This window comes from Parabacteroides sp. AF17-3 (assembly GCF_003635445.1).
GTDB lineage: Bacteria > Bacteroidota > Bacteroidia > Bacteroidales > Tannerellaceae > Parabacteroides > Parabacteroides goldsteinii.
Genome location: NZ_QTMM01000014.1, coordinates 115761 through 231103, shown reverse-complemented (window position 1 = coordinate 231103; position 115343 = coordinate 115761). Strand labels below are relative to the sequence as shown.

Genomic DNA, 115343 nt, shown 5'->3' with positions numbered 1-115343 from the left:
CCTGCCTTCTATTACAAACAAGAGTTTGCAGCAATTGGCGGAAGATATGGGACTGACTGTTGAACGTCGTCCTGTTCCTTTTGAAGAAATAGCTACATTCGATGAGGCGGCAGAATGCGGAACAGCAGCCGTAATCGCCCCGATTTCACAGATTGATGATTTGGATGAAAATAAATCATACGTGATTGCCAAAGACGGCAAACCCGGACCTGTTTGTGAAAAACTATATCACAAACTGCGTGGCATCCAATACGGTGACGAACCTGATACATACGGTTGGGTAACGATAATTGAATAATCAGATAAAAGATGTTGACAGTTAATGTTTTTAGATAAACCGGAAGCATTAACTGTCAACTCTAAATTCTCAAACGTCAATACGCTTTGCCAACTTTGGATTGCCAACTGAAAATAAAATTGCTATCTCGGTGTTGCAAAGTTGAGGATATTTTTTATCTTTGCGGTCTATATAGTAAGACAGTCAGGTGGAAGCATTCTTTAAAACACATAAATACCTTGTAGAACATTTGCATGCACCGGTACGCCGGGGGCTGATGGATGAGATTGATTGGAATGACCGGTTGATCGGGATCAAAGGCTCTCGTGGAGTAGGGAAAACTACTTTTTTGCTGGATTATGCCCGCGAACATTTTGGTGCTGATAATAAAGAGTGCCTGTATATAAATCTGAATCACTTTTATTTTACGGAACGTACGCTGGTCGACTTTGCTTCTGAGTTCAGGGCAAAAGGAGGGAAGGTGTTGTTGATCGACCAGGTTTTCAAATATTCCGGATGGTCGAAAGAGTTACGTTATTGTTATGATAATTTTGAAGATCTGAAGATTATCTTTTCCGGTTCGTCAGTGATGAGGCTGAAAGAGGAAAATCCGGATCTATCAGGTAAAGTTGTTTCATATAATCTGCGTGGTTTTTCTTTCCGCGAGTTTTTGAATCTGATGTCGGGAAACAGTTTTCCGGCTTATACGTTTGAAGAAATAATCGGGAACCATCAGGAGATTGCGAAGAATATTTGTTCGGTAGCCAAACCGATGGCTTATTTTCAGGATTATTTGCATCATGGTTTTTATCCGTTCTTCCTGGAGAAACGCAATTTCTCAGAGAACCTGCTGAAGACAATGAATATGATGCTGGAGGTAGATGTCTTGTACATCAAGCAAATCGAGCAAAGCTATCTGCCCAAACTCCGCAAACTGTTGTATCTGCTGGCTATCAGCGCACCGTGTACGCCGAATGTCAGTCAGTTGAGCAAAGAAATAGAAACGTCACGGGCTACAGTGATGAATTATATAAAATATCTGACCGATGCCCGTTTAATGAATATGTTATATCCGGTAGGCGAATCGTTTCCGAAAAAACCATCTACCGTGTATATGTACAATTCGAATCTGATGTACCCCATCCGTCCGATGGAGGTAAATGTGCAGGCTGTGCGCGAATCTTTTTTCTATAACCAGCTTTTGAAAGACAATACGCTAAATGAGGGAATGAAGAACGCACACTTTTTGGTAAACGGAAAGTATAATTTCAGGATAGAGGAAAATATGAAAGTAAAAAACAATCCTGATTTATACTATGCTGTAGACAAGGTCGAAGTAGGAGAAGAGAATATGATCCCGCTTTGGCTGTTTGGCTTTTTATACTAAGAAATTCTTTTAAATACTAATAGTAAAAGTCTATGACAAAACAGAAGAAATTTTTGACCTGTGATGGTAACCAGGCTGCTGCTCATATTTCCTATATGTTCAGCGAAGTAGCCGCTATCTACCCCATCACTCCGTCGTCTACAATGGCAGAATATGTAGACGAATGGGCTGCCGCCGGACGTAAGAATATTTTCGGCGAAACGGTTTTGGTACAGGAAATGCAATCAGAAGGTGGTGCTGCGGGTGCAGTTCACGGTTCTTTGCAGGCTGGTGCCCTGACTTCAACTTACACGGCTTCTCAGGGATTGTTGCTGATGATCCCTAACATGTACAAGATTGCCGGTGAGTTGCTTCCTTGCGTATTCCATGTATCTGCCCGTACACTGGCATCTCATGCCTTGTGTATCTTCGGCGATCATCAGGATGTTATGTCTGCTCGTCAGACTGGTTTCGCAATGTTGGCAGAAGGTTCTGTTCAGGAAGTTATGGACTTGGCGGGTGTAGCTCACCTGGCAACTATCAAGTCTCGCGTTCCTTTCGTGAACTTCTTCGACGGTTTCCGTACATCTCACGAAATCCAGAAGATCGAAGCTCTGGAAAATGATGACCTGGCTCCGCTGATCGACCAGAAGGCGTTGGCTGAATTCCGTGCACGTGCTTTGAATCCGGAAAAACCGGAAGCTCGCGGTATGGCTGAAAACCCGGATCACTTCTTCCAGCACAGAGAATCTTCAAACAAATACTATGAAGCAGTTCCTGCTATCGTAGAAGAATATATGAATGAAATCTCCAAACTCACAGGCCGTAAATATGGTTTGTTCGATTACTACGGAGCAGAAGATGCAGAACGCGTGATTATCGCAATGGGTTCTGTAACCGAAGCTGCCCGTGAAGCTATCGACCACCTGACTGCTCAGGGTGAAAAAGTAGGTTTGGTTTCTGTTCATTTGTATCGTCCGTTCTCTGCTAAGCATTTCCTGGCTGCTGTTCCTAAGACTGCAAAACGTATCGCAGTTCTTGACAGAACAAAAGAACCGGGTGCAACTGGCGAACCTTTGTATCTGGATGTAAAAGACTGTTTCTACGGACAGGCTGACGCTCCGGTTATCGTGGGTGGCCGTTATGGTCTGGGTTCTAAAGATACTACTCCGGCACAGATTCTTGCCGTTTACGAAAATCTGGCATTGCCGATGCCGAAGAATCAGTTCACACTGGGTATCGTAGACGATGTTACATTCACTTCTCTTCCTCAGAAAGAAGAAATCGCTTTGGGCGGCGAAGGTATGTTCGAAGCTAAGTTCTACGGATTAGGTGCTGACGGTACGGTGGGTGCTAACAAGAACTCTGTAAAGATTATTGGTGACAATACAGACAAATATTGCCAGGCATACTTCTCTTACGACTCTAAGAAGTCCGGTGGTTTCACTTGTTCTCACCTGCGTTTCGGTGATCATCCGATTCGTTCTACTTATTTGGTAAATACTCCGAACTTCGTTGCTTGTCACGTTCAGGCTTATCTGCGTATGTACGATGTTACTCGCGGTTTGCGTGAAAACGGTACATTCCTGCTGAACACTGTATGGAATGGCGAAGAGTTGGCTAAACACCTGCCGAACAAGGTAAAACGTTATTTCGCTCAGAAAAATATTACTGTTTACTATATCAATGCAACACAGATTGCTTTGGAAATTGGTTTGGGCAACCGTACCAATACAATCCTTCAGTCTGCATTCTTCCGTATCACAGGTGTAATTCCTGTTGATCTGGCTATCGAACAGATGAAGAAATTCATCGTGAAGTCTTACGGAAAGAAGGGTGAAGATGTAGTTAACAAGAACTATGCTGCTGTCGATCGTGGTGGCGAATATACTCAACTGACAGTTGATCCGGACTGGGCTAACCTGCCGGACGATGAAGTTGTAGCAAACAACGATCCTGCTTTCATCAACGAAGTAGTTCGTCCTATCAATGCTCAGGATGGTGACTTGCTGAAGGTTTCTGCATTCGAAGGTATCGAAGACGGTACATGGCATCAGGGAACAGCTAAATATGAAAAACGTGGTGTAGCCGCTTTCGTTCCTGTTTGGGAACCGGATAACTGTATCCAGTGTAACAAGTGTGCATATGTTTGTCCTCACGCTTCTATCCGTCCGTTCGTGTTGGATGCTGCTGAACAGGCTGCTGCTCCGTTCAATAACTCTTTGAAAGCAACAGGTAAACAATTCGAAGGAATGCAGTTCCGTATTCAGGTAGACGTTCTTGACTGTCTGGGTTGTGGTAACTGTGCCGATGTTTGTCCGGGTAATCCGAAAAAGGGTGGTAAAGCGCTTAAGATGGCTGCTTTGGAAACTCAATTGGATGAAGCTCCGAACTGGGATTTCTGTGCTGAAAAGGTTACAACAAAACAACATTTGGTTGACATCAAGGCTAACGTGAAGAACTCTCAGTTTGCAACTCCGTTGTTTGAGTTCTCCGGTGCTTGCTCCGGTTGTGGTGAAACTCCGTACGTGAAGTTGGTAACTCAACTGTTCGGTGACCGTGAAATGGTAGCTAACGCAACAGGTTGTTCTTCTATCTATTCAGGTTCAGTACCTTCTACTCCTTATACAACAAACGATAAGGGTCAAGGTCCGGCTTGGGCTAACTCATTGTTCGAAGACTTCTGCGAATTCGGTCTGGGTATGGAACTGGCTAACGAAAAGATGCGTGCACGCCTGACAAATGCGATGAACGAAATTATCGCTGCCGACAATGCTCCTGCTGAAGCTAAGGAAGTTCTGAAGGCTTGGGTTGAAAATCAGAATGATGCCGATAAGACAAAAGAACTGGCTCCTCAGGTATTGGCTATTGCTGAAGAAGGTATCACTCACGGCTGTCCGCTTAGCGCACAGATCAAGGAGCTTTCTCACTTCCTGGTAAAACGTTCACAGTGGATTATCGGTGGTGACGGTGCTTCTTACGATATCGGTTACGGTGGTCTTGACCATGTAATTGCTTCAGGTAAGAACGTTAACATCCTGGTATTGGATACTGAAGTTTATTCAAATACGGGAGGTCAGTCTTCTAAAGCTACTCCGGTAGGTGCAATCGCTAAGTTTGCTGCTTCCGGTAAGAGAATCCGCAAGAAAGACCTGGGTCTGATGGCTACAACTTACGGTTATGTTTATGTTGCTCAGATCGCAATGGGTGCCGATCAGGCTCAGACGTTGAAAGCGATCCGCGAAGCTGAAGCTTATGATGGTCCTTCATTGATCATTGCTTATGCTCCTTGTATCAACCACGGTTTGAAGAAGGGTATGGGTAAGAGCCAGCAGGAAGAAGCTGATGCAGTAGCATGTGGTTACTGGCATTTGTGGCGTTACAATCCGGCTTTGGAAGAAGAAGGCAAGAATCCGTTCTCTTTGGATAGCAAAGAACCGGATTGGAGCAAGTTCCAGGACTTCCTGAAGGGTGAAGTACGTTTCGCATCTCTGACAAAACAATTCCCGGCCGAAGCCGCTCAATTGTTCCAGGCTGCCGAAGACAACGCTAAGTGGAGACTTAACAACTACAAGCGTTTGGCTAAACAGCAGTGGGGTGTTGAAGAATAATTGATTATTTGATCATCTAAATAGTAAAACGGAATCTTCGAAAGAGGGTTCCGTTTTTTTGTATAAGCCAAATAAATCGTACCTTTAGCGAAACTAAACAAACAAGCAAATGGCGAAAAATAAAAGCAAGCAGAATCAGTTTCAGTTACTCTCTCCTGAAAAGTATATTCGTTTGAAAGCTAGAAATTTACCGATAGAGGTGTGTTATGTTTCCGATGACTGGAAAGATGAAAGAGGGGCTGTAGCGGAAGTGATCGTAGTTCGTCGTCATGCCGGTGGAAATTATACATTCGGAGTTTACGTCGTAGATACGTTGTGTCTGGGAGTGAAACATTCTGTATATAGGTTTAATGTGCCACCGGATGAGTATGACGATTTTGTTGAAAGAACGGCAACTGATTGCGGTATTAAAATCAGTTATAATGAAGCTCATAATTTTATTTATGGGGCTATAGCGTTTGCCGAAGAGTTCGGGATCAAACCGGATAAGAGTTTTGCCTTGACGCAATATATACTGGAAGAGGATACGGAAGAGATTCCTTTGATTGAATATAAATATGGGAGAGGTGGCCGCCCTCACCTGGTTGCCGAAACATCTCTTGAGGCAAGTAAGTATATCCCTATACTGGAAGAATCTACAGGCGGCGATTTCGGTCTTGAGATATTGGAAGATCGTGATGTGTTCGATGATGATGAATTCGATGATGACGAATTTGATGATGAATATGACGAGGAGGATAATAAGACAATGTAAGAATATTACAATAATAATATAGAGGGAATTGGTTCAGTTTTTATCAGATTTGAATGTTACTTTTCTCTTGATAGAAAAGTAACCAAAAGATCAAGGCTCAACCGGCTTCACTGCTCCGGTGAAAGACTCCACTCGAAAATCCGAAACTCGCTCCGCTCAAACAACGGATTTTCTTAACCGTTCCGTCTTTCATCTCCGCGGACGTTCACCCGCTTAGGCCTTTCCTAGGAAGCTATGCTTCCTCTTAGGATGGCCGATACCGACACCTATATAATAATAACAGATCCTTTCTTTTTCAACAGTCGGTATCGGCCATCCCAGGAGAACGCAAAGCGTTCTATGAAAGGCCTCAGTTGATGAGCGTTAAGCGAAGCATCCGCAGAGAGCGTCCGGAGGCTGTGCTGTTTGAGCGCAGCGAGTTCACAGACGACAGCGAACGGAGGATGCGCAGTAGCGAGGCAGGTGCAGCCTTGATCTTTTGCCTTCTTTTCCATCAAGGGAAAAGTAGGTTCAATTATTTCTAAAATTGAATCTGTGCATTCAAAAACGGGAATTGTGCCTGGTGCCAATATGGATAAATAGGGGTGACCTGGCTGGCATTATCCAGTCTTTTTACCTGTTCCGGTGTCAGGTTCCAGCCGACAGCCTCCAGATTCTGTTTTAATTGTTCTTCTGTGCTGGCCCCGATTATCAGGCTGGAAACAGTTGGGCGTTGCAGTAACCAGTTCAGCGCACATTGTGCTACCGAATGTCCTGTCTCTTCTGCTATCTCATCCAATACATCCATTATATTATATAAACGTTCGTAGGAAGTAGCTTCATCGGGGATAGGACTTCCGCCGCGAGCCACACGTCCGTCGGCCGGTATCGGATTGTTGCGCCGGTATCTTCCGCCCAGACGTCCTGCTGAAAGAGGACTCCAGATGATGGAACCTACCTTCTGATCGATTCCGAGCGGCATTAATTCCCATTCAAACTCCCTGTTGAGCAAAGAATAATGAACCTGCTGTGCCACATAACGACTCCAGCCATAGCGTTCGGAGACAGACAAAGCCTTCATCAGATGCCATCCGGAGAAATTAGAGCAAGCGATATACCGTATTTTTCCGGCAGTGATCAGATCATCCAGAGCACGAAGCGTTTCTTCTACCGGCGTATTGGCGTCAAATCCATGCATATGATAAATATCAATATGATCGGTATTCAGCCGTTTCAGACTGGCTTCGCAGGCCTCGATGAGGTGGAAGCGGGAAGAACCCATAGCGTTGCGTCCTTCCGGATTCAGGTTGAATGTGGCTTTGGTCGATATCAACAGTTTATTTCTCAGTCCTTCAACAGCTTTCCCCAATATCGTTTCAGAAAGTCCGTCTGAATATGCGTCAGCGGTGTCGAACAGGTTTACACCCGCATCGAGACAAAGGTTTATCATGCGTCTGGCTTCGTCCACTTGGGTATGTCCCCATCCTTCGAAACCGTTTGTACCTCCAAAAGTAGCAGTCCCTAAACAAAGCACGGGTACATAAAGTCCCGATCCTCCTAATTGTCTGTATTCCATAGCTTACCTATTAAATTGTTATTAAGATCTTACTTACAAAGGTATATAAAAATCCGCATGTGTTTATTTATTCTTATCTTTGTATCAAATTTAGGTTATTAGAAAAAGTATGGTTAAGGCAATTTTCTTCGATATAGACGGGACGTTGGTCAGTTTTAAGACACATGAAGTACCCCGCTCTACCATTGACGCATTGGATATCTTACGGAAGAAAGGTATTAAAGTTTTTATAGCAACAGGTCGTCATTACAGTTCCATCAACAATCTGGGAGATTTAAAATTTGACGGATATGTTACACTGAACGGTGGATATTGTTTTGCCGGAGAAGACAAAGTGATCTATAAACACAGCATTCCCGACAGGGATATCGATGCATTGATCCGCTATTTGGAAACTGAAGAGTCTTTCCCCTGTGCTTTTGTCCAGGAAAAAGAAATCTTTATGAATTATAAGGATGAAACAGTGGAAGAAATTTTTAATATGCTGAATTTTCCGGAGCCGCCTATCCGTCCTCTGAGTGAAATGAAGGGAAAGACGGTCTACCAGTTAGTCTCATTTTTTACTGCCGAACAGGAGAAAAAGATCATGTCTATCTTATCCCATTGCGAGTCCACCCGCTGGAATCCGTTGTTTACCGATGTGGTACCTGCCGGGAGCAGCAAGCGGATCGGTATTGATAAAATGCTGGAATACTTTAAGATACCATTAAATGAATGTATGGCTTTCGGTGATGGCGGTAATGATGTAGCCATGCTTCAGCATGCCGGGATCGGGGTTGCTATGGGGAATGCTGACGACGACGTAAAACAATATGCGGATTATGTAACCGATTCCGTCGATGAGGACGGGATATTCAAAGCCTTGAAATTCCACAACATTATTTAAACCAGTGTTGTTATTTATATAGCTAGTATTATTATTAAAAGAAAGACAGACTCATGATAGACGAATTACTTGAATACAACCGGGGATTTGTAGATAAGAAAGGATATGAAAAGTTTATAACGAATAAGTATCCCGATAAAAAGATTGCCATCGTATCCTGTATGGATACTCGTCTGATAGAATTGCTTCCTGCCGCATTGGGCATAAAGAATGGCGACGTGAAAATCATAAAGAATGCCGGTGCAATCATTTCACATCCGTTCGGCAGTGTGATACGCAGTCTGATGGTCGCTATTTATGAACTGGGAGTGGTCGAGATCATGATCATTGGTCATTCTGATTGCGGTGCCCAGCATATGGACAGCGACGAGATGATCGAAGCAATGAAGAAACGGGGTATTCCCGCTGAGCGAATCGATATGATCCGTTACTGCGGAATCGATTTTAAATACTGGCTTCGTGGGTTTGACTCGACAGAATGCTCAGTAAAAGATACAGTCGAACAAGTTCGCAACCACCCGTTGATTCCTACCGATATTACGGTTAGAGGCTTTGTAATTAATTCAGTTACAGGTGAATTGACCGAAGTGGAGTAGGGAGGTTATCTTCTGAAAATCTATTTCTATAGATTAAATAAATGTAAAGATAGAAATAATTTATATGTTTTATAGCATAGTTTTGGAAAAAGTGCTTATCTTTGCACTGTAAACAAAAAGAAAAGATTAAGGTTTAGGTTAATTATTAACGAGTCTTCCAAGCGTGGAAGACATAAAAAAGTAAAGATTATGATGACAAGTAGAAATGAAGAAAATCTTCGTACTTTAGCGATGTTGCGTTATCAGGCTGATCGTTATCAGTCAATGAGAAATGGTACAATGAGTCAGCGAGTAAATGCTGAAATCCGTCGCCTGTTGGAAGAAATGGGCGCTAACGCAAAAAATTAAAGCAAAAGAAAGTATATTATTTTGATGTATTCTCTTCACTAGGGTCTTTTATAAGACTGGTGAGAGATCGAGAGATGGGCATTCGACGCTGACAGAACAGCGAAGATTAGCCTTTTTTTATTTTCTATCCCTTACAATTCTTCAATTTATCTTCTATCTTTGTGCGCGGAACAAATCTATAAAACACAATCATACAATGAAAAGAACAGGTTTATTTGTAGCATCCGTCATGCTATCTACCACCCTTTGGGCACAGTCGCCTGTAGAAAAAGGACTGAACACTATCAATAAGGAAAACGCGGAAGCCTATATCGGTTTCTTGGCCAGTGACGAACTGGAAGGGCGTGAAGCCGGTTTCCAGGGAGGACGGATTGCTGCCGAGTATATCGTCTCCAACCTGAAGACAATGGGCATCGCTCCCTTGAATGAGTCTTATTACCAACCTTTCGAGGCTTATAATAAGGAACGCCAGAAGAGGGGACGTTTCCAGGTGCATCCTGATTCGATCGCCCAACTGAAGCAAGGCGTACATCAGAAGTTATCCATGCGCAATATCCTGGGAAAGATAGAAGGGAAGAATCCGAATGAATATGTTATCATCGGAGCACACTACGATCACCTGGGTTTCGATCCGATGCTGGACGGTGATCAGATCTATAACGGGGCAGATGATAATGCTTCGGGCGTATCGGCTGTCCTTCAGGTTGCAAAAGCATTTCTGGCTTCCGGTGAGCAACCGCAACGTACGGTTATTTTTGCTTTCTGGGACGGTGAAGAAAAAGGATTGCTGGGTTCTGAATATTTTGTGCAGAACTGTCCGTTCCTGAAAGATATAAAGGGATATTTGAATTATGATATGATCGGCCGCAATTCGAACGAAGCGGTTCCCGAGCAGGTCGATTATTTCTATACGGAAGCAAACAAGGCTTTCGGTGACTGGCTGAAGAATGATATCAAGAAATATGACCTGAACCTGAAACCTGTTTATCACCCCTGGGACAAGCCGGTAGGAGGGAGTGACAACGGCTCTTTTGCCAAACGTGGTATTCCCATTATCTGGTATCACACCAACGGTCATCCGGACTACCATATGCCGGGCGACCATGTCGAAAAGATCAACTGGGATAAGATCGTAGATATTACAAAAGCCTCTTTCCTGAATATGTGGAACTTGGCGAATGAGAAGAAATATTAGTGTTGAATATAAAAAGGAGAGGGTCTTTCAATTTTTGAAGTGAAACAACCTCTCCTTTTTAAAAGCTTAATCAAAACTTTTTACAGTAAAAGTAAACTGCAACGTTGAGCATAATGGAATATACGGATTGGAGTAATTACGATCCCCATATCCCAACTGATAAGGAATTATAGCATCCACCCTTTCTCCTTTACGGATTTTCGGCAAAAGAGCAGCCAGTCCCTTAATCAGATTTGGACTGTCCAATTTTAAAGTCTGATCTATCGGATTACCATCTTTATTACCTACGATAACCGTTTGGGAAACCGGAATTACTCCTAACATAGAAACTTTTACATTAGCATCTATCTTAGGGAAAGAATCTATTTGACTTGTTTCCAGTACACGATACAAAAGCGTATCTTCATCCACGACCAATCGCTGATACAGCAATTGTCCGTCATCCTCTACATCTTCCTTTTTTTCCTGAAAATATTTCTGATTATCGGCAATCCATATTTTCTCCTCTTCTGTATGAGCCGGTATCGTCTTTTCATCGTCATCACCACAAGCCGATAGGCCGATCACCATCACTATTACCCAATACAGGATCACATTAATCGATTTCATTTTTACTCATTTTGTTAAATTATGCAGTACATTTTATAGTGAATAAAGGCTGTCGAAAAAGTTTCTCGACAGCCTTTGTGTTTATGTAGCATTAAGCTAATGTTTATTACAATGCATTACCATTATGGTTTTCTGCAGGAGTTGTACGTCCTGTCCACCAAACTGGTGTGTCGTATGTATTCTTATGAGCAACTTTTGCAAAGTTATCACCGTTGTTAGTCAACTCGCTGGACGGATAGAACATACGTTCCTGGAATACCACATTAGGAGTGGAGACAAACGGCAGTTCTCCGTCGAAGTCTTTTACCAAACGACGAGCTTCGTTGTAAATTTCATACGGATTCATGATATTCATGTGGCAGAACTTCTGGTCGAAAATGAATTTCAGTTTATCTTTTGTTGAGGTCAAACTAGCAAACTTGTTAGCAGCTAGTTCTTCATAATCAGCCAGATGATCTTCGTCCAATTCCGGAGCTTTAGCCTTTGCCTGAACATACAGAATACTCGGCAGAGAAGATTCATTATAACTCATTGTTTTATTCACATTATAATAGAAACGAGTAGAAGCATCAATGGCCTTCTTAATACAGCTTTTAACATCGATATTACCTAACTCGCCCGGCCAACGTACAGCGGCTTCAGCCAATAACAAGTTTGTTTCTGTTGAACCCATTACCGGAAATTTCATATCGAAATTGAAGTAAGTACGACGGTTATACATTGTAGGAATACGTTCCGGATTCCACGGATTAGTAACCACATCATTAAAATTATACATATCAGTCAATTCCTTTTCTGTATAATAGTTAGGAAGTTCCGCTTCAGCTTCTTCTATTGTTAATGGCAAACCAATATAGCGTCCGTGGATATCCGGTTGGAACATGGCATACAAACGTGGGTCAAAATCGTGACGAGTGATACCATTTTCATCACCTGGCTGATATTCATAATTCATGATATCTTCAATGATCGTTGCCGGTGCACCTGATTCATATCCACGTTCATCCAAACCACGGAAGAATGTCAGTTCGAAGGCATGTGTTTTATCCTGTTCTTCAAAACCAAGATCATGTGAATATTCTGTCAACATGCGGTTTTCGGCAATCAACTCTTTAATAGTCGAAAGAGCTGCATCCGGTTTCACATGGCAAAGACGCATTGCCATACGCAAACGTAAAGAATTAGCCATACGAATCCATTTATCCAAATCACCGTTACACAAAATATCTACAGAAGAGAATTTTGACTCTTGTGCATCTGTTTGAAATTGATATTCACTTAATTCAGCAGCTGCATTTTTCAGAGTTTCCATGATATTCATGTAAATCTCTTCTTGTGTATCATATTTAGGATAAAACAGTTCTTGGAAAGCACCTCCGGCTTCTGAATAAGGCATATCATCGTATAAGTCTGTTGCACGTTGGAATGCATAAGAACGGATAATATCACTACAAAGCATATAGACTTTGTTTTGTTCTTGCTCTTCTTCTGTCATGTCGGCATACAGCAATTTCATGCCACTGAGTTCTTTGCTGTAATTGGTACAAGTCTGTGTGAATATAAACTCATTAAACGGAGTACCTGACCAGCCATCCCATGGACGGACAATCGTATTGTTTTGAGTTCTATCCAGATACAATGGACTGACACCTAATCCTAACATCTTACCGAAACCTCTCATGTAATGGTAAGTCGCACCGTAATCATACCGGAACAAATGTCCTTTTGTCTGAGCAGAAGCAAACAGCAGACTGAAGTCAGCTTCCGTCAATTTATCCGGATTATAAAATTTCTCATCCAGTGTGTCACATGACACCATTGCTCCGGTTACGGCAACGCCTAAAGCTAAACTGGTTATATATTTTCTGATTGTATTCATACTTTGTTATACTGATTAGAATGAAACATTAAGACCCAAACCAAAACTGCGGATACCCGGGATGCTACTAACCTCTGTAAATGAGTTAGTACCTTGTGTAGATTCCGGTGTTACATTCGGAATTGCTTTATAAATATAGCACAAGTTGTTTGCAAAGGCATTGATACGTGCGCTTTGAATCTTGAACTTTGAGACGAAACTTTTTGGTAAATTGTAGTTGAACGACAAAGAACGCAAAGCTATGTAATCACTTTTATAGATCTGGTCTTCAGACAAATCCATGCCTCCCTGCCAATATAACTGACTGTAGTATTGTTCAGCAGAGATCACTTTTTCATTCTGTTTTCCATCACTTGTAACACCAGGAGTAATTACACCATCATGCAAAATAAATGGATAGAAAGAATCAGCAGGTACAGCAGCTGAATGGCTATCCAACTTGATACGTTCGCCAGCCGTATTCACATAATAAGGTAGACCACCCCGGGCTTCATCACGATATTTCAATGATTCAACGCCGGAACCATTACCTAACAAAAACATATTTGTCTGAGAAATCATGGTAGCACCGAACTGGAAGTCGAAGACTGCACTCAAAGAAAAGTCTTTATATGACAGACTTGTAGTCAAACCACCGACAACATCCGGCGTAATCTTACCAACTTTTATCATTTTCGTTTTATCAAAGTCCCAAACACCGGTTCCCTGGTTTACGATACGGTTACCCTGTTCGTCACGCTGATATGGATAAATATAGATTTCACCATATTCACCATTAGGAATACTCCGAACAGAAGCACCGGTAGCGCCCCACATATCCAACTGATTAATACCTTTACCCAATTTCTTTACTTTGGTTGAATAGTTCGCCAGATTGAATCCGACTTCCCATGTCCAATCTTTCGTCATGATCGGCTTTGTATTCACAGAAAATTCAATACCACTTTGGGCGATATCACCTGCATTCATACGAACTTCGGTTAAACCGGAAGAAGAAGGCACTGTTAACTTCGTGATCTGGTCGTATGTATTATTATGGAAGAAAGAGAAATCTACACCGATACGGTTACCCGGTAAGAATGCTCCTTCTAAGCCGATTTCATATTCACGTTTACGTTCAGGCTTCAAGTTCGGAACCGGGAATCCTCCAGTGGCTGAAGCAAAGTCTGCCGGTGGCAAATAATCAGGTAACGACATGGTAGGTTGTCCACCATAAGCGCCTAACGAGAAGTCTACGTTACCATAATAACGAGGACCCGGACGACCTACGTCGGCCCAAGAAGCACGTACTTTACCAAAGTTCAAACTTGGAATATCGAATGCTTCCGTGAAGATCCATGACAAGCTGGCACCTGGGTAGAAGTAATGGTTATTTTCCGGAGGAAGGATGGAAGACCAGTCATTACGAGCCTGGATTTCCAAATACACCTGGTTGGCATAAGCTAACTGAGCAGAAGCGAACACACTCAACAATAAGTCATTTCCACGAGAACGGCTGGAACGAGGTCCGAAGTCTTCACGCGTATTACTCAAAGAAAACCAGTTTTCAATAGCGAATGTTTCCGCTACGTATTGTTCCTGATATTCCTCTTTATTATACTTAACAGCACCACCGACCATGGCTGACAAATCCCAAACGTCATTGAATGTCTGATTGTAGTTGAAAGAAGACTGACCGTACATAATCATGTTACGTTTGTTCGCGATCTGATACCAACCTTGCTTATTTTCGTAAGACAGCGGTTTGCTGACATGTTGCTTAATTTCCTGATCGGATACTGTCCAGTCAATACCACCCAGCGTAGTCCAGGAGAACTTATCATTGAATGTTACATCAACGTTCAATGATTGAATCAAGTGGTTACGGTCAAAGTCATTCGAGTTACGCAACTGTGACCAATAATAACCAGAGAAATAACTGGTATAAGGAGCCATCTGCGTAACAGAGTTGTTCATGCTGAAATAATTGTAACCTTCATCTGTCAGATACATATCTTTGATCAAGTTGACATCCTGTTCACGAGGGAAACCGTAAGTTGCAAAACTTTGCATGGCATACGGAGCATTGTGATCTTTCGTGTTCGAGAAGTTGGTATTCATTTTCACCTTAATCCAGTCATTTGCTTTCAGATCCGCAGCAAAACTAAATGAGTGAGCTTTGTTATCTGCACCATAAGAGATAGCATTGTAATCACGATAGTTGTATGACAAACGGAAAGACCCCAACTCTCCGCCATTACTCAATGCAAAATTTACATTGGTTTGACCACCTGTGCGATATAAATCTCTTTGATTATTCTTTTGAGCAGAATAAGAATGATATTGACCGTCCCACCATAACAACTGACGGCCATCCAAACGTGGACCGAAGTTATAACTGGAACCTCTCCATAAAGACTCGACAGTTTGTCCGGTATGCGGGTCAGTCATTGTATAGAAACCATCTTTAGAGATTTCTTTTAAAGCGGCAGTACCGGCACTCGAACCTGTACCGAATTCATTCTGCAATTCAGGTAAGTACGCAGCCATATTCCAGGAATGGTTGATACCGAAATCAATACCTAATCCTTTTTTACCACCGGTTTTAGTCGTAATCAACATGACCCCGTTAGCACCTTCCGATCCATATAATACGGCCGCTTTCGCTCCTTTCAGGATTTCAATGGAAGCAATGTCCTCCGGATTAATGTCGTTCAAACCAGTACCATGGTCACCACCGGTACGGCTGTTGGTAGACTGTCCGGTATTTTCATCATGAATAGGAATACCATCTACTACAATCAATGGACGCGTAGAAGAATCTTCTGTCAACGAAATGGCATTACGAACCTTAATGTTCATACCGCCGGAAGGACCGGAAGCTGTAGATTGTAATTGTAAGCCTGAAGTTTTACCATACAGAGCTTGCATAGCATTCATCGGTGTACCGGCTTCAGTCAGTTCTTCTCCTTTTACACTACTTACCGAATAACCCAACGCTTTCTTTTCGCGTTTGATACCCAAAGCTGTTACAACGACTTCATCCAGTTTCTGAGCGTCTTCCGCCAGTTTTACTTGTAAAGCCGGTTGACCAGTGTACTTGATTTCCTGGGTTGAGTACCCTATAAAAGAAATCTGAATAATGTCACCGCTCTTCACACCTTCCAATGTAAAGTTACCGTCCATATCGGTAATCGATCCATTTGTGGTTCCTTTTACAACTACAGATGCTCCGGCTACAGGACCGAATTCATCTTCAACTACTCCCGTTACTTTCCCAGTCTGTTGGGAAATACTTGTTTTTGGCATTGCTGCAACCGTATCCGCAAATACATATCCGGGAATACCCAGTGTACCGGCCAACAGCAATAAGCCTACAGGCTTAAAGTTTTTCAACATAATTGATGGTTTTTATTTGAACATACAATAGCCATTGCTTTGGCGAAACAATGGTCTGTTCTAATTCTCATTGGATATAATTTTCAATGATTCTTTAGCACCAAGTGTTTTTTTAGTTGGCGTTGATAACTTAGTACTAAAAGGACTATAGTGTTTTTGGAATCAAATTGTATTGATAATCAATAAGTTATAATTTTAAACTACAATATTTAACTACTTGTGTCAGGGTAAAAACTATATTATTTAAAAGCTTTGGAAGCTTTTCTGATGGGTTAATATTGATTAATAGGAGGACAGAGTTCTGATTTGTGGGAGATTTCTCCTTATTTATATAAATTTTAGTAAATCCGGCGTCATATTTCGGTAGAGATATTTTAACAAGTTGTACCATAGGAATATGGGGGTGACGCCATGGCAGGAGGACGGCATCACCCCGCTTGTTTTATCAGATTTCAATTACATGGTAGTAATTGCCTGTTTTCGTATGTTTTTTGGTTACATTATTCTTTATTCTTTAGCAACAGTCGGCCGAACAGAGCCATGTTGCGGATACCAGATTTTATCTTGCTTCGTTGTTCGATCCGTCTCAATATTTCGGCGGCAGGGAGCAGTTCGCCCTGTTCTCCGGTTTCAGGCAAGCGGAAATATTGGAAGAAGAGTTGCTCTTCAACCGGAATCTAATAGATATAACGTTTTACGTCCCTGTCCCATAGCGGGATACCTTCTTCCTGCGCATTCAGGCTGATACTGTTGAGGACCTGTTCGTTAACAGGAAAGAAATTGAAATAGTACGATTTGCGTTCACGGAATTCCGCATCTCCCTTCATATTATTATATCTGAATTCATACCGGCGTTTCATAAATTCGTTGGCTTGAAAGGCGAGTACCTGCTCCGGACGGATACACGGTTTCCGGCCGAAACCGGAGGACAGGCAGTAGACATTGTGTACGGTTGTCCGTATCTCCGCTTCAAAAATCCGGAAATGGGTATGTACCGGCAACCACTTGACCACCTCTTCTTCCGGGATACCACTGCGGAAGCAATTCTCGACAAGACAAGTAAGGAAAGGCTTGATATCTTCATCCTCTTTTCGATAACCGGTCGCATCTATGGCTTGCCGTAATGAATTTTCGAAAAGTAACGAAACGATCCGGCTTCGTTCATAACCGGGAACGAGGCGTTGTAGCGGGTCTGTCACGGCTGGTGACGGTGCAGAAACCGGTAGCTTTTCCGGCGTCTCCCAAGGTTGTTCGATCCGGATAGGCAGGGCGTCCGGATTGTAGTAAATATCCGGATCGAATGAAAGCCGGCAGACCGCATCCAATTCGTTTTCTTCAACAGTGATCTGTTGTTGCAACTCTTCCCGGTAATAGGCTGCCGCTCTGTCATAGGCCCGGGCATGGAAAAAACGAATAAGCGTATCGTTCTGTGGGACAGTATAATCCGGCAGTGTGAAAGGAATTACAATTTTCACGCTTTTTCCGCTTGATCCGATAAAAGCTGCCATCGTCTGTAATGATCCGGCTGCTTGCCAGCGGACATTTTTTGCCTCGTTGCAGTTAGCGAGATTGTTTATTTTGAGCAGGACCAATCCGTTATATTGGTTTCTGACAAACGTCCCATCCTGCTTTTTTACGGTAGAACAGAAGTAGACGACCGGCAACCGGTTCGCCTCTTTTACCGAAACTCCGGGAATGGTGTAGCGCAATTCTTCACGCAGGGCTGCCACTTGCTTTTCTTTGTAACCGTCACGGATCAGTCCGACCAGTTTTTCCATCTCAATTGTCTTTTGTGCTTTCTGATTTGCACTGAATAAAGTTGCTTTCATTTGTCTTCTTTTTTTATTGATTTTTTCCAAAGGTAAGTATCTGAATGCCGGTTTACAGCATGTAAAGACCAATCATTATCAGGAAGGATACAACTATTTCATCTATTGAAAATAAAGGAGATAACTATTGTTTATCCACTTATATTTTATATCTTTGGTCGTATATTCTTAACCCTTCGACCTGGGTGAACCTTATAGTTGACCTAGGGCAAATTGAAGTTCGACCTGGGGCGAATATATGGTTGACCTGGGTCAAATACTTACTAAGTCCAGTCTTTAGCCATAAAAGTCTATAGGCCGGATGATAAAAACACACTGGTATGACAGCAATTTACAAGATGGAGCAGAATCCGCCTAAAAAGGGTTCAGGTAAAAAAGTCGTATTGCATCCCCGTATAGTCCCTTGGGATACAGTGAGTACCGATCGTTTAATAGAGGAAGCGTCTTCGCGATCCACTTATACTAGTGGTGACCTGAAAGGGGCGGTCCGTCTGCTCTCCGACATGCTGAAAGAGAAACTACGCGATGGATATAATGTTTATCTCGACGGAATCGGCTATTTCAGTGTATCGTTGAAATCGCGCCCGGTAGAAGACAAGAAGGAGTTGCGTAGTGAATCCGTTCATTTCAAGAATGTGAATTTTCGTTGTTGTGCCGGACTGAAGCATGAACTGAAAACAATGCCGGTGGAACGTTATAAGGAGCCAAAGGTAACTGATTTTTCACAGGAAGAAAAGGAAAGTCGGCTACTGCGGTATCTGGAGCGACATGCATATATTACAACCTTGGCTTATCAGGGTTTGAACGGTTGTACCCAATATCTGGCACGCAAAGAGCTCAAACAATTTGTGGCCGACGGTATCCTGGTGGAAGACGGGACACGAAGAATGTGCATTTATGTGAAGCGTCCGGAACCGGCGGAATTGCCGGATAGCCTGGTGGTGGATTCGAATATGGGGAGGTAAAATGATTGGTGACGCCATTTGTTAATAATAGCGTCACCATTTAGTGATATGCAAATCAAGAGATAATAATGTCATAAATGAATGTGATACCGCGAGTCAGATATAATTTATAATCCCAGGCAGAAATTAACTAAAGTTATTACATCTTTAGGGGTATTCATATCTGTCTTTTGTTTCTTTATGAAATCTTCTATTTGTGTTTCTTTATTGGGGAAAAGTTTCAGGAGGGTTTTCTTGTTTTTGAATTTGAAAGGCTGACCATCGCGAAAAATACAGTATTCATTCTGGTTTGCTAATTTAAATACCTCCGTATATTGGTCTTCATAAACACCGTATTGCCATTCTGCGGTATTTATTGTTTCTACTTTAGCCTGTTGTACACCATAAGCACCTTTATAGCCTTGTGATTTATTTTTTAATAGCCAATTTATGCCGATAAGTCCGTTGGGGACTGGTATTATTTCATAAAAACTTTCTCTCTTTCCGGCAGGGATAAATTTGGAGTCACCGATATAAACAGTATCAACCTGCGATAAATTAGTCAGAATCATTTCTTCTGCTCCGCTTTTAAACATCATGACTTGATTACCGCAATCATAATTGAGTTCGGCAGGGGTTTTTGATTTATTTTTCATCAATACGATACCCCTGTTATAGTTTTCAAATAACATCTGACGTTTTTTCTGTGCGTTGGCACTTATTATAGTGACTAAACAACAAATAAAGATAATTAACGAGTATGTTCTCATTGCAGTAGATTATAAAAAAGAGTAGTTGCTCATGGCAACTACTCTTTAGCGGTTATTAATTATATAAATTACTTCTTTAGCCCTTCACCCCATTGCGGAGCATTCTTATCCTGCCATGTACGCTCAGAGTTTAAGATGGTCTTGTTATTATCCCCTGCTGCTGTGACTGTATAGCCTTGTGCTGCGTAGGCATCCAATTCTATCTGATATAACTGGCTGGTTTCGTTAGGAACACCGGTATGGAAACGGCGTGGTATATTGGTAACAGGTATTGAACTATAGTTTTCGCGGCTGATAAATTCGGAATTGAATTTAGGTATACCTGAACGACGAGCTGTTACAAACTGGTCGTAAGGATACATCGTGAAGTGCAATAACTGCTGTAAGTAGACTTTTTCCAATTGTTCATCGACAGAACCTGTGAGTTTATAATCCTTGGATGCAAGCATTGCATCGATTTCTCCATCCTTCAGTTCGATAGAAACCTCGTTCGGATCATAATCATATGTAGTACCGTAATAAGCAATTTGGTTGAGTCCGGCTGCTTTATCATATTCCATAACAGATAGTTTTAATCCTTGTGTGTAATAAGACTCGGCTGTATTGGGCAAATCGGCACCTAACAGTTTGAATTCCGCCAGATAGAGATTGACTTCTCCGCCCCCTAAATACATACCGTACCAAGGACGACTTTCGTTTTTCGTGATAACCGGACCGCCGGGAATTGTCGGCATGGTAAAGTTATAAGTGCGTCCGATAACCATCTGCCGTTGATACATAGAGTAAGGACGGTAAGTTTTGGCACTTTGACCTTTATCATCGGTAATCTTATAACGATTTCCGTAGTCAAACCATTCTCCATAAACTGCACTGTTATTATTTGCATTATATTCAACAGGTAATCCGTAATATCGAACCCAAGGTTCACCCATTCCCTTCCATTTCACAAATGTCTTTTTGCCGTCGGCATTTGTTGTAAACTCGATATTTTCTTCAATATATGAAGGTATACTTTTACCCTGATCGTAAAACTCTTGTACGATCTTTGAGTTCCAGTCGTTCTTATCGTAGCAGAAGCGAACACGCGGGTCTTTATTTTCAAGCATGAAATTTATAACGCGCTGATTAGCTGCAGTCGATTCCATAAATCCGTTACTCCAGTGATAGATGTAATCATCGCTACTTGAATTTATGACAGATTTATTAAACAGTATGGCATCGTCTATGGAATCGATGTAGCCGCAAGATGCATTAGCCACTTCCGACGCGATTTTCAAGGCTTTTGCTTTATCCTGTGAGAGCAGACGGACTGCTATTTTCAATTTCAGGGAGTTTGCAGCTTTAGCCCATTTGGTAAGATCTCCATGGTAAATAGGATCCTGTTTTGTCGGGAATATCTGTTCTGTTGCTGTTGTGAATGTGGTGATGGCAGCATCCAGTTGTTCTAACCATAAATTATATAGATCAGCAATTCTATCGTAGGCCGGTGTCAATGTGCCGCCATGCAATGCATTTCCGGCTTCCGTAAATTGAATATCGCCATTGATATCACTGCTGGCAATAGCGAGATATGTAGTTAGCATATCCACGCATGCAGCTGTTGCTGCATGTTTGGCAGATTCTTCTTCACTCATGTTAGAGCGTAAAAATGTAATCTCGTGTGCCAGTTTTAATACATTCACATAGCCTACACCGCCAACCGCAGTTGTCAATAAAACTGCCTGTAGGTACAGCCATCTGACTCCAGGCTGTCAACATCGGTGAGTCGTAGAACCAATAAGTGTAACTAAAAGGTTCAAAATCCATAACGGCCTGTGTGAAAAGATAAGATGGCTCAGCCTTTGTTACTTGAGTAGGACTGGAGTTGATGTCTGAAAATTCATCGCGACATCCGGTTGTGCATACTATCGTTGCACTTAATCCCAATCCCAATAATATATTACGATAATTGTTCATGATTAATCAATTTAATGTTTCTGATTTTAGTTTAGAATCCGACATTAACAGTAAATGTGTAATTCGCTGTCAAACCGCTGAAAGAACGAACACGAAATTCGGAAGCAACTGTACCGCGAACAGATTCAGGATTTACCCCGTCGGGCATTGTATTCAACAGATAACCCAGATTTCGTCCAGATACAGATAAATTCAAATGTTGTGCACCAATTTTATTAGCAAACTTTTGAGGCATTCTGTATGATAATGTAATTTCACGTACAGCAATATAATTCAACTTTTTCAACCATGCATCGTTTACAGTACCTGTCCCCCATGCATTATTCCAATAATGCCATGCTGAAGCGTGCTGTGGATCCAACAGCCCTTTGCTATGCAAAGATTCATAAGTTTCGCCACCTTCGGCTACAGTATAAGAAGTTCCGTCAGGCAGGGGTATGGAAATACCACCTTCGATCAAACCGACTGGAATAATACCGTCATGATATGTTTGACCATCCCAGATAGAAGTATAAGTCATACCTCCATTTTCCGAATCACGCCATTTCAAAGACGTTTCTGTAAACCCATAAGCTGTACCATAACGATTTGCATAAGAGGCTACATATCCTCCGAAGCGCATATCAAATAATGCACGTAAACTCCAGTTCTTATAGGTTAACGAAGTGCTAACAGAGCCTAAGAAGTCCGGAACCAACGAACCAATGATTTCTGCTTCGCCACTGCGTTGGTAGTACATAGCGTGCATTCCTTTATTACCCCCATAATAATCAACAGCATTTAGGATAGGCAGACCAGTTGCTTTATCTATTTTGGCTTTAGAGTCACTCATCAATACTCCGTACGATTCGCCGACTTTTGCAACTGAACCTACACGATAGTTTCCGTAACTAACTTCACCAGACAATGTAATATAATTTGCTACATTCGGATGCAATTCTATTATCTTATTTTCATTTTTAGTATAGGTGAAATCCAAATCCCATTGCCAGTCTTTTGTTTTGATTGGTGTTGTGTTCAGTGCAATTTCAAGACCTCTGTTCTGGATGTTTCCTGCGTTGATATACTGACTGTTGATGCCGGAAATACCAGGAACGCTGATCGACATGATCTGATTTTTGGTGTTTTCTTTATAATAAGTGAAATCAAGACCGATTCTGTTAGACAAGAAGCGCCAGTCCAAACCTATTTCCCATGCATTTTTACGTTCGGGCTTCAAATCATTTGAGTAGGCTGTAGACGGAATACTTAATGCATAAATATTATCTCCGTTTTGTAGTTGACCCGTCATCAGTGAATAGGCAGAGTTGATAGTATAAGCCTCTGTGTCATTACCAACCTGTGCCCATGAAGCACGTATTTTAGCAAAGGATATCCATTCCGGTAACTGGTCGCGAAGTGTTTCATGTATCAACCATGATCCGGAGACAGATGGGTAAAAGTATGAATAATTTCCATGACCGTCTGAATAAACCAATGAAGAGGACCAGTCGTTACGTCCGGTTACATCCAGGAAAAGTTGGTCTTTCCAACTGGCACTAGCCTGGAATGATAGGGATAACATCCGTTTTTCCCCTTCAATCTTACCGCTATATGATGGTGTGTTGATGGAGTTAGCAATAAAATATTGGTTAGGTACAACCAGACCTCCGTTTGTATTTTCTGCCATTGTTTGTTGCATGTTGTTATAATATTCTCCACGGATAAAACCACCGAATGTGAAATCGCTTACACTTTTATTAAATGTAAATGATGCATTAAAATTGGTCTGTTCTTTTGTGTACAATCCCATTCCGTAATATCCGCTATTAGTATTGGCATATCCGTCTCCTGGCTTTTTGCTTTCATAGCGGGTATAATAATAATTGTAGTTTCCTTCAGCACGGAATTTCATCCAGTCTGTTAAATCGGCCGTTAAAACCAAGGTTGGACGAACAGAAGTTTCCTTTTGTGAGTAATCATTCTCATAAATGTTCCACCAAGTGCTTCGTCCAGGGTTGTTGCCATATTCATCTCCATAATCGGCACTAGCCAATCCACCGTGAGATCCTTTGTAGCGTTTACGGAAGTACTGTGTGTCGTAAGTACGTCCCCATGTGCCGTCTACAAATAGCTCTCCGATATTCGGTTGAGCATTCTTCGGATTTGAATTTGCAAAAGAAATAGATGCTTCAATTTCTACTTTATTGGTTAACTTGTGCGATGCTTTAGCTAGAAAAGATACACGGTCGAAACTATTGTTTGGTAATGTTCCGTTTGCGTATTTATAAGATAAAGAGGTGTAGAATGAAGTCTTTTCAGAACTACCGCTAACGGAAATGTTTGTATTGCTATTGAATCCTAGATTATAAGCATCTTTAAAGTTATTTTCTACAGGACTGTATGCGATTGTGCTATAATCGAAATTTTCAATATCTCTTCCGTCAAAAGCAGGTCCCCAATGACGGCCTGTTCCTCCGACCAAAGTCGGGTTTCCGGCAGAGTTCAGATAGAACTGACCGAGGTTGTCATACAAATAATAATTACCTTCAGCATCGGTTTCTCCATAACCGACATTTCCTGTATAATTACCACGTCCGTATTTGTTCTGCAATCCAGGCTGTTTAAACATGTGGTCGATGCCTAAAGTCTGTGTTACGTTAACTCCGATACCCTTTTGTCCTTTACCTGATTTTGTTGTAATGACAACAGCACCATTCAAACCACGTGAACCATATAATGCAGTTGCAGCTGCACCTTTCAAAACGGAAACTGTTTCAAAGTCGTCCGGGTTCAAGTTCTTTAACTCATTACCGTAGTCATAGTTATTGGAATCCCAGTCGGCATCTCCATTCCTGATGGAATTGTCTAAAATAATACCGTCAACAACATAAATAGGTTGATTGTTTTTACCTAAAGTAGAAGCACCACGAATCTGGATTTTTGTTGAACCGAACATACCTCCGTCTGACCCTGCAATTTCAACACCTGCTACTTTACCTTGCAAAGCTGAAACCGGATTAATAGAATTATTAAGTAACTCTTCTCCCTTTAATTCAGTCACGGCGTAACCTAACGCTTTAGTTTCGCGTTTCATACCTAAAGCGGTAACAACTACTTCATCTAATTTTTGTGCATCTTCAATTAGTTTAATTGGTAAAGAAGGTTGTCCCGTATATTTGATTTCCTGGGTTGCGTAACCTATAAAAGAAATCAGAATAACGTCACCACTCTTTACTCCTTCCAATGTAAAGTTACCGTCCATATCGGTAATTGACCCATTGGTTGTCCCTTTCACTACGACAGACGCTCCGGCAACAGGGCCGAAATCATCTTCTACTGTACCTGTGACCTTCCCGCTTTGCTGAGAAATGTTCACTTCCGACTTAACAGGTGCTGTGTTTGCGTATACTTTAGGAAAACATAACGCTCCAGCAACTAAAATTAAGCTAACCGGTTTAAAGTTTTTCAACATAATTGATGGTTTTTATTATACTCAGATGCTATTTTGGCGTAAAAAGCACCTTTTAATTCATTTTGGTATAAAATATAGAGACTTTGAGTAGGAACGCTTGTATGATTTGGCGTTATAAGTCGTTCATAGTACTAAAAGGACTATAGTGTTTTCGGTAAATCAACAAAAGATGGATATAAGTACTAAAAGAACTTAATCCAATATAGCTAATTATATAGAAATGTGCATGTTGGCTAATGTGTTGTTTAGTAGTCAGGTAAGAGATTTATAATATGGTCTGTCTTTTGAATGGAATTATTTGTTGTTAGATTTTTAGGTAAAATATAGCACATTTATAAATGTTAATGAGAAAATGAAGGAAAGTTTGGTTGAAGAAAAATCATAAAGCTATTTAACAAATAAGACAGAATTTGAGTATTGAATTAACTTAATTACGATTGATTATTGTTAGCCAATGTGTTAAAAACAAAATCCCACGATATTTTTTTGACGAAAAATAACACGGGGTAATAATTATTTCATATATTTGTCGCGGATATAAAATGTACAGAGTTCTTTTAGAACTAAGGTAATAACGCCAACTAAATATACGCCAGGCTCTAAATCGCTTTGTAAAGTTATATCCAAAATAAAGAACAGACTTTTGTTTCGCCAAAACATTGTCTATTAATGTTCAAATAAAACCATCAATTATGTTGAAAAACTTTAAGCCTGTAGGCTTATTGCTGTTAGCCGGTACACTAGGTATCCCCGGATATGCGTCTGCGGATACGGTTACAGCAGGGCCGAGAACTAGTATTTCCCAGCAAGACGGAAAAGTTACGGGAACAGTTGAGGATGAATTCGGTCCCGTTGCCGGAGCATCTGTAGTAGTGAAAGGAACAACAAATGGTAACATTACCGACATGGACGGTAATTTTACTTTGGAAGGTGTGAAAAGTGGAGATATCATCCAGATATCTTTTATTGGGTATGCAACTCAGGAAATCAAGTACACTGGACAAGGAACTATCTCTGTTAAATTAGCAGAAGATACCCAGAAACTGGATGAAGTAGTTGTAACTGCCCTGGGTATGAAACGCTCAGAAAAAGCCTTGGGTTACGCTGTAACTGAATTGAAAGGTGATGAATTGAAAACAAATGCTATTAACCCGGTAGCTTCTTTGCAAGGAAAAGTGGCTGGTGTTGAAATTGCATCTTCTGATGGCGGTATGTTTGGTGCTACTAAAATTCAAATTCGTGGAGCTTCCACTTTGAACGGCAACAACCAGCCTATTTATGTTGTGGATGGCGTTATTCTGTCGAATGATTTGTCTGGTACCGGTTCTTCCGACTGGGATTCGAATGCTAATGACTACGGTAATATGCTGAAGAACCTGAACCCGGATGACTTTGAAACTGTATCTGTATTGAAAGGTGCTGCCGCTACTGCTTTGTACGGTTCACGTGGTTTGAACGGTGCAGTTGTGATCACGACTAAGAGTGGAAAAGGTGCTACCGGTTTCGGTGTTTCTGTTTCTCAGACATTCGGTCTGGATCGTGCACACGGAGGTATGGAGCGTCAAATGCTTTATGGCCCCGGAACGATCGGTGGAGATATCAGCTACGGAGAAGTGAATGCGGACGGCAGCTATAAGAAATGGGATCAGAATCAGTTCCGTTTGAACTCAAGAGGAGAGGGAACGGTTATCGGTGCTTCAACCATGTTGTGGGGACCGCGTTATGACGGTCGTCAGATCGAGAACTACGATGGAACAATGACTTCGTATTCACCGATCGAGAGCAACATGTCGGATGCTTACCAGACCGGGTTGAACTCAAATACCAATGTGTCTGTTCGCGGTGGAAACGAAACAACCAATTATTTTTCTTCCATCTCTTACAAGAAGGCTAAAGGTATTGTTGAAAACAATGATTTTGAACGTTACTCTTTGTTGCTGAAAGGTTCTCATAAGATCAGTAACCGTGTAGATGTAAATGCTTCTATCAGCTTTGCAAACTCTACGCCGAAGAACGCACAGATCAATATTGGTGAAAGTTTCGCAACCGGAACTTATTCAACCATGTACGATACTAATTATTTCCGCGATAAATATCTGGGTGACCATCATACTGGTCTGGCCAGCAATGACTATGGCGATAAGTATGGTAGTGTGCCGGGTAAGAGTTTGTGGTTTAAGATAGACAATAACGATAAAACCCGTAAGGAAACTGTTGTTCGTCCGACTGTTGAGATCAATGTTAAGATGTTAGACTGGTTGTCTTTCCGTGCTGAAGGTAATATGAACTATTATTATACCAGCTGGGAAGATAAACAATTAGGCGAAGGCTACAATAACAAAGGCGGTTTTTACGAAATGGGTCAGGAGTATAATAAGCAGACTACTTTCGGCGGAACTTTTACCTTTAATAAAGATGTAAAGGATTTCCATATCGGTGGTTTCCTTCGTGGTGAATACTATACGACAAGTGCAGCTACTCAGACATCTAAAACAGATGGTGGTCTGGCTGTTCCCGGTCAGTATTTTGTCGGTAACTCTTTGAATACCTCTAAAACGACGGCAGAAATTAAAAATACAAAACGTATTCTTTCCGCAGTTGCTGCTGTGAACCTGAGTTGGAGAAACCAGTTGTTCCTGGATATTACAGGACGTAATGACTGGTCTTCCGGTTTGATCTATACCAACGGAACGGGTAACTACTCCTATTTCTATCCGTCTATCGGTGGATCATGGTTGATCAATGAAACATTCCGTGATCAAATGCCTGAATGGATTAACCTGGCTAAGATCCGTGGTTCATGGGCACAGGTAGGTAACGATGCCAGCCCGTATTCTATTTATTCTTATTATACATTGGGTTCTTTATTGCAGCCGGATGGTTCCAATATCTTTACGAACTATTGGAATGATGATAATAAGAAACTGTTCAGCCCGAACCTGAAACCTGAACGTAAAAATTCATGGGAAATCGGTTTGGACTGGCGTATATTCGACAGCCGTATCGCCTTGGATGCAACTTACTACAAGGAAAATACGACTGATCAGATTATGACAATTGCTATCCCGTCCGAATCAGGTATCAGCAAACAGTTGATCAATGCAGGTAATATTCAGAACTCCGGTGTTGAAATTGCCTTGAATACGATTCCTTTCAAAAACAAAGACTGGGAATGGACATTGGACTTCACATTTACAAAGAACTCGAACAAGATCGTTGAACTTCACCCGAACGTAGCAAACTATATTGCCTTGGAAGGTGATGTAGCTTACGGTAACTATCGTGTAGGTTCTGTTGCGATTGTTGGTGGTTCTTATGGTATGTTGATGTCTGATGCAATGCCTAAAAAGAATGAAAATGGTGAAACCGTATTGACATGGCGTGATTCTTATCGTTCTGCATTTGCTCAACGTAGCGGCACTGCTGAAGAAGTAGGTAGCCTGGTTCCGAAGTTTATGGGTTCTATTGCTACAGGCGTAACCTGGAAAGACCTGAGTTTGCGTGTTGCCCTGGATGCCCGTATCGGTGGAAAGGTTGCTTCTTATTCTAATAAATACGGACAGGCTTATGGATTTACCCAATCTTCTTTAGACTTCCGTGATGAAGAACATGGTGGTATTACCTGGACTTCAAACTACGGAGATTCTAAGGGTATGACATTCCATGACGGTGTGATTCCTGAAGGTGTATTCGAAGCTGGTACAATGGCTACTTGTGTAGACGGTGTTAAACGCGACCTGGGCGGCATGAGTTTTGCTGATGCTGTGAATAAGGGATATTTGGAACCGGTACATGCTTCTGATTATCACTATTGGAGTAACCAGTGGGGTACTGGTACTGTAAACGATTACTGGGTACATGACCTGAGTTATATCGCATTACGCGAAATCACATTAGGATACCGCGTACCGAAGACCATCGCCTCTAAAATAGGTGCAAAGGGACTGAACCTGTCATTCAGTGCAAGAAATCTGGGTTACCTGTATAACTCATTACCAAACAATATTAATCCGGAAAGTGTGCGTAGTAACAAATCGGCTGAGTTCCGTGAACGTTCAAACAGCCCGATCACATCCAGCTATATGTTCACTATCAATTTGGATTTCTAATTAATAAATGAAGCAAATTATGAGATATAAATCTTTTTTAGCAGCAACCCTGTTAGGAACTTCTCTGATGGTAGCTCCGGGGTGTCAGGACGATTTCGCTAAAACAAATACCAACCAGTCTGCTATCACGAAAGCAGATGTGCGCTATTTGTTTACACAGATGTTAAGTGAATTCGAACCGTCGAAATACCAGCAATGGTTTTATAATAATCTGGCTTATACATTGCGTTGGACGCAAGCTAATGTGCCTGATGGCGGTAATACTTCTTCTTTGAACCTGATGGGTGCTTTTGAAGGATCGCAGAGCCAGGTTATTAATGTGAAGTTATATGCTGAAGAAATCAAGCATGTATTATCGTTAATGGATGAAAACGAAAAGGCTACCTATGAAAATATCAATGTCCTCGCAAATCCGTTATTGGTATATCTGGGTATCTTCGGTACGGATATGTATGGTTCAATCGCCTATACGGAAGCAGGCAGAGGATTGCATGAAGAGATCCTGACTCCGGCTTATCAAAGTCAGGAAGAATTGTTCCCTATCTGGTTGGATCAGCTGAATGAAACGATCGATGTGCTGTTGGCTGACAAACCAAATCAGGTGAAGCTGGATGCACAGGATTTCGTTTACAAAGGAGACACCAAGTTATGGGCTAAATTCGCCAACTCCCTGAAGTTGAAGATTGCCGTTCGTATGTTGCATGTTGATAAGGCAAAGGCACTGGCTATTGCTGAAGAAGCTGTGAATAATAAGGCTGGCATCATGTCTGGTTTGGATGATGATTTCATCTATTGCAAAGGTTCTCAGGAATATCACTTTGGAGATGATGTACTGGATGGGCAGAGTAAAGGTATCGGTTCTAAACAACTGATCAACTTCCTGGTTGACAATAAAGACCCGCGTGTTCGTTTTATTTTCCAGAAGAATGACTTTAACTCTAAAGTGGTACAGGCTTTCTTGGATAATAAGAAAGAACTGCCTCCTTATATTAAAGAAGTGGCTGAGATCAAAGACGGTAAATTTGAAGGTTGGAAAGCTCCGGGTGAACCTTGGGTTCGTTACTTCGGTAGTCCGGTGCAGACTTCTGCCAGAGAAAATGCTGAAATAAACAACGCTTATTTCAATTACGACAAATTTAAACTGCCTACAGAAGACGGTGGTGAAAAGCAGTATTATCCGTTGGCTCGTATGAACCGTGAAATGTTGCAGGGTCAGAAAGACTATACTTTCCCTGATGCTCCGGGTGTTTCTGCTACGATCGACGATCAGGACCGTGCATGGTATGGTTTACATTACTCTTCTGCAGAAGTAGCTTTGTATCTGGCCGAATTGAAATTGCTGGGTGCTAACTTGCCTGGTTCGGCTGAAAGCTATTATCAGGAAGGTATCCGTCTGTCTGTTCAGGAATATGACAAACTGGCTTCTTTGAATCAGATTCCGTATTATTCTAGTGTATATGACAAAGAGTTTGAAAAGACTATCAAACTGGAAGATGGTGAAATCGATGCTTTGCTTGCAAACGAGAAATACAAACTGTCCGGTTCTACAAAGGAACAGTTGGAAAAAGTATATATCCAGCAGTATGTTCACTTCCTGTTGTTCCCGAATGAACAGTTCGTACAGGTTCGTCGTTCAGGTGTTCCTATGAAAGATAGTAAAGTATTGGCATGGGAAAACTTTACAGATGACGATGCAAACTTCCAGATCCCGCGTCGTTGGACTATCAATACTCCGCTTCAGAGTGATTTGATGTATACTATCAAGAAGACTGCTTATGAAGCACAAGGATTTACGACAGGTACACAAGATCCGGCTACATTGAACCGTGAACGTATATGGTATGATAAGGGAGCACCTAACTTTGGTGAAGGTCCTAATTTTTAAAGGTATATCTTTGTAAATAGATTAAATAATAAAGAAGAGGGAAGGATTGTCAATATTCTTCCCTCTTTGTCTTTAAATCATACAAATAAATATGAAATATCAGATCACATTCATCATTTTTTTGATCTCGCTTATCACTGAGACCGGTTATGCACAAAGGAAGTCTATTTATCTGCTGGATGATTTCACCCAGGGAGTCGTATTAATGAAAAACGGAGCAAAGACAAATGCCCTGTTGAATTATGACGGAAGTAACAGGAAAATGAAATTTAAACAACAAGATGAGATCATGATCCTGACAAATACACAGGCGATCGATACCGTCTTTATTGCTTCTCATAAGTTTATCCCATACAGCCGGAATTTTCTGGAAGTGGTAGAAATGCCTAATGGCAATTTGTATATCAATTGGTCACTGAGAGAACTTTATAAAGGCAGGCAAGGAGCTTACGGCTATGCAAATCAGAGCACGACGACAACTTCTATTAATACCAGTTTTTATAACAAGGGCTATTATAAGGTAGAAAATCCGGATATAATGGAAGAAATCAATGACAATGATTACTGGTTTTTCCGTACTGATAAGCCTGTTAAGTTCCGCAATGAGAAGTCGCTGTTAAAGCTTTTTCCCGGTAAAGAGGAACTAATCAGGATTTATATAAAAGAACATAATATAAATATGAAAAATCCGGAGCAAGTGATAGAATTATCTAATTATTGCATGGGCTTATAGAGTGTATGTTTTTCTACATTAATATGTAAGTATATCTAAAAAAATATTATTTCATGATTCAGGGGATGTAGAGAAGGACAGTTCTACATCCCCTGAATTGTTTCCTATTTATTGATTTAGTAAAAGAATGAGGAAGAGATATCAACCTTCTTCCCCAATGTTAATCTTGCAACAACTCTTGTTTCTTTCTGTTTATATTACCAAATGACATTGGTTGACGCCAAATGCATAGATCTAATAAATTAAACAAAAAACATCAGTATGTTGAAAAGATTCAAATCTGTCAGCATGATTCTCCTGGCGGGCGCGTTGGGCTTTACCGGAAACGCCGTTGCCAATCCGAATACCGGGAATCCTGCTATTGACATTTCCCAACAGGATACGAAGATTACGGGAACAGTGGAAGACGAGTTCGGACCCGTCGCAGGGGCTTCTGTTGTAATTAAAGGTACCACAAACGGGACGATGACCGATATGGACGGCCATTTCACGCTGGAAGGTGTAAAGAAGGGAGACATTATCCAAATATCCTTCATTGGCTTTGCCACACAAGATATTCCTTACACCGGACAAACCGCTCTCAATGTTAAACTCGAAGAAGATGCCCAGAAACTGGATGAAGTTGTTGTTACCGCCTTAGGTATGAAACGTGACAAGAAAGCACTGGGTTACGCTATGCAGGAACTGAAAGGTGACGAACTGCTCTCTTCACGCGAACCTAACCTGGCCAACTCTTTGTCGGGTAAAGTCTCCGGCTTACAGATCGTACGCTCCAGCAATGGGGTGGGAGGGTCTTCGAAGATTGTGCTCCGTGGTAATAACTCGCTGACCGGTAGTAACCAGCCACTGATCGTTGTCGACGGTACGCCGATGGATAACTTCACAGGCGGGGTCGATGATGTATGGGGTAACTCCGGTGCCGATATGGGTAACGGTCTTTCCGACATCAATCCCGAAGATATCGAGTCGATGACTGTGCTGAAAGGTGCTTCGGCTGCGGCTTTATACGGTTCAAGGGCCGGTAACGGGGTGATACTTATTACGACCAAGTCGGGAAAGAAGAATGAAGGGCTGGGTATTACGGTCAATGCCGGTATCACAACCGAGTCGATTTTCCTGAAACCGGATATGCAGAACAGTTTCGGACAAGGATCGGTCGGTGCTTACGATAACCAGTCACGATTGAGCTGGGGACCGAAGGCGGAAGGACAGACGGTTACCGACTGGATGGGACGCCAGGTTCCTTTGAGGACGTACGATAATATAGATGCTTTCTTTAATACCGGTACTTCTTTTAATGAAGGTATCAGCTTCCAGCAGAATATAAAAGGGACGTCGGTCTTTTCTTCCATCAACCGTTCGGATGATGCAGGTATTACTCCGGAGTCGAAGCTGAACAAAACGAATATCACCTTGCGTGCCACCACTTTCCTCGACGAAGCCGAAAAGTGGAAGGTAGATGCCAAAGTGAACTATATCAATCTGAATGCCCACAACCGCCCGATCCAGGGTGTCAACCCTTCCAATGCTTTCAACACGATCTACAACCTGCCCCGTTCGCTGAATGTGGCTGACTTTAAGAATAGTGTGGACGAAGATGGAAACATGATCTGGTGGGACGCTTCGAAGAACCCGCAGGAAAACCCATACTGGGTGACGAAATACCGCCAGAACAACGATACCCGTAACCGTTTGCTGGGTAACATCGCATTGAAATACGCTCCCACCAACTGGTTCAATATCGAATTGAGAGGCGGTACAGACTATTATACAACGACTAAGAACGAAAAAGTATATGCCGGAGGTAATACAACCCCCAGCGGTTTATACAGCGAAGGTTCCGAGACATTTTACGAAAACAACTACAGCTTCCTGGCTACCGCCAATAAAGATAACCTGATCGACCGCCTGGGTGGTTTCGTTACTTTCGGTGGTAACCTGATGATACAGAGGCGAACGAAGATGAATGCCTCGGCCGGCGAATTGCTTGTGCCAAACCTCTTCTCACTGAACAATGGTATTAATAAACCGACGGTAACCTCTGAACTGATCCGCCGAAAGATGAATTCGCTTTACGGATCGTTGCAATTGAACTGGGACGGCTATCTGTTCCTGGATATTACGGCACGTAACGACTGGTCGTCTACCATGTCGAAAGCCAACCGTTCTTATTTCTATCCCTCGGTCAGCCTGTCCGGAGTGATCTCCGACATGGTGCCTAAACTGGGCGGACAGATGCCTGAATGGTTTACCTTTGCCAAGGTGAGAGCTTCCTATGCCGAAGTCGGTAACGACCTCGATCCGTATCAGTTATACAATAACTTCACCGTCGGTAAGGATGAAAATGGGAATACGACAGCCGCTCCCGGAAACGTACTTTACGACTCCAACGTGCGCAGCGAGTTGATCAAATCATGGGAAGCCGGTTTCGATATCCGCTTTTTCAACAACCGCCTCGGACTGGATGCCGCCTGGTATAAAACCAATGCCACCCGGCAGCTGCTCAACCTTCCGATGGACCCCTTCTCCGGATATAGTTCCCGCAAGGTAAATGCCGGTAATATTCAGAATGAAGGCGTTGAAATCTCTCTGAACGGCTTAATTCTCGACAATCCCAAAGGACTAAGCTGGAACTCGACAGCACAGTTCTCCCTGAACCGAAACAAGATCATCGACCTCTATCCGGGTGTTACCCTCTATGATATAAAAACGCTGGATGCCATCCAGATCGTAGCCGTGCAAGGCAGTTATTATGGTGATATCTACGGGCAAACCTTCCAACGTGTGGAAGACAAGAATGATCCTAACTACGGCAAGATCATTGTCGGTGAAGACGGACTTCCATTGATCACGACCGGCAAATCGAAAGTCGGCAACCAGAGTCCCGACTGGATGCTGGGATGGACGAACAGCTTTTCATACAAAGGCTTCAACCTGAGTTTTCTGGTGGACTTCCGTATTGGTGGCGACCTTTATTCGGCAACCGCTTCCAACCTGTACACCCGTGGTAATGCGGCCGGGACAGTAGTAAACGGCGAACGACAGGACTTCATTGTCCCTAATTCGGTTGTCCAGACTCCCAACGGCTATACGGAAAATAAAGTACCCGTCACCCATCAGAATTATTGGGAACGTATCGGATCAACCGGTAATTACGGCTTGCCGGAAATGTACACATACGATGCAACGAATATCCGTTTACGTAATATTACGTTAGGATATGATTTCAATAAAGCGATGCTAAAGAATACTCCGTTCCAGCGCCTGCGTTTGTCTGCGACATGCAATAACGTCTGGATGATCCATTATAACCTGCCGGGCATCGACCCTGAATCTGTTTCAGCAACCAATACGAATGCTACCGGATTCGAGAATGGGGCAGCTCCGACAAGCCGTTCATTTACGTTTAATGTAACAGTTGGTTTCTAGTATTAGATAGCAGATATATTTTGTTCCATCTAATGGAATAAGTAATGTAGCAGACATGGAATAAGTAATGTAGCAGACACGGAAGTGGTAATGTAGCAGACATGGAAGTGGTAATGTAGCATACATGGAACAAGCAATATTGAAAATTACGAATAAATATCATCTGCTAAAATCTAATTATAATCATTCATAAATATCAATTATCAACTACTAAGAACAAAATAAGATGAATACAAAGAATATATTGCTTACCGGCATGTTCACATTAGCGGCTTTGTTCTCTTCCTGTAACGATTTTCAGGAGATAAATGAAGACCCTAACCAAGTGGGCGAAGACAAAGTGAAGCCGGAATGGTTTCTCAATGCCTCCATCATCGGGGCGCAGATGAATCCAGAGATTGCCGAACGTATCTTCATTGCCGAATGGAATCGTGCCGCTCGCTTCAACCGAGGTAGCGGATTCACGATCGGTACGGACAATAACGATTATATCACCCTCTACCTCAGCAACTCCTATGCCGTAGGCTGGCTCAACAAAGCCACCCAGGCTATCGAACTGGGAGAAAAGAAGATCGAGGCAGGCGAAGCCGAACAATATCCTTATTATAAAAATGTGGTTCAGATGGCCCGTATCTGGCGTGCTTATCTGAATGCTGAAGTATCCGACGGCTTCGGACCTATCCCGGCTTTGTCGGCTTTCACCGGCGTACCCGGCGAATACGACAGTGTAGAGGCTATCTATGGTTTCATCCTCAAAGAGTTGAAAGAAGCTGAAGTCTCTCTCGATCCTTCTATCAATATGGAGCCGATGGCAGGCGAGGATGCCTTCTATGCCGGAAATGTCAATGAGTGGAAGAAATATGCCAACTCCCTGCGTATGCGTTATGCCATGCGTATCTCGGCCGTATCGCCCGAACTGGCAAAGACCGAATTTGAAGATGCGGCAAGCAAAACCTTTATCTCGTCACTGGATGATCTGGCAGGCGTACAGGAGAAAGATGGTTGGAACGACCTGACAGGCGTCATGTCGCGTACCTGGAATGCACAGCCTATGTCTGTGACTTTCAAGAACCTGGCCGAAGGACTTGGAGGCATTGAATTTCCTCTTCCCGATTCCCTGAAGAGCCATCTGAAAGATCCCCACACCTATATGGGACTCTATCTGAACAAGCATTTCCCGTTGAATACCAACGATCCATGTGCCGGATTCTACTTTGATGCCATTCCGCAGTATGTAGATCCCCGCGCACCGAAACTATTCAGCGTAGTAGGCTGGAACGACGGTGTGGTTTATTCCGACTATATCGGTGCAGCCAGCGAAGTACACCCCGTTGAATTAATGGACCCGAACGATAACTCCAAACCGATGCTCACGATCGACCCGCGTTATACCTGGGGTACCTGGGTAGCCGGTGAATGGAACAACCTGTCCGGCCTTGTCAGCGCCTTGACCGGTAAGAACTACAACTATCCTTCCATGGCAAAACAATACCGTATGAATACGCAGAAGCGCGTCTTCTTCGGCCCGTGGGAAAGCTATTTCCTGATAGCTGAAGCTGCTCTGAAAGGATGGACGGTACCGGGCACTGCCCAGTCGAATTATGAAAGCGGCATCACAGCCAGCTTCGAATATCATGGCCTGCAAAGCCAGGTTTCTCAATACCTGTCCTCTACGGATTATAACCGGGTAGGTACTTCCGTCAGCTTCACCCATACAACGGAAGCGAAGCCTTATACCATCAATTATGTCGATCCTTATACAAAGGAAAATAAGACAATGACCTATAACTTCCCGAAGAATTCAATTTACCGCGGCGGTGCTTACAACAACGACGCATTGACAAAGATTCTTACCCAGAAATATATCGCACAGGTACCCTGGTTACCCGAAGAAGCATGGAGCGATCATCGTCGCCTCGGTCTCCCGTTCTTTGAAAACCAAGCTGTAGAAAAAGACTACAACCCATTGAACCAGGTTCCCCTGACAATGGCAACAGCCAAGGAATGTCGCCTTGATTTCTACCCGAAACGCTACCGTTATCCGGCCAATATCCAGACCAATAACCTGGAAGGATACCAAAAAGCCTTAGAGCTATTGGGCGGCCCCGATGTAGTGACAACGCCACTTTGGTGGAATCAGAAGTGAGACCTGCATTTCTCTTGATAGAAAAGTAGGCAAAAGATCAAGGCTGCATCTATTTCGCTACTTTGATCTTTTGTTACTTTTCTATCAAGGGAAAAGTAAAGAAAACAAACTAAACAAAAACACAATTATGGTACGTAAACTATTAATCCGCGACCTCACCCTCCGTGACGGTCAGCAGTCAGCTTGTGCAACGCGCATGTCGCAGAAACAAATCGACCGTGTACTACCTTTCTATAAAGAAGTTGGTTTCTATGCGATGGAAGTATGGGGTGGGGCAGTGCCCGACGCCGCTATGCGCTACCTGAACGAAGATCCCTGGGAAAGAGTGGAAAAGATCAAAGCCGCAGTAGGTACAACCACCAAACTGGCAGCCTTATGCCGCGGACGCGACCTGTTCGGCTACAATCCTTACCCGGACAACGTTGTCAAAGGCGTATGCCGCAACACCGTCGAGTCAGGAATTGATATCATGCGTATCTTCGATGCCATGAACGATATAGACAATATGAAGCCGGCCATCAAGTACACCGACCGTTACGGTGGAATGGCCGATTGTGCCGTCTGCTACGCCATCGACCCTCACCATTCTGCCCTCGAACGGATCGAAGCCGCCTTCCACGGACGTCCCCTTCATAAGCCGGTCTTCAAGAACGACTATTTCCTGGACAAAGCCCAGCGGTTAGAGAACTTCCGGGCCGACATCATCACCCTTGAAGATGCCAACGGACTCATCACCCCTGCAAGGACTGCCGAACTGATACGCCTTTTCAAGAAGAACCTGAAATCTCCTGTCGACTTCCACACCCGCTGTACTGCCGGATACGGCTTGGCCTCGATGCTTGCCGCTATTGTCAACGGCGTCGATATTGTCGATACGAATATCTGGTATTTTGCCGGAGGCTGTTGTGCTCCCGCCATCGAGCTGGTCTACGTCTTCTGCAAGAAGATGGGTATCGAACTGGAAATCGATATGGAAGCCGTCGCCCGCATCAACGCCGAACTCCTGAAAATACGAAAAGAACTGAAAGCCTACGATACCTCCCGCGAGTTGCCCAATCCTTTCAATCCCCTGACTGATAAGTTACCTACCGAGATCGACCGCTTCTTCAACGATGCCATCGAAGCCGCCCGCAAAGACAAGGAAGACGACCTGATCATCTTCTGCCGTGCCATCGAAGAATACTTCAACTTCCCCGAACCCAACGAAATGGTCCAGAAATCGCAGATTCCGGCCAACATGTACAATCAGATAGTTGCCTTGCTGAAGCAGCAGGACCATCCTGAGCTATTGGAGAAAGCGATGTCATTAATCCCTCGGGTACGGATGGATGCCGGCCTGCCCCCCTTGGTGACGCCGATAAGTCAGGTGATAGCCTCGCAGGCAGTCTCCTGTGCCTTCGATGAACTGAACGGTCGCCCGTTATATAGCAAACCCGTTTACCCCTTTATCTCCCTGATCCGCGGAGATTATGGGAAAACCCCGTTGCCTGTCGACCCTGACTTCCGCCAGCAAATAACCGGCAAGCGGGAAGAGCAACTTTATGATGCCTCAGATTATGAGATGCAGGAGAACCCTGTCATTGATGAAGTCGGTATTCTGGTAGCCGAAAATGAAAAGGAGATGCTTCTCCTCGAACTCTTCCCGATGTCTGCCCGTCATTTCCTGACAAAACAGAAGAAGGAGAAGTTCAGGAACGATCTGATGGTTTGATGTTTACCCTCTTATATTTATAAGACTGTTTTAAATAAAAAATCCCGTTGTTTTTACAACGGGATTTTTTCTATCCGCCGTATGTGCCGACCTCCTTCGAACGGAGTGTTTAAAAAGGCTTCGACGGTGCGAGTAGCTTCCTCCTGACTGATAAACCGACCGGGCATGACAAGTATGTTGGCATCATTGTGTTCACGAGCCAGTCGTGCAATTTCTTCCTGCCAGCATAAAGCGGCCCGTATTCCCTGGTGTTTGTTTAAAGTCATTGCGATACCATTTCCTGAGCCGCAGATCGCTATTCCGGGATATACTTCCCCGGCTTCTACAGCGTAAGCCAACGGATGGGCGAAATCGGGATAATCGCAACTTTCTGCAGAGCAGGTTCCGAAATCCTTATAGGATAATCCTTTGGAGTCCAGTATTTGTTTCACATACTCTTTTAGTTCGTAACCTGCGTGGTCACAACATAAACCTAGTGTTTTCATCTTTATCTGTTAGAGGTAGTAAAAAAGAGTGTTTTCAAGGCATGCTTGAAGCTCCTTTCAAGGACCGCTTGAAACCTCCTTCAAGAGTCCCTTGAAACCTCCTTCAAGACATGCTTGAAGCCTGCTTCAACAGACCCTTGAAAGTAATAGGAACAAACAGCCCTCTTTTACCAGTAGTTTCTTATGCTAATAATTCTTTAACTTGATTGTATACATTCTGTCCTGTGAAGCCCAGCTTTTCGTCCAGTACCTTGTAAGGAGCGGAGAAGCCGAACGATTCGAGCCCCCAAACCTTACCGTTTGCTCCGACTAATCCTTCCAGATTAACGGGCAGACCGGCGGTCAGGCCGAATATTTTGCTTCCGGTAGGAATAACAGATTCCTGGTATTCCTTGCTCTGGCTACGGAATAATCCTTCGGAAGGAACAGATACGACACGAACCTTTACACCGTCGGCACGAAGCAAGGCTGCTCCTTCTTCCAATGTAGCAACTTCCGAGCCGGAAGCGACCATGATAACGTCCGGGTTTTCGTCGCTTTCTACAATATAGGCACCCTTTTCGGCCTGCAAGGCTTCGTTGTAACGATTACCTTTGGAGGGCAGGTCAGTGATGTTCTGACGGGAAAGAATCAAAGCGGTAGGAGTGGCTGTATTTTCCATTGCCATCTTCCATGCAACGGTTGTTTCAATGACATCGGCCGGACGGAGAACCAACATAGAGTTGTGGCCCTTATGGTTCTTCAGTTTTTCCATCAGGCGGATTTGTGCTTCCTGTTCAACCGGTTCGTGAGTCGGTCCGTCTTCACCAACACGGAAGGCATCGTGCGACCAGATGAACTTCACCGGTTGTTCCATCAATGCAGCCATACGGATTGCAGGCTTCATATAATCGGAGAATACGAAGAAGGTACCGCAAGCCACGATCACGCCGCCGTGCAGTGACATACCGATACATACACAGGCCATTGTCAGTTCGGAAACACCGGCCTGGAAGAAGGCACCGCTGAAGTCGCCTTTCACGAATGAATGCGTTTTCTTCAGGAAACCGTCTGTCTTGTCCGAGTTGGACAGGTCGGCGGATGAGCAGATCATATTTTCAACCTTTGTAGCCAGTACGCCTAATACGGTAGCGGATGCGGCACGGGTTGCCTGGTTTGCTTTCTGTTCGATAGCTTCCCAATCCAGTTTCGGGGCTTTGCCTGAGAACCAGAATTTCATCTTTTCTGCCAGTTCCGGGTTAGCTTTCGCCCATGCGTCTTTAGCTGCATAACGTTCGGCTACGATAGCTTCCAGTTCTTTGGCACGCTTTGCATAGAGTTCGGCAACTTCCGGGAATACGGAGAAGGGGTTCTGAGGATCACCTCCCAGGTTCTTGATTGTTTCTTCGATGGATGCACCGGCGGCAGACAGGGGTTGGCCGTGAGTAGATACTTTGTTTTCGTAGTTACTCTTGTCGGCACCCATGGCACCTTTACCCATGATGGTATTACCGATGATCAGGGTAGGACGCTGGGTTTCGGCTTTCGCTTCGTCCAGAGCCTTGCGTATTTCATTTACATCGTTTCCGTTGATGCTGATCACTTTCCAACCCCATGCTTCATATTTCATAGCGACATTTTCAGCCGTTACTTCTTCTACGGTTGTAGAAAGCTGGATGTTGTTGGAGTCGTAGAACATGATCAGGTTGTCCAGTCCCAGTGTTCCGGCAACACGGCCGGCGCCTTGTGAGATTTCTTCCTGGATACCGCCATCGGAAATATATGCGTAAATAGTCTGGTTCATTACATCACCCAGGCGGGCTTTCAGGAACTTGGCGGCGATAGCAGCACCTACGGCGTAGGTATGGCCTTGTCCCAGCGGACCTGAGGTATTTTCGATTCCTCGCTTGATGTCAACTTCCGGATGGCCGGGAGTCGGGCTTCCCCACTGGCGGAACATAGACAGTTCTTCCATGGTGAATTTGCCTGTCAGGGCGAGGGCTGAATAAAGCATCGGCGACATATGTCCCGGGTCCTGGAAGTAGCGATCCCTGCCTTCCCATTCCGGGTTCTTAGGATCATAGACCAAATACTCTGAGAATAGTACATTGATAAAATCTGCACCACCCATTGCACCACCCGGATGACCGGACTTAGCCTTTTCTACCATTGAGGCAGCCAGGACGCGGATATTGTCCGCTGCTCTGTTCATTACTTTAATATCGTTCATTTTGATGAATTAGTTTAATTTTTGCACAAAGATAGGGAATCTCTTCTTATAGACCGCCATATCATACAAACAATTCATTTTCTGTAAAGTTTCCTAACGTGCGATATTTCTCGCAGAGAGCCGGATATGCAAGGAAGTTACAAGGAGAAATAGAATCCCTGATTCAGCAGACGGTCATATTTCTCTTTATTGAACATATAATAGAAAGCGCCTCTTTTAGAGCCCTTTTTATCTTTCTCGTCCAGTTTTTCCAGGATATCCATAGAGTTTAGTTTCTTGCGGAAATTACGTTTATCCAATGGAGTCTGATAAATTGCTTCATATAGACTTTGAAGCTGGGGGAGAGTGAATTTCTCCGGAAGAAGGTTGAAACCGATAGGACAGGTGGCTGCTTTTCTTTTCAGACGCGCCAATGTGTCGGCAACCATTTGGTTATGGTCGAAGATCAATTCGGGTATTTCACTGATTTTTACCCATTCGGCATTATGTTCTTTCAGCAATTCCCGATTGAAGTCATTCATGTTAACTAAGGAATAGTATGCTACGGAGATAACCCGTTCCCCGAGGTCGCGGGTAACATCTCCGTAGGCACCTACCTGTTCCATAAAAAGATTATCGATACCGGAGCATTCGGTAAGCACGCGGGATGCCGCTTCGTTTACGCTTTCGCCGGATTTGATAAAGCCGCCCATCAGAGACCATTGTTCTTTCAGAGGTTCAAAATTCCGCTTGTAAAGTAAAACATTGAGTTCACCTCTGTTGAACCCGAGGATGATACAATCAACGGCTACGAAAAATTTGACTTCGTTCTGATAAAATGCGGTTGTCATGATCTTTTATGGATATTGAATTAATTTTTTAAGCGAGTTTGCGTGCGCCGTCGCTGATTACTACTTCATATACTTTTGGTTCGTGTCCGAATTTCTTTGTATAAGATTCGAATGCTTCCTTAATGAAGGCATCGTGCAATTCGTCTTTTACGAGGTTGATCGTGCAGCCGCCGAAACCGCCACCCATGACACGTGAACCGGTTACGCCACATTTCTTGGCTACATCGTTCAGGAAGTCCAGTTCTTCGCAACTTACTTCATACAATTTGCTCATGCCGTGATGCGTTTCGTACATTTTCTGTCCTACGGTTTCGTAATCGCCTTTTTCCAGGGCTTCGCAAACGTCGAGTACGCGCTGTACTTCTTCGATCACATATTCGGCACGCATATAGTCTTCTGCGCTGATATCGCCTTTTACTTCGTTCAGCATCTCCATTGTTGCGTCACGCAGGAATTCTACCTCCGGATGATTGCGGCGGATTGCGGCGGCTGCGTTTTCGCAAGACTGGCGGCGTTTGTTGTAAGCCGAAGAAGCCAGCTCGTGTTTAACTACAGAGTCCAGCAATACCAGTTTATAGCCAACCGGGTTGAACGGGAAGTATTTATATTCCAAAGAACGGCAATCCAAACGAATCAGGCTTCCTTCTTTACCGAATACAGAAGCGAACTGGTCCATGATACCACAGTTAACACCACAATAGTTGTGTTCGGTAGACTGGCCGATCTTTGCTAATTCGAATTTGTCGATACCCAAAGAGAAGAGTTCATTCAAAGCGAAAGCATAGGTACTTTCCAAAGCTGCGGATGAAGACATACCGGCACCCAAAGGAACATCACCAGCAAATACGGTATCAAATCCCTGGATCTGGCCGCCACGTTTGATGATCTCACGGCATACACCGAATATGTATCTTGCCCAGCTTGCTTTTGGAGCATCTTCTTCGTTCAGACCGAATTCCGCATAATCGTTCAGGTCGATAGAGAATGCACGAACTTTACCGGTTCCGTTCGGTTTGATCTCTGCGATCATCCCTTTGTCGATAGCACCGGGGAATACGAAACCGCCATTGTAGTCTGTGTGTTCGCCGATCAGGTTGATACGGCCCGGAGAAGCAAATACAGCACCTTCTGTGTTGAATAACTCTTGAAATTTATCTCTGATTTTTTTCTGCATGATATTATTTCTTTTAAAGGTTATAAATAAAGAAATTATCCGGTTACGAATAAAACCGGATAATTTCATGAATAGACATATTGTTTATTTTATTCTGATTTCTTCGATGGTTTAGAACCGATAGCGGCATAGAACAGAATGTAAGCAGCACTAAAGAGTACAACCCAGTAGCTGGTCATATAATCAGTCATATCGGCAACCCAACCCTGGATGGCAACCATTACAGCGCAACCGAATACCATCGTCATAAAGATACCGCTGGCGATAGCTGTGTATTTTCCTAACCCTTCGACAGCCATGTTGAATATACCGCCCCACATTACGCTGGTGCAGAGACCTACGAGAAGGAATGCCAAAATACCAACGGGAACTTCCTGCCAGATCACACTTAATGAAGCCCAGTCTACACCAGGAACTTCAACTGTATTTGTTTCGGGTGAGAACATACCGAAGCTAACCAATAGAAGAGTTGCGATCGATACGATAGTGATCATCGTGCGGCTGGAAACCTTACCACCGATACTTGCTCCTACAAAACGTCCGATAAGCATCATCAGCCAATAAACAGCTACGATAAGACCAACGGTGCTGGCAGGTATGCCTTTCGCTGTAAGGTATTGAAGAATATAGGTCGGAGTTCCAACTTCAACGCTCATGTAAAGGAAGATAGCAAGTGCTCCCAATGCAAAATGGCGATGGCTTAAAGCGCCTTTGATCAAACTTGTGTCGACAGGAGCCTGTTCCGGTTCTTCGATTTTAGTAAACATGATAACTACGAATGCGATAACGAAAATAGCAAGGGCGATCATTAATGCCGGTGTTGCGTCGGCAATATGTGCTTTGGCTGCATCACCGATAAGAGCTCCCATCAGGATGTAGCAGGCAACAGCAGCAGTACTGTTGAATACACCACCGAGCTGGATAAGCTGGTTACCCTTGTTTCCACCGCCACCGAGCAGGTTAAGCATCGGATTAACCACACAGTTAAGAATACACATTGTGAAACCGCTGATAAATGCTCCGATCAGGTAAACCAGGAAAGCGCTATCTTTGCCCACATGGCCACTCAACCATTGAACTAAAATACCTATGACACCTACGGCAAGACCGATAAGAGCTGTTTTCTTGTAGCCGTATTTGGCGATAAGCATACCGGCAGGGATACCCATTACCAGATAGGCAATGAAGTTACCATAGTTTCCAATTTGAGCAAGAACATTACTTGCTCCAAAGTCGTTCTTTACGATAATAGCCATTGGTGAACAAAGGTTAGTCACGAATGCAATCATTGCAAAAAGTGCAATCATAATGATGATGGCACCCCATTGTTTTTTTTCTTGAGTCATTGATTGATCTTTTTTATTGTTATTGATATATTAATTTTGTTATTTGTTATTCGGCTGAGAATTTATAGATAGTCTTGCTTTCGAAAACTTCTCCTGGACGAAGTACGGTCGACGGATATTCCGGTTTGTTCGGACTATCGGGGAAATGTTGTGTTTCCAGGCATAAGGCTGCTCTTGCCGGATAGCGTTGTCCGTTCTTTCCTTCGAAATTGCCGGTCATCCAGTTACCTGTATATAATTGTACGCCCGGTTGAGTAGTATATGTTTCCATGATGATACCGGTCTTGGGAGATTGACAGCGGGCACAGAAACCCAGTTCGCCTTCTTCCTTATTTAATATATAGGTATGGTCATAGCCTCTTGCCCAGGTCAACTGGTCGGTCGGTTCGTCGATGCGGGTACCTACCAGATAAGGAGTGCGGAAGTCCATCGGCGTACCTTCTACTTTTTCGGGGGCACCGTAAGGAATGGCAGTTTCATCCGTAGGCAGATAATAGTCTGCATTGATGGTTAACGTATGGTCTGCAACTGACGGGTCACCGGCTCCTGACAGGTTGAAGTAGGAGTGGTTGGTCAGATTTAATACGGTAGGCTTGTCTGTTACGGCCTGATACATGATCACGACTTCGTTGTCGTCGGTCAGGTGATAAGTGACAGTAGTCTGTAGTGTGCCGGGGAAACCTTCTTCGCCGTCGGCTGAGGTATATTTCAGTTCTACGGTCTGGTCGTCGGTTTGATTAGCGTCCCACACAACGGAATTGAAACCTTTCAGTCCTCCGTGGAGGCTGTTAGGGCCGTTGTTGATAGCCAGCTTATCGTATACAATACCATCCAGTGTAAATGTTCCTTTGGCAATGCGGTTACCGTAGCGGCCGCAGATTGCTCCGAAGTAAGGTTCTTCAGAGACCAGATAATCATCGAGGGAATTATGTCCGGTAACTACATCGGTTAACTTGCCGGACCGATCCGGTACCATAAGCGATACAATTTTTGCACCGTAGTTGGTAATGGTAAGTTCTGCACCTTTTTTATTGGTCAGGATACATAGCATCGTCTCCTTCCCGTCTATTTGCTTGCTGAAATTTGCAACAGCCAAGCCAGACAGTGTATTCTTGTTCTTCATGTATGTAATGTTATCAAAATTGCGTGTAAAATTAGCCTACTTCTTTGTAAGTAGGATGCGCGAAAAGATGTTATAAAGCATAAAGCGGCTTTTTGTCTGTCAAAAGAGTGTATTATCCACCTTTCTGGAAGCGAAGAATACGTTTTGCAATCCCAGTCAGGTTGCCCTTGTTGTATCATTTCCTGCTGAGAGGGTCGTACTCATTCGAACTGTTCCTGGTTGAGGGAGTAATATTTCCCTTTCAGTGCCAGTAATTCCTGATGGCTGCCTTGTTCGATAATCTTTCCATGTTCGAGGACGAGGATAAGGTCGGCGTTTCTCACTGTTGAGAGACGGTGGGCGATGATGAGGCTCGTACGTCCTTGCATCAGTTGGTCGAGACCTTTCTGGATAAGGATTTCGCTGCGGGTGTCGATATTGCTGGTCGCTTCATCCAGTAGCAGGATGGGAGGGTCGGCAATGGCGGCACGGGCGATATTGAGTAACTGGCGCTGTCCCTGGCTCAGGTTGGCACCGTCGTTTTCAAGGAGCGTGTCATAGCCTTGGGGGAGGCGCTTGATAAAGGAATGGGCAGCTGTTAGTTTGGCGGCGGCAATGACTTCCTCGTCGGTCGCATCGAGACGGCCGAAACGGATATTTTCGCGTACGGTTCCGGTGAAGAGATGCGTATCCTGGAGGACGATTGCCATGGATTGACGCAGGTTGTTTCGTTTGATCCGGCGGAGGGGATGACCGTCTATCGTGATTTCTCCCGACTGGATATCGAAGAAGCGGGGAAGCATGTTCAGGATAGTTGTCTTTCCGGCTCCGGTGGCACCGACCAGAGCAATTTTGCAGCCGGCCCTTGCATGCAGGGAGATTCCTTTCAGAATCGTTTTCTCCGGTTTGTATCCGAAATAAACGTCTTTCATGGCTACGTCGCCTTGTACATGCTGTAATGCGATTGCGTCGGAAGCATCTGGTGTTTCGGGTGTTTCGTCTATGACTTCAAAGATACGTTCGGCACCGGCAATAGCTGCCTGGATACTGTTGTAGAGGCTGGCGAGTTCGTTGATCGGACGCCCGAACTGGCGGGAGTATTGCAGGAAGGCGGCCAGTCCGCCGACATCGAATCCGCGGAAGATGGCGAGCAGGGCGCCGACGATGGTGATAAATACATAATTCAGCGTATTTAGGTTCTGCATGACGGGCATCATCAGTCCGGAGTAGAACTGGGCCTTTTGCGACTTCTCTTTCAGATCGCTGTTCTGCACTTCAAAGTTGGCATTTACTTTCTTTTCATGGCCGAATACTTTGACGACCTTTTGTCCGCTTATCATTTCTTCGATATAACCGTTCAGTGTACCGATAGATTCCTGCTGTGCTTTGAAATATTTGCAGCTTCGCTTTACAATTTCTTTTGCGCTGAGGAACATCAGCGGGACAGTAATCAGGGTTACAAGCGTCAGGACCGGACTGATATAAAGCATCAGGCAGAAGATACCGATCAGCGTCAGAGCGCTGGAGAGCATATCGGAGAGGCTGTCGGTCAAGGCGTCGCTGATCTTGTCGATATCATTCGTATAACGGCTCATCAGGTCGCCATGTTGATGGGTATCGAAATACTTGACCGGCAGGTGTTCCATCTTCTCAAAAAGGTCGGAACGCATCCGGGTGACTGTTCGCTGGCCGATCTTGTTCAATAATATATATTGGATATACACGGCTGCGACCCCTGTCAGATACACGACGGCCAGAATAATCAGTGTCCGTATCAATCCGTGGAAATCTCCCGGAATGATATAGTCGTTGATGATAGGACGCAACATATAAGAGCCCAGCAGGTTGGCTATGATGCTGACAATAATCAGGAAGCCAATCACGAACAACAAGCGCCGGTCGCATGACAGGTACGATATCAGCCGACAGAAGGTTTTTCGTCCTTCTTTGGGTTTTGCATTATCTTTCAAGTGATCTCCGTGTGCCATAACTTAAAATAATACTTGTTGTGAATGATAGATTTCCTGATAGACGGTCGAACGCTTGATTAGTTCGTCCGGTGTTCCGATAGCGTTGATCTCGCCGTCTTCCAACACGATGACACGGTCGGCAGACTGCATGGTGTTGATTCGCTGGGTGATGATGAATACGGTTGTATCGTGCAGCATGGCATTCAGGTTGTTCCGTATTTTCAGTTCCGTTTCGGTATCGACGGCACTGGTACTATCGTCCAGGATAAGGATTTTCGGTTTACGGAGCAAGGCACGGGCAATGCAGATACGTTGTTTCTGGCCGCCGGAGACATTGATACCTCCGCGTCCCAGCAACGTATTGTAACCCTCGGTGAAGGAGCAGATGAAATCGTGTGCTTCGGCGGCACGGGCGGCTTCTTCGATTTCCTCCATCGAAGCGTCCGGCTTTCCCCATCTCAGGTTGTCGATAATGGTACCGGTAAACAGTTCGTTCTTTTGCAGAACCATGCCGATGCGGGCATGCAGTTCATCCAGGTTATAGTTTTTTACCGGGATGCCGTCGATCCGTATTTCTCCCGAAGTGGCGTCGTATAAACGCGGTATCAGTTGCACCAGGGAGCTTTTGGCAGAACCGGTGGCACCGACCAGCGCAATTGTTTCGCCCGGGTTGGCTCGGAAACTGATATGTTGCAAGACATCGTTTTCCCCGCCGGTATAGCGGAAACCGACATTGTCGAAAGTCACTTCTCCTTTCTCTATTCGGTATTTATCCCGTAAACCTTCTTGTGTGTTGGTCAAAGAAGGTTTCGTATCCAGTACTTCCAGGATACGTTTGGAAGAGGCGGAGGCCCGGGCATACGACATAATAATCATGGAAAGCATCATCAGTGACATCAAAACCTGCGCCAGATAATTGACGAACGAAATCAGTTCGCCGACCTTCAACTCGCCGTACATCACTTTTTGTCCGCCCAGCCACAGGATAGCCAGGATGGATAAGTTCATAACCAGCTGCATGACCGGAAATATGGAAACGACAATATTGGATGCCCGGATAACCATATCGCGTAACTCTTCGCTGCTCCTGGTAAATTTCTTTGTCTCGAAATCTTCCCGGACGAACGATTTGACTACACGGATATTAATGAGATTCTCCCTGACCACTCCGTTCAGTTGGTCCACTTTCTGCTGTACTTTCAGGAAATAAGGAAACCCTTTGCTGAGTATCAGGTAAACGCTTCCTCCCAGAATGGGGATGGCGGCTATCAGTACAACAGCCAGCTCCCGGTTAATCCTGACAACGAAAAAGACAGCCATCGCCAACATAAGGGGAGAACGGAGCAGAAGCCGCATAGACATCAGCACAATTTGCTGTATACGGGAAATATCGCTTGTCAACCGTGTCACCAGCGAAGCCGAACTGAATTTATCTATATCGAAAAAGGACAGTTGTTGTATCTTGTCGAAAAGCCTGGTCCGCAAGTCGGTTCCGAAGCCGATACCGATGCGGGAAGACACATACACATTAATGATATTAACGAATAATCCCGCCAACGAAATCAAAATCATAAAGGTGCCGACCCGTGTAATAACCGAAAGGTCACGAGGCATAACCCCGTTGTCGATAATCTCAGCCATAAACATCGGCTGAACAGTTTCACACAGTACAGTTATCAGTACAAGCAGCGGACTGACTGCCAGTCCTCCTTTATATTGTTTGAGTATTTGCCAATATTTCTCCATGTTGTTCTGCAAAGATAGAACATAATTGGGAAAAGAGTTGTTCGATGTGTTAAATACACTTCTGCTTACCCGGTGAGGCTTTTTGGTTATCCGATATAGTTTTCTTTTAATATTTCGGCGAAAGGTCTGTTTGTCAGTTTACTTTCTATCCATGAAAGTATATCGAATGTTTTAAGCAGTTGCTTTTCATATTTGTCTTCCCTGATTTTTACTATTTCCTTTTGAAATTGCATCCACAGTTTGTTTTGCGCTTTCTGATAAGACGGCAATGGATAGGACATGACAAAACGGAACAGTAGCTTTTCTGTACGGTATATATGTTTTTCATAATGAATATTACGCTTGATGGAGTTGATTTCATTTTCGAAAAAGCTGTAATCCCCCAGTTCAGCCAGTATCAGCAGATTTATCAACCGGGCCGTTTTATACGAAGGCAATGTATGAAATAGTTTGCCGGAGCTGAATATTTTCTTCATGCTTTTGCGTGCTCTCTTCGGTTCTTCCAGGCACAGATAAAGAATGGAAGTATTCAAATATAGTTTTAGTTGTGTTTCCAACCTGAGCAGGCCGGTCTTTTTAAACAAATGATCTTCATAGTTGCCGGATAGTTCCAAGGCAATTTCGAACTTGCCTGTATTTATATAACTAACTTGCTCATATTGATAGATGGAAGCATTTATTTCCAAAAAAAATTCTGTTGCGTAGTCGCCCTGCTGCATTTTTCTCAGGCGGTCTATGAAAAAAGGCATTTCCTGGTACAGTCCTGCCAGATGAAGACTATCGAGAATGCCTTTTAGGGCACTCAAATAGTAAATCGGAGGATTCAGGATCAGGTGCTGATTCGATTCGAAAAGAGTAATAAGTTCCTGATAAAAACGGATGGCTGATTTATAGTTACCTGTATTCAGATAATAAGTGGCCTGAAACAGGAGATGTAGTTTTCTGGCTTCAAATCCTTTGTAGGAATTATTGGCTATCAGATTCAGTTCGCTTAAAACCAGGTCATTCAGGTTGTCTTTTTGTTTCTCGGAGCGTATATATCCTTTATTGGCAATCCGATGTTTTAAAATATCATATAGTTGCAGGTGAAGATTGATATTTCTTGAATATTTCATGATGTCATTGATCTTCATCTGTTTATTGACCAGTTCCCGTTCAGATATTTCATTGAAGCCGAGTGAACTGAGATATTTAAGTTCAGTCCGGCGTATCAGAAGGAGGAGCGGATCGTTTTCATAGGTTGCTGCAAGTTTTTGGGCTTTATTCAGTTGATTGAAGGCTTCTTCAAACAGTTCTCTTTCGAACAGAATGTCTGCTTTTGTTATATAGTTGAAAATAGTTGCCTGTACATCTTCTTTCTTCCGTAAATGTACCAGGCAATCCATAATCACCCGGTAAAGATGCTTGGCTGCCATATCGAAATTGTTCTTGTTTTCCTCCTGGCAATAGAGCCTGTAAACTCCGTCGGAAGGAATCCCTTTATTGATCAGGTCGAACAGGAAAAGATAGTTCTTTTCACCACTTTGCAAATTGGCATATAAACGGAAGTATCTTTTTTCTGCCTTTGTCAGAGACTGTATAAGCTGTATGAGATGATCAGGATTCGTGTATTTCATGTCAGTACCGGATTTATTTATAAAGTGTTTTTGAGGTAGCATCAGTACACGAATTTAGAAAAAGTTTTTTATTTGGGATTATCTGTATGGATAAATTATTTATGGAATAGTAGAGAATATAGAGCTATATTTGTATCGCTTCATTGCAGACTTTAAATTCGTATAGATATGGATACAGAACAATTATGCCGGCATAATATCCTGGTGGTGGGCAGTAGCAACACCGACATGGTAATCAAGGCCGGACATCTTCCCCGTCCGGGGGAAACCATTCTGGGAGGAACTTTCTTTATGAATCCCGGAGGAAAAGGTGCAAATCAGGCGGTCGCTATTGCCCGTTTGGGAGCATCTGTAACTTTTATATGTAAGACAGGCAGTGATATTTTCGGACATCAGTCTCAGCAACTTTTCGAAGAGGAGGGGATTAATACTTCCTATATCTTTTCAGACTCGGAGTATCCTTCCGGCGTAGCTCTGATAACAGTAGATGAGCAGGCCGAAAATTGTATAGTGGTGGCTTCCGGTGCAAATGCCAATTTATTACCTTCGGATCTGGCAAAAGCGGAAGAGGCTGTCGATCTGGCAGATATTGTTTTGATGCAGTTAGAGATACCGATGGAGACTGTAGAATATGTTGCGGAGATCGCATATTATAAGAATAAAAAGGTGATATTGAATCCGGCTCCGGCACAACCGTTATCTCCGTCGTTATTAAAACATCTTTATATGATTACGCCTAACGAAACAGAGGCGGAAATGATTTCCGGAGTTAAAATAACCGGGCAGGAGTCGGCGGTTAAGGCAGCACGTGTTCTTTCTGAAATGGGCGTGCAGAATGTCATCATTACGCTGGGTTCAAAAGGGGCGCTGGTCTATTGCGACGAAGGAGTGGAGTTTATCCCTGCTTTCAAAGTAGAGGCTGTGGATACGACGGCAGCAGGTGATGTCTTTAATGGCGCCTTGGCTGTTGCTTTATCGGAAGGGCGGAACCAGATCGAGGCTGTCCGGTTTGCCTGTAAAGCTTCCGCTATTTCCGTCACACGGGTCGGGGCACAATCGTCCGTCCCTTACAGGAGTGAAGTCGATATATTTGAATAACAACTATAATCTGTATATTATGAAAAATCTAATTATTCCTGTTTTATCAGGTTGTTTTCTCCTGTTGGCTTCTACGGCTTGTTCCGAACGAGCGTCGACAACAGGAAAACAAGTTGTTTTACCATCGGAAATATCGATCAGCAAAGACAAACTGATGGATAAGATCAAAGGAGGCTGGGCCGGACAAGCGATTGGTTGTACATATGGAGGGCCGACGGAGTTTCGTTATAACGGGACGATGATTCAGGATTATGTTCCTATTGTCTGGCCGGACGGGTATATAAAATGGTGGTATGAGAATGTTCCGGGATTATATGACGATGTTTATATGGACCTTACTTTTGTTGATGTCTTCGACCGTCTGGGCTTGGATGCACCTGTCGATTCTTTTGCGATGGCATTTGCGAATGCCGGATATACGCTATGGCATGCCAATCAGGCTGCACGCTATAATATCCTGCAAGGTATCATGCCTCCCGCTTCCGGCCATTGGCTGAACAATCCGCATGCGGATGACCTGGATTATCAGATCGAAGCCGATTATGCCGGTTTGATGTCGCCGGGGATGCCGAATACAGCTTCGGAGATCTCGGATAAGATCGGGCATATCATGAATTATGGCGACGGTTGGTATGGTGGCGTTTATGTGGGAGCCATGTATTCACTCGCATTTGTTTCGGATGATATAGCGTTTATAGTTTCCGAAGCCCTTAAAACGATTCCGGAAGAAAGCCGTTATTATCAATGTATGAACGATGTGATCCGCTGGCATAAAGAGTTTCCGGATGATTGGAAACGTACCTGGTTTGAATGCGAAAAGAAATGGAGCGAAGATATCGGTTGCCCGGATGGCGTTTTTGTCCCGTTCAATATCGATGCTGTAATTAACAGTGCTTATATCCTGATCGGTTTGTTGTATGGTGAAGGTGATTTTTATAAAACGATGGATATTGCCACCCGTTGCGGGCAGGATTCCGATTGTAATCCGGCTTCGGCCGCTGGAATTTTAGGGACAGTTTTAGGGTACAGCAAGATTCCTGAATATTGGTTGAAAAACCTGAGAGAAGTGGAGGATATGGACTTTGCCTATACTACGATCTCTCTGAATAAGACCTACCGGATGAGTTTTAACCAGGCTTTGCAGGTCGTAGAACGGAATGGAGGGAAGATAGAAGGAGATAATGTCTTTATTTCCTGCCAGCAACCTGTTCCGGTAAGATTGGAGAAGGCTTTCGAAGGATTATATCCGGTAGACCGTATAGGTGTTAATAAACAAGTGGCAAAAGTGGGTGACGTTACATTTGAAGGGACAGGCATTGTCTTTAAAGGGAATGTGCAGGCCAGGGATAACGAGTATGTTGCCCATGTGGAAATGTACATAGATGGGGAATTAGTGGAAACAGCCAATTTACCCGCTTCATATATTACCCGCCGCCATGAATTGTTCTGGAAATATCAGTTGCCTGAAAAACAGCACACCGTCACTTTTAAATGGCTGAATCCCCATCCGGATGCATCAGTCAATTTCGGTGAAGCGATTGTTTATTCGGATGCACCATTGAAAATAAACCATCAATAATATCATATCATGAAACATCTATTTTTGTTAATCTGTGTATTATCCCTGCTGGTCTCCTGTAACAGTACACCGAAGAAAACCGTACAGGAAACCGCCATGCAGCCTGTCAGTCTGATCCTGGATACTGATTTGGGGCCTGATTATGATGATGTCGGTGCAATGGCTGTCATGCATGCCCTGGCTGATAGCGGATATGTCGATATTCTTGCAACTTTGTCATCCAACCATGATGAATCAGTCGTCCCTTGTATCGAAGTATTGAATACCTATTTTAATCGTCCTTCCATTCCTGTCGGGGCGCCCAAAAGCGAAGGCGGTGTAACGATGACTTCCGGTCATAAGATCAAATGGACGGAGGCTTTGCCTGATAAATATCCTCATAAAACAAAGAAGACGTCGGATGCTCCTGATGCCGTTCAGGTATATCGCAAAGTGCTGAGTGCGCAGCCAGATAAAAGTGTGGTGATCTGTACAATCGGCTTTTTTACCAATCTGAAAGACCTGTTACATTCCGAAGGTGACGAATATAGCCCTTTGTCAGGAAAAGAACTGGTCGCTAAAAAGGTAAAACAGGTTGTCGCTATGGCTGGCTTTTTCCCAAAAGGACGGGAGTTCAATGTCTTTTGTGACACGCCGGCTTCGAAGACTGTGGCAGAACAATGGCCTACTGAAATTGTCTTTAGTGGTTTTGAGATCGGAAATGTCGTTTTGACGGGTAAGAAGCTGGTCGCTTCCGATATAACGGATAGTCCCGTAAAGGATGCTTATGCCTTGTGCTTTGCGGAAGGAGATCCGGACGGACGGATGAGTTGGGATCTTACGGCTGTCTGGGTCGCCATTAAAGGATATGACCCTTATTATAATGTGGAACGTGGAATATTCAAAGTGATCGATGAGGAAGGTACTAACACTTGGATTCCGGACGAGAACGGAAAGGACCTTCGTCTGATAGAAAAGATGCCGGCCGGTCAGATGGCTGCCTTGCTGGAAAATTATATGATGCATCAACCTGGTTCTAAATAGTAAAGATATGTTTATTGTACAAAGTTATACATTGGCAATTGTTTTTTGTGTTGTGACCATGTTGTGTTGGGGCTCATGGGGAAATACACAGAAACTGGCCTCCAGGACATGGAGGTATGAGTTCTTTTATTGGGATTATGTGATCGGAGTTCTTTTGTTCTCCGTTATCTCTGCTTTTACCTTGGGTAGTATCGGTTCCGAAGGCCGCAGTTTTATTCCCGATCTGATGCAGGCCGAACCGGTCAGCATCGGCAGTGCGTTTTTGGGAGGAATCATTTTTAATGCCTCGAACATATTGCTTTCGGCAGCAATAGCCATATGCGGTATGTCCGTCGCTTTTCCGGTAGGAGTTGGTTTGGCTTTGGTTTTGGGCGTCCTGATCAATTATTTTGGTGCCGCTAAAGGAGAGCCATTGTTTATTTTTGTCGGTGTGGCATTGATTGCTGTTGCGATCCTTCTGAACGGGCTGGCTTATAAAAAAGCATTGGTCGGCTCAAAAAAAGTTTCCGGAAAAGGAATATTTATTTCTGTTGCAGCCGGTGTGATCATGGCTTTCTTTTACCGTTTTGTTGCTGCTTCCATGGATCTGGAAAACTTTGCCTCTCCCGCAGCAGGCAAGTTGACGCCCTATACGGCTGTTTTCATTTTTGCCCTCGGCGTATTTGCCAGCAATTTTCTCTTTAACACGATTGCAATGAAAAAACCGGTAGAAGGCGCCCCTGTCTCTATTGCCGGTTATTTTAAAGGGAATATCCGTACCCATTTTGTCGGGATATTAGGCGGAGTGATCTGGTGTATAGGGCAGTCATTCAGTATGATTGCTTCTGAAAAAGCCGGAGCCGCCATTTCTTACGGCCTGGGGCAAGGTGCAACATTGGTTTCGGCCCTGTGGGGAATCCTGATCTGGCATGAATTTAAAGGAGCGCCCAGATCTTCCGGTTATCTGAATTTGGGAATGTTCCTGTTTTTTGTTGTCGGTTTGGGTTTCCTGATCTATGCAGGCGTTTGATTCGCATAATTTGAACTGATCTGGGGGATAAAAGGTAAATAAAAATGCCATTTATCCCCGTTTTTATGCTCTAATGCCAAAAATATCGGGAAAAAGCCTTACTTTTGTCTTAGTTTCTTGTTTATTGGGTATAGTATATAACTAAAAAAACAGGTCTATGAAAGAAGAAGGTGATGTATTCAAGAAGTTCCGTGACTCTTTTAGCAAGATGGACGGACATTTCCATATATTAGAACAGCGTGTTCCGGTTGAACTTCAGATGGAATATTTCAAGTATTCCGAACAGGTTCGTAAAGAAAGGGCAAAACCGGATTTAAACGATATGGATTATACAGCCTTCCGCGAAAGTCTGTCTAATCCGGAGTCGACAACCGATTATAAGAAATATATTTTATCCATGCTGGCAACTTCCCGCGAGGTGAAAGCCTACCGGATGCTGGAAGATTATGTGCAGCACCCGGACGAAGATGTGAGCAACTGGGCTTATATGGCTTTGATGGAAAGTCGCATCTCTTTGGAGTCGGAGTTGTCGGATGAGAAACAAATATATATTTCGACAGGGCTGGGAGGCAAAGGTGAGAAATTGCGCTTTTACGTATTGATGTTATCCAGGGATCGTAAACCTTTCCTGGAGTATCAGCGTAAAGTCATAGAACGTGAGTTCGCTTATTTCCTGCCGAAGGCCGACTGCGAGATAGAGCGCCTGACGATCGGGGAGCAATATGTGGAACTGGTGTTTTTGATACCGGTACGTGCAGACATCAAGTTAACCCTTGACAAGGTTATCAATGAATGTAACCAATACGGCGATTTCCTTTCAGACATCTTTACAATAACAAATGTAAAGGAACTGACACAGCAGGAAGTCACTGATATTATAAATAAGAATGGAAACAGTAAAACAAGCCATTAAGTATGGTATAGTGGGAGTGGGGAACACCGTTATAACAGCTGTCGTTATCTGGATAATGATGAAGCTGCTCGGTTGTTCGGATATTGTATCGAATATAGTCGGTTATGCGGCGGGGGTACTGAACAGTTTTATCTGGAACAAGCAATGGACGTTCCATAGCGATGCGGGCTGGATGAGCAGTGCCGTCCGTTTTGGTGTTGTGTTCGGTATCTGTTACCTGATGCAACTGGGTTTGCTGATGTATCTGAATGCCAACCTGTCGATCGATCCTTATTATAACCAGTTGCTGGCTATGGCTTTTTATACGGTTATTAATTTCGTAATGAATAAGTTTTATACATTCAAGTCATAAAAAGCAGATGAAGAAGCTTGCAGTTATAGTGCCGTGTTACAACGAGGAGTTGGTTATATCCGAATCATACCGTCGTATAAAGGAAGCATTGCAGTCGGTGCCTATTGCTACTGAGATTATTTATATTAACGATGGAAGTCGGGATAAAACCCGGGAATTACTGGATGGTATAGCTGCCTCTGATCCACAGGTAAAGGTAATCCATTTTTCAAGAAACTTCGGACATCAGCCGGCCGTAACGGCAGGTATCAATAACTGTGACGCTGATCTGGCCGTCATACTCGATGCCGATATGCAGGACCCTCCCGAACTGATTCCCGGTATATTGGAATTGCAGGAAAAAGAGCATGCAAACGTAGTCTATTGCGTACGAAAATCAAGAGAAGGGGAAAGCTTTTTCAAAAAAATTACCTCAAAAGCATTTTACCGTTTGCTTAATTATATGAGTGACGTCAGCTTTCCGTTGGATACCGGTGACTTCCGTATGATCGACCGGAAAATTATGGATCAATTCGACCGTTTTCAGGAACGGGGTAAATATATCAGGGGATTGATAAGCTGGCTCGGTTATAAGCAGGTGCCGTTTTATTATGAGCGGGAAGCCCGGATTGCCGGTGAAACGAAATATCCTTTCAGCAAAATGTGGAAATTTGCTTCGACGGCCATGTTGTATTTCTCTAAAAAGCCGCTTCGGTTGGCAACAAGTTTGGGATTTATAGCTGTGGTGGTCGGTATTGTTTTGGCCGCCTGGTTTACACTGGGAAAAATCTACGGGTTCAGTAATGCCGAAAGCGGTTGGACTTCCATTATGACATCTGTTATTTTCTTTGGCGGTGTTCAGTTGTTGACGGTGGGTGTCTTAGGACAATATGTAGGGATTCTGTTCGATGAAATCAAAGCGCGTCCCGAATATATTATTGACGATAAGAAAAACTTCTGATAGTATATTTTTAGTTTCTTCCGGATGAAACAGTTGTTTCTCCCGGAAGAAATTTTAGTTTCCCTAGGATGAAACAAAATCAATCATTGAATATCTTTCGATAAATATGGCAATAAGGAGTTTCTCCCTTCTTGTCGTAATAATGTTGGTGATAGTCTTCTCCTATCCAGAATTTCTCGGCGGGTTCCAATGCTGTAGCTACTTTAAATCCCATTCCGAATAATTTACCGATATATCTTTCCGCGATCTCCTTTTGTTCTTCATTGCAATAGAAGATAACGGAGCGGTATTGGCTGCCTATGTCCGGACCTTGTCCGCCTACCTGTGTGAAATCATGTGTTTCGAAGTAAAGACGCAGCAATTGTTCGAAGCTGGTTTGTGAAGGATCAAAGATGACTTCAACGGTTTCTACATGGCCGGTTGTCCCTGTTTTAACTTCCGGATAGGACGGATTATTTGCTGTTCCGCCCATGTAGCCGACATGCGTATATTCTACGCCTTTTACTTTTTCCAGGTGATATTGGGTTCCCCAAAAACAGCCGGATGCAAAATAGGCTGTTTCTTTATGAAAGCTATTCTGTGTCATATTCTTATTCAGCGTTTGAATTATTCTATTTATATTTGTGCAAATATAATCTTTTATTTCGCAATGGACAGCAAAAAATCACTGAGCCCCGCTCAAAAAACAATAGTGGGCGTTCAATTTCTCTTTGTAGCCTTTGGTGCAACAGTATTAGTGCCTTTATTGGTCGGTCTTGATCCTTCGACAGCCCTTTTTACTGCCGGGCTGGGTACATTGATCTTTCATCTGGTTACAAAAGGAAAAGTTCCTATTTTCCTGGGAAGTAGTTTTGCTTTCGTTGCTCCCATCATTAAAGCGACGGAATTATATGGTTTGCCGGGTACGATGTCCGGTCTGGTTGCCGTAGGTGCTGTCTACGGACTGATGAGCGCATTGATAAAATGGCGTGGCATCGGTTTTATTAAAACGCTTTTCCCTCCGGTCGTGATCGGGCCGGTTATTATACTGATTGGTTTGTCGCTTGCCGGTTCCGGTGTGAATATGGCGAAAGAGAACTGGCCGCTGGCCCTGATCGCTTTGCTGACGGCTATTCTGGCATCCTTGCTCGGGAAGGGGATGATCAAGCTGATCCCTATCTTTTGCGGGATAATTGTGGGGTATATTGCCGGGGCAGTCTTTGGGATGATTGATTTTGAACCGATTGTTGCCGCTCCCTGGTTTGCGTTTCCCCAGTTCGTTAAACCGGAATTATCCTGGGGAGCTGTGATTTTTATGATTCCGGTTACCATAGCCCCGATCATTGAACATATCGGCGATGTGTATGCTATCAATGAAGTGACCGGTAAAGATTTCGTGAAAGATCCGGGTTTGCACCGTACTATGTTGGGGGATGGCCTGGCATGTGTTGCTGCCGGCCTGATCGGAGGACCTCCTGTAACGACTTATTCCGAAGTGACTGGCGCTATCTCGCTGACAAAGATCACGGACCCTACCGTTATCCGTATTGCTGCGGTGACAGGTATTGTCTTTTCTGTCTTTGGGAAGATCAGTGCTTTTCTGAAATCGATTCCGCCGGCAGTGTTGGGCGGAATAATGTTGTTATTGTTCGGTACGATTGCGGCTGTCGGTATAAACAGCCTGATACAAAACCGGACGAATCTGGGCGATACACGCAACCTGATTATTGTTTCGCTGATCCTTACCTTCGGCATAGGTGGCGCAGCAATTGAATTTGGCGGCTTTACAATGGCCGGTATCGGGTTGTCCGCATTGTTGGGAGTTTTACTGAATCTGTTGTTACCCAAGGGAAATAAATAAAGTTCGGCAACGTTCTTTTATATATCCATCTCTTAACGGTTCAGACGTTTTGAAAGTCCCTTAAAATGTATACCTTTGTGCCGCTTTTTATAAATGGGAGCGATTATATGTTTAACTTGTAAGGAAAAGGGATAAATCTATGCAAAAGTCCGACTGCATTATCAGTGTAGAACATGTATCCAAGTTCTTTGGGGACAAGGCTGTGCTGAATGATGTAAATTTGTTTGTCCGTAAGGGCGAGTTTGTTACTATTTTGGGACCTTCCGGTTGTGGTAAGACCACATTGTTACGTCTGATAGCCGGATTTCAGACCGCTTCGGAAGGGGAGATCTCCATTGCAGGAAAGGAGATTACACAAACACCGCCACATAAAAGGCCGGTCAATACGGTGTTTCAGAAATATGCATTGTTCCCGCACCTGAATGTTTTCAATAATATCGCTTTCGGCCTGAAATTAAAGAAACTGCCTTCCGCCGTGATCGAAAAGAAGGTAAAGCAAGCCTTGAAGATGGTCGGTATGACCGACTACGAATACCGTGATGTCGATTCCCTTTCCGGCGGACAACAGCAACGTGTCGCCATTGCCCGGGCCATTGTGAATGAACCGGAAGTGTTATTACTCGACGAACCGTTGGCTGCACTCGACCTGAAGATGCGTAAAGATATGCAGATGGAATTGAAGGAAATGCATAAGTCACTCGGCATAACCTTCGTTTATGTAACACATGACCAGGAAGAAGCATTGACATTGAGCGATACGATTGTCGTGATGAGCGAAGGCCGTATCCAGCAGATAGGAACCCCGATCGATATCTATAACGAACCGATCAACTCGTTTGTAGCCGACTTCATCGGTGAAAGTAATATCCTGAACGGATTGATGATAAAAGATAAGCAAGTCTCTTTTGCCGGACACGATTTTGAATGTGTCGATGAAGGTTTCGGAGAACAGGCACCGGTCGATGTCGTAATCCGTCCGGAAGATATTTATATATTCGACCCGTCGGAAGCTGCTATGCTGACCGGAACGGTTACTTCTTCCATCTTTAAAGGAGTCCATTACGAAATGATGGTGCAGACTCCCGAAGGATACGAGTTCATGGTACAGGATTATCATTGTTTTGAAGCCGGACAGGAAGTCGGATTGCTGGTAAAACCATTCGATATTCATGTTATGAAGAAAGAACGTGTCTGCAACACGTTTGAAGGTAAAATGATTGATTCTACCCATGTGGAATTTCTTGGAACCACTTTTGAGTGTAACGAAGTTTCCGATATGGAACCGGACGCTCCTGTAAAAGTGGAAGTCGATTTCCGTCATGTTATTCTGGAGGATAATGAAGAAGACGGCAAGCTGACAGGTGAAGTGAAATTTATCCTGTACAAAGGGAACCATTATCATCTGACAGTGTTTACTGACTGGGACGAAGATATTTTCGTCGATACGACAGATGTCTGGGACGATGGTGACCGGGTCGGTATACGGATTGCCCCTGAGAATATACGTATTATTCATAACTAAAAGGAAAGGAAGTGATAAATAAAGTCTCAGCATTTTTCATGCGGCGCAGGAACTGGACGATTCCTTACGCATTATTTCTGGCGGTATTCGTAGTGATGCCATTGCTCCTGATCGTTTTATATGCCTTTACGGATGCCGAGGGAGCATTTACTTTCGCCAACTTCCGTAAATTTATGATGCATCCCGAGGCATTGAATACCTTTGTCTATTCTATTGGGATTGCGATCATTACTACTTTGGCCTGCCTGCTCTTAGGATATCCGGCAGCCTATATATTGAGTCAGGCCCGTTTTAATACTTCCCGTACGATGGTCGTGTTGTTTATCCTGCCGATGTGGGTGAACATTCTGATCCGTACGTTGGCAACAGTCGCCCTGTTCGATTTCCTTGATTTGCCTTTGGGCGAAGGAGCCTTGATCTTCGGTATGGTATACAACTTTCTGCCCTTTATGATCTATCCGATCTATAACACCTTGCAGAAGATGGACCGCAGCCTGATTGAAGCCGCACAGGATTTGGGTGCCAATCCTTTCCAGGTATTTACGAAGACAATTTTTCCTTTGTCGATGCCCGGTGTGATGAGCGGTATCGTGATGGTCTTTATGCCGACCGTTTCGACGTTCGCCATTGCCGAGTTGCTGACAATGAACAATATCAAACTGTTCGGTACGACCGTACAAGAGAATATCAATAACGGGATGTGGAACTATGGCGCCGCCCTGTCTCTTATCATGTTGCTGCTGATCGGTGTCACGATCCTGTTTACCAACGAGGAAGACAATGCCTCAAATGAAGGAGGAGGTGTGATATGATGACGAAAATAATGGCGAAGGCCTATCTGTGGTTGCTTCTTATCCTGCTTTATTCTCCGATCCTGATCATTATGATCTTTTCATTTACCGAAGCGAAGGTGCTGGGTAACTGGACGGGATTTTCAACAAAATTGTATACTTCCTTGTTTACCGGAGGCGTGCAGCGTTCGCTGGTAGGTGCTTTGTGGAATACATTTGCCATTGCCATGCTGGCTGCATCTATCTCGACAATCCTGGGAAGTATTGCTGCCATCGGTATATTCAACCTGAGAAGCCGTTCGCGTAGAATCATGAACTTCGGAAATGCCATACCGATGATGAATGCAGATATCATAACCGGGGTTTCCCTGTTCCTGTTGTTTGTCAGTTTCGGTATTTCGCAGGGCTTTACAACAGTCGTACTGGCGCATATTTCATTCTGTACTCCTTATGTGGTACTGAGTGTGATGCCCCGTCTGAAAAAGATGAACCAGAATGTGTATGAAGCCGCGCTTGATCTGGGTGCAACCCCGTTTCAGGCACTGCGCAAAGTGATTATGCCGGAGATATGGCCTGGAATGATCAGTGGTTTTATCCTGGCTTTCACGCTTTCGATCGACGACTTCGCCGTCACGATCTTTACTATCGGTAACGAAGGACTGGAGACACTTTCAACCTTTATCTATGCGGATGCCCGGAAGGGAGGACTTACTCCTGAACTGCGTCCGTTGTCCACAATCATCTTTGTCACCGTACTGGTGTTGCTGATTGTGATAAATAAGAGAGCTGATAAAGCCGCTAAATAATGTCAAACAGGAGTAGGGTATGAACAGACTAATTAAAATAATATGCGTACTTGTCGCTTGCCTGGGCGTCTTTTCGTCCTGTGCACGTACGGAAAAAGAGCGCAGTAAGATATTGAAAATTTATAACTGGGCGGATTATATCGATGAAGATATTCTGGATGAATTTCCGGTCTGGTATAAGGAGCAGACGGGAGAGGATATCCGTATCATTTACCAGGTATTCGATATTAACGAGATCATGTTGACCAAGGTGGAGCGCGGTCACGAAGATTTCGACCTGATATGTCCTTCGGAATATATCATCGAACGTATGCTGAAGAAAAAGCTGTTGCTTCCCATCGACCGTAACTTCGGAAAAACGCCCGATTACCTGGATAACATTTCTCCGTATATCCAGGAACAACTCAATAAACTGAGCCAGCCGGGAATGAAAACGACCGACTATGTCGTCCCTTATATGTGGGGCACGGCAGGCTTGCTCTATAATAAGAAGTTTGTTTCAAAGGATGAAGTGATGACCTGGGATTGCCTGTGGAATCCCAAGTATAAAAACAAGATCCTGATGAAAGACAGTTATCGCGATGCCTATGGTACTGCCATCATTTATGCTCATGCCAAGGAACTTGCTGACGGAACCGTTACGGTAGAACAATTGATGAACGACAACTCCCCTGAAGCAATCGCTATTGCTGAGGATTACCTGAAACGCATGAAACCCAATATTGCCGGATGGGAAGCCGACTTCGGTAAGGAAATGATGACCAAAAACAAGGCCTGGCTGAACCTTACCTGGAGCGGAGATGCCGTCTGGGCAATGGAAGAAGCCGATGCCGTAGGAGTGGAGCTGGGTTATGAAGTGCCGCTCGAAGGTAGTAATATCTGGTATGATGGCTGGGCAATCCCCAAATATGCCCGCAATGTGAAGGCTGCCAGTTATTTTTTGGATTATCTTTGCCGTCCGGACATTGCCTTGCGCAATATGGATGCCAATGGTTATGTAAGTGCCGTTGCCACACCGGAGATACTGGAGGCAAAAATAGATACGACAATCGAGGAGTTTTCTGATCTCAGCTATTTCTTTGGTCCCGGAAACGACAGTATCCGGATCAATCCGGTACAATATCCCGATCATAAAGTGGTGGAACGTTGTGCTATGATCCGTGACTTTGGCGATGAGACGGAGCTTGTGCTGGAAATGTGGAGCCGTGTGAAAGGCGATAACCTGAATACCGGTATTGTCCTGTTGATCTTTGCTGTGTTCGGTTTGTTATTTGTCTGGGTAGTCTACCGCAGAATACGTGAATATAAACAAAAACAGCGTCACCGCAGACGTCGCAGACGCTGGTAATTATTATTGATGAGTATGGAAGGAATAAAGAATCTGATTATAGACTTTGGCGGAGTGATCATTAATCTGACCCGCAACCGCTGTGTGGAGGCCTTTGAAAGTTTTGGTGTGCCCGATGTCCGCGACTGCATCCTGAACAGTAAAGACCTGTTTATGCAGATAGAGATGGGAACTATCACCTCTGCCGAGTTCAGGGACGGTATCCGTCACCTTACCCAGCAGCGCCTGACCGATGAACAGATTGATGCTGCCTGGATTGCCATGCTCGATGATATACCCGCCTACAAACTCGATTTATTGATGGACCTTCGTTCCAGGTACAATACGATGCTTCTCAGTAATACGAATGAGATCCACTGGCAATGGGCCGAGAAGAATAGCTTTGCCTATAAAGGACATCATGCCGAAGACTTTTTCGGAAAGATATACCTTTCCTATGAGTTGAACATGGTCAAGCCCAATGCCGATATATTTGAATATGTCTTGAAAGATGCCGGTATCAATCCGGAAGAAACCTTATTCCTGGATGATGCCGTACCTAACTGTCGTACGGCGGAGGCGCTTGGTATTCGTACCTATACTCCCCAGCCGCGGGAAGACTGGTCGCATTTGTTCAAATAAATAGTAGCCGTTACTTTAAAAGTTAATAAGACCGATTCCGAGAACCAAATTGTTTGTGTGCTGTTTCTATAAGCATAAATCTAAACAAATATTTGGTGATTATGAATAAGTTAGTTTTCTCTACGCTATTGATGGGCGTATTTTTCGGCAGCTGTTCGAAGGATGACGATTGCCATTGCGTAAACACAGATGATCTGATAAGTCCCGAGTTGGCCGAAATGAGAGTTTCGACAGGTACTTCAACAACATCATTTACCGGTGTCCTGATGGTTTATCCCTGTACCGGAGATTCCAGCCTTTATTATGGGAATTATGGCATTAACGGCACATTGTCGCCTATTAATGCAACCTACACTATAAAAGACGGTTCCATTTATAAAGCTACTGCTCCTGTCAGGTTGCCTTTGGGAGATTATAATTTCCTGTACTGGGGATTATCCAAAAACAGCCAGACCGATTCGGTCTATGATGCCGCAGCTATCAGAGAGCCCAGTTTACGTGTAGGGGCAGATTTGTCAGATTTGTATATGACTATGTATCAGGATAATTATAAAGATACAACTTATATGCCTGTCTATGATTATCTGCATGCCGTCAATCCCATCAAAGTCGGTACGGATAAAATGCAGGCAACGATGAAGCATGCCACAGCCGGTTTAAAAATAACATTGACGAATAAGGACGGCAATAAGATGGATGCGAGTATCGCTTCTGCCCGTATCCTGGTTGGAAATATTGCTTCCCGGCTGGACTATTATACTGCTGAAGCAAGCGACTTCACAAAGACTGTCGCATTTCCGTTGACCATGTCGACCGATAGCATGTCCATGTCCGCCAATTCAACAGTTATGGTTTTCCCTTCTTCCGACAATCCTCCCCTCACTATTATGCTGACGTTGAAGAATGGATTGGTAAAACATTTCCGGAAACCTTTGGACAATGCATTAATAGCCGGAAACCGTCTGACTCTCAATATTACATTAGGAGAATTATACTCCGAAGAAACCTCATCTGACGGCTTCGAAGTAGAGAACTGGACAGAAAGCACAGAAACGATAGACTTTCCGGCAGGCTAAATGTAGTAAGTTGACAGTTGACAAGTGACAGTTGTCAACTGTTATATGTCTTTTACCTTCAAAACATTATAAGAAGTTCCGATATCATAGACATCGCTACCGTCCACCTTCTTTATGTATTTTACTACGCGGATCGTTACTGGAAGAATGATCACTTCATAGAGGGATTTCAGAACCGCCTGTGTCCCGATCATGATTAATAATTCTTTGCAGGGAATCAATCCGGCAAAAGCGATCGGAAAGAAAATCATCGAATCGGCACTCTCACCCACTAATGTCGAAGCGATCGCACGTAAAGAAAAGTTTTTCCCTTTGGAAGCAATCTTCATCTTACTCATCACATACGCATTCAGGAACGAGCCGACCAGAAAAGCGATCAGACTTGCAATCGCAATGCGCGGAGCCATTCCAAAGACGAAGTTAAAACCTTCTTCCCCTTCCCAAAACGGGGCGGCAGGCAACATGACTGCCAGTTGTGCAAATCCGATAACGAGGAAGTTAGAAGCAAATCCGCTCCAGATAATCAAACGCGCTTTCTTAAATCCCCATACTTCGGCAATACAATCATTGATAATATAGGAAATAGGGAATACGATCAGTCCGGCTGTAGCAGTAATACCAAATACCTGTACGACTTTCGTCTCTAAAAGATTGGACGCTACCAGGCATATATTGAACAGGATGCCAAGCAGCATAAATGGGATTGTTACAGTTGTCTTCTGCATAATTCTTGTTTTTTACGAGGTTTATCAAGCACTCGGGAAAGCAAAAACTTTCCGTATCATGTCTATAAATTAAATTCCGGCTGCAAAGATAGTTATTTTTTTAGAACCTGTGTGAATAGGTCAGCCCTATTGCATGTTTATAATTGACCGGATCATATACGTTGAATATATGGTAACGGTAATATAACTGCAATGCGTTTTGCTTGTTTATCTTATAATCGCTTCCGGCTGAGAGGCGAATCCTGTCTGTGTGCATATTACCTTGATAGCCTGTGTCATTAAATATTTCGGCATAAGCAAAAGGGGAGAAATCCGTTTTACTGATCTTGTAGGAGAGGGTGAGCATTGTCCGGAGATAATTCTTGGGATGTTCGGCGCCTGTTTTATAAGTACTCTGGAATCGTTCGCGAAGAGACAGGACAAAGTTGCCGACAGGATATTTTCCCGAAGCATACACATAATATCTGTTCCGTAACTCTTCGGAAGCCTTGTACTGGTTAAGTAACATATAGGCTACTCCGGCTTTCAGATACCGATTGAATGTATAGTTGATTTCTCCTGTTGTCAGAAACCACTCCGCCTGTTTGAAGTTTGATTTCGGACGGATATCCTCTTCCAGTAAAAAAGAAAACTTATGATAAATCTTTCCCGACAGACTAACCTTAAATGCCATTCCGGCACCATCCATTGCCCACAGAGTAGAATGACTCTGAAACATCAAAAAGACGAATAGAATAAAGAAACAATTTCTTTTGAAATAGTTTTTCATAAGAATATGATGTGTTTTTAATTTAGATTTAGGGCAAAGATAAGGATAAAAGAATTATTTTTGTATCTCATGTAACTTAATAAAATCATGTTATGAAGAACTTTAAGAAATGGCTGATGCTGGTTGTGTGTGCATTGGCTGCCTCCTCTCTTTTAGGCCAGGAGAAAGATTGGGCCAATTTTGGCCGGTATGCCGAACTTAATAAAACGGTAGAACTCCCATCTAAAGTGGTATTCATGGGAAATTCGATTACGGAAGGCTGGTGGAATAACGATTCGCTTTTCTTTAAGAACAATGGCTTTATCGGCAGAGGTATCAGCGGACAAACGACGGCGCAAATGCTGGTGCGGTTTCGTGCAGATGTAATCAACCTCAAACCGAAGGCTGTTGTAATCCTGGCCGGGACCAATGATATTGCCCAAAACAACGGATATATCTCTCAGGAAAATATACTGGGAAATATCATATCTATGACCGAATTGGCAAAAGCAAACCATATCGATGTAATTCTTTGTTCTGTCTTGCCCGCCTATGATTTCGGCTGGCGTAAAGGACTGGAACCTGCCGATAAAATTATCGAACTGAATAAAATGATTAAGGCTTATGCAGACCGTAACGGCTTTACTTATATAGATTATCATTCTCAATTGGCGGATGAGCGGGGAGGTTTGCCGGAGAAATATTCCAAAGACGGCGTGCACCCTACTTTGGGCGGATATAAGATCATGGAAAAGATACTTTTTCCGGCACTGAGTGGTTACTAACCGGATTATTTTGCTATATTTGCTCCCGAATTATAAAAACAGTTTTTTGAAAACACTACTTTCTACATCTATAAGTGCTTAATAACAGCCTATAACTCTTTATAGGCTGGTCACTTCAATACTCCGGATATACATCTTCATCCGGGCCTTATTATTATATCCTTTTATAGATAAAAACTGTTCCCATAAGGGAGCATAGTAACCATTTAATATATCATAGTCATGAATTTAAACGACGTGCAAGTCAGGAGGGCTACTTCTGACGATTTTAACGATGTAATGAACGTTGAACGACTCGCTTTCGGTGAAGATGACGAGGCCGTACTGGTGGAAGACCTTTTGGCAGATCAGACAGCAGAACCTTATGTCTCATTGCTTGCCTGTTATCAGGGGGAGGCTATAGGCCATATCCTTTTTACAAAGGCCTCACTGGAGGGGAGCAATCCTTCACCTTCTGTTTATATCCTGGCTCCTTTGGCCGTAAAGCCGGAGTATCAGAAACAAGGTCTCGGAGGTTTGCTGATCCGGGAAGGCCATCGGATATTGAAGGAGATGGGAGTGGAGATGGTTTTTGTGCTGGGGCATAAAGAGTATTATCCCCGTCATGGTTTTAAGGGGAATGCAGAAGCAGCCGGTTATCCGCCTCCTTATCCGATTGAAGATATCTATGCTGATTGTTGGATGTATCAATCCCTTACTTCGGAAGCAGGAAGTATTCCTAAAGGAAAGGTAAGATGCGCTGATGCACTGGACAAGCCGGAGTATTGGCGTGAATAAAGAGAAGAGGGGAGATATATTCTCCCCTTTCATATATACTTTCTGTCTTTTATTCAATCTCCAATACCGCCGGGCAATGATCTGAATGCACGGCATCATTCAGAATATAAGCCGATTTCAGCAGCGGTTTTACCGGTTCGCTGACCATGCAGTAATCGATACGCCAGCCTTTATTGTTTTTACGGGCGTTGAAACGATAGCTCCACCATGTATATTGTTGCTTTTCCGGATTGAGATGGCGGAATGTGTCGATAAATCCCGCATCCAGAAACCGTGTCATCCATTCGCGCTCTTCGGGAAGGAAACCGCTGTTAGTCGCATTGCGTACCGGATCATGAATGTCTATCGGTTCATGACAGATATTATAGTCGCCGCAAAGAATCAGATTCTTACGTGTTTTCTGTAATTCCACTACATACTTCTGGAAATCTTCCAGCCACTCCATTTTAAAGGCCTGGCGTTCATCACCACTGGTTCCGGAAGGATGGTAGACACTGACAATTGACAGGTCACCATAATCCGCACGGATAAAACGGCCTTCGTTATCATATTTTTCTATGCCCATTCCTATTTCCACATGATCGGGTTCCTGACGGGTGAGGATAGCTACCCCGCTATAACCTTTCTTCTGGGCACTGAACAGGTAAGGTTTATAACCTGAATCCGCAAAGGCCTCTGCCGGGAATTGATCCGGCTGAAGTTTAGTTTCCTGCAGGCAGAGTACATCGGGCTGCTCTTGTTTTAACCATTCCGGAAAGCCTTTTCCCACAGCGGCGCGGAGGCCGTTTACATTGTATGTTATTATCTTCATATAACAGCTCTTTTAGATCGTTTAATAGGAATCCAAAGATACAATTTAACAGTTGGATGTACTAATTTTTACCGGATAATTCTATTTTACATCTAAATGAATCCTACATTTGTAGCGGCAAAAAGAAAATTATACGAGGAAAATACAGAATGGAAGAAAATAGTTTTGAAGCCCGTTTGCTTCATACGCCTTACGAGAAGCCGGACGCCTATGGCTCATTGGCAATGCCGGTCTATAACACTGCTGCTTACGAGTTCGAATCGGCCGAAGCGATGGAAGCCGCTTTCTGTGGCCGTACGTCCGACCATGCTTATTCGAGGATTACGAATCCGACCGTACAATATTTTGAAGATCGTGTGCTGTCCGTTACCGGAGCTATGAGTGTCACCGCCCTCAATTCCGGTATGGCTGCCATTTGCAATATGTTGATGACGATCGGGCGTGCAAAAGCCAATATCGTCACTTCCCCGCATCTGTTCGGCAATACCTGGTCATTGATGAAGACGACGCTGGCCACCTTTGATATCGAGGCACGTTTCTGTAACCTGACCGATCCCGACGAGGTCCGCGCCTATATCGACTGCAACACCTGTGCGATCTTTCTCGAAGTGATTACCAATCCGCAGCTGGAAGTGGCCGACCTGAAGATGTTATCTTCTATCGCAAAGGAGGCGGGAGTACCTTTGATCGCCGACACGACGATCGTTCCTTTCTCTGTCTTCCACGGAAAAGATTTTGGTATAGATATCGAGATCGTATCCAGCACCAAATATATCTCCGGCGGGGCAACAAGCATAGGAGGTCTGATACTTGATAACGGGACCTTCGACTGGAGCCATTTTATCACACTGAAACATTGGTATGAACAGTTTGGCGAACGCGCTTTCACCGCCCGCCTCCGGAAGGAGATACACCGGAACCTGGGCGCTTATATGACGCCGCAGGTTGCCTACATGCAGACGCTGGGACTGGAAACCATGCCTCTCCGTTTCGAACGGCAGGGAGCAACTTGCCTGGAACTAGCCGGCCGGCTGCAAACGCTGGAAGGTATTGTGTCGGTCAATTACACCGGCCTGAAAGATAATCCTTATTATAAACTGAGCACTGTCCAGTTCGGAAAATATCCGGGAGCCATGCTGACATTCGACCTGCCTTCCCGTGAGGCCTGCTTTGCCTTTATGAACCGCCTGCAACTGATCCGCCGTGCCACGAACCTGTTCGACAACAAGACATTGGCTATCCATCCGGCAAGCACCATCTATGGCAGTTTCACCGAAATGCAACGGCAGGAAATGGATATCAGCCAGCAAACAATCCGCCTGTCGGTCGGACTCGAACCGGTCGACGATTTGTATAACGACATTAAACAGGCTTTAGCCATACGCTGATGCGGACGCTTATCATAGCCGATAACCAGGATATCACCAAAGCCGGCATCCTTTACCTGAGCGACAGGATGCCGGATCTTAGCCTTGTGACCGAGGCTGCCGACAAACACGAGCTGCTTCAACTCCTTCAACAGCATCCGCAGGCTGTCGTGATCCTCGACTACACGCTTTTCGATTTGACGAGTGCCGACGAACTTCTGATCTTGCAGGAGCGTTTCAAACAGGTCTCCTGGATACTTTTCAGCGATGAACTGAGCGAAAATTTTATCCGTCGCATCCTCTTCAGCAGCGAGGCTTTCAGCATCGTCTTGAAGGATGCCCCGTCAGCAGAAATACGTGCGGCCCTGCAATCGGCTTTACATTCCGAACGTTTTATCTGTCAACGGATTCATAACCTGCTTTCAGAAAAGAAAATAGTCCGTGAACCCAAAGAGCACCCCGTACTGACCTCGACAGAAAAAGAAATACTGAAATCCATCGCTTTAGGCAAGACGACCAAAGAAATTGCCTCCGAGCGTTTCTCCAGCATCCACACCATCACCACCCATCGCAAAAATATTTTCCGCAAACTGGAAGTAAATAATGTGCACGAGGCAACCAAATATGCTCTGCGCGCAGGGATAGTCGATGCAGCGGAATACTATATTTAATCAGACCATATCTTCCCCAGTCTTCACAATCTCGACTTTCAAAGTCTTGTGGAAAGGCGTAAAGCGGGAGATAACCATCACCACAATCGCAAAGATGAGCACGTAGCCGATAATCGTTTTCAAGGCAAGCAACAAGCTTTGCGATTGCAGTGTGGTGTAAAGGCTGTTTGTAGCCAGTTGCACGGCATCCGTCATGCTATGTCCCTGTGCCAGTGCATTATTGAGTGACTGGTTGTATTGCTGTGCCGCCAGCGGGTTATCGAGGCGCATATTCTCCGAGAGGATCGCCATATCCCGCAATTGCAGACGGTAAAGCATATTATTGAAGAAGGCCGACGACAGGGCAGGAGCTATCACCGAACGGCAGGTGATCAGGAAAAAGGCATTATATATCATCAGCTTCGGATTCATATCTTCCACCGCATACACACCGAAAGCGATAAACAAGATCATCATTCCCATTCCCCGGAGAAACATCGGAAGATACAACATTTCGTACCTCCCGTCCGGTGTGATCCCGAAATAGAGGATAGCCAGATAGATCACATAACACAGCATCCCTCCGGATATCAGTATCCTGAAACGCCACCGTTGCCAGCGGAACCACCAGAAACAGATCACCGCCCCGCAGATAAACCCCGGCAGCATCCAGAGATTCAGAAAGTTGGCATGTACGCTGTCTACCCGTATGATATTATTCATATAACTGGTCACCAGCGAACTGGTGGAAGAAAAGAACATCACCAACATCATGAAGAAATAGCCGATCAACGCCTTGCTGCTGTTCAGCACTTCCAGTTTCAGATACGGATTTTTCCGCGTCTTCTGCCGGAACTGGAATAACCAGACCAATACCGGCAGCGACAGCACATACACCGTGATTTTAGCGGACGAAAACCAGTCGAGTGTCTTCCCGTAGGTGGCCGACCAGATGGTGAAAAGCAGGATGGAGGCCATGAGCAGGATACTTTTCCAATCTATCTCTTTAAAAGGAAAATAGACAGGACGCCTGGCATACCGGAAGAACATCAGGATAAAAGAGATGGCAACCAGCAAGAGCAGGATAACGAAGTAATACATATACTGCCATTGGTAGTAATAGGCCAACTGTGCCGTGACCGCCATCGAGACCTGGCCTGCCGAGAACACGATCGGGTAGAAGTAAGCATAAAATTCGCTGCGCACATTCTGCGGACTGAAAAGCGGACGTATCATCAGGATGATCTCCAGCATGGCGAAACCTTTCAGAAAACCGATAAAGAAGCTGCATACGATAATGATATCCATCTGGTTCACCTGCGCACAGATAAAGCTGAGGATCACCTGCAACAAGAGGTCGATCAGCAGGATCGTTTTAGTGGTCACTACCGGACGCACTTTCGGGATCAGCGGATAAGCAACCGCCATTCCCGCCGATGTCGCATAGTAAGCCATGCTGATGTCTTCGCTCAACACACCCAGCGTTCCTGAAACTTCGGTGATAGTCCCGGTATAGGCTCCGTTGATCAGGATGATCGGCAGCATGACGGTAAAAGCCGTAACGATCCCCAGCCAGCGGGGGACCCAGGGGCGGATAGGGACATTCAGGGGTGTTTGTGTAGCCATTATGCTGTATTATTCAATGTCTTTTCAATGCTTCCGTTTCCACCATCATGCCGGCACGGAGCAGATTCATGTCTTCGGGCGAAACGTCAATCAGGTCGATGCGCACAGGGATGCGCTGTTGTATCTTGACGAAGTTGCCGGCAGAGTTATCGGTCGGGACGAGGGAGTATTTGGAGCCGGTCGCTTCGGAGATCGCCGTCACGGTGCCGTGGAAAATGCGGTCGTCTACAGCATCTACTTTGATGCGTACTTTTTGGCCGATGTAGATATGGCTGATTTGTGTTTCCTTGTAATTGGCGGTTATCCATTTGTCATTGTTGCGGACGAGGTAGCTGAGGGTTTGTCCGGCTTGAACCAGTTGTCCGGTTTCCAGCGTGCGGCGTCCCATGTATCCGTCGAAGGGAGCGGTGACGACTGTATACGACAGGTTGAGTTGCGCCATCTCCAGGTCGGCTTCTTTGCGCAGGATGGCCGCCTTCACACTGCCGCTTTTCTTGCTCGTCTCCGAATATTGCGATTGGGCGGCACTCTTTTGGCGGAGCAGGGATTCGTAACGGGCTTTCATGGCTTCGTATTCAGCCTTGACCTGTTCGTATTGCTGTTGCGAGACGGACTCTTCGGCCAGGAGGTTGGCATAACGTCGATGGTCCTGTTCGAGTTGCCGGAGGCGGGCTTCCGTCTCGGCGATATTGGCCTCCTGTACGCTGATATTCACCTGGGAGGTTTCGATGCCGGAACTTAGTATGTCTTTGGAGGCCTGGGCATCGAGGAGGGCGGCTTCGGCATCTTTCAGCTTGATACGGTATTCCCGGTCGTCGAGGATCAGAAGGGTGTCGCCTTCCTTTACCTGCTGGTGCTCGGTGAAACGGACTTCCCTGATGTAACCCGGTACGCGGATATTGACGGGGGTGATATATTGATCCACTACGGCATCATTGGTGATTTCGTAGTTGACATATTTCCAGAAATAGTTGACCGTCCATGATATGCCGCCGAAAGCGAGCAGGATACATACGGTATTGAGGGTGATATTCCTTATTTTCAGTCGCCTCAGTTGTTTTCTTTTTCTATGTAATCCGGACATATTTGTCTGTTTTTAATTAAGTTATAAATTGCCGCATGCATGCATCAGTTGATAATAACTGTAGATGGCCTCGGTGCGTGCATTGGTCAATTGCAGTTCGGCTTCAAGCCTGACACTGCTGGCATCGAGCAGGTCGGTCAGGATGGATAGCTGGTTGAGATAACGGTTGTTTACGATACGGTAGTTCTCTTCCGCTTGCCTGACCGATAGGATCAGTGCCTGTACGCGGTCGAGCGCTTCGTGATGCCTGATCCAGGCGCTTTTGACATTAATACGGATATCCTGGCGGATTTGTTCTTCCTTATTTTTCTGGATATTGACAATTTGTTTTACCTCATGCATCTTATGTTTATTCTGATAAAGGGATGACAGGTTGTAGGAGAGGCTTAAAGCGATATTCCAGTTGTTGGAGAAGACGTCTTCCATCGTAGTGCTCAGCGGGCGTGCCAGGGTATTGGCGGCACGTACCGAGAGTGAGGGCAGATAGTCGGCTTTTGACAGGAATATATCGTTTTCAGCCAGCTTCGTGTTGTAGCGGGCGATCTGTAATTCGGGATAGTTGAGGTAAGCCTGTTGGACGTAGGCATCATAGCTTTCCAGTGAAACGGCCGTGTAAAGCAATGCCGTGTCGGGTTGCAGGAGGAATGTTTCATCCAGTCCGAGCAGGACGTCAAGTTGCTGGGAGACGATTGCGATATTATCGTCTGCTTCGCGGCAGGCCAGCTGGTCGTTGGTGAGTTGCAGTTCACTACGCAACTCGTCGTTTCGGGTGACGATACCTTCTTTCTTCAGGCGGCGGATATCCTCAAGTCTGCGGGTGGACTCTTCCACGTTACGGGCAAATACGTCTTTTTGTTTGTAGAGGCTGAAAAGGTCCATATACTGACGGAGCAGGAGCAGTTTGACTTCGGCTTTGCTACTGGCCGAATTGAGTGCTGCAATCTGTTTCTCCAACGAGGCACGTTTGATATTATAATGTATTTTACCTCCGCGATAGACGGGTTGGGTTACTTCTACATTATAATTATGTGACCAGTCGGGCAGGTCGGGATGAACCGGTTGCGTCAGTCCCTGCCGGAAGACGGTAGACTGTCCGATATATCCGGTCGTCGCACCGATACTGATACCGGGCAGACGGGCCGTTTGCGCTGTTTTTTTCTTGTCGGCTGCGACGACTTCCTGCATGTGGGAGGCTTGCAGACGCAGACTGTTTTCCGTACCCAAGCGGAAGAGTTCGTCGAGGGTAAGAGAATAAGCCTGTTGGGAACAAGTCGCAACAGGCTTTCCTATAAACAGTAACAATAAAAAACTATATTTGATCAAATATCTCATTCAGTTTGCTTAGATGTTTCATACAGGCTTCCATATGTTTGGTGTTCATTTGTTGCCCGACCTGGGTGTACATGTCTTTCAGGAGGGATTTAATCTTGTCGGCCACCTTTTCTCCTTCGGGGGTGAGGTATATCAGTTTATTACGGCGGTCGTTGCAATCTTCCTGCCGTATAACCCATCCTTTCTTCTCGAGATTATTGATCAGGTTGGTGAGGCATGCTTTGTCTTTCGCTGTTTTTTCGGCCAGCGATTGTTGGCTGACTCCCTGTTCTTTCCACAAACAATGCATTACCTGAAGCATTTCAAAGGTCATATCGACGTTGTTGCTTTTCAGTATTCGCTGAATGGTCTGGCGGAATGTCATGCGTGTCCTTAATACTAGTAGATTAAGTTCGTGAGCTAATTCACTATCTGTCATACTTGCTGTTTTTATCGGCGCAAAGATAGATATTTATCGGATATTAGTCAAATGTTTGACTAATTATGTGTGAAAAACTAAGGGAAAGAAGTTCGATATTTATCAGATTTGAACTATCCGATTATTGACCGGTTGTACCTGTCTCCCCTCTTGAGAGGGGGAAGGGGGTGTGTTATTGTTCGCCCTATAACTAGCTTTAACACACCCCTTATCCCCTCTCAAGAGGGGAATTGGTTACTCCCATCACTATAAACTGATAGCTCAATTATTCCTAAATTGGCATATTGCCACATTGGCTCATTATTTTCTAAATATGCTTCAGTTTATAGAATATAGATAAGGTCTCGTTTATAACGGATATTCTTCGAATGCATATAATACGGTAGAAAGATACCGCTCTCCGGTATCGGGTAATAGGGCAACGATTGTTTTGCCTGCATTCTCCGGCAGTTCCGCCAGTTTTAGAGCAGCGTATACGGCAGCACCGGAAGAGATACCTACCAGCAATCCTTCTTTTTGTGCCAGTTCACGGCTGGTACGGATGGCATCGTCATTTTCTACCTGAATGATTTCATCGACGTATTTGCCGTTATATGTTTTAGGAATGAATCCGGCCCCGATACCCTGTATCTTATGCGGTCCCGGTTTACCACCGGAGAGGACGGGGGAGTCGCTCGGTTCTACCGCTACGATTTTCACATTCGGATTATGTGTTTTCAATCCTTCACCGACACCGTTGACTGTTCCGCCCGTACCGACACCGGCTACGAAAATATCGACTTTACCATCCGTATCGCGCCAGATTTCCTGTGCAGTAGTCTGTACGTGTTTAGCCGGATTGGCCGGATTCTCGAATTGTTGCAGGATGACGGAACCGGGTGTTTCATCACGTAATGATTCGGCTTTGGCGATAGCTCCCTTCATGCCATCGGCTCCGGGAGTTAATACTAGGTGGGCTCCAAGAGCTTTCAATAAGTTGCGGCGTTCTACACTCATCGTTTCCGGCATTGTCAGAACCAGTTTATATCCTTTGGCAGCAGAAACGAAGGCAAGTCCTACACCAGTATTTCCACTTGTCGGTTCGATAATGGTCGCTCCCGGTTTCAGAAGTCCTTTCTGTTCTGCGTCTTCGATCATTGCCAGGGCGATGCGGTCTTTCACACTGCCTGCCGGGTTGAAGTATTCCAGTTTACCGATCAGTTTTGCTTTTAATCCTTTGCTTGCATTGAAGTTGGAAAACTCTAATAACGGAGTGTTACCAATCAGGTCTGTCAGTTTTTTTGCTACGTTTGCCATATCATTCTATATTTTAGTTGTTCTTATTTATGCAACAAAGATAAGAGGAGTATTGATTATGGGAAATACCATAAAGAGGGTATATTTTATTTTTTACTTTCTGCCGGGTAAAATAAAATCTCTTATATTTGCATACATTCTGAATGTGGAAAATGGAGGATAACGAACTGATATTATTATTGAAGCAAAACAGTAAAGAGGCTTTTACTGCTTTATATAAAAAGTACTGGAGGCAGGTATACAACTTCAGCCGTCTTTACCTGACCAATCAGGATACAGCAGAGGAAGTCGTGCAGGAAGTTTTTATAAAAGTGTGGGAAGGGCGTGACTTTATGCGTGAAGACGATAATTTCAAAGGATTGATGTTTATCATCACCCGCAACCTGATATTTAACCAACACCGAAAAAATTTGAACGAAGATTTTTATAAAATGACCGTCCTCGCCGCTATGGAAGATTCATACGATATTGAAGAGGAGATAGAGGCGAAGAACCTGAGCGAATATATTGACATGCTTATAAACGAGTTGCCGCCACGCCGCCGGGAAATATTTAATCTGAGCCGGAAAGGAAACAAGAGCTATAAAGAAATAGCCGAATTGTTGAATATATCGGAGAAAACTGTTGAAAATCAAATTAGTGAAGCGCTTAAATATCTGCGGAAGAATATCACTCTACTTTCTCTTTTCCTGTAAAAACCGATTCCCTTTTTTCATTTATTCTTAGAAAATTAAAAAAAAACGATGGGCGGATAGGGGTAACCTATATGTTCGGGGGTATTTATTATAAAGCAGATAAAAAGAAATGGATCAGGATAATAAAAGATATATATTAAAAAAGCTGATGCAGGATGCATTGGGAGAGGAGGAGCGTACTGCACTGAATGAGCGGGATGCGGTAAAAACACAAATGTTCAGTCAGTGGAACAATGCTCCGGATGCTGCGTATATTGACCGGGCTGACAGTATGCGGATATGGCATCGTATACGCCAAAGTATTTGGGACAATGTATCTGTAAAAAGATATTTATTCTATAAAGTTTATAGTGTGGCAGCATCTGTTTTATTGTTGTTGGTTGTTGGAGGGATGGCTTATTATCTAGGAGAGAAAGATAATATTCCTGTTTATGTTGTTACGTCAGGTATTCAGAATATGCAATCGGTATCATTGCCGGACGGGACGGTCGTACAGTTGGGACCCGGTAGTAAATTGACCTATCCTGCTGCATTTACAGGAAAAACACGTGAAATACATTTAGATGGTCAGGCTTTTTTTGATATCCATAAAAATCCTCACAAACCCTTTATCGTACATACTTCGGAAATGGAAGTACAGGCTTTGGGAACGGCTTTCGAGGTGTTTGATTATGATATAGAAAGTAAATCGGAGACTGTCCTGTTAAATGGGAAAGTCAAGATAGGAATAAATAATTCAAAAGGTGATAGAGCTGAGTTTATTTTGTCGCCGAATGAAAAGATGGTATATGATCAGCAAGCAGATTCGGCCTATGTTTTAACTGTCGATGCAGATAAATATACTTCATGGCGAAAACAGAAGATAGTCAGTTTCGAAAATGAAAAACTATCCATGATTATTCCACGTCTGGAGCAATGGTACGGACGTAAGATTATGTGCCAGCAAGATCTGGCGGATAAATACCGCTTTACATTTAAGGTAAGGGATGAATCATTGGAACGGATATTGTTTATGATGGGAGAATCATCTCCTTTAAAATATCAAAAGACAAGTAATGGAAATTATGTGTTAGTTCTCAAATAATTAATAATCTAAATCTATAGCCTATGGACATATCGAGCAGTTAACCTAAAAAAATTGGAAGATACCTGCAAGTACCTTCCAATCCGTGAGTTTTCAAGAAAATGCACGTCATAAGGAGTCCAAGCCAACGACTTGCATTTATTATTCATTAAAAACAATACAAAGTTATGAAAAAAAACAATGACAGGGATTGTTGTGTCCCGTTATTAAGAAAAACAATTCGCATTATGAAGATCACAACCTTATTTTCATTGGCTGTTGCCTGTTGTATTTCTGCCTCCACCTATGCGCAGGATTATAAAGTTTCAATCAAAAAGAATAATGCCAGTATCATTGAAATACTGAAAGAGATTGAGAAGAACAGCGAGTTTACTTTCTTTTTTAATGACAATCATGTAAATGTAAATAAGAAAGTAAGTGTAAATGCTAAGAATGTAACATTGGATGAAGTTCTTACGCAGATATTTAATAATACGGGATATAATTATCAGATTATTGATCGTCAGGTATTAATTAAGGCTTTTAAACCCAATCAGGCTACGAATGCGGCACAGCAGAAGACGAAAATTGTATCGGGAGTTATTAATGATGAAACAGGTTTGCCTGTTATTGGTGCAAACGTGGTAGAAAAAGGGACGACAAACGGTACAATAACGGATGCCGAAGGGAGGTTCTCCCTCAACGTAGCGTCTGACGCTACGTTAGTTATCACTTATATAGGATATGTAACGAGTGAGATACCTGTCATTGGCAAGAACTCCGTAACAATCACTTTGAGAGAAGATACTGAAGTTTTGGATGAAGTTATCGTTGTTGGTTATGGTACCATGAAAAAGAAAGACCTGACAGGTTCTGTCGCTGCTATAAAAGGGGATGATTTGGCAGCCCGTAAGACAACACAATTATCTACTGCGTTGCAAGGTGCTATAGCTGGTGTGACGGTAACCCGTGATAACAATGCTCCAGGGGCAGCTGCCGGTAGTATCCGGGTTCGTGGTATTACCACGATTGGCGATACCAGTCCGTTGGTGATTATCGATGGTGTTCCCGGTAGTATTAATGATGTGAATCCGAATGATGTGGAAAGCATGTCTGTTTTGAAAGATGCGGCGTCATCTTCCATATATGGTTCACGTGCAGCGGCAGGCGTCATTTTGATTACGACTAAGCGGGCCCAGGAGAAAAGTCTGTCGATCGATTATAATTTTGAATACGGATTGGAGATACCAACCAAGCAACCGAAATACGTAGGGGTTAAACGTTTTTTGGAAACGACCAATGAGTTGCGTTATAATGACAATAAATCCGGAGGTTGGAACCAGGCTTATTCGGATGATGATATAAATAATTGGGAAAAATATCACCAGACAAACCCTGATAAATATCCTATGACAGATTGGGTTGGAATGATTTTGAAAGGTTCGGCTCCGCGTCAGACTCATACGATTAGTGTAGCCGGGGGGGCTAAGACTGTAAAATCGAATGCTTCATTCGTCTATGATAAAGTGGACGGTTTATACGCAGACCGTGATTATGAGCGTTTCATGATTCGTGCCAATAATGATTTTACGGTAAATAAGTATTTGGGGGCGACATTGGATTTTAATTTTAAACGGACAAAAAATCATCAGCCTTATTACTCTCCCTTCTCTGATATGCGCTTAGCTCCTATGATTTATCCGGCTGTATGGGCTAACGGAGAATATGCGAGCGGAAAGAATGGGAATAATTCCTATGCTGTAGTAAATTCCGGAGGTTTTAAAGATGAGTGGTATAATCAGATGGGAGGACGTGCTGCAATTAATATAACTCCGATTGAAGGTTTGAAAATTTCAGGAGTGATTGCACCTAATTATACATTTGAGAAAAAGAAACATTTCCGTAAGGCGGTACCTTATTCTTTGGAAAATGATCCGAATATGGTTGGCGGTTACATGGAAGGCTATAATACAACAAAATTATCAGAAGAGAGGAATGACAGTTATAATATAACAATTCAAGGAATTGCCAATTATATGAAGACTTTTGGTAAGCATGATTTGAACTTGATGGCTGGTTATGAAACTTATTATTCATCCGGTGAGAATCTGGGTGCTTCCCGTGATCAATATGAATTGAGTAATTTCCCTTATTTGAATGTAGGTCCGTTGGATTTGCGTGATAATAGCGGAAGTGCTACGGAGTTGTCTTATAGATCCTGGTTTGGCCGTGTAGCTTATAGTTTTGATAACAGATATTTGTTTCAGGCGAATATTCGTTATGACGGATCTTCCCGTTTTCATTCTGATTATCGTTGGGGAGTATTTCCGTCTTTCTCTGCCGGTTGGGTGTTAAGTGAAGAAGCATTTATGGAGAATGCGGATATTAATTGGTTGTCTTTCCTGAAATTGAGGGCTTCTTATGGTACGTTGGGTAATGAACGGATTACGGATAAAGATGGAAATGCCCTTTACTATCCGTATCAGGCTTTTATCAACTTCAGTGATGTCCTGTTCTATCAAAATGGAACGGTTGTTCCTGAGTTATCAGCGGCGCAGTGGGCTTATGCCGTTGAAAATATCTCCTGGGAAACAACAAGTTCGGTAGATATCGGTTTGGATGCTAATTTCTTTAATAATCGTTTGCGCTTTACGGCTGATTATTATAACAAGCAGACGAAAGATATGCTATTGGCTTTGGAAATCCCTGATTATGTCGGGTTTGATAATCCGCAGAGAAATACAGGTAAGATGTATACCAATGGATATGACATCGAATTAGCCTGGAATGACCGTATAGGGGATTTGACTTACGGAATTTCTGCGAATTTCTCCGACTTTGTTTCTAAGATGGGAGATTTGGGCGGAACGGAATTCCTGGGAGATCAGGTGAAATTGAAAGACAGTGAATTTAACGAATGGTATGGTTATTTGAGTGATGGTCTGATGCTGACGGAAGAGGATTTAAAAGGACCGAAATTAAATGATAACGTACAATTGGGCGATGTTAAATATAAAGATATTTCCGGACCTGACGGTGTACCTGATGGAAAGATTTCTCCTGAGTATGACCGTGTTTTATTAGGCGGATCTTTGCCGCGTTTTCAATATGGAGGAACGCTGAATCTGGGGTATAAAGGTTTTGATTTCTCTGTTGCAATTCAGGGAGTAGGCAGGCGAAATACCCGTCTATCCTCTGCAATGGTACAACCGCTACAAGCAAACTGGGGGAATACTCCGGCGATTATCGATGGTAAATATTGGAGTGAAAAAAATACGGAAGCACAGAATGCCGAGGCTATTTATCCTCGTCTGACATATTCTAATAGTAGTATAAACTATGCCATGTCAGATTTCTGGTTATTTAATGGCCGTTATTTCCGTTTGAAAAATTTGACATTAGGTTACACATTACCAGCGGAGTGGACAGAGAAAGTAATGATCAAGCAAACTCGTATTTATGTGGCAGCCAATGATTTGTTCTGTATCAGTAAATATCCGAAAGGTTGGGACCCGGAGATGGGAAGTTCTGCTTATCCGATTACTACGTCTGTGTTATTTGGTTTGTCTGTAAAATTTTAAAAGAATAAAAAGATGAAACGTACATTTATCATATTATTAGGATGTTGTTTGGGCTTAAACTCTTGTTATGAGTTAGATTTAAATCCTCTGTCGCAGGCATCCAGCGAAAATTGGTACTCCAATGAGACTGAAATAGAAATGTCGATCAAAGACTTTTATAGAGATGCATTCTGGCCATTGGACAATGAAGATAAGACCGATAATTTTATTTATAGGGAAACTCCCTCTGAAATTATAAAAGGGACCTTCAATGGTCAAAGCGGAGATGTAACAACGTTATGGGCCAATCAATACAAATCTATCGCACGAACGAATACAATTTTGTCCAATATGGATAAGGCGGCAGAGATGGGTATTTCCGAAGAAAAGATAAAACGGTATGAGGCTGAGGCTTTGTTTCAAAGAGCATCTTGTTATGCCAGACTGGTCACTTATTTCGGAGATGTTGTTTACGTGACAAGTGTGGTCGATATTGAAGAGGCTTTTACACTTGGTCGTACTCCTAAATCGGAAATAGTACCGAAGATTTATGAAGATTACGATAAAGCGGCAGAAGGTTTGCCGGAGAAATATACCGGTGTATCTTCTTTGCGTGCAACAAAAGGGGCAGCCCTGGCATTGAAGGCTCGTTTTGCTCTTTATATGGGGGATTGGGAAATCGCGGCTGATGCTGCTAAAAAGTGTATGGATTTAGGACTTTATAAATTGCATGCGGACTATGCCGAACTTTTTTTGACGACTACTAAAAATTCGGAAGAGTCGATTTTCTTGTTACCCCGTTCTATCGAATATAAAGTGACGTTAGGAAACTGGACAGTTATGAATGAGGTATCAAGAAATCCGGGTGGTTGGGGCGCTTTTGCTCCGTCCTGGGATTTACTTGCTGCTTATGAATGTATAGATGGTCTTCCGATAGATGAATCACCTTTGTTTGATCCTCAAAACCCATTTAAAAATCGTGATCCGCGTTGTACGGCGACGATTGTTGAATTTGGAACCCGGCATTTGGGATTTGATTATAATCCGCATCCGGATGCAGTGGAGGTAATGAATTACAATACGGGCAAGATGCAGAAAAACAACGATGCCCGTGTGAATGCTCAGTTTGCATCTTATAATGGATTATTATGGAAAAAAGGAATTGATGAAACATGGCTGGAGAATGGGAAGGATGTTGATCCCGATAAAATAATTATCCGTTATGCAGATGTTTTACTCATGTATGCTGAAGCAAAGATCGAGTTGAATCAGATAGATCAATCCGTATTAGATGCAATTAACAGGGTTCGTGCCAGAGCATATGGGGTAGATTATACAAATATAAGTGCCTATCCGGCAATTACTACAACTTCTCAACAGAAGTTACGTACGATTATCCGTAACGAACGACGTGTGGAATTTGCAAAGGAAGGTTTGCGTTATATGGATTTGGTCAGATGGAAAATTGCAGGAAAAGCATTGACGCGTCCTAATTATGGAATGTTGTATCCGGTAAGCTTATTGCGTGAAAAGATCATAGATAAAGGCCTATGGTTTTGGCCGGATGTTCCGCAGATTGACGAAGACGGTATTCCTGATTTCTCTGCGATGGAAAAAGCCGGACTGATAGCTCCAATGTCTCAACGTATGTGGAACGATCGTCAATATTTATGGCCGATTCCTACGAAGGAAGTTCTTATCAATGAGAATTTAAAACAGAATCCCGGATATTAAATTCGTATAAATAATTCTTATATTGGCTCCTCTCTTGTCTTAATGCGTATAAGCGTTGAGAGGAGCCTTTATTGCTAATTTTATAACAGAAATAAAATGAAGATGAAATTAAACAGTACGATAGGCATATTGACAGTACTATCGATAATGAGTTGTTCGGCACAAAAAGAGTCTAAGAGAGTTCCGGATTCGGTATCCGGTATTTATCCTTGTTTGGCTTATTATAATAATGAAGGAGAATGTGGAACGGGAGCCGTGGTTCCCTGGGCAGACCGATTATGGGTTATTACCTATGGGCCGCATTTACCTAATGGCTCTTCGGATAAATTGTATGAGGTAACATCCGATTATCGCCAGATTATACATGATGAGAGTATAGGAGGAACTCCGGCGAACCGCATGGTCCATAAAGAAAGCAACCAGCTTTTTATTGGTCCGTATGCCATTGATAAAACAGGTAAAGTTCGGGTGATACCTTATTCGGTAATGCCGGGACGTCATACCGGCAATGCCCGCCATTTGACGGATCCTGCCCATAAAATCTATTACGGTACGATGGAAGAGGGTTTTTATGAGGTGGATGTCAATACGTTGGAAGTAAAAGAATTATATCAGGATGGAAATAGAAAGAAAGGTATAAAGGATGATACGAATGATGTATTGCCGGGTGTACATGGAAAAGGTTTCTATTCGGGACAAGGCGTTGCTGTTTTTTCCAACAATGGGGAAGGTACGGCTGAAGCATTGAAAAAGTTTGATGTAAAAGCCGGTGTTTTGGCTGAATGGAATGGTAAAGATTGGAAAACGGTTCGGAGGAATCAATTTACGGAAGTAACAGGTCCGGGGGGCATTTATGGAAATACGAATCCGGAGACAGACCCGTTGTGGGCTACGGGTTGGGATCATAAGTCTGTTTTACTGGGAGTGCGTGATGCGAAGAAAGGTTGGTCTTTCTATCGCCTTCCCAAAGCCAGCCATAGCTATGACGGAGCGCACGGATGGAATACGGAATGGCCCCGTATCCGGAATGTCGGAACAGAATCCAATCCTGATTATCTGATGACGATGCATGGCATGTTCTGGCGTTTTCCCGGTCAGTTTACAGCAGATAACAGTGCCGGTATCCGTCCGCGTTCTGCTTATCTGAAGGTTATCGGTGATTTCACTCGTTGGAACGATCAGCTCGTTTTCGGATGTGATGACTCGGCTCAGAAAGAATTCCTGAATAAACGTAAGGCAAAAGGAAATATAGAAGGTCCCGGCCAATCCAATTCCAATCTGTGGTTTACCTCTTTTTCGAAACCGGATGAATTAGGTCCGGCAACAGCCGAAGGGGCTGTTTGGGCAAAAGAGAGCATAAAGGCAAATGAAGCCTCCGAGCCTTTCCTGTTTGCCGGCTGGGCAAATCGTATCGGTTGGATTAAGAATGAGGGAAAACAACCGGTAACTTTTGCCTATGAAGTAGACGAAACTGGTACGAACGATTGGAAAACAATAAAATCCGTAACTGTTAGTCCGGGAAAGGCCGCCAGTGTTATATTTCCGGCAGAAGATAAAGGAGAATGGATTCGCGTGAAAGCAGACAAGAATACATTGGCAACAGCTAGTTTTTCTTATACGACACCTGATACCCGCTCTGTACAACCCGCAACAATTTATAAAGGTATGGCTTCTGCTACGGAGAAAAATTTAACCGGCGGTTTATTGTACGGAGTTGGGGATAACCGTCGTGCTTTGGGTTTGTTGGCTAATACCGTTGTAAATGGTAATACGGTTGAAACCGGTTATTATGAAATGAGCGATAAATTGGAACTGGTTCGCAAGGATGATGCTGAAACAGCCGGTTTGATCCGCTCAAAATTTGCTATTCCGCAACAAGTTGTTTCAATAGAAAATAGCTCGGTATTAATTGTTGACGACCTGGGACGCAGATGGCGATTGCCATTAGGGGACAAGGCGTATACATCTTTGACGAATGAGGGGCAACTTCGTATTTGTCGCGAAGTGGCAACAGAGCGTGATCTATTTTCCTGTATGGGTACATTTTATGAACTTCCTGCCGAAAATGCAGATGGTTATGCAAAGATTCGTCCTGTTTCTACTCATAATTACCGGATAAACGATTATGCTTCCTATCGTGGAATGCTTGTCCTGACAGGGGTGAATCCGGAAGAAGGAAAGGATAATGAACATGTCATTGTTTCCAACGATGGTAAAGCGGCAGTATGGGTAGGTGTTATTGATGATTTGTGGCAGTTGGGTAAACCGATCGGAAAAGGTGGTCCGTGGAAAGATACGTCAGTAAAAGCCGGTATCCCGTCTGACCCTTATCTGATTGGATTTTATGATAGGAAAAAGTTAACCTTATCGCATCAGTCTACTGACGATATTACTTTTACCATTGAAGCAGACCCGACAGGGAACGGGGATTGGATGGAATATATGGTACGGAAAGTGAAAGCGGGAGAAAAATGGACATATGAGTTTCCGGCAGAGTTCCAGGCTCGTTGGATTCGTTTCTCCACAGATGAAGATACAAAAGCTACGGCGTGGTTGGAATATAAATAGACTTGGTAATTGATCAAAGTAAAAGAGTTGTTATGAATAAATATAGTGTATTGATTATCTGTTTGCTTTTGTGCCTGAATCTGAGAGGGCAGGAACAGACATGGAGAGAAATTCCGTATTATCTGAAAGGATACGAAGCCGAATACGCAAAATCACCTAAAGAGGCTGCTTTGGCATGGTTTAAGGATGCTCGTTTTGGCTTGTTTATCCATTGGGGACCAGCCTCTTTGTATGGAAAAGGAGAATGGGTGATGTATAATGAAGCTATCCCTTATAAAGAATATGAGCAGAAAGCCCGAGAGTTCAAAGGTGAGAAATTTAATGCCCAGGATTATGTGGATTTGGCGATCAGAGCTAAAATGAAATACATAACTTTTGTAGCAAAGCATCACGATGGTTATGCCTTATGGGATACGAAAGCTACCGACTATAATAGTGTGGATTATCCTGCACAACGTGATTTTGTAAAGGAACTGGCTGTCGCTTGCCGGAAAGCCGGATTAGGCTTGTTCATTTATTATTCGATCGGTTTGGATTGGCACCATCCTTATTTTTTACCGAGTTCTATGTATAATCCGGCTCGTCCCCATTATAAGGAAATGCCCGACGAGTATGCATTTAAAAAGGTGGAAGATTTTAAACATTATCTGAACTTTGCGAAAACGCAGATTATGGAACTGTGCACGCAATACGGACCGATTGCCGGGCTTTGGTTTGATACAGTCGGTGGTGTATATCAGCATTCTGATCTTTTTAATATACAGGAAATTTACGATATGATTCATTCAATCCAGCCGCATGCACTGGTTGTGTTTAAAACAGGAGCAAATGGAAATGAGGATTTCATTACAGGTGAAAGAGAAATGGGCTCTTTGGCTTCGGTGTTTAAGAGTGCCGGCTTGCCTCAGCAAGTGCAGGATGCTGCTGATCATTCGTGGGAAAGCAATAAAGGAAAACCGGCTGAATTGAATATTCCTATTCAAACATTAGGATGGGCTTATCATAGCTCTCCGCGACAGAGACAAAAGTCGAAAGATGAGGTTATGGACTTATTGAATTATTGTGCAAAGATAAATGCAAACCTGCTTTTGAATATAGGACCACTCCCTGACGGTACAATTTTGGAAGAAAATGTGAAGACATTGGGTGAAGTTGGTGATTATCTTGAAAAGAATGGTTTCCCGGCATTGAATACAAAAGATTATATGGATTATAGAACAAAGGCTGTCCAACAGATTGATAAAGAGAAAGAGAATCAAACTGCCAGGTAAATGAGATAGGTTGCTTATGGTGAAGTAAAAAAGGAAGGAGAAAGGATCTTCTTCCTTTTTTATATAATTTACAGAATCCTGTTTTGCTCGCTATTTGTCAAAAATGGAGGTGAATAGCATAAATAAAGGTAAGTAATCTTTTAATTCTTTTTTCAGTATTTCAATCGCTTTGCTCTTATATCTTTTTACTGTTCTGCAGGATACCCCCATTATTTCAGCTATTTCTTCAATGCTCTTGTTCTCAAGGCGGTTCAGTTCAAAAGCAAGCCTGTATTCAGGCGGAAGTTTCTCTAATGTTTGATATAGTAGATGCTGCAGTTCCTGTAGTGTATAGAGATCATCTAGGTTATTAAAATATATGGGAATATTTTTTTTGATCGTTGTTTCATATTCTTGTTTATATCCCTGACTACGCAAATAGTTTAAACTAAGATTTTTGACACATGTTATGAGGAAGTTTTTACCTGAAGTGTAAGGAATGATAGTTTTCCTTTTTTCCCAAATAGTAAAAAATACATCCTGAACAATATCTTCGCGTGTTTCCTGGTCGTCGATGTATCGCCTGGCAAACTGGCATAATGAAACATAATACTGTTCGAATAACGAACGGTAAGCTACTTGGTCATCGTTATTGGATATACTCCATAAAAGATATTCTATACTCTCTGTGTCAAGTCTTTCCACTAATAAATATACATTGAATCAGTTTGTTTAGTAAAGCAAAGATAAGAATGAGAAAATATAAACCTTGCTTTTTTGAAAAAAAAATGAAAATAGAGTGTCCCCTTTTTTATTTCTGTGTGTCTATTCATAAACAAAGAAGATATGGAACTGGATAGAAAAGATATAAAAAGATACATCCTCATAGCAAAGGCTATAGATGCAGATATTTGTGATTACGATAATTATGATATTGAGCAGGCTTTTGCAAGAAATCAGAAAAGGATAACGGCTTATTCCTGGAAACAAAAATATCTTAACAACGCTTTGCGTATAGCTGCCATATTGTTGCTTCCCTTTATTTTATCGACAGGTTTCTTATCTTATCTGTATATAAACCGACTGCAAGAGGATAAGCATATATCTTATTTGGAAGTTGTTTCTGCTCCCGGCATAGTTACGCAAATGGAATTACCGGATAAGTCGAAAGTTTGGCTTAATGCAGGAAGTTCTCTACGATATCCTTCTCGCTTTACGGGGGATGAAAGGACTGTTTATCTGTCTGGAGAGGGGTATTTTGAAGTGCAATCAGACAGACTGCATCCGTTTTATGTATCAGTCAACGAAAAGATGAAAGTGAAGGCACATGGAACGAAGTTCAATGTAAATGCTTATAGTGATGAGATGTGGGTTGAAACAACATTGGAAACAGGCAAGGTGGATGTTCTCATTCATAAGCAATCTGTGCTGCTGAAGCCAAATGAGCAGGCTTATTATAGTAAATCCGATCAGAAGTTATTGATACGTACAGTCAATGTAGAGGAAAAAACGGCCTGGAAGGATGGACGCCTGGTGTTCAGGAATACTTCGCTTGATGAGGTGATAAAACGGTTATCACGACGATATAATGTCGATATTGTTATGCACCGGAAGACCGATATTGATTATAAATGCAGGGCTTCGTTCTCCACAGAAAGTGTAACTCAGATATTAGACTATTTGAAATTAGTTGCTCCGATAGATTGGAAAATCGCGGAGACTGAACAACTAAAAGATTCATCCTATCCGCGTCAGCGTATAGATATTTGGTTAAAATAAAAAGAAACAAATACCAATAAAGAAAGGAGGTTATATAAGAAACAGGTAATACAAAAAAGACAAGGACAAGTATAAGCGTCAACTTATCCTTGTCCCTTAAATCAAAAAATTAAGTCCGACGCCAATCGGTCCTAATTCGTTTAATTAAAAAATCCAAGTACAAAGTTATGAAAATTCTAAAACAATCCAATGGGGATATCCCCCTATGTATACCTAAATTAGTGCGTGTTGTGAGAATCAGTTTATTCTTGTTATTTATTGTGATGACTCAGTTACATGCAGAAAATTTGTATTCACAGAATACGGTTATTAATTTGAAACTGGAAAATGCTACTGTTGAACAAGTTCTCGATAAAATTGAAAAGGAAACGGAATACTCTTTCCTTTTCACTGATAAATCTGTGGATATTGACTGGACAGTGAATATAGATATTCATGGTAAGAGTATCAATGAAATATTAGAAATTTTATTTGGAAAGACCAATGTAGAGTATCGTATTGTAGATAAACAGATTGCATTGTCTAATAGGAGATTAGTGACAGACAGTGTTAATCAGCAGAAGAAAATCAATGGAAGTGTTATTGAACAGAACGGTAATCCGGTTATTGGTGCTAATGTTGTGGAAAAAGGGACAACAAATGGAACGATCACGGATATGAACGGGCATTTTGTTCTATCTGTTAATCAGGGTGCTGTACTAACAATTTCTTATATAGGATATATAACGAAGGAATTTCAAATTAATGATAAATCAAATATTATTATCTCTTTAGAGGAAGATTCTGAATTATTGGACGAAGTTGTAGTTGTAGGTTATGGTACCATGAAAAGAAAAGATTTGACCGGTGCGGTAGCTGCCGTGAAAGGAGATGATCTGGCTGCACGTAAAACAACGCAATTGTCTACGGCATTGCAGGGAGCTGCTTCCGGTGTATTGGTTACGCGCGATAATAGTGCTCCGGGTTCTACCGCTTCCATCAAAATACGTGGTGTAACGACGATCGGTGAATCGAGTCCGTTGGTTATTGTCGATGGGGTTCCGGGTGATATCAACCAGGTAAATCCGGAAGATGTGGAGAGCATGTCTGTTTTGAAAGATGCTGCTTCTGCCTCTATTTACGGTTCCCGTGCCGCTGCCGGAGTAATTGTGATCACAACGAAACGTGCTAAAGAGAACGATTTATCATTGAATTATAATTTTGAGTATGGTTGGGAGATGCCTACTAAACTTCCTGAATATGTGGGTACCCAACGATTTATGGAAATGGTAAATGAACTGCGTTATAATGATAATAATGCAGGAGGTTGGTATCAGACGTATTCGGAAGATCAGGTCAACAACTGGATAAAGAATAATGCAACTGATCCTGATGCTTACCCTGTAACAGACTGGCAGGATGAAATTCTGAAAAACTCTGCCCCCCGCCAGACTCACTCGATAAATATAGCAGGTGGTAGTAAAGTCGTTCGTACAAAGGCTTCATTCCGTTATGATAAAACAGACGGTATTTATGTGAACAGAAATTATGAACGTTATATGATCCGGGTAAATAACGACTTTAAGATCAATAAATATATTGAAGCTCATCTGGACGTAAATTATAAACGTTCCAAGTCTGAAGAACCACATAGAAATCCGATGGATTTACAATATCGCGCAACTCCGCCTATTTATGCAGCGCGATGGAGTAACGGTATGTGGGGAGACGTCAAGGACGGTGAGAATACGTTGGCTATGATTACGGACGGCGGTTTGAAAACCTCCTGGTATAACCGGCTGGGTGGTAAGGCTGCTATTGATATATCTCCTATTGAAGGCTTGAAGATATCGGGCGTAATTGCACCTACCTATAATTTTGATAAGGTAAAAAGTTTTCGTAAACAGGTTCCTTTTACTTATGCCAATGATCCTAATACGATAAAAGGATATATGAATGGGTTTACAACGACTAAATTGACTGAAAACAGAAACGATAGTTATGATGTGACCACTCAGTTTTTTGCGAATTATAATAAAACCTTTGGGAAACATGAACTTTCAGCAATGGTCGGTTATGAGGACTATTATGCATTTTGGGAAAAACTGAGCGCTTCTCGTGACCAGTATGAATTAACAAATTTCCCTTACCTGGATATTGGTCCTGAAAATCTGAGGGATAATGGCGGTAATGCTGAAGAATATGCTTATCGTTCATTCTTTGGCCGTATAGCATATAGTTATGATAACCGGTATCTGTTGCAGGTGAACTTCCGTCGGGACGGTTCTTCCCGTTTTGCTCCGGATAGCAGATGGGCGAACTTCCCTTCATTGTCAGCAGGCTGGGTTGCCAGTGAAGAACAGTTTATCAAAAATTTAGACTGGAACTGGCTTTCCTTCCTGAAATTGAGAGGTTCGTGGGGTACGCTGGGCAATGAACGTATCACAATGTCGAAGGATAACACAACAGTACAGAACTATTATCCTTACCAATCGGCTTTGAATTTTGGTTCTGCTTTATTTTATAGTGGGAATACTGTAAATTCTTTCCTGACAGCCGCTCAACAGTATTATGCTGTTCGTAATATATCGTGGGAGACGACAGAAACCTGGGACATTGGTCTGGATGCAAACTTCCTGGATGGACGCCTGCATTTTACCGGAGACTTCTATAAGAAGAAAACGAAGGATATGTTGCTAGCTCTCGAAATTCCGAAATTTATCGGATATGATAATCCGAGTGTAAATACCGGAAATATGCATACGACCGGTTATGATCTGGAAATCGGCTGGCGTGACCAGGTGGGTGATTTCAGATATTCCGTATCTGCCAATTTATCTGATTTCATTTCTAAAATGGGAAATTTAGGTGGAACAGAGTTTTTAGGTGAAAAGGTAAAGATGGAAGGCAGCCAGTTTGACGAATGGTACGGTTATCTTAGTGACGGACTATTCCAAACGCAGGAAGAGGTGGATAACTCACCGAAGCTGAATAATAATGTAACGATCGGCGATATCAAATATAAAGATATTTCAGGTCCGGATGGCGTGCCTGATGGCAAAATTTCTTCAGAGTACGACCGCGTATTGCTGGGCGGATCACTTCCCCGTTACATGTTTGGTGTGAACTTATCTGCTTCTTATAAAGGATTTGATATATCAATGATGTTCCAGGGAGTTGGCAGTCAGAATTCCCGTATCAGCAGAAATATGGTTGAAGGATTGAATACGAACTGGGGAGGATTCCCGTCAATCCTGGAAGGTGATTATTGGAGTACCAATAATACGGCGGAACAGAATGCTGGTGTTAAGTATCCCCGCCTGACCCGTAATAGTGTGGATGCCAACATGAGCATGTCTGATTACTGGATGTTCAACGGACGCTATCTGAGAATGAAGAACCTGACAGTAGGTTATACGCTTCCTTCCGTATGGACGAAGAAAATTAGTATGGAATCAGTTCGGTTTTATGCTTCCGGAAGCGATTTATTCTGTCTGAGTAAATACCCGCATGGTTGGGACCCGGAAGTTAGTGCAACAGGCTATCCTATTACTATGTCTGTGTTATTAGGTGTATCGGTTAACTTTTAAATAAGAATGATCATGAAACGAAATAATATAATAATTTGTTTATTCAGTGGCATAACATTGCTTACTGCCTGCCATGACCTGGATTTGAATCCTTTGTCTTATGGTTCGACGGAAAATTGGTATTCGAATGAGACAGAGATTGAAATGGCTGTCAATGAATTATACAGAGATACGTTCTGGCCGTTGGATGAGGAGGGGAATACCGATTGGTCCGATGATAATATTTATCGTGAATCTTTGACTCCTTTCCAAAATGCAACCTTAAACGGTCAGACGGATAAGGTTACAGACCTGTGGTCAAAACAATATAAGGTTATTTCCCGTGCCAATGGGGTCATATTAAAAGCACACCGTGCAGTTGAAGCAGGTGCTTCCGAAGCAAAAATCAACGGTTTTATTGCCGAGGCTCATTTTCACAGGGCATGTGCTTATGCGAAATTATCTTCAAAGTTTGGTGGCATACCTTTGGTAGAAGATGATATAGATATAGAGGCAGGTATGGCAATGGGCCGTACCGATATTGCGGTTGTGAAACAATTTGTTTATGATGAGTTTGATGTGGCGGCAGAAACTTTACCGGTTTCATACTCGGGTGCTCAGAGGGCAACGAAAGGGGCTGCTCTGGCACTGAAAGCGCGTTATGCACTCTATATGGGCGATTATGACATTGTTGTTGCTGCAACAAAGGCTGTCATGGATTTGGGTATTTATTCTTTACATAAAGACTATGGGGATCTGTTTCTGACAAATACAAAGAATGCGGAGGAATCTATCTTTCTGATACCCCGTTCCATTGAATATAATGTGGTCATGAATGTAAGAGGATGGCTACCGAGGAATTCCGGAGGATATGCTGTACCGAACCCGACCTGGGAACTATTGGCCTCGTATACTTGTATTGACGGGTTACCCATTGATGAATCTCCATTGTTCGATTCTCATGACCCGTTTAAGAATCGCGATCCCCGGTTGTCAATGACTATCGTTCCGTTTGGAGAGAACTTCCTGGGTATAGAATTCAATCCTCATCCTGAGGCATTGGAAGTTATGAACTATAAGTCAGGCAAGATGATTAGTAACAATGATTCCCGTGCAGTTGCGCAATATGCTTCTTATAATGGCCTCGTTTGGAAAAAGGGAATGGATGAAAGCTGTCTGGAGAATGCCCACAATATTGATCCTGATAAAATAATAATCCGTTATGCGGATATATTATTAATGTATGCAGAAGCAAAGATAGAATTGAACCAGATCGATCAGTCCGTATTGGATGCCATGAACGAAGTTCGTGCCAGAGCTTATGGTGTCGATAAATCGGCGGTAAGTCAGTATCCGGCATTTACAATGACAAATCAGAACAAGCTGAGATCCGAATTGCGTATGGAAAGACGTGTGGAGTTTGCCAAGGAAGGACTTCGTTATATGGATCTGATGCGCTGGAAGTTGATGGACAAAGTAATGAACAAGAAAGTGTATATGATGCTTTACCCGGCTTCTTTACTTATAGAGAAAGTTGTTAGCCAGGGAGACTGGTTCTGGCCTTATGCTCCGGATATCGATGAAAACGGCCTGGCTGATTTCACTAAGATGGAAAGTGCCGGTAAGATCGCTGTTGTTGCCCAAAAGAAATGGGATGAACGCCAGTATTTATGGCCGATACCGACGACTGAGATTCTGATTAATCCGAATATGAAGCAAAATCCTAATTATTAATCTACGAGTAAAGTATCTCCTTCATGGGGGAGATACTTTATTTCTTATACAAAATCCGAATCATAATAACAGTAAATGAAGATTTTTATGAAACAATGGTGGATTATAATATTATTAATAACGGTCTGTCCTTTGAAAGCGGATAATATTTTGATAGAAGCAGAAAGCTTTGATAAAAAAGGAGGATGGGTACTGGATAATCAATCCATGGGGCAAATGGGATCTCCTTATCTGCTGGCACATGGACTAGGTGTTCCGGTAGAAAATGCTTCAACGGTAATCCAGGTTCGGAAGGCAGGGAAATATCGTGTATGGGTTAGGACCAGGGATTGGGTGAAACAATGGAATAAAACTGGTTCTCCCGGACGTTTTGAAGTCTTATTAAACGGAAAAGCACTGGACGCTACCTTTGGGACGGAAAAAGCCTCTTGGCATTGGCAGGATGGCGGGACAATTATGTTGAAAGTTGGTGATAATCGTTTGGAACTTCAGGATTTGACTGGTTTTGATGGCCGGTGCGATGCTATTTTTCTCAGCTCTGAATTGGATTTATTTCCTCCGGATGAGGGGAAGCTGTTAGCAGTTTTCCGTCGGGAAATGTTGGGTTTACCTGTTGAGCCGGAAGACGGGGGAGAGTATGACCTGGTTGTTATTGGTGGTGGTATTGCCGGATGTTGTGCTGCTCTCAGTGCTGCCCGTCTCGGTTGTAAGGTTGCCCTGATACAAAACCGTCCGGTTTTAGGAGGCAACAATAGTTCGGAAGTCAGAGTCGGACTTTCCGGTTTGATTGCCCAGCAACCTTATACGAACCTGGGATACCTGGTAGATGAACTTGGAGGTGTCGGACATTGGAATGCCTGGGAAGCAAAGAGGGATTCGCTGTCTGTCAGGAGCAGACAGATTTTTGGAATATTACAGCGGCATCCGGAAAAGAAAATCCATAATGCAGGTCCGGCAACTAATTATGAAGATGAAAAGAAGTTGTCTTTGTTGCTAAGTCAGGAAAACCTGAGCCTATTTTTAAATATGCAGGTTTTTGATGTCAAAAAAGAAGGAAATAAAATCATTTCTGTTGTAGGACAGGATATTATGTCAGGAAAAGAGTATATCTTTAAGGGCAAATTATTTTCAGATTGCACTGGTGACGGTGAAGTCGGTTTTTTGGCAGGTGCGGACTTTCGTATGGGGCGGGAAAGTAAAGAGGAGACAGGTGAACCCAGGGCTCCTTTAAAAGCCGATCAGTTGGTAATGGGGACGTCTGTACAATGGTATACGGAAGATACTCCTGAGGTTTCAGTCTTTCCCGATTGTCCGTGGGCTATCCGGTTCAATGAGGAGACATGTATTCCGGGATTTCGAGGTGACTGGGATTGGGAGGCAGGTCTTGATAGAGATCAGATTACGGAAATAGAATATATTCGTGATCATGCCCTCCGGGCAGTCTACGGAAACTGGGCATTTCTGAAAAATGAAAGTAAGAGGAAAGAAGAGTTTGCCGGAAAGAAATTGGCATGGGTGGCTTATATCGGCGGAAAACGCGAATCCCGCCGTCTGTTGGGTGATATAATCTTACGTGAGCAGGATTTGCTGGAGAAGGTCCCTTACGAAGATGCGACCTTTACTACCACCTGGGGTGTCGACCTGCATTATCCTAAACCGATTGCAGGAATGGAAGAAGAGCCTTTTCTTTCCTATTGTGATGTGCAGGAAATAGAACCTTATCCCGTTCCGTATCGTTGTCTGTATTCAAGGAATATCGACAATCTGTTTATGGCCGGCCGGAATATCAGTGTGACTCATGTCGCATTGGGTACTGTACGGGTGATGAGAACCGGAGGGATGATGGGAGAAGTTGTCGGGATGGCCGCCTCTCTGTGCAGGAAGCATCAGACCTTGCCGAGGGGAGTGTATGAAAAATATTTACCGGATTTACAAGTGTTGATGAGCCGGGGTGTTGGTAAATCAGGCTTTCCGGAAGCAGGAAAATTAGACTAATGTAAATATATTTATCATGAAAGCATTAATAACATTATTACTATTATTGAGTTTAGGTACGGTAAGAGCCGCCGACCTTTTCGTTGAAGCTGAAAATTTCAGTAACAAAGGAGGCTGGGTAGTCGACCAGCAGTTTATGGATCTGATGGGATCGCCGTATTTGCTAGCCCATGGTATGGGTGAACCGGTGGATGATGCTTATACTGAAGTTACTTTTCCTGAAAAGGGGGAGTATTATGTATATGTCCGTACATATAACTGGACTTCTCCTTGGAAAAAAGGAGAAGGGCCCGGTAAATTCAGCTTGTCGGTAGGAGGTAAAAAGCTGGCGTCACCGTTAGGAACCGAAGGTACAGCCTGGATGTGGCAGGCTGCCGGTAAGGTGTCGGTGAAAAATCTCAGGACAGTGGTCAAGCTGCATGATCTGACAGGTTTTGACGGTCGTTGCGATGCTATTTATTTTACTACGGAAGAGGGGCGGATACCTCCGTCCGATATGAAACAACTGGAAGCCTTCCGCCGGAAAGCGCTGGGTTTTCCGGATGAAGCGCCGTTGGCGGGACAGTATGACCTGGTTGTTGTCGGAGCCGGTATTGCCGGGATGAGTGCCGCTGTATCGGCTGCCCGTTTAGGATGCAAAGTTGCTTTGATTAACGACCGTCCGGTGATTGGAGGTAATAATAGTTCGGAGATTCGTGTCCATTTGGGAGGACGTATCGAAGAAGGCGTCTATAAGGAGTTGGGAGGTTTACAAAAGGAATTCGGTCCGGAAAAGGGAGGAAATGCCCAACCTGCGGAAAACTACGAAGACCAGAAAAAACTGGATTGGCTGGCAAATGAAAAGAATGTGACTCTTTTCCTGAACTATCGTGCAATCGGCGTGACAAAAGATGGTAATAAAATAACATCCGTTACAGCCCGGCATATCGAAAGTGGTAAAGAACAGAAGTTTGAAGCCCCTCTCTTTTCAGATTGTACGGGAGACGGAACAATAGGCTATCTGGCCGGAGCCGATTTCCGTATGGGACGTGAAGCCAAGAGTGAATTCGGAGAAAGTATCGCTCCCGAAAAGGCCGATAAGATGACAATGGGTGCTTCCGTTCAATGGTATTCCGTAGACAATGGAAGAAGCTCGTCTTTTCCGGATTTCAGTTACGGCGTGGAGTTCAATGATAAGAATTGCGAGAAAGTCCTGATGGGTGAATGGACCTGGGAGACCGGAATGAACCTGGATCAGATTAAAGATTTTGAACGTATTCGTGACTATGGCATGCTGGTCGTTTATTCCAATTGGAGTTACCTGAAGAATCAGATGAAAGAGAATACTCAGTATCGCAACCGTAAACTGGGCTGGGTAGCCTATGTGGCAGGCAAACGGGAATCCCGTCGTTTGATGGGGGACTATATTCTGAAAGAAGATGACATTACAAAAAATGTCACCCATGAAGATGCTTCTTTTGCTACGACCTGGAGTATTGATCTGCATTGGCAGGATCCTGCAAACAGCGCCCATTTTCCGGGAAATGAATTTAAGGCGGTAACGAAACATATCCTGATCCATCCGTATCCGGTTCCTTATCGTTGTCTTTATTCCCGCAATATAGATAACCTGTTTATGGCCGGGCGTAATATCAGTGTTACGCATGTTGCACTGGGTACGGTCCGTGTGATGCGTACGACAGGGATGATGGGCGAGGTTGTCGGTATGGCCGCCTCTTTATGCAAGAAATACGGAGTGGAACCCCGCAAGGTGTACCAGTCTTATCTGGAAGAACTCAAAGTGCTGATGAAAGAGGGGGTAAATAAAAAAGGATTACCCAATAACCAGCGTTATAATGAAGGAGGAATATTAAAAGAAAAGCCTGTCGTTAAATAATATCCGGTTGAAAACTACGCAAACCTTTGCGTAGTTTTTTTTCGTATAAGCCGCAGCACTCAATATATAAAAGTTATACATTTGAAGCATTAAAAGCTTAATTCTTAATACAATGAAACTCTATTCTTTATTATTGTGTGCGTCAGCTGCCTGTTGGTTCGGTATGCAGGATATAAATGCCCAGATCACCGAAAGACCTCGTCCCGTCGAATGGGATCACCTGGTTGAAGGCGCCCGGTTTATAGACCGTTTTCTTCCGATGCCGGCGGGAAAACTGAGCAGTGATGTCTGGGGAGCCAAAGATGTCGTTCCACGTTATGTCGATAACGGTATCGAAGACGATATTCGTTCCTATTGGGGAGGGAATATCCTGCTGGGAGAAGATAACCAATATCATTTATACGTTTGCGGCTGGCCGGAGAACTCTCCGAAAGGACATATGTTCTGGCCCAATTCGACAGTTTACCATGCCGTATGTAAAAATTCGGTAGGTCCTTTCATAATAAAAGATACGATAGGTCCGGGACATAATCCGGAAGCCTTCCGGTTAAAAGACGGACGTGTTGTTGTTTATGTAATCGACGGATATTATATTTCCGATGGCCTGAACGGTCCGTGGACTCGTAAGAAGTTTGATTTTGATAAACGCGACCGCCGTATCATAGAAGGTCTTTCCAACCTGACTTTCGCTCAACGGGAAGACGGTTCCTATCTGATGGTTTGCCGTGGAGGTGGTGTATGGATCAGCCAGACCGGGCTTTCGCCTTACAACCAGATTTCCGATAAGCGGGCTTATCCTCCGGTAAAAGGGGAGTTTGAAGACCCTGTTGTCTGGCGTGACCACGTTCAATACCACCTGATTGTGAATGATTGGTTGGGACGTATCGCTTTTTATCAACGCTCGAAAGATGGTATCAATTGGATAACCGATCCGGGAGAGGCTTACCAGCCGGGAGTCTCTTTCCATGAAGATGGAAAAGTGGAGAACTGGTTTAAATATGAACGAATCAAAATCTTTCAGGATAAGTATGGCCGTGCTATCCAGGCAAATTTCGCTGTTATCGACACATTGAAAAACGAAGATTTGCCAAACGATAACCACAGTTCCAAAAACATCAGCATCCCCCTGAATCCGGGTGTATTGCTGACTGTTCTCGATACGAAACCGATTACGGAGAAGACAAAGACTATTCGTGTTAAGATTGCAGCCGAAGAAGGATTTAATCCGCAAACGGATATCGACCTGAACTCTCTTCGTTTCGGTGCATCTACGGAGGTGAATTATGGTAAAGGTTGTAAAGTGCTCAGTACGAAGAATGAAGGAAAAGACCTGGTCGTTACTTTCGATGCGAAAGGAAATGGTATAACCGCAGAAGAATTTGCGCCCAAATTATTAGGGAAAACAACTTCCGGCAAATTACTTTTCGGATATGCCCGTTTGCCCTGGGTGAGTTATAATGATCCGATCCTTTCTGCCCGGATGCCGATCGTGTCACCAGATAGTCAGGATATGAATGTTGTGGTAGAGAATTTCGGTCAGGTGGCATCCAAACCTGCTGTCCTGAAACTGGATTTATTACAGGATGGAAACAGGAAAGAAGTGGGACAGGCAAAGTTATCTTCTCTGAATCCTTATGGTAAGACGAATGTGTCATTACCCGGTAAAATGAAGTTTGAGAAAGGAAAAGCATACGATTTTGTGCTTACTATCCGGACAAAGGATAATGTAATCTCTACTTTCAGTTATCACTGCGAACCGATTGACAAAATGTTATATTAAGTGTCTTGTAGATAAGCTGTACGAAGGGAGAGCTGACTCGGTCTTTTTTTAAGCGATTGTAGTGCTGATGTTTGTGTTCGATATGTTATGTGAATGGTCGGATGGTTGTCGTAAAGACGGTGTATTGTGTATGGTTGCTATCAAAAAGATCTCCATATGGGTTCTTTGTGTGATTTGAGATAGTTGGAAAATGTGTGATATGTATATCGTTTTAGAATACATGATATGTTTTAAAGCATATGTTTTAGCTCTTTTTTAATCGGTGGAACAAGGCTTTTTTTGCTAATTTAACAAGATTTGACTTGTTGGTGGCTGAAAATTTGACTGCAATAAAAAAATATTTCGTTTTAAATGGAGTTTATATTCGTTTTAAACGAAATATTTTTTGCGTGTAGCGAAGAGTAATTTCGATAATAGACAAAGGTTGTGTTAATAAGTGTGTATTTTTATTTTCTGGAAGGAGAATATTGGAAGATATGTGTGTTACTGATAATTCTTGTTTTGTATCATAATATCTATAAAAAAGTGTTATTTGTGACACAGTGATATTTCTGAAATGAAAGGGATTCTTACCTTTTTTTCTTTAGGTAAGCATGAATTTTTTTGTAGGCAGTAGCAATATGTGCCTCCACTGTCTTTTGTGAGATATCCAAAAGGGTTGCTATTTCCTTTTGTTTGAGTTTATCCGAAAGAAACAATCTAAAAACTTCTTTACATTTTTCAGGTAATGAATGGATCGCTTTTTGTATAAGTTCCTGTTGTTCCTGAGCCAGTAATTTTGATTCAGGGTTATTATTATCGGCTATTAATTCGATATGATACAATTCCAAAGGTACTTTTTCCGGCTCGTTCGTTCTCCGTATGTAATGTAATGCCTGATGTTTTACGGAGGTATACAGGTAACTTTCAATATTATCTATTTTATCCAGCGTCTCCCTTTTTTTCCATATAATAAAGAATACGTCGGATACCGCTTCTTCAGCCTGCTCTTTAGACGCCAGGTAATAGAAAGCATGATGGAACAGTTGCTGATAGTACGTGTCGAAAAGCAGACGAAAGGCTTTTTCGTCCCCTTTAGTGATTTTATCAATCAAGGATGATTTTGTGTATCCACTTATTTTGAATTTCATACGTACTGCGTTCTGTGGTTTATCTCGATACTAAAGAAAAAGCAGTTTTTACCGGAGTAAATATACGGCTTTTCTTTTACGTGTAGTTTGTTCTCTGTGTTTTTAATGAAATAAATAGAAGAGTAAAGTTTCTGTAATTCAGTGGAATATATATAATGAATTCGTGATGGACATTTGCTTTTCATAAGGTGAACCTGTTTGTTTATCCGGAAATTCCCTGTCCGGATTGAACATAAAGAAAGCGTGGGAATTGCTGAATATACCTAAATACGAGGTTCTAGACTACCTTATAGACGATATAAACAACATACCCACGCTCTTTATTTGATATATAGGTACACCCATGGGTATACGTACGTATATAACAAGATAAAGAACATGAGCGTTTGTTGTCTACTATCCGTCTATAATGAAATTGTCTAGATTTCGTATTTAGGATAATATCATTAACGCTTATGTTTTTAACATGTGAATGTGCCGCAACGCTATGCTTTTTAAGCACGAAACAAATGTAGATAAAAAAGCCGAAAGGTGTATATCCATAGGTATAATTTTCTGCCCTTTTTATTAAAATGTTAAAAATGAAATTCTTTATTAGGGTTTTTTCCGGAAGCTGTCATCTATATAAGTGAACAGGATAATTATCATAATTAAAAAAGATGTCGGATATAAAAAGTAGAAAAGACGAAGAGATTACAGGACGCATTCGGTTTAAACCGGTTAAAACAGAACCGGATGTTGTCTACGAAAAACTATGGCAGCGGGTAATGAATTCGGATGCGATCATAATGGGCGTTTCTTCTGTATGGAAATATGCGTCGATTGCTGCTTCGGTTGCATTGCTGGTCGTTTCTTCTTTCTTATATAAGATGTATTTGGAACCGAGGCCGTTGGCTTATCTGGAGGTTACTTCCATGACAGGCTCAAAGACACAGGTTTTGTTGCCGGATAGTACTGTTGTCTGGTTAAATGGAAATTCACATATCCGTTATCCGGAAGTGTTTGATAGTGAAACAAGACAAATAGAACTGACGGGTGAAGCGTTCTTTGATGTGACTGAGAATAAAGAGAAGCCTTTTATTGTAAACCTGGATGGCATGCATGTGAGAGTTTTGGGAACGGAATTCAATATCTGGGCAGATCCGGATTCAGATTTGATCGAAACAACATTGGTTGAAGGCTCGGTTGCATTATATAATGATACAAACAGTACCTCGTTACCTGATAAGATTTTGGTTCCGGGTGAACAGGCACTGTTTGATAAGCAGAGTGGAAGTATCGAAGTACGTCCGGTAAGGACTTCTTCTTATACTTCATGGATGACAGGTGACTTCTTTTTCGAAAAAATCACATTCGGAGAGATCCTCAGAGTGCTGGAACGTTCTTTTAGTGTGAAGTTTCATTTGAAAAACGAATCCATAAAAGATGTATTCCTGACAGCACAATTTACGCATAAGGAGTCGCTGGAGGAAATTTTGTCTATCCTTCAAATCTCTATGAGATATAAATTTGAGATAAAGGATAGGGATGTGTATATCAGATAAATGATTGTTGAACCTTAAAAATTAATTGAAGACCATGAACAGTACGTAAGACGGTAAAAAAATTGGGAATGCTACCAACATCCCCAATTTATGCTCTAAGCGCAGATCATTTAAGTAAACGGCAACTACCAATTGCCATAAATAATCAACTAGATTTTGCAAATGTATGAATAAACATTTAATTAGAGTGTTTCATGGGGCAAAAAGCTCTATGAATGAGGGAAATATTTCTCATAAAACACGCGATCAAGTTTTAAAAGTAACGAAATTAGCCTTATTGTTCCTCATTGTCAGTTTATGGGAAGCCACAGCCGCATTGTCCTATTCTCAGGTAACAAAATTGAACCTTGAAATGAATGGAACGATCCTTCAGGTATTAAATTCTATAGAGAATCAGTCAGAGTTTACCTTCGTGTATAAACTGAATGAGGTAAACCTGGATGAGAAAGTATCCGTCGATCTGAAGAACAAATCTATAGATGAAGTATTGGAAGTCCTGCTCCGTAATAAATCGTTGGGATATAAAATAACGGACAGACATATTGTATTATTCAAAAAAGAAGAAGTAAAGCAACAGTCACAACCTACTACGATTGTTACCGGAACGATCGTAGATGACTTCGGCGAACCTGTTATCGGTGCCAATGTCCTGGTTAAGGATCAGGCGGGTATAGGTACAACGACCGATATGAACGGTAAATTTTCTCTGGACCTGAAAGATATCAAGTCACCGGTTCTAGTCATTTCTTTTATCGGTTATACCACGCAGGAAGTGGTTGTCGGTAATAAAACGACATTGAATATTACACTAAAGGAAGACTCGAAAGCGCTGGAGGAAGTTGTTGTGATTGGTTATGGTACCAACTCAAAACGTAACCTTACTTCGGCGGTGTCTACTGTGAATACGGAGAAAATGAAAAACGTGCCGGTAGCCAATGTTACAGATGCATTGGCTGGGCGTGCCACAGGTTTGATCGTTACTTCGGCTGGTGGTGGTTTGAATAAACAGTCTACTGTCTCTATTCGTGGTGGCGGAACACCTATTGTTGTTATCGATGGATTTGTTTCTGAGTATAATGACTTTGTTAATTTAAACTCAGACGATATCGAATCGATGTCTATTTTGAAGGATGCCGCTGCTGCTGCTGTATACGGACAACGTGCCGGAAATGGCGTATTGGTGGTAAAAACGAAGAACGGTTTGAAAGGGCTTCGTGTAGATTATAGTTTTAACCAGAGTTGGAGTGAACCGACCTATTTGGAAAAGAAACTGGATTCATACGAACGGGCATCATTCGACAATACAGTACGTAATCTGTATGGCCTGGAACCTCGCTGGACGGATGAGGAAATAGAAAAATATCGTACAGGATCTGATCCGTATAATTATCCGAATACGGACTGGCAAAAGATAATGCTACGTAATTTAACTCCGGAAACAAAGCATTCACTGGCTGTACGTGGTGGTTCGGAATTTAATAAGTATTATGTTTCTTTTCAGGCATACGACCAGAAGTCGATGTACAAAGCCGATACGGAATGGTTTAAAAGATACAATGTCAGAATGAATGAAGTATCGGAGTTTAAGGATCTGGGATTGAAACTGACATTTGGTTTGGATGGTTATATTTCGACTATGCAAACTCCACGTTCCCAATATTCAACCGGCTACTGGCAAACCTGGGGGCATATCCAGAATCAGGGACCTATGGGATTAGCATATAATAAAGACGGCCAGATCTATGTAGGGTACGACAATCCTGTTGCTGAAGTATCTTCTGAATCCGGTTATTTTAAGTTTGATAACAAGATGATTACCGGTCTTTTTAATGCTGAATGGAATGTATATGGTGTGGAAGGACTGAAGGTAAAAGTGGGAGGTAATTACCGTTATGGAATGTATGATACCAAAGAATGGAACAAGACTGCTCCCCAATATGATTTAGAGGGAAATAAAGGGCCGGATTTTCCTGTTAGCTTGCAATATACAACTTCCAACAATCGTATGTGGACAATGCAGTACTTTGTAGATTACAATCGTTCCTTTTTGGACGAAACGCATAACGTGTCAGCCACATTAGGATATGAACAAAGTTACGCTTTTGGACGAGGTTTTGATGCCAAACGTAAAAATTATATTTTTATGATCGACCAAATGGGGGCCGGTCCTTCTGATACGATGGAGAACGGTGGTAGTGAATGGGAGAGAGGTAGTGCCGGTTTAGTGGCCAGGGCTTCTTATAATTATAAGAAAAAATATTATATTGAAGGGTCCTTGCGTCATGATGGAAGTGACTTGTTCCCAAAAGATCGTCGCTGGGGTAATTTCTTTTCCGGTTCTGCAGCCTGGGCTGTGTCGGAAGAAGGTTTTTTTCAACCGTTGAAGGAACGTAATATATTGAATTTCTTGAAACTTCGCGCCAGTTATGGTCAGGTCGGGATGGCCGATGTCAGTAGGTTTAGTTATTTGACATCTTATGGTTTGACAGAACGTGGTTATGTAATTGATGGTAAAATTGTTCCGACTTTTAGTGAAGGTAATTTGATTAGTGATGACATAACTTGGTATACGATTAATTCTACGGATATTGGTTTCGATTTTAATACTTTAGGCGAACGTTTATCCGGTAGTTTCGACTACTTCTATATGAAAACAACCGGTTATCTGACATCTCCGTCTAATGTAGGGTATGCTGATCCATTGGGATTATCTCTTCCGAAAGTTAAATCAAATGGTGAACATCGCCGTGCCGGTTATGAATTTAATCTCTCCTGGAAAGACCACGTGGGTGATTTCAATTATGAGGTGGGTGCTAACTTTACTTATTTTGACCAGCTTGTAGCTGTAGCCTGGGATGAAGATTTAGCGAATCAAAAAAATCCATATCTAAGACAGGTTCAACAAACGGGATATTATGGTACGGGTTATACCAATCTGGGATATTATCAAAATTCGGATCAGACATTGAATTTACCTCGTCGCGACGGTTCTTCCAATCTGGTTGCCGGTGATATCATTTATAAAGATATGAATGGTGACGGATTTATTGATGGTGCCGACCAGTGGCGTATCGGAAAAAACAGCTTTCCGCGCGGAAACTATGGTATATATGCCAATCTTTCCTATAAAGGATTTTCTGCCAATATCTTATTCCAGGGGGCAACTTCACGTGACATGTATATTGAAGATGTGGTACGTGGACAATCAACCGGCGGTTATACAATGGTGTATCCTTATCAGTTGGATTATTGGATGCCGGATAATACGGATGCTAAATTTCCGAGAATAGCAATGAACTCGAGTGTAAATGGAAATAATAACTATGTTACCTCCGACTTTTGGCTGGTCAACGGACGCTATATTCGTTTGAAATCACTTCAGTTAGGTTACGATTTCCGTTCAGTCTTATTGAAGAACATTAAATGGCTTTATAAATGTCAGGTAGTGTTAAGCGGTCAGAACTTATTTACGATTTCACCTGCTACGAAATATGGCTTTGACCCGGAAAATGGTAGTACAAATAACTATGATTATCCGATGCAACGTGTATATGCCATTAGTTTGAACCTTGGATTTTAATCATTAAATAAAGAATAGACTTATGAAACTAAAGAATATAGTATCATTGGCATCCTTGTCACTTTTACTGGGAGTAGCTTCTTGTAATGTGTTGGATACTCAACCTTTTGAAACGTATGATGAAGCAACCGTATGGGGATCTAAATCGACAGCTGATGCTTTTGTTACCGGAACGATAAGTAATGTGATGTATGGTTATGTGAACGGAAACCAGACTACTTGGGAAGAACGTACGGGTAATGCTGTTCATTCTAACGGAGGAATAGGTTTCGTTCGTGAACAGATAGACCGGTACAGCGATGATGGAGGATTAGGGGATTTCGGGAATATTCGTCGCTGTAATCTGATTATCGAGAAAGCAGCTGAATATACGGGGCAAGGTCTTTCGGATGCAGATTCTAAAGACCTGATAGCGAAAGGCAAGTTATTGCGTGCATTACTTTATTATCGTCAGGCCCGTACGATGGGGCGTTTTGTATGGGTCGATCGTGTGTTGGCTCCGGCTGATACGGCCAGTAATGGAATGATGATGCCTACTACAAAAACAACAACTGAAAGTTATACTTATATATTGAACGATTTGGATGCTGCCATTCCTGATTTACCTACTTCTGTAAAAGCAGGGGAATTGTCTCGTAATATGGCTTATGCCTTTAAATCGGAAATAGCTCTACAGGCAGCCGCTTACGAAACAGATGTTGCAAAAAAGAAAGAATGGCTGAAAGCATCCATTGCTGCGGCTGATGCTGTGGAAGGTGCTTCTTTAGGAAGTAATTACGGGAATATCTTCAATGAAAAAGATCCTTATTCCAGTGAGATCATTTTTGCTATCTATCGGGATAAGGCAAATACGAATACGGATGCCATAGCACCGCTACAGAATGTGATGCCCAATACCAATAATGATAACCTGGTAAAGAATGGCTGCGGTCCGTTGTTCCAGACAAATGGCGGACAACCTTTTATCGGTTGGTTATGGTGGGCCCCTACACAAAATTTAGTAGACGGTTACGAAGTGATCGATGAGGCGACCGGACAAGGTGTGGTTTGGAGCGAATCGACTCAGTTTAAGAATAATGTAACGCTTGTCCAGGGGGCGGCCCCTGATTGGGCGATCGATCAGGAAAAGGCAGAAGTATTGTTTTATGGAAATACGAAAGGAGATAAGCCTATCAACGAGATTATGTATAGTAACCGTGATGCCCGTTTTTATGATACTTTCGTGTATGATGGGACGACCTGGTGGAATGAAGATATTCATTTAACCGTGAATGGTAACTTGTGGCGTAAGGTAAATGGTGGCTTAGGTCCTCATATGGGATTAACTAATTATTACTGGCGCAAAGGCGTATATAATGTAGAACCTCGTGTTTTGGCCGGAACCCCGACCGATTATCATTATGTGGTAACCCGTTACGGTCGCGTCCTGCTGAATAAAGCTGAAGCGATCTTGTGGTTGGCAGGAATGGGAGAGGGTAACTATGCCGATGCTGTAGCTATCTGTAACCAGACTCGTACTGTTCATGGTAAATTACCGGCTAAACAGGTTAATAATTTGCAGGAAGCCTGGAACTTCTACAAACAGGAACGCCGTTGCGAACTGCCGATGGAGAACGATTATTACTGGACTCTGTTACGCTGGGGTAAACACGGAGGATATGCCAATAACGGCGTAGCACCGGGTGGTAAGATTGTCGGATTTACGGAAATACCTACTTATGTAGAGATTACAAATGATCGTAAATCATTCTATGTCGGTAAAGTGACCCACGGTGACAATGATATTCGTGAATTCCGTGAAGACCGTCGTTATCTGCTTCCTATCCCACAGGGACAGATCGACCGTAATGCTAATTTAGGTCCCCAGAATCCGGGTTGGTAATAGATGATTAATCATTAATATAAATGAAGTATGAAAAAGAATATGATAAAACTGGTGAAGAATAGTCTGTTGTTAATGCTTGTTTTAGTATGCTCTTCATGTCTGAAAGGCAATTTGGAGGATCTACCTGCATTCGAGGAAGCGAACATCACCGATGTGAAGTTTGACTTCCGCTATAAAGATCCGACCGATGAATGGATCAACGGTGAGCCGATTGTAAAAGTCGTAACCTTGACGGTCGGTGATAAGGTAATCAATACGGAAGCCGGAACGATCACTTGTACGGTTACGGTTCCTGCGGCCGACGGTCCTTTTACCGAAGCGATTCGCAATACGGTAGCACTGACTAATCTTGTGGGGAAATTCAATCTTTCTACGGCTGCGGTTATAGCTCCGCAGGACGGAGCTCCGACATTAGGTACTCCCGGTGATTTTTCTACTACACGCAGATATGTGGTGACAGCTGCTAATGGTACGAAAAAAGATTGGACAATTCAAGTTACTGCTTTAAATAAGTAACTATATTTATACCCTTAGATCTGAAATCCTGAGGCTGTCCGTGTCTCCATATAGATCGGACAGCCTTTTCTATAATGTACTAATGTAAAAATGAAGAAGATGATGAAAACTCATTTTTGGTTCTTGTGTTTTGTATGTTTGTTCGTTAACCATTCATTATTTTCCCAGGGAATTTCGAACGAATCCTGGCGGAATATCACCGGAGAGAAATACGACTGGACGAAAACGATGCGTCCCGAACAACCTTATATGCATCCGTACCATCAGATGCAAGTAATGAAGATCATGTTGTCTTATCCGGATGAAAAGGGAGACCCAGTGCTTTGTTATACCTTCGAGCAGGTCTTGTCTTTGGTTAAACAGATGGATGCTGTAACGAGAGGACTTCCGAAGACATTGTATCTGGTCGGATGGCAATATAACGGGCATGACGATAAGTATCCTGCCTGGTTTGAAGTGAATAATCACTTGAAAAGGGAATGCGATGCCACCGGACGTGAATCATTGTTGTGGCTGGCGAAAGAAGCGAGGAAATATAATACTTATATTAGCGTCCATGTGAATATGACGGATGCATATGAGGACAGTCCCCTTTGGGAAGAATATTTGTCCAAAGGTTTTATTTCCCGGAATACGGATGGAACACCGATGCAGATTGGAGTTTGGAATAACCGTAAAGCCTATCAGGTCTGTTATAAGAACGAGTGGGAGAGCGGCTATGCAGTAAAGAGGATTGATGCTTTGTTGGAACTATTGCCTTTTATTCAGGAAGCCGGATCGATTATGATAGATGCTTTCTTTGTGCGTGACAATCCTTATGAAAAGATTTCGTGGGCGGAAGAAGAAAACTATCAGCGAAGAATATTCCGGTATTTCAGAAGTAGAGGTATTGATGTAACCCATGAGAGTTTTAACCGCTTGCGGGAAGGAAAAGACTTGTTTATCGGTGTAAGTCCGTGGTATTTGTGGTTTGAAGCGACTGAAAGCGATTATATGAAATATCCGGCTTACATGACAACCGGCGGTGCTTCTTATCTTTTTGCCAAGCAATTTCCTGATCTGACCAAAGAACAGCTCCAACTGGGCTTTCTGTTTGGTATGAGCGGACGCGGTGAAGATTGTTTCGGTAATTTGGAAAACGGATCTTTGCCCGATGTCAACTGGATAGATAAATACCGTTACCAGTTCTATACGGGAACGCTGCCCTATGTTTACCTGAACCGTTACAAGCGGGAAAAGTTGGTAGGGAAAGGCGGAAATCGTGTCGTTTACTACAACGACGATCTGGTTGTTTCGCTGAAAGATTCTACCATCATCCACCATGGACGGGTGTTGAGGGACAAGGATGACCTTTTCATGCCGGTCCTTTGGCGTGGCGAACGGGAATATATGGCCTACTCTGTAAAAGGGTATACCGGCAAGTCTTGGCAATTGCCACCCGACTGGTCGGACGTGCAAAGCGTGGATATTTATAAGATAACACCTTCCGGTATCTTTTATAAAAGCAGTGAAGTATGTGCCGACGGATGTGTCCGCCTGTCGCTCGAGCCGGATGAAGCAGTATCGGTAATCCCTTCTACCGGGCGTAATAAATCTGGTTTTTAATATCTTAAAATTCTAACTTCATGAAACATTTATTATTGTATGCATTATTTGTCTATATAGGGATTGGTTGTTGCCGGGATACAGCACTGGCACCCTACACGTATGCAGTGGCTGAGACTCCGTGGAACGAAGCTCTGGGTAACCATCGTGCCGTACTGGCGGTTGACGCTCCGGCTGAAGCGGTCAAGCTATCCTTCGACTGGCGGCGCCCCGATAAGGAGGTGGAGAACCGTCGTTTTCTGATTGTCGATGCAGAGACGGGAGATACGATCCCCAACATCCAGCGACTGGAAGTCAATAACGAACAATGTGAGCTTCTGTTTGGCCCTGTCAAAAAGAAAGGCACTTATTTCTTTTATTACCTGCCTTACCTGGTACAGGAAGGATATGGTAATTATCACCGGGGATATTATCCGAAGGAAGAGGCACCTGACCGGCAATGGCTGGCCGTTACGTCGTCCGGATCTTCTGCCGGGCAACTTCCGGAAGCTACGATCGTCCGTGTAGAATCGCGTACGCAGTTCGACAGTTTCTATCCGATGGAAGTTGCAGCTTCGGCCAGTGAGAAAGAGAGTTACCGGCAAGCCAATCCCGGACACTTTCTCGTCTTCCCGGAAGATCGCTCATTGCCTATACGTATGAAAACAGATGTTCCTTATAAATGGTTGCAAAGTCCATTGCAAACGTCGTTTACCGGGAAAGCCCAACCGAACGAATATTACACCTTCCAGTTAGGTGTGTGGGCTGCAAAAGACGAATTGAAGAGTGTTACTTATGAAACATCCGGCTTGAAAAGTGGAAACAACCTGATTCCGGCGGAAGCGATTACTTGCTTCAATATAAATGGAGTAAATCCGAAAGGAAAAACGTTTACCAAAAAGGTGAGTGTAGCTCCGGATGCCGTTCAACCATTATGGTTCGGGGTGGATCTGAAAGCAGACCAACCCAGTGGTACGTATAAAGGCATCGTTACTTTAAAAGATGAAACAGGATATGCTGTTCCTGTAGAAATAGAACTGAAAGTGTCCGGTAAAATGCTGGCAGACCGTGGCGATGGCGAACTTTGGCGTCATAGCCGTCTGCGCTGGCTCAACTCAACCCGGGGAATCAGTGACAAACCGACCGAAGGCTACACGGCCATGTCGTTGACCGACAACCGTGTTTCCTGCCTGGGGCGTGAGGTGTCTTTCGACAGGCAGACCGCCCTGCCGTCGTCTATCGACTCGTGGGGACAGGAAGTGTTGGCTTCTCCCGTGCGCTTTGTCATCCGTACAGCTTCGGGAGAAAAGAAGCTGTACGGGACGATCGATCTGACGGGGCGATCCGAAGGAAAAATATCGGGTGCCTGGAAGGCGGAAGACGATGACTTGGCACTGGCTTGTACGGGCACGATGGAATTTGACGGCTGGATGAACTATGTCTATACCATCACTCCTAAAAAAGAGTTGCAGATTGAAGACATCCGTCTTGAGATACCGATGAAAAGCGAAGCCTCCTCTTATTTCATGGGATTTGGTTTGCCTGGGCAGGAAACCCCGGCTAATTATTCCGGAGGATGGGATAATCAAGGAAAGACGGTACACGATTTTGCCGTTTCCATCCCGACCAACAAAGGAGCTTCGTGGCTGTGGCCTTTCGACAGTTTTTGGTGTGGTTCCGAAAAAGCTGGTATCCATTGCGAACTGCGCGGGGCTAGTTATACCGGTCCGCTGTTGAATCTTTATCGTCCGGCTTATCCCGAAAGCTGGTATAACAACGGCAAAGGCGGTTTCCGTATCAACCGTAACGGTAACCTGACAACGGCGACGGCATACAGCGGCGCGCGTACTCTCAAAACCGGCGAAGACTTGACGTTCGATTTTTCTTTGTTGCTCACCCCGGTAAAGAAAGTAAATAGCCGCAGCCAGTTTACCAACCGGTATTACCATAATGGGGGTACTCCCAGACCGGAGGCCAAAGATGTGGAGACGGGTATAAAGATCATCAACGTACATCATGCCAACGACCTGAATCCGTTCATTAATTACCCGTTCATGACAGCCGATTCCATCAAGGCTTTTGCGGATGAATGGCATGGCAAGGGTTGTAAGGTGAAATTGTATTATACCATCCGCGAGTTGACCAATGTTGTCCCGGAAATCTGGGCATTGCGCAGCTTGGGCGATGAAATCTTGCAAGGCGGTAACGGGGGCGGTTTCCCTTGGTGTCGCGAACATTATGTGACCGATTATACTCCTCAGTGGTACCAGCATTTTGATAAAGGAGAGAAAAGAGGTGTCATTGCCGATGCATCTGTCTTGACGGCTACAGGCGATTCACGTTGGTACAATTACTATGTGGAAGGATTGGCATGGTTAGTGCAGTATACCGGCATCGATGGGTTGTATCTGGATGATGTCGCTTTCGGCCGTGACATGCTGAAACGGATGCGTCATGCGATGGAAGAGGTGAAGCCGGGTTGTATTATCGACTTGCATTCGAATACTGGTTTCTCACGTGGACCGGCTACCCAGTATACAGAGTACTTCCCTTACGTGGACAAGGTATGGTTTGGCGAAAGTTTCATGTATAACGAAATGTCTCCGGCAAACTGGCTGGTAGAAGTCTCCGGTCTTCCTTTCGGCTTAATGGGGGATATGTTGCATGGTGGAGGTAACCAATGGTTAGGAATGCAATATGGCATGACGAATCGTTTGCCTTGGTATACTGAAGGTGTTGTTGGTAATCCGCGGCATGTTTGGAAGCTGTGGGATGAATTCGGGATCATGGATGCGCAGATGATCGGCTTCTGGGAAAAGAATCCGGCTGTGACCGTTTCGGATAAAGATGTGAAAGTAACGACGTACGTGAATAAAGGCAAGACACTGCTGTCGATCGGTAATTATTCCAGTACGAAGAAGCAGGTTAAACTGAATATCGACTGGAAACAATTAGGCCTGAATCCGTCGTCTGTCCGTATGCAGGCTCCGGATATTACCGATTTTCAGAAAGCACGGGAGTTTACGCCGACCGATCTGATTCCGGTCGATCCGAAACGCGGATGGCTGATCCTTTTGAGTGAATGAC

Annotated in this window: 82 protein-coding genes (1 of these 82 only partly in view); 52 read left to right on the top strand and 30 right to left on the bottom strand. The window is 43.3% G+C overall.

The features are described from left to right. The 5 genes from DWW91_RS18930 to DWW91_RS27710 form a co-directional block, all read left to right on the top strand. A protein-coding gene (locus tag DWW91_RS18930; protein ID WP_122328611.1) for a branched-chain amino acid aminotransferase crosses the window boundary here: on the top strand, positions 1-298 show its 3' portion. Its footprint begins 722 nt before the window's first position; the window shows 298 of its 1020 coding nt (coding positions 723-1020); its start codon lies off the left edge, out of view; the stop codon is at positions 296-298. 187 nt (positions 299-485) lie between these two features. Beyond that, complete coding sequence (locus DWW91_RS18925; RefSeq protein ID WP_007658310.1) at positions 486-1664, top strand: ATP-binding protein; 1179 nt, start codon at positions 486-488, stop codon at positions 1662-1664. Positions 1665-1696: 32 nt separating this feature from the next. Continuing rightward, complete coding sequence (gene nifJ, locus DWW91_RS18920) at positions 1697-5254, top strand: pyruvate:ferredoxin (flavodoxin) oxidoreductase (protein WP_122328610.1); 3558 nt, start codon at positions 1697-1699, stop codon at positions 5252-5254. Positions 5255-5363: 109 nt separating this feature from the next. Beyond that, positions 5364-6008 (top strand): hypothetical protein, encoded by a 645-nt coding sequence (locus tag DWW91_RS18915; RefSeq protein WP_122328609.1) that lies wholly within the window; start codon positions 5364-5366, stop codon positions 6006-6008. Between the two features lie 356 nt (positions 6009-6364). Next, entirely contained in the window at positions 6365-6532 is a 168-nt protein-coding gene (locus DWW91_RS27710; protein WP_158599469.1) for a hypothetical protein, read from the top strand. Here DWW91_RS27710 and DWW91_RS18905 read toward each other — a convergent pair. After that, a complete protein-coding gene (locus DWW91_RS18905; protein ID WP_010802669.1) occupies positions 6529-7563 on the bottom strand; it encodes an aldo/keto reductase in 1035 nt (344 codons plus the stop codon). The two genes, DWW91_RS27710 and DWW91_RS18905, sit on opposite strands and share 4 nt — an antisense overlap. A 109-nt stretch (positions 7564-7672) precedes the next feature. Here DWW91_RS18905 and DWW91_RS18900 point away from each other — a divergent pair, with 109 nt between their 5' ends. The 4 genes from DWW91_RS18900 (at position 7673) to DWW91_RS18890 (ending at position 10588) form a co-directional block, all read left to right on the top strand. Beyond that, positions 7673-8449 carry a Cof-type HAD-IIB family hydrolase gene (locus tag DWW91_RS18900; RefSeq protein ID WP_122328607.1) on the top strand — a complete coding sequence of 259 codons (777 nt, stop codon included), beginning with the start codon at positions 7673-7675 and terminating at the stop codon, positions 8447-8449. A 53-nt stretch (positions 8450-8502) separates the two neighbouring features. Then, positions 8503-9045 carry a carbonic anhydrase gene (locus DWW91_RS18895; protein WP_007658305.1) on the top strand — a complete coding sequence of 181 codons (543 nt, stop codon included), beginning with the start codon at positions 8503-8505 and terminating at the stop codon, positions 9043-9045. Between the two features lie 189 nt (positions 9046-9234). After that, on the top strand, positions 9235-9393 hold the full coding sequence (locus DWW91_RS27870; RefSeq protein WP_007658304.1) for a hypothetical protein: 159 nt from the start codon (positions 9235-9237) through the stop codon (positions 9391-9393). Positions 9394-9589: 196 nt separating this feature from the next. Then, complete coding sequence (locus DWW91_RS18890) at positions 9590-10588, top strand: M28 family metallopeptidase (RefSeq protein WP_122328606.1); 999 nt, start codon at positions 9590-9592, stop codon at positions 10586-10588. Between the two features lie 66 nt (positions 10589-10654). Here the strand turns inward: DWW91_RS18890 and DWW91_RS18885 are convergent, their stop codons facing one another. The 5 genes from DWW91_RS18885 to DWW91_RS18865 form a co-directional block, all read right to left on the bottom strand. Next, positions 10655-11197, bottom strand: a complete 543-nt coding sequence (locus DWW91_RS18885; RefSeq protein WP_122328605.1) for an FKBP-type peptidyl-prolyl cis-trans isomerase — start codon at positions 11195-11197, stop codon at positions 10655-10657. Between the two features lie 106 nt (positions 11198-11303). Further along, the gene (locus DWW91_RS18880) at positions 11304-13076 is read right to left on the bottom strand and encodes a SusD/RagB family nutrient-binding outer membrane lipoprotein (protein ID WP_007658298.1); all 1773 of its coding nucleotides are present in this window, start codon (positions 13074-13076) and stop codon (positions 11304-11306) included. 15 nt (positions 13077-13091) lie between these two features. Then, entirely contained in the window at positions 13092-16454 is a 3363-nt protein-coding gene (locus DWW91_RS18875; protein WP_007658297.1) for a SusC/RagA family TonB-linked outer membrane protein, read from the bottom strand. A 500-nt stretch (positions 16455-16954) separates the two neighbouring features. Then, a complete protein-coding gene (locus DWW91_RS28425) occupies positions 16955-17131 on the bottom strand; it encodes a DUF3874 domain-containing protein (protein WP_122328604.1) in 177 nt (58 codons plus the stop codon). Beyond that, positions 17132-18283 carry a BT4734/BF3469 family protein gene (locus DWW91_RS18865; RefSeq protein ID WP_122328603.1) on the bottom strand — a complete coding sequence of 384 codons (1152 nt, stop codon included), beginning with the start codon at positions 18281-18283 and terminating at the stop codon, positions 17132-17134. It lies immediately after the preceding gene. A gap of 320 nt (positions 18284-18603) precedes the next feature. Here DWW91_RS18865 and DWW91_RS18860 point away from each other — a divergent pair, with 320 nt between their 5' ends. Further along, the gene (locus tag DWW91_RS18860; RefSeq protein WP_122328602.1) at positions 18604-19248 is read left to right on the top strand and encodes an HU family DNA-binding protein; all 645 of its coding nucleotides are present in this window, start codon (positions 18604-18606) and stop codon (positions 19246-19248) included. Between the two features lie 107 nt (positions 19249-19355). Here DWW91_RS18860 and DWW91_RS18855 read toward each other — a convergent pair whose 3' ends face one another. The 4 genes from DWW91_RS18855 to DWW91_RS18845 form a co-directional block, all read right to left on the bottom strand. Continuing rightward, complete coding sequence (locus DWW91_RS18855; protein WP_044214343.1) at positions 19356-19997, bottom strand: hypothetical protein; 642 nt, start codon at positions 19995-19997, stop codon at positions 19356-19358. 68 nt (positions 19998-20065) lie between these two features. Further along, complete coding sequence (locus DWW91_RS18850) at positions 20066-21631, bottom strand: SusD/RagB family nutrient-binding outer membrane lipoprotein (protein WP_233584527.1); 1566 nt, start codon at positions 21629-21631, stop codon at positions 20066-20068. Between the two features lies 1 nt (position 21632). Beyond that, a complete protein-coding gene (locus DWW91_RS28140; protein ID WP_233584526.1) occupies positions 21633-21953 on the bottom strand; it encodes a hypothetical protein in 321 nt (106 codons plus the stop codon). A gap of 31 nt (positions 21954-21984) precedes the next feature. Then, positions 21985-25407, bottom strand: a complete 3423-nt coding sequence (locus DWW91_RS18845) for a SusC/RagA family TonB-linked outer membrane protein (RefSeq protein ID WP_010802675.1) — start codon at positions 25405-25407, stop codon at positions 21985-21987. A gap of 692 nt (positions 25408-26099) precedes the next feature. Between DWW91_RS18845 and DWW91_RS18840 the strand changes: the two genes are divergently transcribed. From DWW91_RS18840 to DWW91_RS18815, 6 genes are all read left to right on the top strand, one after another. Continuing rightward, positions 26100-29516, top strand: a complete 3417-nt coding sequence (locus tag DWW91_RS18840; protein ID WP_007658296.1) for a SusC/RagA family TonB-linked outer membrane protein — start codon at positions 26100-26102, stop codon at positions 29514-29516. A gap of 19 nt (positions 29517-29535) precedes the next feature. Next, entirely contained in the window at positions 29536-31401 is a 1866-nt protein-coding gene (locus DWW91_RS18835; RefSeq protein ID WP_007658295.1) for a SusD/RagB family nutrient-binding outer membrane lipoprotein, read from the top strand. A 91-nt stretch (positions 31402-31492) separates the two neighbouring features. After that, on the top strand, positions 31493-32134 hold the full coding sequence (locus DWW91_RS18830; protein WP_122328601.1) for a hypothetical protein: 642 nt from the start codon (positions 31493-31495) through the stop codon (positions 32132-32134). Between the two features lie 261 nt (positions 32135-32395). Next, positions 32396-35563: a SusC/RagA family TonB-linked outer membrane protein gene (locus DWW91_RS18825; protein ID WP_122328600.1), complete on the top strand. Its 3168-nt coding sequence runs from the start codon at positions 32396-32398 to the stop codon at positions 35561-35563. Between the two features lie 226 nt (positions 35564-35789). Further along, positions 35790-37709, top strand: coding sequence for a SusD/RagB family nutrient-binding outer membrane lipoprotein (locus DWW91_RS18820; protein WP_122328599.1), 1920 nt, complete (start codon positions 35790-35792; stop codon positions 37707-37709). Between the two features lie 127 nt (positions 37710-37836). Next, positions 37837-39420: a carboxylase gene (locus DWW91_RS18815; protein ID WP_122328598.1), complete on the top strand. Its 1584-nt coding sequence runs from the start codon at positions 37837-37839 to the stop codon at positions 39418-39420. 53 nt (positions 39421-39473) lie between these two features. On the opposite strand, the gene rpiB is transcribed toward DWW91_RS18815, so the two are convergent. The 9 genes from rpiB to DWW91_RS18770 all read right to left on the bottom strand — a co-directional run bounded on the left by rpiB (position 39474) and on the right by DWW91_RS18770 (position 51898). Next, positions 39474-39905: a ribose 5-phosphate isomerase B gene (rpiB, locus tag DWW91_RS18810; RefSeq protein WP_122328597.1), complete on the bottom strand. Its 432-nt coding sequence runs from the start codon at positions 39903-39905 to the stop codon at positions 39474-39476. A 181-nt stretch (positions 39906-40086) separates the two neighbouring features. Next, positions 40087-42114 (bottom strand): transketolase, encoded by a 2028-nt coding sequence (locus DWW91_RS18805; RefSeq protein ID WP_122328596.1) that lies wholly within the window; start codon positions 42112-42114, stop codon positions 40087-40089. Positions 42115-42251: 137 nt separating this feature from the next. After that, positions 42252-42944, bottom strand: coding sequence for an NUDIX domain-containing protein (locus DWW91_RS18800; RefSeq protein ID WP_122328595.1), 693 nt, complete (start codon positions 42942-42944; stop codon positions 42252-42254). 28 nt (positions 42945-42972) lie between these two features. Beyond that, on the bottom strand, positions 42973-44118 hold the full coding sequence (gene galK, locus DWW91_RS18795) for a galactokinase (RefSeq protein ID WP_195586559.1): 1146 nt from the start codon (positions 44116-44118) through the stop codon (positions 42973-42975). A gap of 89 nt (positions 44119-44207) precedes the next feature. Beyond that, a complete protein-coding gene (locus DWW91_RS18790; protein ID WP_007658274.1) occupies positions 44208-45464 on the bottom strand; it encodes an MFS transporter in 1257 nt (418 codons plus the stop codon). A 46-nt stretch (positions 45465-45510) separates the two neighbouring features. Further along, entirely contained in the window at positions 45511-46587 is a 1077-nt protein-coding gene (locus DWW91_RS18785) for an aldose epimerase family protein (RefSeq protein WP_007658272.1), read from the bottom strand. A gap of 200 nt (positions 46588-46787) precedes the next feature. Then, positions 46788-48554: an ABC transporter ATP-binding protein gene (locus DWW91_RS18780; protein WP_122328594.1), complete on the bottom strand. Its 1767-nt coding sequence runs from the start codon at positions 48552-48554 to the stop codon at positions 46788-46790. A 3-nt stretch (positions 48555-48557) separates the two neighbouring features. Beyond that, complete coding sequence (locus DWW91_RS18775; protein WP_122328593.1) at positions 48558-50282, bottom strand: ABC transporter ATP-binding protein; 1725 nt, start codon at positions 50280-50282, stop codon at positions 48558-48560. A gap of 86 nt (positions 50283-50368) precedes the next feature. After that, positions 50369-51898: a hypothetical protein gene (locus DWW91_RS18770; protein ID WP_199722606.1), complete on the bottom strand. Its 1530-nt coding sequence runs from the start codon at positions 51896-51898 to the stop codon at positions 50369-50371. Between the two features lie 168 nt (positions 51899-52066). On the opposite strand from DWW91_RS18770, the gene rbsK reads away from it, so the two are divergent. The 7 genes from rbsK to DWW91_RS18735 all read left to right on the top strand — a co-directional run bounded on the left by rbsK (position 52067) and on the right by DWW91_RS18735 (position 58812). After that, on the top strand, positions 52067-52996 hold the full coding sequence (gene rbsK / locus DWW91_RS18765; protein ID WP_122328591.1) for a ribokinase: 930 nt from the start codon (positions 52067-52069) through the stop codon (positions 52994-52996). A gap of 19 nt (positions 52997-53015) precedes the next feature. Further along, positions 53016-54575, top strand: coding sequence for an ADP-ribosylglycohydrolase family protein (locus tag DWW91_RS18760; protein ID WP_122328590.1), 1560 nt, complete (start codon positions 53016-53018; stop codon positions 54573-54575). Between the two features lie 9 nt (positions 54576-54584). Continuing rightward, entirely contained in the window at positions 54585-55598 is a 1014-nt protein-coding gene (locus DWW91_RS18755; protein ID WP_007658250.1) for a nucleoside hydrolase, read from the top strand. A gap of 7 nt (positions 55599-55605) precedes the next feature. Then, the gene (locus tag DWW91_RS18750) at positions 55606-56607 is read left to right on the top strand and encodes a GRP family sugar transporter (RefSeq protein ID WP_007658249.1); all 1002 of its coding nucleotides are present in this window, start codon (positions 55606-55608) and stop codon (positions 56605-56607) included. A 157-nt stretch (positions 56608-56764) separates the two neighbouring features. Continuing rightward, a complete protein-coding gene (locus DWW91_RS18745; RefSeq protein ID WP_122328589.1) occupies positions 56765-57520 on the top strand; it encodes a hypothetical protein in 756 nt (251 codons plus the stop codon). Beyond that, positions 57495-57872 (top strand): GtrA family protein, encoded by a 378-nt coding sequence (locus tag DWW91_RS18740; protein WP_007658237.1) that lies wholly within the window; start codon positions 57495-57497, stop codon positions 57870-57872. The genes DWW91_RS18745 and DWW91_RS18740 overlap by 26 nt, the downstream gene beginning before the upstream one ends. A 7-nt stretch (positions 57873-57879) precedes the next feature. Beyond that, positions 57880-58812, top strand: coding sequence for a glycosyltransferase family 2 protein (locus tag DWW91_RS18735; RefSeq protein WP_122328588.1), 933 nt, complete (start codon positions 57880-57882; stop codon positions 58810-58812). A 79-nt stretch (positions 58813-58891) separates the two neighbouring features. Here DWW91_RS18735 and msrA read toward each other — a convergent pair whose 3' ends face one another. After that, entirely contained in the window at positions 58892-59398 is a 507-nt protein-coding gene (msrA, locus tag DWW91_RS18730) for a peptide-methionine (S)-S-oxide reductase MsrA (RefSeq protein ID WP_122328587.1), read from the bottom strand. Between the two features lie 63 nt (positions 59399-59461). Between msrA and DWW91_RS18725 the strand changes: the two genes are divergently transcribed. The 7 genes from DWW91_RS18725 to DWW91_RS18695 all read left to right on the top strand — a co-directional run bounded on the left by DWW91_RS18725 (position 59462) and on the right by DWW91_RS18695 (position 66816). Then, on the top strand, positions 59462-60652 hold the full coding sequence (locus DWW91_RS18725; RefSeq protein WP_122328586.1) for a uracil-xanthine permease family protein: 1191 nt from the start codon (positions 59462-59464) through the stop codon (positions 60650-60652). A gap of 139 nt (positions 60653-60791) precedes the next feature. Continuing rightward, positions 60792-62174: a polyamine ABC transporter ATP-binding protein gene (gene potA, locus DWW91_RS18720; RefSeq protein WP_007658233.1), complete on the top strand. Its 1383-nt coding sequence runs from the start codon at positions 60792-60794 to the stop codon at positions 62172-62174. 38 nt (positions 62175-62212) lie between these two features. Beyond that, the gene (locus tag DWW91_RS18715; protein WP_122328585.1) at positions 62213-62986 is read left to right on the top strand and encodes an ABC transporter permease; all 774 of its coding nucleotides are present in this window, start codon (positions 62213-62215) and stop codon (positions 62984-62986) included. Then, a complete protein-coding gene (locus DWW91_RS18710) occupies positions 62983-63771 on the top strand; it encodes an ABC transporter permease (RefSeq protein WP_007658229.1) in 789 nt (262 codons plus the stop codon). Before DWW91_RS18715 ends, DWW91_RS18710 begins: the two co-directional genes overlap by 4 nt. 19 nt (positions 63772-63790) lie before the next feature. Next, on the top strand, positions 63791-65119 hold the full coding sequence (locus tag DWW91_RS18705) for an ABC transporter substrate-binding protein (RefSeq protein WP_122328584.1): 1329 nt from the start codon (positions 63791-63793) through the stop codon (positions 65117-65119). Positions 65120-65134: 15 nt separating this feature from the next. Further along, on the top strand, positions 65135-65740 hold the full coding sequence (locus DWW91_RS18700) for an HAD family phosphatase (protein WP_007658225.1): 606 nt from the start codon (positions 65135-65137) through the stop codon (positions 65738-65740). Positions 65741-65841: 101 nt separating this feature from the next. Beyond that, entirely contained in the window at positions 65842-66816 is a 975-nt protein-coding gene (locus tag DWW91_RS18695) for a FimB/Mfa2 family fimbrial subunit (protein WP_122328583.1), read from the top strand. A gap of 41 nt (positions 66817-66857) precedes the next feature. Here the strand turns inward: DWW91_RS18695 and DWW91_RS18690 are convergent, their stop codons facing one another. Beyond that, positions 66858-67541, bottom strand: a complete 684-nt coding sequence (locus DWW91_RS18690) for a queuosine precursor transporter (protein WP_007658223.1) — start codon at positions 67539-67541, stop codon at positions 66858-66860. Between the two features lie 100 nt (positions 67542-67641). Beyond that, entirely contained in the window at positions 67642-68310 is a 669-nt protein-coding gene (locus tag DWW91_RS18685; RefSeq protein ID WP_007658222.1) for a DUF2490 domain-containing protein, read from the bottom strand. A 92-nt stretch (positions 68311-68402) separates the two neighbouring features. Between DWW91_RS18685 and DWW91_RS18680 the strand changes: the two genes are divergently transcribed. Both DWW91_RS18680 and DWW91_RS18675 read left to right on the top strand, forming a co-directional pair. Then, positions 68403-69074: an SGNH/GDSL hydrolase family protein gene (locus DWW91_RS18680; protein ID WP_122328582.1), complete on the top strand. Its 672-nt coding sequence runs from the start codon at positions 68403-68405 to the stop codon at positions 69072-69074. A 222-nt stretch (positions 69075-69296) separates the two neighbouring features. Beyond that, positions 69297-69851 carry a GNAT family N-acetyltransferase gene (locus DWW91_RS18675; RefSeq protein WP_122328581.1) on the top strand — a complete coding sequence of 185 codons (555 nt, stop codon included), beginning with the start codon at positions 69297-69299 and terminating at the stop codon, positions 69849-69851. A gap of 49 nt (positions 69852-69900) precedes the next feature. Here DWW91_RS18675 and DWW91_RS18670 read toward each other — a convergent pair whose 3' ends face one another. Beyond that, on the bottom strand, positions 69901-70662 hold the full coding sequence (locus tag DWW91_RS18670; protein WP_007658220.1) for an exodeoxyribonuclease III: 762 nt from the start codon (positions 70660-70662) through the stop codon (positions 69901-69903). A 149-nt stretch (positions 70663-70811) separates the two neighbouring features. On the opposite strand from DWW91_RS18670, the gene DWW91_RS18665 reads away from it, so the two are divergent. Both DWW91_RS18665 and DWW91_RS18660 read left to right on the top strand, forming a co-directional pair. Then, positions 70812-72050: a PLP-dependent transferase gene (locus tag DWW91_RS18665; protein WP_122328580.1), complete on the top strand. Its 1239-nt coding sequence runs from the start codon at positions 70812-70814 to the stop codon at positions 72048-72050. Next, positions 72050-72700, top strand: a complete 651-nt coding sequence (locus tag DWW91_RS18660) for a response regulator transcription factor (protein WP_007658218.1) — start codon at positions 72050-72052, stop codon at positions 72698-72700. Before DWW91_RS18665 ends, DWW91_RS18660 begins: the two co-directional genes overlap by 1 nt. Here DWW91_RS18660 and DWW91_RS18655 read toward each other — a convergent pair whose 3' ends face one another. The 5 genes from DWW91_RS18655 to cysK form a co-directional block, all read right to left on the bottom strand. Continuing rightward, positions 72701-74305: an MFS transporter gene (locus DWW91_RS18655; protein WP_010802694.1), complete on the bottom strand. Its 1605-nt coding sequence runs from the start codon at positions 74303-74305 to the stop codon at positions 72701-72703. A gap of 13 nt (positions 74306-74318) precedes the next feature. Further along, the gene (locus tag DWW91_RS18650; RefSeq protein WP_046147391.1) at positions 74319-75389 is read right to left on the bottom strand and encodes an HlyD family secretion protein; all 1071 of its coding nucleotides are present in this window, start codon (positions 75387-75389) and stop codon (positions 74319-74321) included. Positions 75390-75410: 21 nt separating this feature from the next. After that, entirely contained in the window at positions 75411-76721 is a 1311-nt protein-coding gene (locus DWW91_RS18645) for a TolC family protein (RefSeq protein WP_122328579.1), read from the bottom strand. Further along, positions 76699-77139 (bottom strand): MarR family winged helix-turn-helix transcriptional regulator, encoded by a 441-nt coding sequence (locus tag DWW91_RS18640; protein WP_007658207.1) that lies wholly within the window; start codon positions 77137-77139, stop codon positions 76699-76701. The genes DWW91_RS18645 and DWW91_RS18640 overlap by 23 nt, the downstream gene beginning before the upstream one ends. 348 nt (positions 77140-77487) lie before the next feature. Beyond that, complete coding sequence (gene cysK, locus DWW91_RS18635; protein ID WP_122328578.1) at positions 77488-78435, bottom strand: cysteine synthase A; 948 nt, start codon at positions 78433-78435, stop codon at positions 77488-77490. 152 nt (positions 78436-78587) lie between these two features. Between cysK and DWW91_RS18630 the strand changes: the two genes are divergently transcribed. The 6 genes from DWW91_RS18630 to DWW91_RS18605 all read left to right on the top strand — a co-directional run bounded on the left by DWW91_RS18630 (position 78588) and on the right by DWW91_RS18605 (position 89326). Continuing rightward, positions 78588-79130, top strand: coding sequence for an RNA polymerase sigma-70 factor (locus DWW91_RS18630; protein WP_007658203.1), 543 nt, complete (start codon positions 78588-78590; stop codon positions 79128-79130). A 109-nt stretch (positions 79131-79239) separates the two neighbouring features. Then, complete coding sequence (locus DWW91_RS18625) at positions 79240-80214, top strand: FecR family protein (protein ID WP_122328577.1); 975 nt, start codon at positions 79240-79242, stop codon at positions 80212-80214. Positions 80215-80381: 167 nt separating this feature from the next. Continuing rightward, positions 80382-83774, top strand: a complete 3393-nt coding sequence (locus DWW91_RS18620) for a TonB-dependent receptor (protein WP_122328576.1) — start codon at positions 80382-80384, stop codon at positions 83772-83774. Positions 83775-83786: 12 nt separating this feature from the next. Continuing rightward, entirely contained in the window at positions 83787-85487 is a 1701-nt protein-coding gene (locus tag DWW91_RS18615) for a RagB/SusD family nutrient uptake outer membrane protein (RefSeq protein WP_010802702.1), read from the top strand. A gap of 102 nt (positions 85488-85589) precedes the next feature. Beyond that, the gene (locus DWW91_RS18610; RefSeq protein ID WP_122328625.1) at positions 85590-88055 is read left to right on the top strand and encodes a hypothetical protein; all 2466 of its coding nucleotides are present in this window, start codon (positions 85590-85592) and stop codon (positions 88053-88055) included. Positions 88056-88087: 32 nt separating this feature from the next. Then, positions 88088-89326 carry an alpha-L-fucosidase gene (locus DWW91_RS18605; protein ID WP_122328575.1) on the top strand — a complete coding sequence of 413 codons (1239 nt, stop codon included), beginning with the start codon at positions 88088-88090 and terminating at the stop codon, positions 89324-89326. A gap of 90 nt (positions 89327-89416) precedes the next feature. Here DWW91_RS18605 and DWW91_RS18600 read toward each other — a convergent pair whose 3' ends face one another. Continuing rightward, a complete protein-coding gene (locus DWW91_RS18600; RefSeq protein WP_007658191.1) occupies positions 89417-90010 on the bottom strand; it encodes an RNA polymerase sigma-70 factor in 594 nt (197 codons plus the stop codon). A 141-nt stretch (positions 90011-90151) separates the two neighbouring features. Between DWW91_RS18600 and DWW91_RS18595 the strand changes: the two genes are divergently transcribed. The 6 genes from DWW91_RS18595 to DWW91_RS18570 all read left to right on the top strand — a co-directional run bounded on the left by DWW91_RS18595 (position 90152) and on the right by DWW91_RS18570 (position 102017). Next, a complete protein-coding gene (locus DWW91_RS18595; protein WP_007658189.1) occupies positions 90152-91084 on the top strand; it encodes a FecR family protein in 933 nt (310 codons plus the stop codon). A gap of 167 nt (positions 91085-91251) precedes the next feature. Then, entirely contained in the window at positions 91252-94653 is a 3402-nt protein-coding gene (locus tag DWW91_RS18590) for a TonB-dependent receptor (protein ID WP_122328574.1), read from the top strand. A gap of 12 nt (positions 94654-94665) precedes the next feature. Then, positions 94666-96366 (top strand): RagB/SusD family nutrient uptake outer membrane protein, encoded by a 1701-nt coding sequence (locus DWW91_RS18585; RefSeq protein ID WP_010802706.1) that lies wholly within the window; start codon positions 94666-94668, stop codon positions 96364-96366. Positions 96367-96453: 87 nt separating this feature from the next. After that, on the top strand, positions 96454-98361 hold the full coding sequence (locus tag DWW91_RS18580; protein ID WP_122328624.1) for an FAD-dependent oxidoreductase: 1908 nt from the start codon (positions 96454-96456) through the stop codon (positions 98359-98361). 16 nt (positions 98362-98377) lie between these two features. Beyond that, positions 98378-100237 (top strand): FAD-dependent oxidoreductase, encoded by a 1860-nt coding sequence (locus tag DWW91_RS18575; protein ID WP_122328573.1) that lies wholly within the window; start codon positions 98378-98380, stop codon positions 100235-100237. A gap of 112 nt (positions 100238-100349) precedes the next feature. After that, positions 100350-102017, top strand: coding sequence for a glycoside hydrolase family protein (locus tag DWW91_RS18570; protein WP_122328572.1), 1668 nt, complete (start codon positions 100350-100352; stop codon positions 102015-102017). Positions 102018-102586: 569 nt separating this feature from the next. On the opposite strand, the gene DWW91_RS18565 is transcribed toward DWW91_RS18570, so the two are convergent. Next, the gene (locus DWW91_RS18565) at positions 102587-103147 is read right to left on the bottom strand and encodes an RNA polymerase sigma factor (RefSeq protein WP_007658175.1); all 561 of its coding nucleotides are present in this window, start codon (positions 103145-103147) and stop codon (positions 102587-102589) included. Between the two features lie 659 nt (positions 103148-103806). On the opposite strand from DWW91_RS18565, the gene DWW91_RS18560 reads away from it, so the two are divergent. The 6 genes from DWW91_RS18560 to DWW91_RS18535 all read left to right on the top strand — a co-directional run bounded on the left by DWW91_RS18560 (position 103807) and on the right by DWW91_RS18535 (position 115342). Beyond that, entirely contained in the window at positions 103807-104691 is an 885-nt protein-coding gene (locus DWW91_RS18560) for a FecR family protein (RefSeq protein ID WP_122328571.1), read from the top strand. 211 nt (positions 104692-104902) lie between these two features. Beyond that, positions 104903-108271 (top strand): TonB-dependent receptor, encoded by a 3369-nt coding sequence (locus tag DWW91_RS18555; RefSeq protein ID WP_224265478.1) that lies wholly within the window; start codon positions 104903-104905, stop codon positions 108269-108271. A gap of 22 nt (positions 108272-108293) precedes the next feature. Next, positions 108294-110153, top strand: a complete 1860-nt coding sequence (locus DWW91_RS18550) for a RagB/SusD family nutrient uptake outer membrane protein (RefSeq protein WP_122328570.1) — start codon at positions 108294-108296, stop codon at positions 110151-110153. 30 nt (positions 110154-110183) lie between these two features. After that, the gene (locus DWW91_RS18545) at positions 110184-110672 is read left to right on the top strand and encodes a hypothetical protein (protein ID WP_007658170.1); all 489 of its coding nucleotides are present in this window, start codon (positions 110184-110186) and stop codon (positions 110670-110672) included. Positions 110673-110771: 99 nt separating this feature from the next. Continuing rightward, positions 110772-112277, top strand: a complete 1506-nt coding sequence (locus DWW91_RS18540) for an endo-alpha-N-acetylgalactosaminidase family protein (protein WP_233584524.1) — start codon at positions 110772-110774, stop codon at positions 112275-112277. A gap of 20 nt (positions 112278-112297) precedes the next feature. Beyond that, positions 112298-115342 (top strand): glycoside hydrolase domain-containing protein, encoded by a 3045-nt coding sequence (locus DWW91_RS18535; RefSeq protein ID WP_122328569.1) that lies wholly within the window; start codon positions 112298-112300, stop codon positions 115340-115342. The last annotated feature ends 1 nt before the right edge of the window (position 115343 follow it).

What these genes read in the sequence shown, in the direction of transcription:
- nifJ (WP_122328610.1), top strand. Translation starts at nt 1,697, where the DNA reads ATGACAAAACAGAAGAAATTTTTGACCTGTGATGGTAACCAGGCTGCT.
- DWW91_RS18915 (WP_122328609.1), top strand. Translation starts at nt 5,364, where the DNA reads ATGGCGAAAAATAAAAGCAAGCAGAATCAGTTTCAGTTACTCTCTCCT.
- DWW91_RS27710 (WP_158599469.1), top strand. Translation starts at nt 6,365, where the DNA reads ATGAGCGTTAAGCGAAGCATCCGCAGAGAGCGTCCGGAGGCTGTGCTG.
- DWW91_RS18905 (WP_010802669.1), bottom strand. Translation starts at nt 7,563, where the DNA reads ATGGAATACAGACAATTAGGAGGATCGGGACTTTATGTACCCGTGCTT.
- DWW91_RS18900 (WP_122328607.1), top strand. Translation starts at nt 7,673, where the DNA reads ATGGTTAAGGCAATTTTCTTCGATATAGACGGGACGTTGGTCAGTTTT.
- DWW91_RS18895 (WP_007658305.1), top strand. Translation starts at nt 8,503, where the DNA reads ATGATAGACGAATTACTTGAATACAACCGGGGATTTGTAGATAAGAAA.
- DWW91_RS27870 (WP_007658304.1), top strand. Translation starts at nt 9,235, where the DNA reads ATGATGACAAGTAGAAATGAAGAAAATCTTCGTACTTTAGCGATGTTG.
- DWW91_RS18890 (WP_122328606.1), top strand. Translation starts at nt 9,590, where the DNA reads ATGAAAAGAACAGGTTTATTTGTAGCATCCGTCATGCTATCTACCACC.
- DWW91_RS18885 (WP_122328605.1), bottom strand. Translation starts at nt 11,197, where the DNA reads ATGAAATCGATTAATGTGATCCTGTATTGGGTAATAGTGATGGTGATC.
- DWW91_RS18880 (WP_007658298.1), bottom strand. Translation starts at nt 13,076, where the DNA reads ATGAATACAATCAGAAAATATATAACCAGTTTAGCTTTAGGCGTTGCC.
- DWW91_RS18875 (WP_007658297.1), bottom strand. Translation starts at nt 16,454, where the DNA reads ATGTTGAAAAACTTTAAGCCTGTAGGCTTATTGCTGTTGGCCGGTACA.
- DWW91_RS18865 (WP_122328603.1), bottom strand. Translation starts at nt 18,283, where the DNA reads ATGAAAGCAACTTTATTCAGTGCAAATCAGAAAGCACAAAAGACAATT.
- DWW91_RS18860 (WP_122328602.1), top strand. Translation starts at nt 18,604, where the DNA reads ATGACAGCAATTTACAAGATGGAGCAGAATCCGCCTAAAAAGGGTTCA.
- DWW91_RS18855 (WP_044214343.1), bottom strand. Translation starts at nt 19,997, where the DNA reads ATGAGAACATACTCGTTAATTATCTTTATTTGTTGTTTAGTCACTATA.
- DWW91_RS18850 (WP_233584527.1), bottom strand. Translation starts at nt 21,631, where the DNA reads ATGAGTGAAGAAGAATCTGCCAAACATGCAGCAACAGCTGCATGCGTG.
- DWW91_RS28140 (WP_233584526.1), bottom strand. Translation starts at nt 21,953, where the DNA reads ATGAACAATTATCGTAATATATTATTGGGATTGGGATTAAGTGCAACG.
- DWW91_RS18845 (WP_010802675.1), bottom strand. Translation starts at nt 25,407, where the DNA reads ATGTTGAAAAACTTTAAACCGGTTAGCTTAATTTTAGTTGCTGGAGCG.
- DWW91_RS18840 (WP_007658296.1), top strand. Translation starts at nt 26,100, where the DNA reads ATGTTGAAAAACTTTAAGCCTGTAGGCTTATTGCTGTTAGCCGGTACA.
- DWW91_RS18835 (WP_007658295.1), top strand. Translation starts at nt 29,536, where the DNA reads ATGAGATATAAATCTTTTTTAGCAGCAACCCTGTTAGGAACTTCTCTG.
- DWW91_RS18830 (WP_122328601.1), top strand. Translation starts at nt 31,493, where the DNA reads ATGAAATATCAGATCACATTCATCATTTTTTTGATCTCGCTTATCACT.
- DWW91_RS18825 (WP_122328600.1), top strand. Translation starts at nt 32,396, where the DNA reads ATGTTGAAAAGATTCAAATCTGTCAGCATGATTCTCCTGGCGGGCGCG.
- DWW91_RS18820 (WP_122328599.1), top strand. Translation starts at nt 35,790, where the DNA reads ATGAATACAAAGAATATATTGCTTACCGGCATGTTCACATTAGCGGCT.
- DWW91_RS18815 (WP_122328598.1), top strand. Translation starts at nt 37,837, where the DNA reads ATGGTACGTAAACTATTAATCCGCGACCTCACCCTCCGTGACGGTCAG.
- rpiB (WP_122328597.1), bottom strand. Translation starts at nt 39,905, where the DNA reads ATGAAAACACTAGGTTTATGTTGTGACCACGCAGGTTACGAACTAAAA.
- DWW91_RS18805 (WP_122328596.1), bottom strand. Translation starts at nt 42,114, where the DNA reads ATGAACGATATTAAAGTAATGAACAGAGCAGCGGACAATATCCGCGTC.
- DWW91_RS18800 (WP_122328595.1), bottom strand. Translation starts at nt 42,944, where the DNA reads ATGACAACCGCATTTTATCAGAACGAAGTCAAATTTTTCGTAGCCGTT.
- galK (WP_195586559.1), bottom strand. Translation starts at nt 44,118, where the DNA reads ATGCAGAAAAAAATCAGAGATAAATTTCAAGAGTTATTCAACACAGAA.
- DWW91_RS18790 (WP_007658274.1), bottom strand. Translation starts at nt 45,464, where the DNA reads ATGACTCAAGAAAAAAAACAATGGGGTGCCATCATCATTATGATTGCA.
- DWW91_RS18785 (WP_007658272.1), bottom strand. Translation starts at nt 46,587, where the DNA reads ATGAAGAACAAGAATACACTGTCTGGCTTGGCTGTTGCAAATTTCAGC.
- DWW91_RS18780 (WP_122328594.1), bottom strand. Translation starts at nt 48,554, where the DNA reads ATGGCACACGGAGATCACTTGAAAGATAATGCAAAACCCAAAGAAGGA.
- DWW91_RS18775 (WP_122328593.1), bottom strand. Translation starts at nt 50,282, where the DNA reads ATGGAGAAATATTGGCAAATACTCAAACAATATAAAGGAGGACTGGCA.
- DWW91_RS18770 (WP_199722606.1), bottom strand. Translation starts at nt 51,898, where the DNA reads ATGAAATACACGAATCCTGATCATCTCATACAGCTTATACAGTCTCTG.
- rbsK (WP_122328591.1), top strand. Translation starts at nt 52,067, where the DNA reads ATGGATACAGAACAATTATGCCGGCATAATATCCTGGTGGTGGGCAGT.
- DWW91_RS18760 (WP_122328590.1), top strand. Translation starts at nt 53,016, where the DNA reads ATGAAAAATCTAATTATTCCTGTTTTATCAGGTTGTTTTCTCCTGTTG.
- DWW91_RS18755 (WP_007658250.1), top strand. Translation starts at nt 54,585, where the DNA reads ATGAAACATCTATTTTTGTTAATCTGTGTATTATCCCTGCTGGTCTCC.
- DWW91_RS18750 (WP_007658249.1), top strand. Translation starts at nt 55,606, where the DNA reads ATGTTTATTGTACAAAGTTATACATTGGCAATTGTTTTTTGTGTTGTG.
- DWW91_RS18745 (WP_122328589.1), top strand. Translation starts at nt 56,765, where the DNA reads ATGAAAGAAGAAGGTGATGTATTCAAGAAGTTCCGTGACTCTTTTAGC.
- DWW91_RS18740 (WP_007658237.1), top strand. Translation starts at nt 57,495, where the DNA reads ATGGAAACAGTAAAACAAGCCATTAAGTATGGTATAGTGGGAGTGGGG.
- DWW91_RS18735 (WP_122328588.1), top strand. Translation starts at nt 57,880, where the DNA reads ATGAAGAAGCTTGCAGTTATAGTGCCGTGTTACAACGAGGAGTTGGTT.
- msrA (WP_122328587.1), bottom strand. Translation starts at nt 59,398, where the DNA reads ATGACACAGAATAGCTTTCATAAAGAAACAGCCTATTTTGCATCCGGC.
- DWW91_RS18725 (WP_122328586.1), top strand. Translation starts at nt 59,462, where the DNA reads ATGGACAGCAAAAAATCACTGAGCCCCGCTCAAAAAACAATAGTGGGC.
- potA (WP_007658233.1), top strand. Translation starts at nt 60,792, where the DNA reads ATGCAAAAGTCCGACTGCATTATCAGTGTAGAACATGTATCCAAGTTC.
- DWW91_RS18715 (WP_122328585.1), top strand. Translation starts at nt 62,213, where the DNA reads ATGCGGCGCAGGAACTGGACGATTCCTTACGCATTATTTCTGGCGGTA.
- DWW91_RS18710 (WP_007658229.1), top strand. Translation starts at nt 62,983, where the DNA reads ATGATGACGAAAATAATGGCGAAGGCCTATCTGTGGTTGCTTCTTATC.
- DWW91_RS18705 (WP_122328584.1), top strand. Translation starts at nt 63,791, where the DNA reads ATGAACAGACTAATTAAAATAATATGCGTACTTGTCGCTTGCCTGGGC.
- DWW91_RS18700 (WP_007658225.1), top strand. Translation starts at nt 65,135, where the DNA reads ATGGAAGGAATAAAGAATCTGATTATAGACTTTGGCGGAGTGATCATT.
- DWW91_RS18695 (WP_122328583.1), top strand. Translation starts at nt 65,842, where the DNA reads ATGAATAAGTTAGTTTTCTCTACGCTATTGATGGGCGTATTTTTCGGC.
- DWW91_RS18690 (WP_007658223.1), bottom strand. Translation starts at nt 67,541, where the DNA reads ATGCAGAAGACAACTGTAACAATCCCATTTATGCTGCTTGGCATCCTG.
- DWW91_RS18685 (WP_007658222.1), bottom strand. Translation starts at nt 68,310, where the DNA reads ATGAAAAACTATTTCAAAAGAAATTGTTTCTTTATTCTATTCGTCTTT.
- DWW91_RS18680 (WP_122328582.1), top strand. Translation starts at nt 68,403, where the DNA reads ATGAAGAACTTTAAGAAATGGCTGATGCTGGTTGTGTGTGCATTGGCT.
- DWW91_RS18675 (WP_122328581.1), top strand. Translation starts at nt 69,297, where the DNA reads ATGAATTTAAACGACGTGCAAGTCAGGAGGGCTACTTCTGACGATTTT.
- DWW91_RS18670 (WP_007658220.1), bottom strand. Translation starts at nt 70,662, where the DNA reads ATGAAGATAATAACATACAATGTAAACGGCCTCCGCGCCGCTGTGGGA.
- DWW91_RS18665 (WP_122328580.1), top strand. Translation starts at nt 70,812, where the DNA reads ATGGAAGAAAATAGTTTTGAAGCCCGTTTGCTTCATACGCCTTACGAG.
- DWW91_RS18660 (WP_007658218.1), top strand. Translation starts at nt 72,050, where the DNA reads ATGCGGACGCTTATCATAGCCGATAACCAGGATATCACCAAAGCCGGC.
- DWW91_RS18655 (WP_010802694.1), bottom strand. Translation starts at nt 74,305, where the DNA reads ATGGCTACACAAACACCCCTGAATGTCCCTATCCGCCCCTGGGTCCCC.
- DWW91_RS18650 (WP_046147391.1), bottom strand. Translation starts at nt 75,389, where the DNA reads ATGTCCGGATTACATAGAAAAAGAAAACAACTGAGGCGACTGAAAATA.
- DWW91_RS18645 (WP_122328579.1), bottom strand. Translation starts at nt 76,721, where the DNA reads ATGAGATATTTGATCAAATATAGTTTTTTATTGTTACTGTTTATAGGA.
- DWW91_RS18640 (WP_007658207.1), bottom strand. Translation starts at nt 77,139, where the DNA reads ATGACAGATAGTGAATTAGCTCACGAACTTAATCTACTAGTATTAAGG.
- cysK (WP_122328578.1), bottom strand. Translation starts at nt 78,435, where the DNA reads ATGGCAAACGTAGCAAAAAAACTGACAGACCTGATTGGTAACACTCCG.
- DWW91_RS18630 (WP_007658203.1), top strand. Translation starts at nt 78,588, where the DNA reads ATGGAGGATAACGAACTGATATTATTATTGAAGCAAAACAGTAAAGAG.
- DWW91_RS18625 (WP_122328577.1), top strand. Translation starts at nt 79,240, where the DNA reads ATGGATCAGGATAATAAAAGATATATATTAAAAAAGCTGATGCAGGAT.
- DWW91_RS18620 (WP_122328576.1), top strand. Translation starts at nt 80,382, where the DNA reads ATGAAAAAAAACAATGACAGGGATTGTTGTGTCCCGTTATTAAGAAAA.
- DWW91_RS18615 (WP_010802702.1), top strand. Translation starts at nt 83,787, where the DNA reads ATGAAACGTACATTTATCATATTATTAGGATGTTGTTTGGGCTTAAAC.
- DWW91_RS18610 (WP_122328625.1), top strand. Translation starts at nt 85,590, where the DNA reads ATGAAATTAAACAGTACGATAGGCATATTGACAGTACTATCGATAATG.
- DWW91_RS18605 (WP_122328575.1), top strand. Translation starts at nt 88,088, where the DNA reads ATGAATAAATATAGTGTATTGATTATCTGTTTGCTTTTGTGCCTGAAT.
- DWW91_RS18595 (WP_007658189.1), top strand. Translation starts at nt 90,152, where the DNA reads ATGGAACTGGATAGAAAAGATATAAAAAGATACATCCTCATAGCAAAG.
- DWW91_RS18590 (WP_122328574.1), top strand. Translation starts at nt 91,252, where the DNA reads ATGAAAATTCTAAAACAATCCAATGGGGATATCCCCCTATGTATACCT.
- DWW91_RS18585 (WP_010802706.1), top strand. Translation starts at nt 94,666, where the DNA reads ATGAAACGAAATAATATAATAATTTGTTTATTCAGTGGCATAACATTG.
- DWW91_RS18580 (WP_122328624.1), top strand. Translation starts at nt 96,454, where the DNA reads ATGAAACAATGGTGGATTATAATATTATTAATAACGGTCTGTCCTTTG.
- DWW91_RS18575 (WP_122328573.1), top strand. Translation starts at nt 98,378, where the DNA reads ATGAAAGCATTAATAACATTATTACTATTATTGAGTTTAGGTACGGTA.
- DWW91_RS18570 (WP_122328572.1), top strand. Translation starts at nt 100,350, where the DNA reads ATGAAACTCTATTCTTTATTATTGTGTGCGTCAGCTGCCTGTTGGTTC.
- DWW91_RS18565 (WP_007658175.1), bottom strand. Translation starts at nt 103,147, where the DNA reads ATGAAATTCAAAATAAGTGGATACACAAAATCATCCTTGATTGATAAA.
- DWW91_RS18560 (WP_122328571.1), top strand. Translation starts at nt 103,807, where the DNA reads ATGTCGGATATAAAAAGTAGAAAAGACGAAGAGATTACAGGACGCATT.
- DWW91_RS18555 (WP_224265478.1), top strand. Translation starts at nt 104,903, where the DNA reads ATGAATGAGGGAAATATTTCTCATAAAACACGCGATCAAGTTTTAAAA.
- DWW91_RS18550 (WP_122328570.1), top strand. Translation starts at nt 108,294, where the DNA reads ATGAAACTAAAGAATATAGTATCATTGGCATCCTTGTCACTTTTACTG.
- DWW91_RS18545 (WP_007658170.1), top strand. Translation starts at nt 110,184, where the DNA reads ATGAAAAAGAATATGATAAAACTGGTGAAGAATAGTCTGTTGTTAATG.
- DWW91_RS18540 (WP_233584524.1), top strand. Translation starts at nt 110,772, where the DNA reads ATGATGAAAACTCATTTTTGGTTCTTGTGTTTTGTATGTTTGTTCGTT.
- DWW91_RS18535 (WP_122328569.1), top strand. Translation starts at nt 112,298, where the DNA reads ATGAAACATTTATTATTGTATGCATTATTTGTCTATATAGGGATTGGT.